Genomic DNA, 115,343 nt, shown 5'->3' with positions numbered 1-115,343 from the left:
CGACCAACCCGACTGGAGTTTCGAAAACTCCGACGGCGAGGGATTGGCGTCCTGGCAGGCGACTCTCAGCCATGGGCGTCGGGTTGCGCAACTTGGCGGCGGGCCGGTCTATGCGGGCCTGTCGGTGTCGTATGTGCGCGGCCTCTACCTTGCGCGCGCCGATGAAGTGCGCGCCGAACTGGCGACGGAAACGACCGGACTGACCGGACAGGCCACCGCCGAGTGGGTCACCGCTTCCGGCGGCGACGGATTCGGCGTCGACATCGGCACCGCCTGGCAGGCGCGGCCCAATCTCCTCGTCAGCGTCGCCTGCGAGCATCTCTATCACGCCATTCGATGGACCCGCCAGGTGGAGCGCACGCGCTATGAGACGGTATTCGATGATTTGACCATCGACAACTTCGAAGACTCGCTCTGGGATTCCCACGAACTCACCGAACCAAGTGATCCGTTTTCGGTCGGGCTGCCTCCGCATGTGCGTGTCGGTGCCGCCCTGCAGGCGGGCAAGACCGGTCTGGCCCTGGAGGGATCGGTGTGGACGGCGCAGCGATTTGCGGCCAGCACGACGCCCCAGGTGGCCGCCGCGGTGGAGCATCCGGTAACACGGTTCCTGCCGGTTCGACTCGGTGTCGCCGTGGGCGGCGCCAGCGGGCTTGCGGTCGGCTGGGGCGCGGGGTTGCGATGGGGGTCTTTCACCTGGGATGTGGGATTCCGGATTGATCGGGGAATATGGATCGGCAATGGCCGCGGACTGGCGGCCTCGACGGCGATTGATTTGTCCATTTGAAAGGACGGTTCACATGTCGCGCCATTCACTGGATCGTGTCGTTCTCGGCGTTCTGCTCGGACTGCTGGCGCTGGGCGCGTCGGGACCGCTGTTTGAGGCGGGGGCGATGCCACCCTACCTCGACGAGAGCGGCAGGCCGCATTCCCCGTCGATGGCGGCGGCGATCGACCGGTACAACGAATTGCGCGCCTCGTTCGCCGAGCGCGGCATCGATACGCCGGGCGGCGGACTGGCCGCGGGCGCCCAGGTGGTCGGCAACTTCAACATTCTGGCCATCTGCGCCGACCATCCCGACAAGGTCGCCACGGTCAGCCCGCTGGAATTCGACACGCTGATCTTCTACAACGGGCCGGGGTCGGTGCGCGATCTGTATGATGAGATGTCGTACAGCCAGCTGACGATCACCACGGTCAACCTGCCCTCGTCGCTGGGCTGGAAGCGGCTGTCGACCAATTACTCGTACTACGTCAACAACAACTACGGCCTCGGCGGCTACCCGCAGAACACGCAGAAACTCTGCGAGGATCTGGTCGATCTGGTCGATCCGCTCGTCAACTTCGCACAGTATGACAATGACGGCAACGGCTGGGTCGACGGGATCGTCATCATTCACCCCGGACGCGGCGCCGAGTTCTCCGGCTCGACCAGCGACATCTGGTCGCACAAGTGGGGCATTTCTCCGCGCACCAAAGACGGCGTGCGCGTCAGCGCCTACTCGATTCAGCCGGAGTACTGGACCAATCCCGGTGACATCACCATCGGTGTCTACGCCCATGAAATCGGCCATCTGTTTGGGCTGCCCGACCTGTATGACACCGACGGCAGCTCGCGCGGGGTGGGGCGCTGGTCGTTGATGTCCAGCGGGTCCTGGAACGGATCGCTGGGCAATTCGCCGGCCCATATGGATGCCTGGTGCAAGATCCGACTGGGCTGGGTCACCCCGACAAACGTCGCCGCCAACATGACCGGCGCGGTCATTCCCCGCGTCATGGACAACCCGACCGTCTTCCGGCTCTGGGAAGAGGGCACGGTCGGATCGCAGTACTTCCTGATCGAGAACCGGCAAAAGGTCGGCTACGACGCCTATCTGCCCGGTGCAGGGCTTCTGATATGGCACATCGATGACAGCAAGACCAACAATAACAACGAGTGGTATCCGGGGCACACCGCCAGCGGCAACTTCTGGGTGGCGCTGGAACAAGCCGACGGCGGCTGGGACATGGAACAAAACCTCGACCAAGGCGACACCGGCGACCCCTTCCCGGGCAGCACGAACAAGACCACGTTTTCCTCGGCCACCACGCCGAGTTCCGATGACTATGCCGGCGGCCAGACTTACGTGACGATCACCAACATCTCGCCCTCCGGCAACACAATGACCTGCGATTTCCAGGTCTCCCTTGTCTCGGATGTCTTCGACGGGGGCAACGATGTGCCGGATGAGTATCGTCTGACGGTCTCCAACAGTCCGAATCCGTTCAACGCCGCGACGACGGTCGAATTCACGACCACCGGCGCCGACCGGGCGACGCTTCAGGTGTACGATGTTCTGGGACGTCGGGTGATCACGCTGCTGGACGGCGCGGTGGCGCCGGGGACGCAGCGGCTGACCTGGAACGGCGAGAACGAACACGGCCAGCCCGTGGCATCGGGCGTTTACTTTGCCCGCTTCGAAAGCAAGGGCAATCAGGCGACGCGCAAGATGGTCCTTTTGCGTTGAGCCCGGCGGCGAAACACGCACACGAAGGGGGCGGAAGGTCGGGGGAACGTTTTGCCCCCCCCAAGACCAGTACTCCGGCTGACCACCCCCACCGTGAAACGGGGTGTCCCACGCGGACACCCCGTTTGTTTTGACAATCCCGCCCCTGACAATTCAGCGACGCCGGCGCAGTTTGCATTTGATCGTACTGCACGGGGTGGTTAACCTCTCCCCGGAGTCATCTATGAATCTGCGCGAACGTTTCGTCGAGATTTTGCCGCAGCAGGCCCTGCGTATTTTCGCCCGTCCGTATGTGGCCGGCGTCTCCATGGAGGAGGCCCTGGCCAAGGCGCGCGATCTGGCGCACGTGGGCGTGGCGTCCACCATCGACATCCTAGGCGAGGATGTCGCCAATCCCGGCGACATCGAAGTGTACTCGGGAATGTACATCCGGCTCGTCGAGGCGATCACCGCCGACGCGCAGCTCTACGGCCTTCCCGACGCAATGCGGCCATCGATCAGTCTGAAGCCGTCGATGTTCGTGATGGCGCCTAAGGACGAAAACGGGATGATTCGTGACCCGGGCGCGGTGCGCTGGGATGAATGCGAAGCGGCGATCAACCGGGTCCTCGAAGTTTCGGCGGCCGCGAACGTGCGCGCCACAATCGACATGGAGAACCACCAGTGGACCGACGCCACGCTGGCGATCTACAAGCGGGCGTTTGCCCGTTACGGCATGCTGGTCGGCACGGTCCTGCAGTCGCGGCTGCACCGCACCGCCCAGGACATCGAGGAACTGCCCGATGGGTGCCGGATCCGTCTGTGCATCGGAATCTACAATGAGCCGGCGGAGTTCGCCTTGCGCGACGCGCATGAGATGAAGGCGAAGATGATCCCGATGGCCAAACGGCTGCTGGAGAAGAACGTCTTTCTCGAATTTGCCACCCACGATCAGCCGCTGATCGCGCGCTTTGTGCGCGAGGTGATCGTGCCGATGGGCATCGGCCCCGACCGGTTCGAAACCCAGACATTGCTGGGCGTGCCGCGCGATCGCCTGATCGGCCAATTGACATCGGGCAACTACTTCGTCGCCCTCAATGGATCCTCCGCCTCGCTGCGTCGGGGGATCGTGCACCGGATGTATGTCCCCTTTGCCGACCGGTGGGACCAGGCCCTGGCCTACTCGCGCCGCCGTCTGAGGCATTCGCCGAGCCTGTTCTGGACCGGACTGGTCAACGCGCCGCGCGTGATGTACTACTGGCTATTCCGGAAGTAAGCGAGAATTCGCACTGAACGCCGCAGGGCGCGCCATGGCGCGCCCTGTTTATTGCGGATTCTATTCCGTCGGAATCCGGGGCGTGACGGGATGGAGGAAGGAGATGACGATCGACCCGCCGAGCAGCGCGGCGACCACGCCCAGCGAGAGCGCGATCGGAATGTGCACCCAGCCGGAGATCAGCATCTTGACGCCGATGAACAGAAGCACCGCGCCAAGGCCATACTTGAGGTAGAAGAACTTGTCCATGATCCCGGCCAACAGCATGTACAGCGAGCGCAGGCCCAGGATGGCGAAGATGTTTGACGTGTAGATGATGAACGGATCCTTGGTAATCCCGAAGATCGCCGGAATCGAGTCGAGCGCGAAGACCACATCGGTGCTCTCGATCAGCACCAGCACCGCCAGAAGCGGCGTGGCCATCAGCCCGGCGGTGTGCCGGATGAAGAACTTCTGCCCGTGGTAATCGCGGCTGATCGGAATCGCCTTGCGCAGCCACTTGAGGACCGGGTTGTGCTCCGGGTGCACACCCTCGTCTTTTTGCAGGAGCAGCTTGATCGCGGTGATCACCAGGAAGGCGCCGAAGACATACAGTAGCCAGTGGAAGCGATTCAACAGCGCCGCGCCCACGAGAATGAAGACGCCGCGCAGGATGATGGCGCCGAGGATGCCATAAAAGAGCACCCGGTGCTGGTACTGGGTCGGCACCTTGAAGTAGCGAAAGATGACGATAAAGACAAACACGTTGTCGAGACTCAGCGCCAGTTCGACCAGGTAGCCGGTGCTGAACTCCAGCGCCTTGGTGGTCCCCAGATCAAGGTAGACAAAGCCGTTGAAGGCAACCGCCAGCGCCACCCAGAAGCAGACCCAGCCCAGCGCCTCCTTCGGACCGATCGTGTGCGGCTTGCGGTGAAACCACAACAGGTCAAACAACAGAAGCGCCAGAATCAGGCTGAGGAATCCGATCCAGAACGTGGGTCCTTCGGTGCCCAGCATGGGTGATCCTTCTCCGGGAACGGTCGGGGGTCAGCGGCTCAGCGCCGGGCCAGCAGCGGCGCGAGGCGCGCGGCGATCTGCTCAAGCAGGCGCTGATCCTCAGGGCCGAAGGCGGCGGGTTGGTCGGAATCAATATCGATCTCGCCCAGGCAGCGATCGCCCCGCATGATCGGCACGACAATCTCCGAACGGGTCTCCAGCGAGCAGGCGAGGTAGCGCGGGTCGGCGCTCACGTCATCGACGATCACGGTCGCCTTCTGCGAGGCGGCCGCGCCGCAGATGCCCTGGTCCAGCGGTATGCGCGTATGCGGCGAGGGTTTGCCGCGAAACGGCCCCAGCGCCAGTTCGCGGTCGCCGTCCATGAGATAGAAACCAACCCACGTGTAATGCGGGATGCGGTGATGGAGCAGTTCGACGACCGCATCCATCGCCTTGTCGGCCGAGGGCGCCGTGTCGACGATGCGTCCGACGATGCTCAGAATATCATTGGGTTGCGGGCTTTTCGGCACGGTCTCGGCTCACGCTCTGTCCACGGCGGCGCGTACGGCGGCCACGTTGTCCGACGGTGTGGTCACCGGAATGGCGCATCCGGGCCCCACAGCATACGGAATCTCACGGTTCTCATCAAGGAGTCGTCGCACCGCCTGCCGCAATTCCGCGGGCGTGGCCCGTACCAGGTCGGTTTCATGATGGATGCCGCCCAGCACCGGACGGCCGATAAGGGCGTGCCCCTCCGCCAAGGATGGGTTGCCGGGCAGGGCGACATCCCAATTGACCAACGCGGCGTCGAACTCGCGGTATTCGGCGAGATGAATCTGGCGGTCGCAGACGTGCAGGATGTTGAACGCGTCGCCGCCGGATGCCTGCCAGACTTCGCGGTCGTAGGGCAGCGCCCAGCGCCGCAGCTCCTCGACGGACAGCCGTGACGCCGACGCCCACTGCGTGGTGGCGAAGAAGATTCCATCGGCGCCGGCGTTGCGGAACTCCGGCACGAGGCGGACGAAGGTGTCGGTCACCGCGCGCAGGGCCGCGGCGACCAGGTCGGGCGCCTCTCGCAGCGAGCGAACCAGCAGTTCCTCGCTCGGCACCATGTCGCCCAGGATGGAAATCGGGTTGAAGACGGTCATCACCAATGGAAACGGACGCGGGATGGCACGGCGGATGCGGGTGATGGCGCGCAATTGGAAATCAAAACAGGGATGGGTAATGGGGCGCGGCGTGATCTTCAGCCAATCCAGCGGTTGAACGACCGGCCAGCCGATGCGCTCCGGCTTCGTCGCGCGATCGGGGCTGGGACGCATGATCACACCCCAGGGCTCGTATTGATACGAAGCCCGGGGGTTGATTTTCATGAAATCCCAGCCGTAGGTCCGCTGCCAGCCGATCATGGCCTCGACATAGGCATCGAGGTCATCCTCGTCGCGGTAGAAGTGCCGCCAGAGGGAGACCGGCGGACGGTCGGGGGACTCCCCGGCGGCGAGGGCGTCGAGACGGTCCCGCGGATGCCAGCGCGTTGTCATCAGGCGCAATGATGCTACCAACCGCGGGCCGAACGCAAGCCGGTGATCTGGCCACAGTGCTTCTCGCCGTGGCGGCCATAGATGCCGACCAAATCATCCAGCGTGATCGTGCCATGCTCGGGATGATGCGCGGTGCGCCGGAAGGCGGACTCGGGCGCCTGCCGCAGCATGTGCACCATGCGTTCATGCACCCCGCGGATGATGGACAGCGACGGCGCGACCGGCAGTTTCGCGGCATCCTCGAAGCGCGCCCAATCATCCTGATTGTAGGGCTTCAGCGTCGGGTTGTCCTCGGCCAGCACCAGCTTCATGCGGATAATGGCGTTCATGTGCGAATCGGCCAAATGGTGCGCCACCTGGCGCACCGTCCACTTCCCTGGGCCATAAGGGGTGTCCAGTTGCGCATCGTTCAGCCCGCGCACGGCCGCTTCGATCTGGTCGGGCAGTTGACGCATCTTCTCGATGAGTTCCTGGCGTTCGGCGGCAGAAAGCATGCGGTCACCTCGGATCGCACGCGGAGACCCATTTCCCCGCGTGAAAGCATCAAATACGCAGGGAGTTGCCGTTTGGTTGAGGGAATCGGGACGACCGGCGCGATTGTTTCACGCGTTCACAACGGGGACTTCGCCATGAAGTAGTAAGTCTGCCCCGGCGGGTAATCCCGGACTTCGCCAACGACTTTGTATCCGAAGCGCTCGTAGAAGGGCCGCGCCTGAAAACTGAATGTCTCGAGATAGGCGCCGCGGCAGCCGAAGGCGCGCGCCTCCGCATGAGCCATCTCGAGCATCCGCGCCCCGTATCCGTGCCCTCTTCCCTGCTCGGCGATCCAGAGAAAGTCGATATGCGCCCACTGCCCCCAGCAGTTGGCCAGTAGTCCGCCATAGATGACATTGTCCTGGTCGCGCAGGAACAGATTGATCGGCTGCGGCTTGTGGTCGTTCATGCGCAGCATGTTGAATTCGTAGAGGGCGCTTTTCACCAGCGCGATATCGTCGGCGGTGGCATGCGGCTCGTTGACGATGCGGAGTGTGTCGGATGTCATGGTCGTGGCTCGCGGCGAATGTTTAAACGGCGGGGGTCCGCGCGACGAATTGGCCAGCCGAGCGGTGGCACGGGTCTTCAGACCCGTGCGCCCGCGGCCGGTCAGGACTTGTCCCAGAAGTCTTCCAGCTTCCGGTATGACTCAGGAAACTCACCGGTGAAGCGCAGATAGGTCGGGATCGGATAGCGCACGCCGCCCTTTTGGGTGCCTTCGAGCCCCTCGACCAGTTGCATCATCTTCGCCTTCGGCAGCGAGAAGGCCATCTCTTCATCGGTGGTGCCGCCGAAGATGCGGTCGCCATAGCAGGGCAGCACATACTGACACTGGCCGGACTTCATCGCGCCGATGATCAGGTCGGCGCAATCGACCCGTCCGGCGGTCTGCGATGGCATCACCCCGCCGCCCTGGTAGAGCGCACCGGTCACCAGTCGCATTACCTGCGCCGAGTTGCCGTAGATGACCACGACATCCCAGTCGAACTGCGCCTTCGCCAGCGGCGCGCAGACCAGACGATCGTATTCGCCATGCGGAAAGTGCGGGATCGCCGCTTCGGTGCGCGCGCCGGCCTCGGCGCTGGCGGTGTACATGCCGGCGCAGGCGTGGCCTTCGGTCAGATATGGCACCCGCTCCTCGAAGCCAAAGAAGGCCTTGGTGATCGGGCAGGAGATATCATCACGCGCGACCGCCAACGCCCAGCCATATCGTCGCGCCAGCCCGATCACCTGGCAGATGGCGGCCTCGAAGCCCAGATCGGCCTTCGGACGTTTCACCTTCGGCGGCAACGGCTCCCCCGGCTTGAGCATCTTGATCGCCACCGGGAAGGTCGCCGGGCGAATATACTTCTCGATTTCAGCGGCAAAGTCGGCGTTGGTCATGGGTAACCCTTTGGAGAGTTTGAGTGCGATGATTCCTTATGCAAACGAGCATGAACGAGTGAAGTCAGTTCACCTCTCCCGTTGGGGGAGGTCGCGGCGTCCGCAGCGGCGGACGCCGCGGGTGAGGGCACAACACGTGTTCAGTCCGGCACGCCGTGTCCCCTCACCCGATCCGCCTTCGGCGGATCGACCTCTCCCTAGGGGAGAGGTGAACGGTTTGCCTGGCTCCTGCACCACTCAGTGATCTCTAAAACACGCTGAACTTGAAGTACTTTTTCGGGTTGGCCATCATGTCGTCGAGCAGACGCCGGGTGTCGGCGACCACGTCACGCACCTGGACATACAGCATCGAATCTGACGACAGCCGTCCCATGGTCCCCGGCCCGGATTCCCATCGGGCCAGCAGCGAATCGCTGCGAGCGGAGACATCGCGGAGATTAACGTAAAGCGAAGAATCATAGACCAGCCGCGCCAATGTGCCATCGCCGTGCAGGACATCATGCGCCAAGGTGTCGATCGAGCCGGCCGCCCCTTCCATCGCGGCCACCAGCCGGCGCTGGGTGGTGACCAGCTCGCGCATCGCCAGCCGCGAGGCATGCAGAAGCGAGTCGATCTCATCGGATGTCGCGCTGTTAGTGGTGAGCCGCCCGAGCAGCCCTTCGCCGTTTTCGACGCGCGCCAGGGTCGTGTTCAGATGACCGAGGGTGATCTTGACGCTGTCCATCAGCGCCGGAACGCCGGAAAAGACCGAGGTCATGTCGGTGGAGACCGCGGTGGGCAGCGTCGCGCCGGGCTCGACCGGTTTTTCGCCCGGTTTGCCCATGCTCACCGCGATGAACTTATCGCCCATCAACCCCATGGTGCCCACCGAGACCTGCGAGCGCTCAGACAGGCGCGACCAGGCCGCTTCCTTGACATGGAACGCGACATGGATCATGCCAACCCCGTCGCGCTCGACAAATTCAATCTTGGTGACGTTGCCGACTTCGATGCCTCCGAGCCAGACCGGCGAGCCGAAGACCAGGCCGCTGACATCGTTGAAGTAGGCATGCAGTTCGTCGGTCTTTTCAAAGACGGTCATCCCGCTGCCGTTGAACGCGGCCCAGAGCAGCACGGCGAAGGCGAAGAGAATCACCATGCCGACCCGAACCTCGACCCACGGCACCCGTCCGCTGCGTTTCATCACCCCACCGCCTTGCGTCCGCACGACCCCGGCTCACAACCGTGCGTGCAGTTGTTGCCGCGGACATCCCAGACTTCGCCCTTCGCCTCCAGCCACGCCAGCGATTCGGCGTGCAGATCGGAGAGCGCCGGCAGTTCGAGGATCATCTTGTGCATGTCGATTTCCAGCTGGGTGTCATCGGGCATGGGGACCATGTCCATGACCTTCTCCCAGCGGCGATAGAACGACTTGACCTTCTCCAGGTCGCGGGTGCGCAGGACGACGGCGATTTCGCGCACATACTGGATGGCCAAAGCGTCGATGGCGGAACAACAGGAACCCATAGCACTCGCTTTCGTTTCCCCGCCCAATGAAACAACAATTGCAGTCCCGGCGCAACCGCCGGGCGCTCCTCAGAGCGACTCGACCAGCGCGCGCACCCGGGCGCCGATCTCATCGCGCACGCGGCGAAAGACCGCCCGGACCTCCTCCGGCGTTCCCGTGGCCTTCGCCGGATCATCAAACGACCAGTGCAATTGGCGGACGCGTGTTGGGACCACCGGGCAGTGTTCACGGGCGTAATCGCAGACCGTGACGATCAGGTCGGCGGAATCAATCATGGCCGCATCGATGACTTTCGATCGCTGGGCGCTGATGTCGATGCCGATTTCGGCCATCGCCGCGACCGCCTGCGGGTTGAGGCCGTGCGCTTCCAGTCCGGCGGAGTCGACCGCAAAGCGCCCGCCGCCAAAATGGCGGGCAAACCCCTCCGCCATCTGCGAGCGGCAGGAGTTGCCCGTGCAGAGAAAGAGGATGGTCACGCTCCCGCCCTCCCGTCCGACGGCATCGCCTGAACCGAATCGAGGAAGGGCGTGAGGAATTCCCTCACGTGCGGCTGCGACGAACGAACCAGCGCCGCGCCGTCTCCGTCGAAGACCATCACGCCGTTGTGCAGGACGATGAAGTGATTGGTCACCTCGAAGGCGTCGGCAATCTGGTGCGTGACGACAATTGAGGAGACACGCTTGACCCGCTGCAGCTTCAGGATCAATTCGGTGATCGCCTTGGTCGAGATCGGGTCCAATCCAGTGGTGGGCTCATCGTAGAGCATGATGAGCGGATCGACGGCCGCCACCGCGCGCCCGATCGCCACCCGCCTCTGCATCCCGCCGGAGAGGGCATCGGGCAGTTCGTCGATGATCTCCTCCGACAGATTGAGGAAGCGCAGCGTTTCGCGCGCCACCTGCTCGATCTCGGCGATGGATTTGTCGGTGTGCTCCAGCAGGGCGTAGCCGATGTTCTCGCCCACCGTCATCGAATCGAAGAGCGCGCCGCCCTGAAAGACATAGCCGATCTTGGTGCGCAGGGCGCTCCATTCGCCCTCGCCGGCATGGGTCATGTCGCGGCCGTTGATCCAGATCCGTCCGGTCTGCGGATGCACCAGCCCCGCGACCAACTTGAGGATGGTGCTTTTGCCCGAGCCGGAGACACCGAGCATGACGACCGTCTCGCCCGGGGCAACGGTGAAACTCACGTCGCGCAGCACCGGGACGGCGCCATAGGCAAACGACACGTTCTCGAACCGGATCATGCTCTACATCAACCCCTGCAGGCGCGGCACGACCAGGCGGGTGAACAGGAAATTGATCATCAGGATGGTGATTGAGCAGGCGACCACCGAGTCGGTGGTCGAACGGCCTACGCCCTTGGTGCCGCCGGCGGTCGAGAAACCCATGTAGGTCGAAATCGACGCGATGATCATGGCGAACAGGAAGGGTTTGACCAGCCCGATGATGAAATTGCCCAGTGTCAGTTTGTAGATCACGTTCGTCCAATAGGCGGTGCCCGAACTGTGGGCGATGTAGACGGCGATGATGTAGCCGCCGGCGATGGCGACGAAGTCGCAGATGATCGTGAGAATCGGCATCATGATGAACAGCGCCCAGAAGCGCGGCACCGCCAGTTTCTTGATCGGATCGACGCCGAAGGCGACCAGGGCGTCAATCTGCTCGGAGGACTTCATCGATCCCAGTTCGGCGGTGATCCCGGCGGCGACGCGCGCGGCCACCATCAGTCCCGCCAGCACCGGACCAAGTTCGCGGATGATGGCGATCGCCATCACCCGGCCCAAGTAGTTCTTCGAGCCGAAATCCGCCAACTCGATGGAAAACTGCAACGCCATCCCCTGCCCGGCGAAAACGCCGGTCAGTACCACCAGAAACAGCGACCCGACACCCAACAGGTACATCTGCTCAAGCATGTCGGCAAAGTAGAACGGGCGCGAGAACAGCCGGACGAACAGCCGCCCGGAATAGAACGTCAGCCCCTGGACGTCGCCGGCAAAGTGTTTCAGTGGGCCGAGTATGGGCATCAACCGAGTCCTGTGGACCCGGAATATACGCGCTCGCCGGGTCCGCATGGACAGTTTTGGCAAGGATTTGACCCGCTTGCAAACGCCGGGGAAACTGCGTATAGTCGGGTGACCTGAGTTCGTGGGGATGGTCCCCGCTTTCGGGGCCTGAGATCATACCCCTCGAACCTGATCCGGGTAATGCCGGCGTAGGGAAACGGACCAGGTGGATGTCGGGAGAGGACAACCCGGCATCGGATTGATACCGTTTCCGCAAGACCGGAAACGGTTTTGTGCTTTAAGGCCCCGGGAAAGGACTGTGGCCATGGCATGCCGCCTTGGTGCATCTGCCCGGAACATGTTGTTCCTCGTCTGTCTGCTTCTCCCCCTCATGGCCGGTTCCGCCTGGGGCATGTTCGGGCGGATTGTCGATGCGGAAACCGGTCGTCCGGTGGCGGCGGCCACGGTGCGTGTGCCCGGGACCGGCTACACGACCATCACCGACGATGACGGCCACTTTGTGCTGGCCGCTCTGCCACCGGGATCGTTCGAACTGACCGTGACGCACGTCGCCTACCACCCCTTCCGCAAGACGGTCGACGGCATCGACGATCTGGGCGTGATCCGGTTGACGCCGCTGGTCATCGAGGGCCAGGAGATCGTGGTGACCGGCACACGCGCCCGGCGGGGGGAATCGCCGGCGGCCTTCGACAACCTCTCGCGCGAGGAAATCCGCCGCAGCCATTACGCACAGGATGTCCCGATGCTGCTCACTGAATCACCAGGGGTTTACGCCTATTCTGACAACGGCAACGGCATCGGGTACTCGTACCTTTCGATCCGCGGATTCCCTCAGCGGCGCATTTCGGTGCTGGTCAACGGGGTGCCGCTCAACGATCCGGAGTCGCACGAGGTCTACTGGATCGACCTGCCCGACCTGCCGGAAAACACGCAAGACATTCAGGTGCAGCGCGGGGTGGGCACCACCCTCTACGGGGCCAACTCGATCGGCGGCACGGTCAACGTCCTCACCCACTACCTGTCGCCATCGCGCGAGTTGACGGTCCATTCGGGGTTTGGATCATATGACACACGCAAGTTCACCGTCGGGTTCAGTTCGGGGCTCATCGAGGACAAGCATGCGGTCTATGGCCGCTTCTCGCGGATTGTCTCCGACGGCTACCGTGACAACGCCTGGACCGACCTGTGGTCGTATTTCCTGTCGGCGGCGCGCTACGATGAGAAGTGGACCAACCGTCTGAACCTCTTCGGCGGTCCGGAACAAACGCATCTGGCCTATAAGGGCCTGCCGCGCTGGTACCTCAACGGCGACACGTCTTACTACGACAGCCACCCCGAGGTGCAGGACGACTTCCCGCGTCCGACCGGAGATCCGACTGTAGACCGCCGCTTCAATCCATTCACCTGGGACGGCGAGACCGACAACTTCAACCAGCCGCACTACCAGTGGATCAGCGAGTACCGCCCCGATTCGCTCTGGCGGCTGGAGAACACGCTCTACTACATCAAGGGCGAGGGATACTACGATCAACTGCGCGCCGGGGCGGATTTCGGGCAGTACCAGCTCCATCCCTTCCCGCAGCCGGCGCCGGATGGCGACACGACGATGGTCGACGAAGCCGATCAAATCTGGCGGCGGCGCTGGGTGGACAACGACTTCTGGGGATTCATCCCGCGCGTGACCCGCAGTCACGCGCGCGGCGAGCTGACCGCCGGGGTCGAGTTCAGTCGCCTGACCGCCGACCATTGGGCCGAAGTGCAGTCGGTGCGTCCCGCGCCGCCCGATTTCATCCCGGGTCAGCGATACTACGACTACGATGGCCGCAAGACCGTCCTGACGCCGTTTGTGCAGGAGGTGTTCACGCCCGATCCGCGCCTGACCATCACCGGCGCGCTGTCGTATTCGTTCAAACGCTACGAACTGACCGCCAACCGCTTTCCGAATGCCTACGGCCAGCGGGTCGAGCACAGCACCGACTACCATTTTGTCTCGCCGCGGCTCGGATTGACGGTACGTCCCGCCGATGGCTGGACCGCGTTTGCCAGTGTCAGTTACAACGAGCAGGAGCCGACCAACGACGAGGTTTTCGACGCGACGGATTACTACGCCGACGCCCACTCCTTCTTCCGCGACGTGAAAAGCGGCGGCGACGGAGTCCTCACCGGCTCAGACCCGATCATCGATCCGGAGCGGCTGATCAACTACGAGGTCGGGCTGTCGTGGCAGAAACCGCGCTGGCGCGTCGAGGCCAATCTGTACCAGATGCGGTTCCATGACGAGATCGTTTACAACGGCCAGATCAACGATGATGGAGTGCCGATCCGCGCCAATGCCCCCACTTCGATCCATCAGGGGATCGAACTGGCCTGGGCGGTGACGCCGGCGCGGGGGCTCACGCTGGAGGGAAACACGTCGCTGTCGGACAATTACTTCGATCAATTCATTGAGTATGTCCCCGACTGGGCCAATTGGGGCGAGGTCCTGCCGATCGACACGGTTGATCGCGGCGGCAACACGATCGCCGGCTTTCCGAACCGGCTGGCCAACCTGCGGCTCACCTACGAGCATCGCTACGCGAGCATCTCCGGTCATCTGTTCCATGCCGGGGAGCTCTACATCGACAACTCAAACGAGCGGGAAAAACGCATCGCCCCCTACACCGTGTTCAACCTGCGCGGCGTGGTGAAACTGGAGGAGGCAATCGGCTGGGCGGGCGTCGACCTGTTTGCGCAGATCAACAATCTGTTCGACGAGGAGTACGAGACCGGCGGTTATGTGGATGAGGAGGGGCCGTTGTTCATTCCAGCCGCCAAGCGCAATGTGTATGTTGGACTGCGGGCACGCCTGTGAGCGACCGGCCCGCCATGCCGCAGACCGCGTCCATCGGGAACTGACTGGCTCATGCTGCGACTTCATCCGCTCGACGGCGCGCTGATCATTGCGTTTTTCATCCTGCAGGCGTACCTGGGATTCGGGCGCGCGCACAGGACGCGCCGCGGGGACGCCACCGACTATCTGATCGGCGGACGGACATTGACGCTGCCGGCGTTTGTGGCCTCGCTGGTGTCGACCTGGTACGGCGGCATTCTCGGCGTCGGCGAGTATTCCTACCTGTACGGTGTCTCCAACTGGCTCGTATTCGGCCTTCCCTACTATCTCTGGGCGCTGGTGTTCGCGCTGTTTCTGGCGCGCAAGGCGCGGCGCACGCACTTCATCTCGCTGCCCGACCATCTCGGGCAGGCGTATGGACGCGGCCCCGGACTCTTGGGGGCCGCAGTCGTCTTCATCATGACCGTGCCGGCGGCCTATGTCCTGATGCTGGGCGATTTCGGACGGTTGCTGCTGGGCTGGCCGTTGTGGGCGGGCGCGGCCGTCGGGGCCGGGCTGTCAATTATGTACCTCTTCATCGGCGGGTTCCGTTCGGCAATCCGTGCCGACCTCCTGCAGTTTGTCTGCATGTTCGGGGGGTTTGCGCTCATCCTGCCGTTTGCGATCGGCGAATATGGCGGCTGGAGTTTCCTCAAGGCCAATCTGCCGGCGGCGCACCTGACCGCCAGCGGCGGCAATTCCTGGTGGTACATCATCTCCTGGTACTTCATCGCCACCGCGACACTGGTCGAACCGGCGTTCTACCAGCGCTGCTACGCCGCCCGCAATGAGACAACCGCAACCCGCGGCATTTATTGGTCGATCGGTTTCTGGATTCTTTTTGACTTCATGACCACGACCACCGGCCTGTATGTGCGGGCGGCGTTGCCGATGCTGGAAAATCCCACGATGTCCTATCCGGCGCTGGCGGCGCAGGTGCTGCCACCCGGCGTGCTGGGACTCTTTTTCGTTGGGCTGATCGCGACTGTGATATCGACAGTTGATTCCTATATGTTTCTCGCGGCGGTGGCGCTGGGGCGCGATGTGATGTCGCGGTTGCGGGCCATGACCGATCAGGCGGTGCAGACCTCGACGCGCTGGGCGCTTCTGGTGTCGGCCCTGCTCGCGGTGGCATTGGCGCTGGGAACCCAATCAGTGATTGGCATCTGGAAGAATCTCGGCTCGATTGGTGTGCCGATGCTGCTTTTGCCGGTGCTCTCCACGTTTCGCGAGCAGCGCTTCCATTTTTCGCAAAGTTTCGTTGTGGTCTGGATGGCCATCCCCGGCGCAGCATCCCTCGCCTGGGTAACGATCCACTGGCTGACCGGCGCCTACCCGCTCGGTCTCGAGCCCATCTTCCCGGGCCTGTTCGCCTCCATCATCATAGCCCTCGTTGGCATCAAACGCATGTAGTGGCGTATTGCACACGCCTCTCCGCATGCCCAGCAGTATCTCACCCCGTCATCCCAAGGCCATCATCCCGCGGCAACGCCGCGCGATGATGGCCTTGGAATCTTTGTTTGTCCGGCCTCGCGCCAACCACGCAGCAAGTCCACGTTGCCGCGATGGCACAGGCGCTGTGATGATGACAGAAGGCGACGCCGTCAACGCCGCGGCACAAACTCAATCACGCCGCCGCCGAGCAGGCGCTCGTTGGCGGGATCGTAGATGACCGCCGACTGGCCGGGCGTCATGGCTCGTTGTGGGTCACGAAAGGTGATCGTCAGCGACCGCCCCTGCGGGGCCACCTGCGCCGCCGCGGCTTCATGGCGGTAGCGAATCTGCACCATCGCCTCGAACGGTTCGGTCGGCGCCGGACCGAGCCAGTTGACCGCCGACACTTCGCAGGTGCGCCGCCACAAATCGGCATCATCGCCGAGCACCACCGACGCCGACGCGGGATCGATATCGGTCACATACTGGCGCTTGCCCAGCGCGACACCCAGCCCGCGCCGCTGGCCGATGGTCAGCGATTCAAACCCCGGATGCTGCCCGACCACATTGCCGTGCTTGTCGACAAACGGGCCCGGGGTGTTGCCCACGCCGTCGCGCTGGGCGCGCTCGGCGAGAAACCGCGGCAAGTCATCGTCGGCGACAAAACAGATGTCGCGGCTCTCCGGCTTTTCGGCGTTGCCGAGGCCATGCGCCGCCGCCAATCCGCGCACCTGCGGCTTGACCAACGGGCCCAGCGGGAAAATGGTGCGGGCGAAATAGGACCGCGGCACACCCCAGAGGAAGTAAGTCTGGTCGCGCGACGCGTCCAGGCCGCGCCGCAGGATCACCGCATCGCCCTCCTGCGCCAGACGCGCATAATGCCCGGTGGCGATCGCCTCGCAGCCGATGGCCTGCGCCTTCTTCCATAGGGCCGCCCACTTGATTTCGATATTGCAGACCACACACGGGTTCGGCGTGCGCGCCCGTCGATACTCGTCGACGAAGTACCGTATCACCGTGTCTTCAAACGCGTCGGTCAGGTTGAGCGTGTAGTGCGGCACACCCAGCCGCGCGCAGACGGCGCGGGCATCCATGAACGCCTCGAGCGTGCAGCAGGCGCCGTCCTTGCGCGTGTCGCCCCCGACCGCGTCGTAGTCCCAGAGTTTCATTGTGATGCCGACCACGTCGCAGCCGGCCTCTTTCAGGAGCACTGCGGCCACCGAGGAATCCACACCGCCCGACATCGCCACCGCGACGCGCCGGCCGCGCCAGCGGGAATCGATCAGCGCCTCGTTCATCTCAGGGGCAAGTGTCATGGACACGGTCCGGGGATCGGTCAGGCATGCGCCGGAGACAGCGCGCGCAACCGCGCGACTTCCTCGGCGGCGGCGGCGGCGATCAGCGCGGGGTCGTCGGGCTTACTGTCGCGTCCAAAGGAGAACCGGATGGCGCCGAGGGCATAATGCCGGGGGGCGGCCATGGCCCGGAGCACATGCGACGGCTCATGCGCGCCGGAGTGGCAGGCCGAGCCGGTCGAAACACAGATGCCGCGCAGATCAAGCGCGATCGCCAGCGACTCGCCCTCGACCCCGCCGAAGCCGACCGCGACGGTGTTCGGCAGACGGCGCTCCGGGTCGCCGAAGATCATGATGTCCTCGATCTTCTGGCTGATCAACTTGCGGAACTCATCGGCGAGTTTGCCGACACGGCGGATCTCCTGCGGCTCCTCGGCGGCAATTTGCATGGCCAGCGCGGTGCCGACCGCGCCGGGGACATTCTCGGTGCCGGGACGACGTCCCTGTTCCTGCCCGCCGCCGAAGAGGATCGGCGCCAGACGTGTCCCCTGCCGGACATAGAGGATGCCCACACCTTTCGGGCCATAGAACTTATGCGACGACAGCGAGAGCAAGTCCACACCGAGCTCATTCACATTCACCGGAATCTTGCCATAGGCCTGCACCGCGTCGGTGTGGAAGACAACACCGCGCGCGCGGGCGATTTGTGCCAGATCGGCGATCGGGTGGACGGTGCCGACTTCATTGTTGGCCAGCATCACCGAGGCGATCTGCGTGTCGGGACGCAACGTCCGCGCGAACTCCGCAGGATCGATTCGGCCCAGCGAGTCGACAGGCACGATGGTCGTTTCGAAGCCATGCGCCTGCGCCCAGCCGGCGGTGGCGGTGATCGCCGGATGCTCGGAGGCGACGGTCACAAAGTGCTTGCCGCGGGCCTCGGTTGACAGGAGCGAGCCCAGGATGGCGAGGTTGTCCGCTTCACTGCCGGAGGCGGTGAAGACAATCTCCGAGGGCTTGGCGCCCAGGAGCGCGGCGATCCGCGCGCGCGCCTCATCGAGGCGCACCCGCGCCGCCTGACCCATACGGTGCGACGAAGAGGGATTGGCGAAGTGCTCAACAGCGACTTCCTGCATCGCCGCGGCCACGCGCGGATCGGTCCGGGTGGTGCTATTGTGATCGCAGAAGATGGTTCGCATAGACTACCAAGATACGTTACAATTGCCGCTTCCGATATGCCGCGGCCGCCTCGACAAATGAACGGAAGAGCCGTTGAGTCGTTGCATCCTCCGCGCGCACTTCCGGATGCCATTGCACGCCAACGACAAACCGCTCGCCCGGCTGTTCGACCGCCTCGATGATGCCATCTTCGGGAGAATGCGCCACCGCCACCAGATCGCGTCCGGGCGTCTTGACCGCCTGATGGTGACTGGTCGCGCCCTGGAGGCGGCGCGCGCCAAGAAGTTGTTCCAGACGGCAGCCGGGCGTCACTTCGACCTCGTGCGTTTGCACAAACATCCCGGTGCCGCCGCGGGAATGATCGCGCGGCGCGCCATCGAGTTGCTTGTCCAAATCCTGATACAACGTGCCGCCGCGCGCGACATTCAGCACCTGAACCCCGCGGCAGACGCCCAGGATCGGCAGGCCGAGTTCATCGGCGACGGCCACCGCCGCCAGCTCGACACGGTCGCGCTCGGCGTAGACTTCGACATTGCCGACCTCGTCGCGCTCACCGTAGTGCACCGGATCGACGTCCTCCCCGCCGGTAAGAAACAGGCCATCGACCCGGCGCAGGACTTCCCGCACCGCATCGGGGTCCATCTCGTTGGACAGAAAAACCGGCACGCCGCCGGCGCGCGTGATCGCGGCCCCATAGGAATTCGGCAGCCATTCATAAGCATAGGGCGTCGGCGAGGTCCGCTTCGCATCGAAGGGGCGTCCCCGCATGGTCAGGCAGATAACAGGCGCTGTGGTCATGAGTGATCCTTCCGCCGGGCGGATACGGAGACAGTACGCTGGCGGCATGGCGGTTGTTGTCGCCGCGGCAAAAATAGTTTCACGCGTCAGAACGCGAACAGAATCGACAGGTGGACGCGGTCGGACGGAGCGTATTTTGGATGCACCGCGCGGCGGGCATAGTCCAGCCGCAAGGGGCCCACCGGCGCGATGTACTGGATCCCGACTCCCAGCGAGACCAGCATGTCGCCGACGCTGGCATCACGGAAGCGCGCAAAGTTGTTTCCCGCGTCCAGGAAGATCGAGAACCAAAACTTCGAACTCATCGGCGTGCGCATCTCCAGGTTGGCCAGCATCACCACCTGCCCGCCGATCGGAACGCCGGTCGAGTCCTTGGGGCCGACGGTGTTTTCGGCGTAGCCGCGAATCGAGCTGGCGCCGCCCAGATAGAAGCGGTCGCTGGTGGGCACAAAGTCCCCCTCCGAGTGCGGCTTGATCCAGGCCAGACGCACACGGCTGGCAAAGACGGTGGGGGCGCTGATGGTCTGATAGCGCGACCAGGAAGCGTCAATCTTGTAGAAATCCTCGGCGCCGCCGAGGATGCCGCCGACGTATTCGGCATCCAGACGGGTGCGGGCGCCGCTGGTCGGCACAAAGAGGTTGGGCCGGCTGTCGCGTTCGATCGCCGCGCGCCAGCGCCGGCGCACGCTGATGCCCTGCTCCTCGAGATAATCTTCGATGCGGTCCGCGGGGATGTCGTAGATTTTGACCCGCTCATAGACCAGAGAGGACCACCAGCGCATCTTGCGCCCGATGCGGCGGGTCACGTTCAGTTCGCCCTCCATGCGCTCAATCCGGTACTCCTGCACCGAAGAGTGCACACCGGGCTCGTAGGCCAGCGTCAGCGTGGTCGGCAAACGCACCCCAAAGGGCCAGGGCTCGGTGTACTTGGCGGCGAAGCGGTGGTGCAGCACTTCCCAGTCGGTGACCACAACGAAACCGGAGCGCGCGGTCAACGACCACTGGCGCCCGGTCCCCCGCCAATTGCGCGAGCCCCATTCAAAGGCATAGTCCCAAGTCAGATCGCGGTTGGGATCCTGCCCCGCGCCGGTGCGGAAGCCGATGAACGATGGCTTGCGTTCGACCACGCGCATCTGAAAATCGGTGAACTGCGAGTCGGGAGATCGCAGCGAGTCGGTCGCCACCGGATCGAGATGGACAAAGGTGAAAAGCCCCGTGGCGTAGACATCCTGCTGACGCCAGGCGAGCCGCCGTTGCGAGTACATCTCGCCGGGTTGCCAGTAGGCCTCCCGACGGATGTATGCATCCCGGGTGATTTTGGCGCCGGAAATCGTCAATTCGCCGAGATAGACGGCGGGACCGCTTTTCAGGTCGATGACGACATCCAACGTGTCATCGCCGCGTCGGGCGACATCGAGAGCCACCGCGGCTTTGGGGTGGCCGTGGTCGGCGCAAAGCGCGCGCACGCGCGCGGCGGTGTATTCCAGAAACAGCGAGTCGGCCGGGGCGCCGCGGGGCAGGTCGCGCAGGTACGCCCGCGCACGCGCCGCCAGCGTCGTGTCATCGCCGCGCAGCGACACATGGCCCCAGTGATAGCGGCGGTTTTCGGTGATGAAGACCGTGACCACGGCGCGCTGGTCATCGGGATCGGGCGCGGCACTGATGGCGGCCGTCGCGTCCCAGTACCCCGCCTGCCGGTAAGCGCGGCGGATCGCCGCTTCGTCGCGTTCCTCCGCGCCGGTCAGAAGCAGCGGACGGTTGCGCAGCCCCAGCTTATGCAGGAATCCGGGCGTGCGGATCTGCATGAACGACCGGATGTCCTTGTCGGAGTAAGCCGTGTTGCCGTCAATATCGATGCGGGCCACCGGCGGACGCCGCCGGCGCCACTGGCGCAGATCATCCTGGATGTCATCGGCGCGCGCGTTCGCCGCCGGCCAAACGCCCAGCAGCGCCAACGCCGCCACGGCCATCGCCCCTGCGCGTCGCATTCGGTTCAATATTCCCAGTTGAAGTGCAGGTTCAGACGGTACAGGTTGTTCTTGTCACGGTTGCCTTCGAAAAACATGTGCCGATTCAGACGGTACTCAAAACCGACTTCCTGCCCGGCTCCGGCGTCGATCGGGCTGGTGCCGTAGAGATAAAGCTGCGGCGTGAAGTACCGCCCGACGGTGATGGACGCATCGAAGGGATTGTCGCCCGAGTTGATTTCCAGCGTCTCCAGCCCCAGTTTGCGCGCCGCCACGCGCTGCACTTCGGAGAACACCAGCCCGGTCGCCGCGAACTTGAGACGGTCGGCCAGCGGGTCGGAAACCGCCAGGGAATCACCGCCGCCGACCGCGGTGGTGTTGGCCGCCAGCAGGAGCAGGACATCCTGCTCGGAATAAGGCGCCTCAGGCTGGATGAGCGGCTCGGAGGCGCGTCCGGAAACATGCAGATTCAGATCGACCACCGGACTGGACGACGTCTCGGTGCGAGCCGCCACCCGCGGCTGCTGGATGCGGAAACCGACGTCGATGTCCAGTTGCGGATCGGCCTTCAGCGGGTCATCGAAAGTCAGCGTGCCGCGCTTGATCCGTCCGGTCTTGTCGAACAGGTAAATCTTGCCGCGGACGAATTCGGCGGTGCCGATGTAACTGGGGACCCCGCGGTCGCGCATCAGGCGCAGGTTGGCCGACAATTCCGCCTCGACCTGATCGTTGCGCAGGACATACCCGCCCTGCGGAAGCTCGATTGCGATGTCCCAGTCCCAGAGTGTGGTGTCGAAGACCGGACGCGCCTCGGTCTCCGTGAAGGGCTCGCGATCCTCGATGCGTCTGGGGCGGGCGGTCCCGGTCACTTTGGGCGGGGTCGCGCCGCGCACGGCGAGGTCAAAGTCGCTGAGCACGAAGAAGTCCTTGAACTCCATCCGCGCCGGGACCCCGCGTCCGGTCACAGCCAGATCGTAGTCGAACGACTTGACCGACTCGATGCGCACGGTGCCCTTGACGTCGACAGTCCCCGACAACTCGCGGTCGCGCATGACCGCGGTCACCTTGCGCACCACGACCGTGTCCTGCCGCAGGGCGACATCGATGAAGACATCCTCGAGCGGATTGAGGATTTCGATGGCCTTGATGGTGCCGCGCGCCAGCGTGGCCTCGCCCGAGAAGCGCGGCGCGAGCGGTGTGCCGGTCACGGCGGCGCGGATGGCGAAGTCGCCCCGCACCGACTCGATGGTCTGCGGCAGAAAGCGATTGATGGGGTCAAGATTGTCGCCGGCCACATGGAGCCGTCCCGCGAACGGCGCCGTATTGAGCACCCGTTGTTCGACCTTCTCGAACCGCAGGTCCAGCGGGAAGGTGCCCGCGGCCTCGGCCTGGAAGTAGCGGTTCTCCAACTGGGCCGACTCCACGGTCAACACCCGGTCGCGGTAGGAGACATTCCCCTCCAGTGCGCCGAGCTCCTCCCCCTCGAAGGTCAACTCGCTGACGTCGCCGGCCATCTCGATCTGCGGTGACTTAAAGGTGCCGTTGAGCTGGCCGCGCGCGGCGATGATGCCATCCAGTTGCCAGTTCGGAAAGAACCGGTTCCAGACCCGCTCGATGCGAAAGCGATCCAGCTCGAAATCCAGCGCCATCGAGTTGTCGAAGTTCATTCGCCCGGAGGCGCTGAAGATCCCCAGCGGCCCCTCGAACTGAAACTGGTTGAAGCGGAAGCCGGCCGAATCGATCACCATGCGGACATCGTTCGAGGCCGAATAGGTCTGGTTCTCCCAGCGCAGGGTCAGCGGGTAAAGGTCCAGCGGGATGGTATCCGCCGACCAATCCAGCGTGCCGGAGCCCTCGATATCAACCAGCGGCGAATACCAGCGCGCCCACTCGATATCGATGCGCCGTCCGGCCAGCGTGGCATGCAAGTCGATGGAGTCGGTCTCGATGCCCCAGGTCGAAGCCCGACCCCAGCGGGCATCCACCTGCCCGCCCGGATTGGAGAGGAAATGCGGGACAAAGAAACGCGCCTCGAACTGATCGGTGCGCAGATCGAACAGGCGCAGCGAATCCGAGTTGATGAAGGCAGCCAGGTCGGGGTCGCTGGTCAGACCGGAGAGATAGGCGTATCCGTCGGCGCGCCCGGCCAGCGAGTCGACAAACACCATGCGATCAAAGGGCCTCAAATCATCGACGTTGATGGCGGCAAACAAATCGACCGAGTCGGCGAAAGCCATCGTGCCGCCGCCAACCAGCGAGGCGCCGTTGATCATGACGGCGAAGTCCTCGCCAACCAGGAGCGAATCAACCGTCGCGCCCAACGATCCATCCGCCGATTGGAAGTAGATGGAATCGATATGCCCCGGACCCAGTCGAACGTCGGCGCGAATGCGCAAATCCGCGTCGGTGGTGCCGACCGCGTTGATGTCGACCTGACCGGACAGCAGGGTGGGCAGCGTGCCCCTGGCAAAGCGATTCAGGTCGAATCGCTCCACACGACCGCGGAACTCCCAGCGCTCCGGCTTGACCGACCAGACAAACCGCGCCCGGCCATCGAAACGCGCCCCGCAGACCACGCCGTGCACCGAGTCGCCGGTCACGCCGCTGGAATCGGCCACGAAGCGCAGGCGCAGGCCATCAAGCTCGTACCCTTCGAATGTGCCGGTCAGCTCCAGCGCGCCGGACACGCTCTTGCGTTTGGTGTCCGCGCTCACGTTGCCGGCGACGGCCAGCACGCCTTCGAGGCCGAGGTTTGTCGACTGCGTCAACTCCTCGAGATCCAGGCGCGCCGAGCGAATCTGCAGATTGTTCAGGGTGCCCACGAGGACGAACGAGGATTTGCCGGTGGCCACCGACAACGAATCAAACCGCCAGGCGCCTTCGCCGGAGGAGATCAGTCCTTCGAAGGTCACCGGACCGACCCAGGTGGTCCATGCCGACGACGGCGCAATCGCGACTGTCCACCGGCCGCCGGCGGCGTGGAAGGAAGCATCGACCCGCACCGAATCGGCCAGCGGCTCGGGTTCGCCGATGCGGTAGATGATGCCGTCGCGCAGACTCAGCGACTCGACCGACAGCTCCAGCGCGCCCTCCAGCCGGGCGCGTTCGGCGACCTCGGTTTTCGCCTTGCGGAAAATCGACTCAATCGAGTCGCGCGGCACCTGGAGACGCAGTCGCTCAATCGCCACCGAACGGATGCGGCGCTGATCGGGCAACAGGTCGCGCAGGTCATAATCGACGGTGATCCGTCCCACCTGTGCCAACGTGTCGACAACCTCGGCCCGACGGGTTGTCAGCATCAGATCGGTGAAGACGACGCCGGAGTAGAGATCACCGGACATGTCGCCGACCGATAGCGTCAGTTGCGTCGAGGCGCCCAGCGCCTGATTGATCTGCGTTTCCAGCTGATGCTTAAGCCAGGATGACTGGGTCAGCCAGACATAGACTCCGACCGCCAGCGCCAACACAAACGCCACAAACCACAGCGGTATGGTGATAAGCTTGCGCATGACAGCCGCATCACCTGTCACGCCTGGGGGGACGGAGTGACGGCCTCACAATATCGTCAATTACCGCCGACGGCAACAGAGACCGATATGGGGGGACAACCGGTTGTCCGGGCTACGGTTGACGGCGCAGCGCGTCGATTTCACGCAGCAGCGAGTCCACGACGCTTTCCAGCAAGCGCACCCGCGCTTCCAGATCGTCGGTGGCCGGCCGCGGCGGCACTGCCGAGGTCGGCACGGCGCCGAGACTGGCGGTCATCGCGCCAGGATCGGGCACTGGTTCTTCCGTAATGAGAGGAATCGGCCGCGGCGCGGTCACCGGCGTCACATCAATAGGCGAGGTCAAATCGGGCAATTCGGCGCGCGCCGCTTCGAGTGTGACTTTAAGCGGACGCCCGTCACGCAAAAGCCCAAACGTCAGCCGCTCGCCCGGTTGCGATTGCACAATGACCTGACGGAAGCGACGGACCGACTCCACCGTCTCGGAGCCGACCGTGCGAATGATGTCGCCGGTCGCAATCCCATAGCGCTCGGCCGGCGAGCCGCCCACAACGCCAATGACCAATACACCCTGCTTGGTCTTGTAGTGCTCCGCCTGCCAGCCGGTCAGGTCCTCGACATAGACGCCCACATACGCCGGCGCACCGCCGGTTTCGGTCACGTTGCGGGCCAGCCGCAACACGGTGCCAATCGGCAACGCCAGCGACACCGCCGAGGTCGGCAATTCGAGCCGACGGGGCGAGTAAGAGGTTTTGCCCGTGCCCCCGGGCACATCGAGGTAGTATGATTCGGAAATCTTCGCTTTGATCAACCCGACGACCCGTCCGCGCGTGTCGACGATAGCGCCGCCGGAACTGCCGGGCGAGACGCCCACCGACAGCTGAATGGTGCCGTCGGGACGGAACCCATTCACTTCTCCCCAGGCCAGCCCGCCGGAGAATCCATAGGAGTTGCCGATCGCCGCTACAAATGAGCCCACATCAAGATCGGCGGCATCGCCAAAGGACGCCGGCTGGAGGCCGGCGGCGTCAATCTGCAACACGGCGATGTCGCCGCTGATGCCCAAAAGCGAGGCCGGGAAGATGCGTTCATCGAACGTTTCGACCCAGTGCTCGTCGGCGTTCTCCACCACCCGCGCACTGGTAAGAATGCGTCCAAGCGTGTCCATGATCACGCCGGAGCCGATCGACAACGCGCTCGGTCCGGGGTGCGACGGCGTTCCGGAGTTCTTGCAGGCCGAGCGGATGGTCACCACCGACGGCGCCGCCGCATCGACCAGGCCGCGCACCTCCGCCTCGAGCGCGACAAGCAGGCTGCCCGGACGCGGACTGGTCTGCGCGCCGACCGATGGGGCGACCGCCCAACCCGCGCAGAATACCGCCACGGCGAGCGCACACGCCTTATGGATCATCTGGGGCTTCGTCATCGACTTAATCTCACGCAAGGATCGATGGGCAGACCTCCGTCAACCGTTCGCACGGCCGCAGTCCCGTCTGTGGCCTCTGTCACTTGTACCCCTGAGCCGGTCCGGGGACGACCCCAATCCCGACAAAAAAACGGCCGTCCGGGGACGGCCGTCGAGAGAAAAAACCATTCAGCAAGGGGTCAATACATCTCCTTTTTCGTGACTTGATCGGTCGAGATGATCGGCAACACGTACCGGGTGGCCGAATCCGTCGAGCCGGCGGCATCGAGACGGTCGTATTCCATGATGTAATCGCGCGGCCACTCGCCGACCTGGCGGTAGCGGTCCTCCAGCACACGCGCTTCGGTCAGATCGACCGGGATCAGGCGGCCGGAGTCTTGAGGAGTTTCCCACGGGCGGTTTGCCAGACCATGGTCGCGGCTGACGGGATCGCCCACGCCGGAGGATTTGGCCATCGGAACCGAATGACCGGCCAGCAGATTCCAGGAAACCAATCCGCCAATGCCCAGCACCATCACCGTCGCGGCCGCCAGGGCGGGACGCATCAGGAACGACTCGGCGCGCACCCACCAGGGGGTGGGATGGGCCTGCTGCTCTTCGGCGCGACGGATCGCCGCTTTCAGACGCAGGTCGAAATCGGGACGCACGCTCCGCGCCTCGACCTTGGTGGTCAGCGCGCCGATCTCGCCGAAGTAAAACGCCTCGCGGCGGCACTCATCGCAGGACGCCAAGTGCGCCTCCAACCGGAGACGCTGGCGTTCCGAGAGGGTCCCGTCACAACGCGCGGACAGGTACCAACGAGCCTTGCGACAACGCACGGGATTGCTCCAGTTTGGGTTTGAGTTCATCCTTCAGGACCGCACGGGCGCGATTGACGCGCGACTTGACGGTTCCCAACGGCACGCCCAGAATCTGCGCGACTTCCTCATAGGGCAGTTGTTCGACATCGCGCAGCAGAAACGCTTCTTTGTACTTCGACGGCAGCTTGCCGATCGCGCCCTCGAGCATGTGCCCCAATGCCGAGGGGCCCATCTTCGGATCGGGCAACTCCAGCCCCTTCTCGGTCATATCCAGCAGGCTGAAAAATTTGAACTTGCGCCGCTTGCGCAGCTCGTTCTTGGCCAGGTTCAGCGCGATCGTGTAGATCCAGGTCGACAGACAGTACGAGAAATCGTAGTCCTGACGGTGGGTCCAGACGCGCAGGAACGTCTCCTGCACCAGATCTTCGGCCTCGTTCTGGTCGTTCAGCATCCGGTAGATGAGACTGACCAGACGCGTTTTGTACCGATCCACCAATTCCTCGAACGCCTCGTACTCGTCCTTCTGGACGCGTCGCATGAGCGCGTGGTCAATGGCTTTGGCGGTATCCAAGGTCTACCTCACTTGTTGAAGGACCATCGGCACTTCCTGTCGAAATAATACCAAGCAATGGCCGTTCCGTTCCCATCGATTATACGACGAAAATCGAGTAATCGCCCCCGGAAACCGCGGCCGCCAATACGTAAGCGATTGCTTTAAAACGAGTTGCATCGTGAACTTGGAGGACAACCGTACGGAACCCCCGCCAAATACGGCAAGTCCGGACGGCCCACCGGCGAAAGGTGCCGCACCGATTTCGGGCCCGCGGCACAAGAACGGGGCGCGGGGGGCTTGTGAGCCCGCCGGCTTCGCTGTATGCTCTGCCGCCGAATCATGACTGCCGCCACAGACATTCTCCGCCCCCGGAACGAACCGCTCAGCGCGCGTCTGGAGAACAACTGGCCGCGTTCCGGCATGCGGCACGACGGATCGTTGGGTGGTCGGTGTGTCGGGCACTTTGTCGCCCAGCAGGGACGTTGGAGTTTTCGCAATCCCGCCACCGACCGGATGGAATGCGGCACAGGCGATCCGCTGGCGGTCCTGCACGGGCGCTTTGCCGAACTATCCCGCAGAGGCGCGGCCGGGGTCATGTATGGGTACATCGCTTACGAGGCCGGCTATGAGTGGTTAAGTCTGCCGCGCCCGCAGCCGGCCATCGGCGACTGGCTTCAGGTGCCCGACATTCAGTTTCTGATCTTCAGTGGCAGCGAGCCACTGCCCGCGGGAAGACCCGGTCGGACCAGCATGATTCACCCCGCCGCGCAGCGACTGGTCAACCCGTTGACGGACCGGGCCACATATTGCCGTCATGTCGCAGAGATCCTCGAGCTGATCGCCGCTGGCGACATCTACCAGGCCAATTACACGCAGGGATTCGATCTGCATACCGGAAGCACGCCCCCGGAGAATTTCGCATCCATTCGCCGTCATGCGCCGGCGCCCTTCAACGCCCTGCTGGAGTTCCCCGGCCTGGCAATCATCGCTGCGTCCCCCGAGAGATTCTGGAAGAAGACCGGATGTCTGATCGAGACACGTCCGATCAAAGGGACCACGGCGCGTCGGTTCGACGCCCGCCTTGATCGTCAGGCGCGGCGGGCGCTGCTGTCCAGCGCCAAGGATCGGGCCGAACTTTTGATGATCACCGATCTGGAGCGCAACGACCTCGGACGGATCGCCGCGATCGGCAGTGTGCGCACCGAGATGCTGGCCCGGGTGCGCGGGACTCCCTCGGTGTGGCATCTGGAGTCGACCGTCACCGCCCAGTTGCCGCCGGAGACGACCTGGGTGGATGTCATGAAGGCGACCTTTCCCGGCGGCTCGATCACCGGCGCGCCGAAGCGCCGCGCGGTCGAGATACTCGGCGAGCGCGAATTGATCGCGCGCGGCGTCTACTGCGGCGCCTACGGCTGGGTGGACGCGCGCGGGGACGCGGATTTCGCCCTCGCGATCCGCACGGCGGTGCAGGTCGGCGACCGGATCCGTCTCTACGGCGGCGGAGGGATTGTCGCCGACTCCGACATCGACGCGGAGCACCAGGAATCGCTCATCAAGATCGCCCCGCTGGTGGCGGCGCTGGCGCCGCGTCGGATCACGCAGTCATCAGATATCGAGGTGGCCGGTCATGGCGGAACTCGCGCTCGTTAACGACCGAATGGTGCCCGCCGATCGGGCGATGATTTCCATCGATGACTGGGCCTTCCGCTATGGCTGGGGGCTTTTCGAGACGATCCGTGTCCATCAGGGTTGTCCGCTCTTTCTTGATCGGCATCTGGAACGCCTGTGTCGGACCGCGCCGCTACTGGATCTGGACGATGATCCGGCGACAGAGCAGGAGCGCTGGCGCCGTTCGGTGACCCGGGCGTTGAAACACGCGGCGGAGCGCGAGGCGGTGATCAACTGCTATTGGACGCGCGGCTCCGCGATGTCGTCGGTCGCCCCATCGCGCATTGTGCGCCTGCGCGCGCATCCCCACTATCCGCGCCGCGGGTTGCGGCTTTGGGTCGCTCCCTGGCGGCTGGAGCCGACCTTCCCCGGCGCCGGCGTCAAGACGCTGGCCTATTTTCCCTACATCTTCGCCGGAGCCACGGCGCGCCGCCACAACTTCGATGAAGCATTGGTCCTCAACACCGCCGGACGAATCGCCGATGGCGCGGCGTCATCGATCTTCCTCATCAGTGGCGGAGAAATCCTCACGCCGCGGCTCGATCAGGGGACGTTGGCCGGAATCACACGCGGATTGGTCATCGAGATCGCCCACACATTGGGAATTCGCTGCCGAGAGCGGGTCATCTCCTGGAAGTTGCTGTTGGACGCCGACGCTGTCTTTGTCGCATCGGCATTGCGCGGGGTTGTGGCTGTGCAGCGCATCGAGACACACTGGCGACAGCAGGGCACCCAGCCCAGTGTTTTCCGTCGGATCATCGCCGCCTACAGACGGCGCGTGTCCGACGAGATAACCGCTTGGCATCAAGGGCATTAGCGCGCTCGCTCCGGATTGTTGTTGACACCCTTTCCGGTGGGGGGAATCTTTTACTCGGCAGGGAGTTGTTATCCGAGGGGGGAGCAATATGCCAAAATATCGTTGGCCCCTTGTGGGGCTGGTGTGCGCGGTCGTGGTGTGTCTGGCCGCGCAGGACCTGTACGCGCAGAGTTCGCGGCGGACGCGACGTGATGCAGTGGAATCGTCTTGGACCGACGGCTTTCAGGCGCCGCGCCGTCTGATCGACTGCCCCACTGCGGGCACGTTGCGGCGCGGCTCGTTCGACACCGAATTGCGCGCCTTCCCCGAGGGGGGAATGCTGGGCATTCTGCAGATCGGTTTGACCAATGCCTGGACGGTGGGCATCGGATACGGGGGCACCGACATCATCGCGGCCAATTCGCCGCGGTGGAACCCGCATCTGCAGTTTACCACCAAGTTTCAGATTCTCGCCGAGACGATGAGCCTGCCGGGCATCGCGGTCGGGTACGAGGACATCGGATTCGGGCGCTGGATCGACACGCTGGATCGCTTTGAGACCAAGTCGCGCGGATTTTACGCCGTCGGCTCCAAGGGTTTTCAGGGAGCAGGGTTCACCTCGAGTCTGCACGCCGGGCTGAACTACTCGCGCGAGACCGACGACAACGACGAGGATCTCAATTTCTTCTTCGGGACCGACATCCGGTTTGAGAACAACCTCGGGCTGGTCGCCGAATACGACATGGCGCTCAACGACGACAAGAAACCGTTGGCGCAGGGCGACGGGTACGGATACCTGAACGCCGGAGTGCGCTGGGTAGTGCTCGACCGCATCCTGATGGAATTCAATTTGAAGGATCTGACCAGCAACCGCCGCCACACATCGACCATTGGCCGCGAATTGCGGCTGATCTACGTGGAATCGTTTTAGCCGTTTCTGACCTCGGGTTCTTCCCTAACGACCGGGCCATGTGCCCGGTCGTGCTTTTTGTGCCCCGACCCGCATCGTGATTGCGGACAATAGGATGGCAGGAATCGCGTCGGGAGCGTCTTATTGACGCTGTCGCGGGGAGATTCCCGCGTTATCATGTGTAGGAATGAGTGGAACTTCGGACCGGCAGAGCGGTTTGTCAGAGAGCAGGCGTAGAACATGAGCAACCAGATGACCACATACTCGCGTTGGCGCGTCCGCTGGGCGCCGCTGGCCGCGGTGGCCGCGGCCTTCCTGATCGTCGGCTGTTACACCATTCTGAAACATCCCGTGACATCGGAAGAGGGTCCGCAGGGCCAGCTTGACAGCGTGCACCCCCAGGAGTACTACCGGCAGAATTGCATCGAGTGCCACTCCGACTACGCCGAGTTCCCCTACGGCTACTTCTATGGGGATTACCCCGACTACTACTTCGAGTACCCGCGCTGGGGGTACTACTACGCGTATCCCTGGTGGTGGGACCGTCATTGGTATGACGCCGGCGACGGCGAGGGCGAGATTGTCACCGAAGGCGAAAAGGCCCAGCGCCGCGGCAGCCTCATTCCCCCGTATGTGACCGGCGCGCCGGCGATCAACACCGGCGGCATGGGCGGCGGCGGCGGCTACTCGGTGCCGGGCGGCGCGGGCGGAGGCAAGGGACATAATGGTGGGTCAACGGGGGCGGGCGGCACGCAGACCGAGAAGACTCGCGTGAGGATGTCCGGATCTACCGATTCCACAGCCACTTCAACCGAGAGCAAAGATACTGTAAAAGCCGGGAAGGCAAAGCGTGGGGGCAGCAAGAAGCCCTAACGAGGTCATCCAGAGAAATAGGACGGTAAACGGTATGAGAACGGTGTTACTGACTGTCGGCGTAATGATAATGTTGGGCACTGCAATGCCCTCCACCTCCATCGGGCAAGTCATTAGCGACCAGCCCCTCCAACAGGAGATTATGTGGTCTGACTTCTTTGGGTCAGATGCCCGGTCCATGGGAATGGGAAACACAGGACTTGCGTTGGGGCACGATGGCTCTGCGCTCATCTACAATCCAGCAAACCTCGCAAGCATAAAGCGAGTTGAATTGAGAGCCGGTCTTTCGCACCTGAGGCTTGGGAATGAGACTTGGCTATCGGCTGTGAACGGCGAGGAGTACACCGAAGATCGAGATATTTCCAAGACGAGATTGAATGCTTTGTCTGTTGCAGTACCTGTGCCGACGTACAGGGGGTCTTTGGTTTTTGCATTCGGACTTCACCGGGTCAACTCCTTCGATCGTACGTTCGGAGTTCAAGTCGACACCATTGGAGGAGAGGATACCGCGTTCCGCGGCAGAGAAATCGAAACTGGCGGAATGTGGAAGTGGTCGGCGGGAGGTGCAGTCGACATATCTCCGAGAGTTTCACTTGGCGCTTCGCTACACCTTCTGACTGGTAAGGACGAGTACAACTGGGAGAGTAGAGACGCGAACGATCCGGTCGTCATAGTAAGTGAAAACCAGAGCATTGACATCGAGTACATAGGAATTAGCGCGACAGGGGGCATTTCGTTTAATCTCTCTCCCGCGATTTCAGCTGGCCTTACTGTCGAGACACCAACTCTGCTTGACGCCGAGGAGAATAGTCTAGATGAGATCGAGCTCGATACTCTTAGTTCCAATTTCATCTGGTACGATGTCACGAGGTACTATCAAGCGTACACGTTCACAAAGCCGTTCGTATTTGGATTCGGTTTTGCGGGTTCATTTGGGAGCGCAAACCTCGCAGCAGACATGCGGTACACAGACTGGACTCAAACAGATGTCAGCTTTGATAATCCGACAGGCGATCCCGAAGTGGACGCAGACGAAAACGCGGCATTGAGTTTCATACAGGATGAACTCACCGACGTGCTGAGCATCCAACTCGGCGCCGAGTACCTCTTCCCTGAAAACGGCCTGACGCTGCGCGCCGGCTACTTCCGCGATCCGCTGCCGGTGGACGAAAAGTACATCGAAAAACAGCGGCAGTATTTCACCGCCGGTGTCGGATTCCTCATCGACCGGGTGATGACGCTCGATCTTGCCTATGTCCACGGCGGCTACGAACTGCGCAACGACGATCCCGGCACCTACAACACCGAATACAAGACGCGCCGGGTGTTCGCGACGTTCGGCTACCGTATCTGAGGTGGATTGTCAGACGCAGTTGAGGGCGGGTCGGTGACTCGCCCTCTTTCATTTCGGGGGAGCAAGGGGCTGAGAGCCCCTTGTTACGCCCGCGGAGGGAGACTACAGTCCCAGCACATCCCACTTGGCCAGGACCATCTGGCAATAGTCGCGGACCTTCTTGATGGCGCCTTCGCGGTAGCGGCGCGCCTTTTCCATGTCGAAGACCGGCGCGCCCTGGCCCTTCTTGTAGGTGATGACCGGGCCGGGGATGGGGTAGGCGGTCACGCCGTTTTCAAACGTGAAGGTCATCTCATCCTTGTACCAGTCGGCGTGGATGGTGTCGGGACGGATCGCCATGGTGTAGGCGTTTTCGTCGGTCCCCGCGTGTCCGCCGGTCTGCCCGAAGACCTCCTCGCACACGGAGTAGGCCAAAAACCACCAGTCGACCACGAGGATCTTGACGCCGGTGGCCGCGTGCGCCTCCCACGCGGCGTTCTTCAGCGTGTTCGTGTTGCCGCCATGGCCATTGATCACCACGATGGTGTCCATCCCCCAGGAGGCGATCGCGCGGAAGACTTGGGCGCAATAGTCGCTGAGGGTGCGTTCCTCCACGGCGATGGCGCCGGGATAGCCGGCCAGTCCGCGCACCTGGCCGTAGTGGATGGGCGGACAGACCAGCGCCTTGAGATCATCGGCGATCTGGGCGACCAGATCGATGGGGATCATGTTGTCGGTGCCCAGCGGGCCAACGCCGTGCGCTTCGACCGTGCCGATCGGAATGATCGCGGTACGAAACTCGGCGGGGACGCGTTCGCGGAACTCGGCCCAGTTGAGGTCTTCCCAGTAGGTCGGCATGATGGCGCAGGGGCGTTGCCCCTTCCTCCCGTGTCAGCGGCCGGATTTCTTGCGGTGGTTGGCGGCGGCCTTGCGCTCCGGTTCGTTCATGAACTCGGAGATGACCGCTTCGGTGCACAGGCCGATTTCCTCGTCGCCGGTGAATCGCGCATGGTTGATCTCGCGCACGATGAACTCGAGGTCTTCCTGATGGCTGATGTCGTAGCAGAGATCGATCTCCTGCCACGCGAGCCCGGCGGCGGCCAGCGCTTCGGTCGAATCCTTGTATGACGTGTCGCTGCCGACCGAGACCAGCGGCGCCGCCTCGGGGCAATCAGAACGCAGACCCACAAGGTAACAGCCGCCCTCGATGGTCGGTCCGAGGATGATCGGATGCTCGGCGAGGTATTTGAGCGCGTCGGCGATCTGCTCGGTGCGGATGGTCGGCAGGTAGCCGCTCATCAGCAGGATGTGTTTGTAACCGGCCTTGATCGCGGCGCGCAGATTGTCGGCCGTGCGCGCGGCGATCGGCGCAACCCCCTGCCCGATCATCTCGCAGCGCTCCGCGAGCGTCTGGAAGGCGCGCCGCTCGCCGTAGCGCCGCGCGAGACTGGCGACCGCCTCCTTTCCCCAGACGCTGCGCGCGGGCGGAGCCACTGCCACCTTGATGTCGGCGTTCTCCACCTGCGCCGCCTGATGCAACGTGTCTTCGAAGAGGGCTCGCTTGAGCCGCAGCATGTGGATGTCATCATAGACACGCAACACCGGCAGCGGCTCGGACTTGCCGACGGGATTGCGGAGCTGGAGGATGATGACGTTGCGCGATGGCATCGGGCGCCTCGTGCCGAGTATATACCGGCGCGGAAGCGCAAATCAAGCGGCTTGCCGGGAATCGCTCAGGCGCGATACAGCCGGTGCTCGGCGATGTAACGCGCCACCGCCGCCGGCACCAGATCGTCGATCGCCTCGCCGCGACGGACACGCTGTCTGATGTCGGTCGAGGAAACATTCATCGGCGCCATCGTCAGTTGCCGCGCGGCCACGCGAGGCGCCACCGCCGGCCGTCCGGGACGCTCGATGACCGCCAGTTCGGCCATGGTGAGAATCTCTTCGTAGTCTTTCCAACGATGAAAGTCGGCGAGGGCATCGGCGCCGACCACGAGGTGAAATGCCGCGTCGGGGAATTCAGCGCGCAGCGCGCGCAGGGTGTCGATGGTGTACGACACGCCGCCGCGCCGTCCTTCGAGATCCGACACGCGCCAGCCGGGTTGTCCGGCAATGGCGGCCTGGATCATCGCGACGCGGTCGGCGAAGGAGGCCTGCGGCCCGCGCGGCTTGAACGGCGACTGCGCCGTGGGCACAAACAGCACGACGTCGGCCGCCAACTGCGCCTGCGCGGTCTCGGCCATGTGCCAATGCCCGTTGTGGAAGGGATCGAAACTGCCGCCCAGAATGACGAAGGTCTGCGTCATCGCGACCGAATCGCGCCGGCGGTCATTCCGGCACGCGCGCGGTGTCGCGCGATTGCGCCAGATCCGCGATGCGCTTCTTCGCCTTCGCGGCGTTTTCCGCATCGGGATACAGGTAGAGCAACTTCTCGTAATACTCCAGCGCCCGGTCGGTCGAGTCCTGCTTGCGGTAGCCCTCGGCCATCTGGAAGAGACAGTCGGGCACATAGGGCGAATCGGTGTAGTTGTCGATCACCTGCTGACAATAGATCCGCGCCGCCTGGTAACGGCCGAGACGGTGGTAGAGCGTCGCGGTGCGGAAGTCGCGCTTGGAGAGCCGTCCGGAGGCCTCGCGCAGCAGTGAATCGGCGGTGGCGATATGGGGCGAGAGCGGATGACGGTCCTTGTACAGACGGATCTCGGTGATCGCCTCCAGCGTCTTCTCCTGATCCAGCCCGGCGTTTTTGGGGGCGATATTCAGCAGCGCGCGGCAACGCAACAGGTCGCCGTCGTCGACCAGCGGGCTGTTGGGATAACGCGCGCGCAGCCGGCGGAACTCATCGGCGGCAATGATGTAGTCCTTGGTGTTGTAACTGCACATGGCCAGCAGGAACTGCGCCGAATCGACAATCGCCGCGCCCGGGTAACTGTAGATCAGTGACTCGAAGGCGACTTTTGCCTTCATCCAGTCGCCTTTCTCGTAGTGCGCCTTGGCGCGGGAGAACATGTCGGCGGCCGATTCGGTGCTCACCGACGGCGGCGCGCTGCCCCCGCAGGAGCCGATCACCAACGCGGCCAGGCACACGCCCAGCGTTAACAACCAGGGCGAACACGGATTGATCGGTCGGCGGTCAGGCATAGTCCCTCGTGGGCGCGGGCATTAACGCACATGCGACGGAGCGAGTCAATCGCGATCCCTCAGCGCAGCGCCAGCACAAGCACCCCGATCACCGCGGCCGCGCCGCCGGCCACCAATGGCCACTGGGCCTTCTCCCAGCCCGTCGAGGGCGCGCGCGGCGCATACTCGGCATCGGCCAGACGTTTCAAGTCGCGCTTGGCCACCCAGTCGGTGTAGCTTGTGTCGACACGCCCCGACCAGACCTCGGTCGAATCCGACAGATCGTGCACCCGCAGTTCGGCGCCGGCCTGGAGCGTGCGCTTGACCCAGATCCGTCCAAGGAAACTGCGGCGGTGCGGTTCGGTGAGCGAGAGCTGCCGCGGAGCCACGGTGTAGTGCAAAAGCCAGAGATCGGCGCTGTCAACGGCGGCGCCGTTGTCGCGAATGAGCAGTCCGCGCCGGGACAGGGTCGCGGCCAGCGCCTGCCCAAAAACGCCGGCGCTGTCGCCCGCGGTGTCGGGCACAATCGTCAGCGGGCGCGAGCGGTACGGGGTGAATTCGGCCACCGCCCGACGCGCCAAGTCGCGCAGACTGCTGTCGACAAACGCGCGGTGGGTCGGCGGCAACGTGTCGGCCACCGACAGCGTGTCGGCCGACACGGTCACGGCGCCGGCCGCAAGCCAGCACATGAATACGAGACTGCGAATGGCGATTGGTGGAGGCGGGCTAATCCGGTTTCGAGGACCCATAGCGGCGCTGCAGCCGGTCATAGGTGGACAACACGCGCTGGGCGAAGCCGCGCGGCAGGGGCTGTCCGGTCTCCATCATTTCGAGCACCGCCCCCTCTCCCCAATTGTATGCAATCAGTGCCTGTTCGACACTGCCAAACTTGGAAATCAGCTCGGAGAGGTAGGTGGTGGCCAGCCGCAGATTGTAGACCGGATCAAACAGACGTTTCTCGCCGGGCCAGCCCCAGCCGCGCGAGTCGGCAATGAAGCGCGCCGTCGACGGCATCACCTGCATCAGGCCCAATGCCCCCACCGGTGAGACCGCCGCGGGCGAAAAACCAGACTCGACGCGGATGAGCGCCAACACCAGGAGCGGATCGAGGCCATGGCGCTCGCTGTAATGGTAGACGTTGTGCGCCAGGTGCACTTCCTCGTCGGGGCTGAGATTGCTCTGCATATCCTCGACCGCTTCAAGAATCCGCAGCCGCTGCTGCAACGAGACGATCTGCTCGCGCTGCTGCATCATCTCATCCTGCTGGGTCTTCACCAGGTGCGCCAACTGTTGATTCTGGCGCAACAGGTGGATGAATCCCACCAGCGACAAAAGCCAGGCAAACAGCATGGTCATCGCCAGGGGACGTCCCACCAGAATGCCGCGCTTGCTGGTAATCGGGCTGTGTGTCTTCATGGCGTTTTCTCCAGAACCAGGGGCGCCGGTTTCTCCGCGCTGACCGCGTGCAGATCGACGCCGTCGGCCCGGCGGATCAACACCGGGTGGAATCCGGGGGTGATCCGGTCGGTGGCCGGCAGGATCACGCGGCCGTCGATGTCGGGCGCATCGAATGGGCCGCGCCCCTCCCAGGAACCATCGTCGAGCCGCCGTTCGATCAGACAGCGAATACGGCTGCCGATGCGGTCGACCGATTGCGCGGATGACCAGCGATCATAGGCGTCATTTAGTCGTTCCAGACGTTCGCGCGCGACGGCGGCGCGGACCCGACCGCGGAATCGCGCCGCGGGCGTGCCCTCTTCCGCCGAGTAAGTGAAGCCGCCCATGCGCTCGAAGGCGTTGTCGGCCGCAAAAGCCAGCAGTTCTTCGAAATCGGAGGTCGTCTCGCCGGGATGCCCGATGATGAAGGTGGTGCGCAGGGTGATGCCCGGCCGGACGCGACGCAGCGCATCGATCTTCGCCTGGGTCTCTTGTCGCGTCGTGTGACGGTTCATGATGCGCAGCATCCGGTCGGAGATGTGCTGCAGCGGCATGTCCAGATACGGCACAACCTTCTCGCAGGCGCCGATCGCGGCGATGTGCTCCTCGCGCAGGAAGGCGGGGTGCGCGTACATCACCCGGATCCAGAAATCCCCGGGGATGTCGTTGAGACGCTCCAAGAGCGTGTCCAGTCCCGGATGATCGGGAAGATCCAACCCCCACGACGTCGTGTCCTGCGAGACCAGGATGATCTCACGGCTGCCATGTTCGACCAGCGCGCTGACCTCGGCGACAATGGCCTCCGGTGAGCGCGACCGGAGCCGTCCGCGGATGAGCGGAATGGCACAGAAGCGGCAGGCGTTGTCGCAGCCGTCGCCGACCTTCACGTAGGCCGACAGCGGCGCGGGGTGACGGGCATCAAAGGTCCAGTGAGTGGTGTGCTCGCGGTAGACCGCATCGGGCTTTTCCACCCAGCAGGCGGGGGCGCCGTTGGCGCGCGGGGCGCGCAACGCCTGTTCAACCAGCTCCGGCCGGTTGAAGCCGACGATCGCATCGAGACCTTCGATCTGCCCGGCCAATTGCTGCGGATAACGCTGGGCCAGGCAGCCGGTGACGATCAGTCGGCGCGGGCCGCCGTTTTTGCGCTCGACCGCCTCGAAGATCGCGTCAAGCGACTCGACTTTGGTCTGCTCGATAAAGCCGCAGGTATTGACGATCTCGGCATCGGCATGCGCCGGGTCGTCGACCACTTCCCAACCGGCCGCTTCAAGATGACGGACCAGCGCCGAGCCATCGGCTTCATTCTTCGGGCAACCGAGCGTGCGCAAATAGACCTTCCCCCGCGGGCCGGATGGCGTCGCGGTGGACGTGATGTCATGGCGCGGTAGCGGCTTCAGGTCAGTTAGCCTCATCATGGGCCTGGCCGCTTTTGACTGCGGGCAGGACGATGCGTTCGACATTCCTGGGATAGACGAAGACAAAGCGATCGGCTCCGCCGGTCTTCTCGGACTCGAACTTGGAGAAAGTCAGGCGAGAGCTCTCCTCATTGTAGTCGACGTACTCGGCGATCTGGACCCGGTGTGTGGCCGGGTCGATCCAAAGCGCCAGACGCTGGATCGGGGCGGTCTCGGTCTTGGCGGTCAGACGCACCCGCAGCCAGGGGTTGCCGTCGACGGTGTCCACGGCACAGTCGGTCGGCAGGAAGTCATGACGCAGCGACCCAAAGAAACCGGCCGGGCCGAACTCGAGCGAATCCAGTCCACCCACCCGCAACGTGACTTGGCCGCTTTCAGGGGTGTAGGTCCAAAGCGTGTCATCCCCGCGCACGATCACCTGCTTGCCGGCCTCGATCCGATATCGTTTCGGCGGACCCAGCCACAGGGTACCTTCCTCGGCGGGACGCTCCCCGAAGACCAGCGACCGGGATTCCTTGCGGTACTTCACCTTGGTGACCTGGTCCTGCGGCAGACTGGACTCGAACAGGTTCAGGACCGAATCGGCTGGACAGGAAATGGCCGAATCCGGCGACCCGGACAGGACCAGACAGGCCGCCACCCCGGCCAGAATCGGGCGGACATAGATTAACATATGGTTCAGACGTAGCTTCATCATGACATTGGATACCCGCAAAGGTAGGTTGCTCGGATTGGACGAATATAATACACCTAAGCCCAATTTGGGTCCCGGAAAAGCGCCCCGGAACCCACCTTGACGACTAACTCGTTGAATTACAATGGATTAATTTTGAGATTTGGCGAAGCGGTCCTCATAATCCTGCATCGACCAGAGGACCTCGCGGGCCTTGCTGCCGTCATAGGCCCCGACAATGCCCGATTCCTCGAGTTTGTCGATCAGCCGGGCGGCCCGTTGGTAGCCAATTCCCAGCCGACGCTGGAGCAGAGAAACAGAACCTTGCTTGTGGCGGATAACGACCTCGGCGGCCTCCTGGAACAGCTTGTCGCTGGAGCCATCCGGATCGCTCTCGTCCCCTTCCGAATCGCCGCCGGCGTCGACTTCGACCGTGCCGGAGAAAGTCGGAAGGGCTTCGGGAGACACATTCTGGGCGCGGAGGAACTCAACGATGGCCGAAGTCTCGGAGTTGGAGATGTAGGCGCCATGGACACGGACCGGCTCGGCCACTCCCGGCGAGAGGTAGAGCATGTCGCCCCGTCCCAGCAGTTTGTCGGCGCCGTTGACGTCGAGGATGGTGCGCGAGTCGATCTTGCTCGCAACCTGGAAGGCGATCCGGCATGAGAAGTTGGCCTTAATCAGGCCGGTGATAACGTCGACCGAAGGACGCTGAGTCGCCAGGATCAGGTGGATGCCGACCGCGCGCGCCATCTGCGCCAGGCGCGTGATCAGCAGTTCGATCCGTGCGGCCGACTGACTCATCATCAGGTCGGCCAGTTCATCGACGACGATGACGATGTACGGCAGCTTCTGGCCGGCGGGCGCCTTCTTATTGTAATCGTTGATGTTCCGTACTCCCATACCCGCCAACGTCTTATAGCGCTCATCCATCTCGCGGGCCGCATCGGCCAAGAGCCGCTCCGCTCCGCGCGGGTGGGTCACCACCGGACGTTCCATGTGCGGGATGCCGGCATAGACCGACAGCTCCAGCCGTTTGGGATCGACAAACAGCAGCCGAACATCGTTGGGGTGATGGCGGAAAAGCAGCGAGGTGATGATGACATTGATGCAAACGCTCTTCCCGGATCCGGTGGCGCCGGCAATCAGCAGGTGAGGCATCGCCGCCAAATCGGCAACAAACGGCTGTCCATCAATGGTCTGCCCCAATGCCAGCGGCAGGAGGGCATCGGAGTTGGCGAAATCTTCGCTGCCCAGAATCTCGGACAACGGCACCACTTCCGGGTCGCGATTCGGCACCTCGACACCGACGGCCGCTTTGCCGGGGACCGGTGCGACGATGCGTACGCGAGACGCCGACAGGGCCAGCGCCAAGTCATCGGCCAATCCCACAACCTGATTGACCTTTACGCCGGGCGCCGGTCGGAACTCATACCGCGTGATGACCGGACCGGGATAGGTTTCGATCGGGCCGTCAATCCCGACATCAAAGGTCGCCAGCGCCTTGGCGAGCAACTCGGCGCCGTTGGATTGGCCATCATGGCGGCGACGTCTGGCCGGCGGTTCCTCGAGCAAGTCCAGAGTCGGAAACTGGTAGTCGGTCCCCTCCGCCTGACGGACCATCTTCATCACCCGCCGGGGACGGGGAGTGGCGGTCTCATCGACATGGGCGGTACGGTCGGCAACGATCGCTTCGGCCTGCTCCACTGGCGATGGCGCGCCGGCCGGTTTGTCCGGCTCATAGGCCGCCCAATCGGGCAGCGCGATATCGGAGGCGGCTTCGGCAGGCGTGGATTTGCCACGCTTTACGGAAGTGCGCTGCTCAACCAGTTCGGCTTCGGCCTGCTTGCGCTCCGAGCGTGCTTGACGCCACCCGCGGTACTTGCCGGCAATGGCGGTGGCCAGCGCGGTGAACCGGCGCGACAGGATCGACGGCTGCTTCTCCTTTCCGGAAGTGGCGGGTTCGGCTTTGCGCGCGGTCCGTGCCGTCTTCTTAGCCGGACGGGCCACTTTGATCTTGTCCCAGGGCAGAATGAGCAGGATCGAACCCAGAAGCGCCGAGCCGAGGATCAACCCGCCGCCGACCACACCCAGCAAATTGGCGGTGCCGCCGGCGCAGATTCGTCCCAGCCAGCCGGAGAGGGTACGTCCGCCTTCGACCCAGGCATCCTGACGTCCCGCCGCCGGAAGGTCGACGATGACCCCCAGCACAAAGACCCAAGCCAGCACCCCGGCCGAATAGAGCACCGGGGCCATCGGCCGCGCCGAGAGAAAACGCTGCAGCCCGACAGCGCCAACCAGCAGGATGAGCAGGTAAGCGGAAAAGCCGAACCACTCGTAGAGGCCATAGGCGATCAACGCGCCGACGGTCCCGGCGAGGTTGTACGGATGGTAGCCATCCACCCACTCCTCATCGGAGCCGGCGCGTATCCAAGTGTCGTCCTCCGGCTGATGCGTAAACAGCGACAGCCAGACAAACAGGCACAATACGATCAGCAGAAATCCAAGGATTTCATTCCTGCGCTGATAATTCAGCGCGGCGAACAGCCGCATGGCGGGCGTCCCTTTCCCCAAGACCGACAGGTTTGACTGCCGGTCCTCCCCTGAAACCAGCGATTAAGCAACCCCTGTCGGGGGAATCTGTCAATGGGAAAAGCGGCTCAGAAGCGGCGGCCGAAAGCGCCGAGCACGCCGCTCTCCGAGCGCTCCAGTTGGATGTCGGGCAGCGACTTGACGTTGATGCGGAAGTAGTAGCCGGCGCCGGAGCCGCTCGGCACCCACAGAAATCGCATCTCCCAGCAGTGCAGATCGCGCGTCAGTTCGAACCGCTGATCGGTGACCGCGTGACGCGCCCAGTTGTAGGTCTGCTGGTAATTCACCGTCCAGTTCCTGGTCGGCTGGATATCGACCCGCCACCCGGTCCAGTGGTCCTTGAACACCGAATTGAGACTGCGCGACTCGGAGTAGCGGTAGGACAACGAGACATTGAACGGGATCTTCTCGACCGCGGCGGTCGTGTCCTGGCGGTCAAACTGTTCGCCGATGGCGGTCACGCTGGTAAACGGCGAGACCCCGCCGCGCAGACTGGTGCCCGCCGAGACGCCGAAACTGGTGAGCGTGGGATTGGTCCACTGCAGATCGAGAGTCTGCTGGTTGTACAGGTCCCAGACCGCGTCGACCGCCAGGTCCAGTTTGTTGATGTTGGTGCGGGCGTTGCCGGAGAAACTGCTCCATTTGCGCGCGTCGGCCTCGATATTGTAGCTGGCGCCGAGGCCGAAGTTGAGCAGGGTAATCTTCTTTTCGGCCTCTCCCTCATGCAGTTTCGCGTCCAGCGTGTTGGACACCGACAGACTGACCAACTGCGCGCGCCGGCTGGAGCCGCCGCCGTTGCCGGTGAAGGCGCGATACTCATCGCTGCGCGTGATGGCGGGCGTGAAGGAGTAACTGACCCGCGGGCTCATGGTGTGGCGGATGGCGTTAAGTCCCCACAGCCGCGGGTTGAGAAACCCATAGAGATTGGTGCCGGCCGAGATCCCGGCCGAGCCGGACAGTCGCCGCGCGCCGGTTTCGGTCGCTACGCCGGACTCATGCGCCAGCGGCGTGTCGAAGATGTAGTACCAGGTCTCCTGCAACGACGCGTTGGGGGAGACGCTGATGTAGCGCAGCAGCTTCTGCGGGAAGCTGAATGACGCGGAATGATCGGCCACCGCGTAGCGCTTCTCGTTGGTGGCTCCGGTGGTGTCGCCCGATTTGAGCGTGCGCGTGGTGTAGTGCGACAGGCGCGAGGAGTAGCTGACATACCCGTTGTGGTACCAGCGCGCATCCTGGCCCGAATCGGGAGCCAACAGCCGCCGCTGAAACATCTGGAAGTCCAGTTGCGGCAGACGGCGGGTCAGCGACTCGGTGTCGAGGTTTTCGGTGTTCTCGATGTAGGCGGTCAGCGACGCGCCTTTCCAGCGCTTGTTGAAGTTCAACTGCGATCGCAGGGTGCGCTGACGGCGGTCGGTCGGATCGAAACTGTAGTTCTGGTAGAACGACGCATCGGAGACAAAGTCCATGCTGCCGGACAGCGACGCCGACGGCGACAACGTCTGCTGATGCGAGCCGCGCAGACTCCAGCGGGTGGACTTGCTGGTGCCGACGGTCGTCGCCTGCGATTGCCGCGTGTAGGAACCCGACACGGTGCCGCTGAAGCGGTACCGCCAGGCATAGTTGAGCGTGCCGCGCAAAAGCACGCCCGAATCCTCGTTGTAGTCGAGCGCCCCCTCCACGTCCCAATAGTCCGACGCGGCCCAGTAGTAGCCGGCGTTGCCGATGAATCGTTCCCCCTGCTGGAAATTGCCAAATCGCAGCGGGAGGAAGCCGGAATGGCGGCCGCGACGGATCGGGAAGATGTAGTAGGGCAGCATCGCCACTGGCAGCTCGCCGATCTTTAGTTTCACCGGACGGGCGATCACCTTGTCGTTGCGGATGATCTCCATGTCGCGGCTTTCGAAGCGGAAGTGCGGCCGCTCCAGTTCGCAGGTGGTATAGATGCCATCGGTGACGAAATAGATGCTGTCGGTGTACTTGCGAAAATCGCCGCCCCGGTAGTAGGCGCCTTCGAACTCGGTCTTGGACTGGCGGATGCGGCCGCGCCGCGAGTCGATATTGTAAGTCAGCACGTCGCCGTTGATCGTCTGCTGCCCGTCGGTCAGCACCGGACGCTGCCGCCAGGCGGCCGTGTCGGACTCGCGGATGCCCCGCGCCAGCAGGTTGCGCCGGTTGGTCCAATAGGAGATGCGCCCGGCGTCCAGCACGATCGAACCGTACTTCAACTGCCCGTCGGCTTCCAGGTCGACACGGCTGGAATCGGGGACGAAGACAATCGTGGCGGCCTTGTAGTTGACGGTGTCGGAAGCGCCTTCGGCCTTCGGCGCCAGGTACTGTCCCTGCGCTCCGCCGGAGATGACGACGGTGGCGATCTGCCCCTGTTCGAAGTACAGCCAGAGCGAGTCGCCGGAGGCATGGTTGCTGCCCTCGGTGCTGTCCGCGGGCTGGTAATCGGTGTAGGCCTGCCCGACCACCCGGATGGCGCGCAGGGTGTCGTCTTCGACGAAGAAGTCGGCGGCACGGCCGCGGATGAGATTGGTGCCGCCGCCGCCCAGTGAGGTGTCGCGGTAGGTGCCCGACGCGTTGCCGATGGCGCGCACCTGACGCACCCCGCGTCCGGAAAACTCCATCACCAGCGTGTCGCCCTTGATCGTGCCGCCGATGCCGCGGGCCGAGGGCGCGCCCGACATCACGGCGCGATTGGAATCGGGATAGATGGTGCCGGCTTGGCCGGTGGCGATCCAGTCGCCCTTGACCACCCGCACATGACCGAGGCCATCGCCGCGTCCGGCGGGACGATTGTAGATGATCGTGTCGGCGGTGACCCGGGTCTGCGCAAGCGAGTCGAGGAGAAAATCCCAGATGACCACCGGCAACGAATCGGCCACCGCCAGATCGCCGGCCCGGTCGTAGCGGGCCCGTTGCGACCAGAGCAGGAAACTCTGCGTGGTATCCTCCAGATGAACGTCGCCCAGCGCCAGCACTGTGCGGCCGGCGCGTTCATAGGTCATGCTCTGCGCTTCCACCCAGCGTTGCGGTTGCTGCACCAGCACGCGGCCATCCAGCTGGATGATGCCCGCCTCCTGCTTCCAGATGGCGCGGTCACCGCGCAGGCGGGTCTCCCCTTGCGAGAAGCGCACATCGCCGAACAACCGGTACTCGGTCTGGTCGCCGGCGCGATAGACTTCGGTCGAGTCGGCGTGCTCGAGGATGAGCGGTTCGCGCCCCTCCTGCGCCGCCGCCGGCAAGAACCGGAGCGCGACCAGAGCCGCGAGAATCAGGCCGCGATGTCGCGAGGATGTCTGGATCGTGGCCATTGTGCCCCCCGGCTTCCCATTCAGATGGCCGCCAAGGCCTGCGACAAATCGGCTTTGAGATCAAAAGCGGCTTCGAGCCCGACCGACAGACGCACGGTTCCGTCCGTCACACCGACGCGCGCGCGTTCGGCCAGGGTGGCATGGACATGCGAGGTCAGAATCGGCATCGAGACCAGTGACTCCGGCCCGCCGAGCGAAGCGGCATGCACGATCAGCCGCAGATGGTCAAGAAATCGCGCCGCCGCCGCATAGCCGCCCTCAATATCCAGCGCGATCACCGCCCCGTAGGCGCGCATCTGACGCGTCGCCGCCGCATGGCCGGGGTGCTCCGGCAGACCGGGATAATGCACCCGCGCGATGCGTTTCTGTCCAACGGCCCAGCGGGCCAATTCCGATGCGGTGGCCGACTGTCTCTCAACCCGCAACGCCAGCGTCATCAAACCACGATTGACCAGAAAGGCGGCATGCGGATCCATCACCCCGCCAAGCGACTTGCGCGCCTCATAGACACGCGCGGCATCGGCCGATGGACCGGCCACCAGCGCGCCGCCGATCAAGTCGGTGTGCCCGCCCAGGTACTTGGTGGCCGAATGCATCACCCAATCGATGCCCCAGGTGAGCGGCTTTTGCAGGATCGGCGTGGCAAACGTGTTGTCGATGGCCGAGAGGACAGCGTGCTTCTGGCACAGCCGCGCGATGGCCGGTCCATCGAGCACGCGCACGGTGGGATTATTGGGTGTCTCAAACCAGCAGGCACGCGCGCCGGCCAGCGTCCGGTCGAGCGCGTCGAGATCATGGAAGTCGACCTTCTCGACCCGCACTCCCTGCGCCGCCAGATAGGAGTCGAAAAAGTGCGCGGTGCCGCCATAGAGTTCGGTGGAGGCGACCAGGCGGTCGCCGGGGCGAAGAAACGCGTAGCACCAGGTCGCGGTTGCGGCGGTGCCGGAGGCAAAGAGGAAGGCGCGGGCGCCGCGCTCGAGGGCGGCCAGCTTGTCCTCCACCTCGTCGATGGTCGGGTTTTCGTAGCGGGTGTAGATATAGCGCTTCACTTCCCCGCGCGCCAGCGCCGCCGCCTCGGCGGTGTTGGCGAAACGGTACGTGGAGGACAGATGGATGGGCAGCGCCAGCGCGCCATGGTCATGGGCGCGGGCCCCGTGCGCGCAGATGGTGGCATCCGACAATTCGCGTGATGGTTCCTGGCTCACCGGTCGTTCCTCCCCGCTTCGAGCAGCGCCGCGACATGCGCCGACACCGCGTCGGCCAACGCCCGCAGATTGTACCCGCCCTCGAGCACCGAGACGATCCGTCCGCCGCAATGTGTCTGCGCAAACGCGCACACCCGCCGTGTCGCCTCGGTGAATCCGTCGGTTGTGACCCTCAGGTTGGCCAGCGGATCGTCGGCATGGGCGTCGAAGCCGGCGGAAATCAGGATCAGGTCGGGATGGATCAGTCGCCCGGCTTCATCAAGAATCTCCCGCACCGCGTCCAGGAAGGCGTCATCGCCCGATCCGATCCCGAGCGGCTTGTTGATCGTGTATCCCTTGCCCGGGCCGCGCCCGATCTCGTGCGCCGCGCCGGTGCCGGGGTAGAACGGATACTGATGGATCGAGGCATAGACGACATCGGGGCGTTCATAGAAGATCGACTGGGTGCCGTTGCCGTGGTGCACATCCCAGTCCAGAATGAGCACACGCGCCTCCGGGTCGGCGGCGACCACATCGGCGGCGGCGATCGCCACATTGTTCAGAAAACAGAATCCCATGGCCCGGTCGGCGGGGGCGTGGTGGCCCGGCGGGCGCACCGCGCAGAAGGCGTTGGCCAATTCACCGCGCCTGACGGCGCGGGTGGCGGCGAGTGCGCCGCCGGCCGCCAGACGCGCGATCGCCGGCGTGTCCTTGCCGCAAAATGTGTCCGGGTCGAGTTGCCTGCCTTCGGATTTGTCGAGATCGGCCAGATAGCGCCGGGTGTGCACCCGCAGGATTTCGGCATTGTCCGCCGGGCCGAATTCAAGCGGGCACAGTTGCTCCAAAAGTCCCGTCTCGCCGAGCCGCTCGTTAATGGCGGTTAGCCGCTCCGGGCATTCCGGGTGCGCCTGATCGGCGTTGTGCGCCAGAAAGCGCGGCGAAAACACCCATCCTGTCCGTCCCGGCGCCGACATGGCATGAAGATAGCGGATGCCCGCGGACGACACCATGCCGCTTAGTGAACGGTCTTGTGTTTCCAAGTGCCGCGGGCAAACCAAATGTAGAGGACGACCGCCTTGCCGACGGTGGTGATCGAGATGGTCCACCAGATGCCGTCGGGGCCCATCTGCCAGTGCTGCGCCAAAAGCCAGGCGAGCGGCACACGCGCCACCGCGCCGGGGATGGCGACGATCATCGGCGGCAGGGTGTGTCCGGCTCCCGAAAACGCGCCCTCGAGCACAATTTCCCAGCCCATGAAAATCTGCGAGAGCGCCAGGATGCGGACGTAGTTCCGTCCCGCGTGGATCACCGCCGGATCGTCGGTGAACACCCGCACGATGACTTCGGGGAAGATCAGAAAGAGAATCGACGTGAGTCCGATGAAGGCGGAGACCAGTTGGATGGTCTTGTGGGTCATCGCGGCGGCGCGCTCGGGATTGCGGGCCCCGAGGTTCTGTCCGACGAGCGTCGCGGTCGCCAGCGCAAAGCCGGAGGCGACCAGGTAGTTGATCGACTCGATCCGGTTGCCGATGCCGAGCGTGGCGACAATTTCGGTGCCGAACGAGGCGGTGATCCGGTTGATGAAAAGGTAGACAATGGAAAAGACAATGCCTGAGATCGAGATCGGCAGGCCAATCATCACCAGACGGCCGATGCGCGCCCAGTCCATCCGTCCAAGGAGACCGAAATCGACCGGGAATGGCAAACGGCGTCCGCGCGCCAGCCAGAGTATGAGCGAAGTCGAGATGCCATAGGAGATCGCCGTCGCCACCGCCGCCCCCGCGGTTTCCATCCGCGGGAAGGGCCCGATGCCGAAGATGAACAACGGATCGAGCACCATGTTGAAACCGAGCCCGACGGCGAAGACCACCAGCGGGGTCCGTGTGTTGCCCGAGGCGCGGAACAGCGCCGCCGCCCACTCGGACAGCACGATGAAAAAGGCGGTCAGAAAGTAGATGCCCAGATAGGTGGAGGCAGTCTCGGCGACCAGCGGCTCCAGATGCATGACATCGATGATCGGACGGCGGAAGAAGAACCCCGGCAGGGCGATGAACGCGGCGAACATCAGCCCGAACCGCCAGGTCTCGCCGGCGACATCGCGGGCGCGGTCATAGTCCCCCGCCCCGAGAAACCGCGAGACCATCGCCACCACGCCGGTGGAGAGCACGCTCACCAGCGAGTACATGATCCAGAGCACGAAGGTGGCGGAGATCACCGCGGCAATCGGCGCGGCGCCGAGACGACCCACCCAGATCAGGTCGACCACCGCAAACAACGTATGCAGGATCATCGACACGGTGGCCGGCCACGCCAGGCGCAGGATCGCCTGGTACGGGTGGCCGCGCAGCACCGATTCGATGTCGCGTGAGATGGGAGTCGAAGGGGTTTCCATGGGCCGCCGGGGTTGGCGCCCAAGGTACTGCGAAGCGGCGGACAACGCCAAATACTACACTAACGGTCGAGGATCAGGCGCGCCATGCAGTCGACCGCCAGCAGGTAACCGTAAGTGCCCAACCCGACGATGACCCCGCGGCAGGCGCCCGACAGCAACGAGGTGTGGCGGAAGGGCTCGCGGGCGTGAATGTTGGAGATGTGGACTTCGATGACCGGGATCGAGAGCGACGCCACGGCGTCGCGCAACGAGACGGAGGTGTGCGCCAGTCCGCCGGGATTGAGGACGATCCCCTCAACGGGGCCATGGGCGTGGAGACGGTCGATCAATGCCCCCTCGTGGTTGGACTGGAAAAACTCGGCCTGCAGGCCCAGATCCTGGGCGCGCGCGCGGATCCGGGCGTTGAGTTCATCCAGTGTCTCGGAGCCATAGATGTGCGGCTCGCGCATTCCCAGACGGTTGAGATTGGGGCCGTTGATTACCAGAATCGTATGCGCCACGCGGTCCTCACTTGGTCGAGTCCAACCAGCGCCGCACGTACCGCAGCGCCTCCACTATTTCATTGTCGGCCACATCGCGCACGCTCGCCACTGCCCCGATGCGCCGCGGCAACAGCCAGGTGTTGCGTCCACCCTGGCGTTTCTTGTCCAGCGCCAGATGCGCGATGACCGCTTCGGGCACAAAACGCGGGGACCAGATCGAAGGCGCCAGCGGCCTGCAGAGCGACTCCAGCCGCGCGAGATCCGACGACGGGAAGACTCCCCGTGCCGCCGCGATGGAAGCGACCCCCACCATTCCCAACGTGACCGCCTCCCCATGGCGGAAGATACGGTACTTGCCCCATGCCTCGAGCGCGTGGCCGAGCGTATGGCCGAAATTGAGCCGGTGCCGCAATCCGCGGTCGTGTTCATCGGCCTCGACGATCCGCAGTTTGATGGCGGCGCAGGCGGCGATTACCGCGGCATCGATGGGACGGTCCCCGCGCACCCAGGACGGGAGACGTCGCTCGCATGTCTCAAACAACGCCGGATCATCGATGACGCCGTATTTCACCACCTCCGCCAGCCCGGCGCGCAGTTCGCGCGATGGCAAGGTCGCAAGCAGAGTCGGATCGATGACCACCCCGGTGGGCTGATAGAAACAGCCGATCAGGTTTTTCCCCAGTCGGTGGTTGATGCCGACTTTGCCGCCGAGAGCGGAATCGACTTGTCCGACGATGGTGGTCGGCGCCTGCCACAGCGGCAGGCCGCGCATGAAGGTGGCGGCGGCAAAGCCGGCGGCGTCGCCGACTGTCCCGCCTCCGAAGGCGATGACCGGAGTGGAGCGATCGTAGCCCTGACGAAACCAGCGCTCATGGAGGGAATCGACCACGGCGCGGGTCTTGATGCGCTCACCCGGCGGCAGAACGTAGCGGTCGACCCGCCATCCCGCGGCGGTCAGGGCACGGTTCAGCGGTCCCAGGTGGAGACGCGCCACGGTCATATCGGTCACCACCACCAGCGCCGTGGTCGACGCCGGAACTTTGCCGAGCAATCGCGGCAGCAGCGTGGCAATGTCCGGACGGAGATAGACCGGCACACGCGCGCCGGGCGTCTGTCCGATGAGGGTGGGACGAAGCGGACGTGTGGCGCTCATGGATGATCCTGACGCTGGGTGGCGGCGTGAAAGTCGGATTCGATGCGGGAGACCACTTCATCCACCGACAGACGCGTTGTGTCGATGGTGAAGTCGGCGATGCGCTCGTAGGCGGCGCGTCGTTCGGCCAGGAGCGGCGCAATAACTTCCTCGAAACGCCTCCGACGCGCGGCATCATCGCCGGAGAGTGTCGTCACGTCGGCCAACAACGGCCGCTCGGCCAAGGTGTGCCGGACACGGTCCCAGATGGCGCCCGGCTCGGCGGTCAAAAGCCAGCAGCGGCCGGTGGCACGCACGACGTTGACGTTCGCTGGCCGCAACGGTGTCCCACCCCCCAGCGCGATCACCGTGTGGGGTGAAACAGCCGCCAGACGCAGCGCGCGCGACTCGAGATGCCGGAAGCCCGACTCCCCTTCACTACGGAAGATCTCCGGGATGCCGCGATGGCGCAGGGCGACGATCATCGCATCCAAGTCGATGAAATGCCAGCCCAGTCGGGCGGCGAGACGCTCGCCGACGGCGGTCTTGCCGGTGCCCATGAATCCGGCGAGGTAGATGTGACGGCGCGTGGTCTCAAACATGCTCAGTTGCAACCTCCTCCGGCTCCGGCCGGATCGGCCAGGCCAGCCGGGAGAAAATGTAGACAATCAGCATCGCCGCCACAAACCGGGTGATCACCAGGACCCAGGGATTGGCGCCGACCACGACGAACAGCAACGTGTCCTCGACAATCGCATGGCAAAGGCAGAGAAACAGCGCGATCAGAAAAACCTGACGGCGCGAGATGTGCCCCGATTGCGACTGCGGAATCAGCACCCCGGCGCCATACGAAATGCCGAAAAGGATGCCGGTCATCAGCGGAAAGAGCGCCGGAGGACGGAAACCCACCGGGGCGAAGAGATGATTGCTGGATTGAATGAAACGGTCAAACCAGCGCCGGGTACGCGCCCACTCCAGGAACATCAGCAGCGGCATGACGATCAGAAAGATCTTGAGCGCCAGACTGCCCAATCCACGCGCGATTTCGAAGGCGGCGTCCATTGGCTCCTCTCCTCTAATGCGACATCAGGGCGGCCACGATCCAACCCAGTCCCCAACCGGCGGTGACGCGAATCGCCGCCAGCACGCCGAACGGCACGCGCATCAGGCGGAAGATGGCGCTTTCCATGATGTGCGAATGCGAAACGCCGAGGATGATGGCCGCGACGGTGACCGCGGTCGGATCCCAGTGGCCGGCGGCAATCACCGCGAGGGCGGCATAGAGATTGACAAAGTGCCCGAGCACCATCGCCAACGCGGCATCGCCGGGCAGATGCCAGATGCCCATGGCCGGTTGAAAGAACGCGGCGATCGCTGGCAGCACGGGAGTCCGCGACAACAGCGCAATCCCGACGTAGACCGGGATCATGACACGCATCAAAATCCAGAAGGTGCGCAACCCCTGCCCGGCGCCGCGCTTGAGGATGACGACAGTCGACTCGGTCGTGGCAGTGTTCACGGCAGATGCGGCAGACGCAACAGTGTCGTTCGTGTCCGGACAGGGAAGGCGCGGCCGGTCCAGCGCCGGAAGGCGGCCTCGGCCTGGGCAATCAGCATCGGCCAGCCGTCGATGATCCGGCGGCATCCGGCGGCCCGGGCCTCGCGGGCAAAGAGCGTGGGACGCGGGCGATAGACCAGATCGAAGGCGATGGTGGCGGACCGTAGCCGCGTCCCACGCGGCAACAGGCGCGTTGCCGGCGTTCCCGCTGTGCCGACCGGCGTGGCATTGACCACCAGCGCCGCGGCCAAAAGCGCCTCCTGGAGATCGCGCGCCGGCGCGAACGCCGCGGTGGTCAGATGCGCCGGCGACATCCGGTCCTGCAGGTCATGGATCAAACGGCGCGCCGCGGCGGGATGACGCGCGGCGATGGTCACACGGGCCATCCGGAATTCCTCGATCAACGCCGCGGCGGTCGCGCGCGCGCCGCCCCCGGCGCCGAAGATGACCGCTTCGCCGCCGCGCAGACGCGCGCGATGGGGTCCCAGCGCCGCCACCACGCCGGCGATGTCGGTGTTGACGCCGACCAGACGCCCGCGTTCGAGGGCAATGGTGTTTACCGCACCCACCTGACGGGCCGATGGATCGCAGACATCCAGCAAGGGCATGACCGTTTGCTTGTACGGCACGGTGACATTCAGTCCGCGAATGGGCGCGCGGCGCATCGCGGCCAGAAGCGAGGGCAACTCGCGCGCGGCGATGTCGAAGATGCCATAGTCGGCGGACCAGCCCAATTCACGGAACACCGCGCGGAAGATGAATGGCGACTGTGTGTACGAGATGTTGCGCCCCACGATGCCGTAGAGTCCGGTGCGGTAACGATCGGCGGCGCGGGTGGGCATGGGTTATTGGGTCAGCGCGATCAGCGACGACGCAAAATCGGGATCGGAGATTGCCATCACGCCGGCGTCCTGGATCGTCGAAGGCGCATCGGCCCAGAGCGCGGCGACGGCAAAGGCCATGGCAATGCGGTGGTCGCCGCGCGGATCGATGACGGCGCCATGCCACTCGGTCGGGCCCTCGATGGCCCAGCCGTCTTCCAGTTCGGCGACCTTGGCGCCCATGGCGCGCAAGTTGGCGGCGACCGCGGCGATTCGGTCGGACTCCTTGTGGCGCAATTCAGCGGCGCCGCGGATGACCGTCACGCCTTCGGCGCGCGCTGCCAGCACCGCCAGCATCGGCAATTCATCGATCAGCGATGGAACCTCGTGTTCATGCACACGCACCGCCTTGAGCGATTCGCAGGCCTCGACGCGCAACTGCCCGACCGGCTCGCCGCCGGACTCGTCGATTTTGCGCACGTCCACCTCGGCGCCCATGCGCTTTAACACCTTCAGGAATCCGGTACGGGTAGGATTGATGCCGACTTGGTCGATGATCACTTCCGCCTTGCGCGCGCCGAGGGCGGCCGCGAGGATGAACGCCGCCGCCGAGAAATCGCCGGGGACGTTCCATTCCTGCGGCTGAACGATCCGCCGCGCGCCCAGCGTGATGGTGCGACGCTGCGGCTGGGCTTCGACGGCCGCGCCGGACAGCAACAGTTCGCGCCTGTCGCCGGCGGGACGCTGCGGATGCTCGATCCGGCAATCCACGCCGGCCGCCACCAGCATCCGTTCGGTGTGATCGCGGCTGACGGTGCCTTCGATCACGATGGTCTCGCCCACCGCCGCCAACCCGGCCAACAACACCGCCGACTTCACCTGCGCCGACGGCACCGGCAGCTCGTAGCGGATGCCGGTGAGCGATCCGCCGCGCAACTCGATCGGCGCGGTGTTCCGCGGCGTGAGCGTGATCGTCGCCCCCATGCGGCGCAGCGGTTCGGCCACACGCAGCATCGGCCGTCGCGACAGCGATTCATCGCCGATCAAAGTCACCGGGAAACCGCAGGCGGACAGGGCGCCGGCCAACAGGCGCATGGTCGTGCCGGAATTGCCGCAGTCCAGGGCGCGTTCGGGCGCCATCCAACCGGCAATGCCCGGACTCTCCATCACCCAGGTGTCTTCATGGGACTCGATCGCCACGCCAAGCTGCCTGAGGCAGGCGGCGGTTGAGTGGACATCGAGCGCGCGTGGCGCCGGACGCACCAACGAACGACCCTTCGCCAACGCGGCGAGAAGGAGCGCGCGATGCGCGATCGATTTGTCGGCCGGCGGACGATAGACGCCGTGCAATCTGCGCACCGGTTCGATGCGGATTTCGCCCGGACGGGGAATGGCGGGGCTGGCGGAGGTCATGGTCTCCCATCCGGGATGGTCAGATGGCGTCCCACCACCGCGGCGATCGCGGACACGCGCCTGACCAGGTCGTCGAACTCCTCGGGATTGACCGATTGCGGACCATCGGAAAGCGCGGTGTCGGGATGCGGGTGCACCTCGATCATGAGTCCATCGCAGCCGACCGCCGCCGCGGCGCACGACAGCGGAGTCACCTTGTGCCGCTTGCCGGTGCCATGGCTGGGATCGACGATGATCGGCAGATGGCTCGTGCGGCGCACAAACGGCACCGCCGACAGATCGAGCGTGTTGCGGGTGTGATCGGCGAAGGTGCGCACGCCGCGCTCGCAGAGCACGACGTTGGGGTTGCCCTCGTTGACGATATACTCGGCCGCCATCAGCAGTTCATCGAGTGTCGCGGCCATCCCGCGCTTGAGCAGGACCGGCTTGCCGCACCGCCCGGCCATCTTCAGAAGCGAGAAGTTCTGCATGTTGCGCGCGCCGATCTGCACCATGTCGGCGTACTCGACCACCTGATCGAGCGACTCCTGATCAATCGCCTCGGTGACCACCGGGAGGCCGTGCTTTTCCCGCGCCGCGGCCAGCAGCTTCAGCCCGTGCAATCCGAGCCCCTGGAAACTGTAGGGCGAGGTGCGCGGCTTGTAGGCGCCGCCCCGCAGAATCTGGCCGCCGGCCTTCTTGACCCGCTCGGCGACCTGGTCGAGTTGCTCGGCCGATTCCACCGCGCACGGTCCCGCCATGATGACAAAGCCGTTGCCGCCGATCGGCACGTTGCCCACGCGCACGATCGTGTCGGCCTCATGGAATTCACGGCTGACCAGTTTGTAGGGCGCGGTGACATGGATGACGCGCAAAACGCCCGGCATCGCCTCGAAGCGGGTGGCATCGACGGCGCCTTTGTTGCCCGTGATGCCGATGGCGGTGCGCTGCGCGCCCGGCATCGCATGGGGAGTGAGGCCCAGTGACTTGATTTCATTGCACACCGCCTCGATTTCCTTCGGCCCGGCGTGCATGTCCATGACGATCAGCATCTTCGTCTCCCGTTCCCGGAGATTGAGTGCCTCCGGGGCGCCAACACCTTGGCGTTACATCTGTTCGGGCGCCTGCAGACCCAAAAGCCGCAGTCCCTCGGCCATCACCGCGCGCACGCCGTCACAAAGAACCAGCCGCGCGGGCCGCGCCTCCGGTTCGCCGTCGAGAATGCGAACCTTCTGATAGAATCCATTGAATGACTGCGCCATGTCCAGCAGCGACGCGGCGATGATCTGTGGTTCGTATTGCGCCGCCGCCTGCGCGATACGGCGCGGCCAATCGGCCAGTTGCAGAAGCAGACGGCGCTCGTCCTCGCCGGAGAGCGCGGCGAAGTCGGCGGCAGCCGGCACCGCCGCACCCCATTTGCGCAGAAGCGAGCAGATGCGCGCGTGCGTGTACTGCAAGTACGGTCCGGTGCGGCCATCGAAGGAGAGGACATCCTCCCAATCGAAGTTGACATCCTTCTGCCGCTTGACCGACAGTTGCCAGAACACGATCGCGCCCACCCCAACGGCCTCGGCCACCGCGTCGGCATCGGGCAGCTCGGCGTTTTTCTCCTGAATGATCCGCCGGGTCCGGGTGACCGCCTCTTCAATCACATCATCAAGGAACACGATGTTTCCGCGCCGGGTCGACATCATGCTGTCGGCGAACTTCACCCAGCCGAAGTCGACATGGACCATGCGCTCGGCCCACGGGTACCCGGCCTTCGCCAACGCCGCGAACAACTGACGGAAATGCAGCGCCTGCGCCGAACCAACGATGTACAGGCACCGGTCGAAATGGTAGGTGTTCCAGCGATACTCGGCGGCGGCGAAATCGCGCGTGGCATACAGCGTCGCGCCATCGGATTTGCGCAAGAGCAGCGGCGGCTCGCCGCTGTCGCCCATCGGAATCACCAGCGCGCCATCGTCGCCGGTCACGGCGATCCCGGCGCTCTGCAGCCGCTCGGTCAGCGGCGCCAGCTGGTCGTTGTAGAACGCCTCGCCATGGTAGGAATCGAACTCCACGCCGAGACGGCGGTAGACACGCTGGAATTCCTCCAGCGAGACATCACGGAACCGCTTCCAAAGCGCGAGATTCTCGCGATCGCCGTCCTCGAGCTTCTTGAACTCGGCGCGGGCGCGTTCGGAAAGCTCCGAATTGGTCTCTTCTTCGGCATGGAAACGGACATAGAGATCGTAGAGATGACGGATCGGTTGCGCCTGCAGTTGCGCCTCGTCCCCCCACATCCGGTAGGCGACGATCAACTTGCCGAACTGCGTGCCCCAATCGCCCAGGTGATTGATGCCAACGGTGGCATAGCCCAATTTCTCATAAATGTTTTTGAGCGCATGCCCGATGACCGTCGAACGCAGATGTCCCACCCCGAACGGCTTGGCGATGTTGGGGTGCGAGTAATCCATGCAGATGGTGCGTCCGGCGCCGACGGCGGAGGAACCGTATGAGGATCCCAAGCGGGCGATTTCCGGCAGCACCTCCGACGCGACGCTCTGCGGATTGTACCAGACGTTGAAATAGCCGCCGATGGCTTTGACATCGGTAACCGACGCGGGACGGACAAAGGACGCCGCCAGACGCGCGGCAATCTCGTTGGGGGCGATGCGCAACATGCCGGCCAACGGGAAGCAGGGGAAGGCCGAATCGCCAAAGCCCTTCTTGTTGGGCGCCTCGTAGAGGTCCGCGATCTCGGAGGCGGACAGCGTCGATCCCATGGCCGCCAGCGCGGCGGCGGTCGCGCGACAGACCTCGTCGAAGAAGGCATGCTGTCTTGTCGCTACAGTCGTCGTCATGATGTCATTCCGCGGCCCGGACCAGTCCCCTGATCAACCGTCCGGCTTTCACCAAGCCGGAGTTTCGCTCCTCCAGAAGCGGCACCAACGCCGAGCCGACCACAAATCCATCGGCCAGGCCGCGCAGGGCGCGGATGTGCTCGGGCCGGGCAATCCCGAAGCCGACCACATACGGCTTTTGCGCCACCCGGCGGACCCGTGCCAGGTAGTCCCGTGTGCTGCGGGTCACCGCACGGCGCGCGCCGGTCACGCCGGCGACAGACACACAATATGAGAAGGAAGTGGATCGCCGATCAATACGTCGTATGCGTTCCTCCGACGAAGTCGGCGCGATCAAAAAGATGTTCTCCAGGTCCTGTCGCCGCGAGCAGCGCACCCAGGCGGCGGCTTCCTCGACCGGACAGTCGGGGATGATCGTCCCGGCGACACCCGCCGCCTTCGCCATTCGTGCAAACCGTTCCATACCCAGCCGCAGAACCGGATTCAGGTATCCCATCAGGAATAGTGGGATCGGCAGACGCGCGCGCACAGTCGCGGCCAGGTCAAAAACCCCTTCCAGGGTCATCCCGGCGGCGAGCGCCCCTTGCGACGAATGCTGGATTGCCGGACCATCGGCGAGGGGATCGGAGAAGGGCATGCCGATTTCCAGCGCCGCCGCCCCTGCCGCGTGCGCGATCTGAGCCGCCTCAAGGAACGTCCGGCGACTGGGGAATCCGGCGGTGAGAAAGGGGATCACCACCGGGCGGCCACTGCCGAAGAGGGCTTGGGCGCTGCTACTACGCATGATTCTGCTCCATCACCGTCGCCAGATCCTTGTCGCCGCGCCCGGAGAGGCAGACAACGATCAATCGACGGCCGCTCTTGTTCCCGGGCAGGTGCGACAATGCGGCGATCGCATGCGCCGACTCCAACGCCGGCAGAATGCCCTCGGTGCGCGCCAGCATCTCGAAGGCCGCCAGCGCGTCCTTGTCGGTGACGGACAGGTAACGCACACGCCCGCTGTCGCGCAAAAACGAATGCTCCGGACCGACGCCGGGATAATCCAGGCCTGCCGAGATCGAGTGCGGCACCGTCACCTGCCCGTATTGGTCCTGCAAGAGGTAGGACATGGAGCCATGCAGGACGCCGACGGTTCCGGCGGTCAGACTGGCGGCATGTTGACCGGACCTCCGTCCGCAGCCGCCGGCTTCGACGCCGATCATCTCCACTTTCGTGTCGGGCAGAAAATCAGTGAACAGCCCGATCGCGTTCGATCCGCCGCCGACGCAGGCCACCAGCGTGTCGGGAAGATGCCCGCATTGACGCAGTGCCTGCGCCCGTGCCTCGCGCCCAATGACGCGCTGGAATTCGCGCACCATGTACGGGTACGGATGCGGCCCGACCACCGAGCCAATGACATAGTAGGTGGTCTCGACATTGGCCACCCAATCGCGGATCGCTTCGCTGGTCGCATCCTTCAACGTCTGCGCGCCGGTGGTGACGGGAATGACCCGCGCGCCCAGCAAACGCATCCGCTCGACATTGGGCGCCTGGCGCGCCACATCCACCGCGCCCATGTAGACATCACAGATCAGTCCGAACAGAGCGGCCACGGTCGCGGTGGCGACACCATGCTGGCCGGCGCCGGTCTCGGCGATGATGCGCCGCTTCCCCTGCCGCACCGCAAGCAGGATCTGACCGATCGTGTTGTTGAGTTTGTGCGAGCCGGTGTGGTTGAGATCCTCGCGCTTCAGGTAGATCTGCCCGCGCCCCAGACGTCGCGACAGGTTGGCGGCATGGTACAGCGGCGTGGGACGTCCGGCAAACTCGGCCAGCCAGCGCGCGTACTCGGCGCGGAACGATTTGTCTTTCCAGGCGCGCTCGAAGTCTGCCGCCAGTTGGTCAAGCGCGGGAATGAGCGTCTCCGGCACATACCGTCCGCCATACGCGCCGAACCGTCCCCGTCGATCGGGACGGCGCAGGTAGAGCGGCCGTCGATGGGATGCTTTAGCGGGCATCGGTCGAATCCATGGTTGAGGACGGGTCGAGGCGGCGCACCGCCATGACGAAAGCCGCGATCAGATCGGGTGACTTGATGCCGGGCGCGCTTTCCACGCCCGTCGACACATCGACGGCGTAGGGATGCGCCGCGTGGATGGCGTCGGCGACATTGTCGGGCGTCAGTCCGCCGGCCAGCCAGACACGCCCCCAGGATTTCAACGGTTCGGCCAACGTCCAATTGTAGGCCAGGCCGGCGCCTCCGTGCGCGCCGGTCGAGCCGTTGTCGACGAGGTAATCGGCGACGAACGCCTGGCGCAGCGAGGCGTCGATGGGACGTGCCGCGCTCACTCCCACGGCGCGTATCAGTGTCAGACCCGCCGCCAGCTCGGCCCAGCCATCGCCGACGAGCCGTCCGCAGAGTTGCGCGCCATCCAGACCGACCGCGGCGGCAGCGCGGCGAATGCTTCCCGCGTCTCCGTCGACGAACACGCCAATCGCGCGCACTCCGGCAGGCAGCGACTTGCGGATCTCTGCCGCCCGCGCCAGGTCGACATAGCGACGGCTCCCCGGCCAGAGGACCAGCCCGATCGCATCGGCGCCGGCGGCGGCGGCCGCATGGGCATCCTCCGGGCGGGTCAGCCCGCAGATTTTCACCAGCGTGCGATTCATGCGCTCGCTCCATCGCGCAGCAGGCGCAGAAGCGCCGCCGGATCCGCGGCGCGCACCAGCGTCTCGCCGATGAGAAATCCGGCGTACCCGAGACGCCGCGCGGCGGCGATATCCGCGTGCGTGCTCAGTCCGCTTTCAGCAATCGCGATCGCGTCCGCGGACAGCTTTGCGCGCAGACGCGCGAACTGGTCGGTGTCGACGACAAAGGTGTCGAGATTGCGCGCGTTGATGCCGATCAATGCCGGCGCGCACGCGTCGATCTTTTCCAGGTCGGCTTCGTCGTGGGCTTCGAAAAGGATCTCCAACCGCAGCTGCCCGGCCGCCGCCTGAAGTTCCCGCATCTGTTCAGCCGACAGCAGCCGCGCGATGAGCAGGATGGCGTCGGCGCCGAGCGCCGCCGATTCCGCGACCTGCAAGGGATCGAGGATGAAATCCTTGCGGAGGATCGGCAGCGCGGTCCGCACGCGGATCTGCGTCAACCATTGATCGCTGCCTTGAAAGTACTCGGGCTCGGTGACCACCGACAACGCCGCCGCTCCGCCCTCATGGTACGATGCGGCCAGGGCCAGTGGATCGAAGTCCGAACGGAAGAGTCCGCGCGAAGGCGACGCCTTCTTCACTTCCGCGATGATCGCCGGTGAAGATGCCTTTAGCGCAGCAGCCAGCGAACTCGGGCTGTGAGCCCGCGCCCGCGACTCCAACGCGGCCAACGACGTTTCCACGCGCAGACGCGCGATACGCGCACGCGTTGCCGCGACGATCTTGTCGAGGAACAAACGCCCGATTCCGGGTTCTGGCGGTCTGGTGTTCATCGTGTGCGGATCACTCCGGATCGACCAGTCCGGGCGACATGCGTCCGGCGTGAATGTCCTCATTGCGGAAAAAGAGGTAATACGAAAGCGACGAGACGACATAGAAGCCGCAACCGGCCAAGAGCGGGGGCGCATACCCCCACTTCTCAATCATCCAGCCGCCGGTGGCGGCGGTGATCGCCCAGGAGGAAGTCCAGGACAGAAGCGACAGACTGTTGGCGGTGGCGCGGTCTTCCGGTCCGACCCGCTCCATAAGGTAGTTGTTGGAGATCGGCACGCCCAGGTTCATGAGCGCGCCGCGGGCCAGAAACGCCACCGTGGCAGCGGTCAGATTCTGTGTGAACGCCAGCACCGCCATGAACGGCAGCGAGGCGATCTCGCTCCACACAATCGTCCGCACCATTCCATACCGCCGCGCCAGTTCCGGTCCCAGCAGGACGCCGACGATCATCGAGGCCTGCACCATGGCGTAGTAGACACCGATGGTCTGGGTCGGCAATCCGAAACGGTCGCGGAAATAGATGTTCAGAAACGGAATAATCAATCCCGCGCCCAATCCAACCAGAAACGACGGAAAGACCAAACGGAAGAACAGGCCTCCCTTGGCCCTCATCGCGCGGCGCCACTCCTCGCGGGGACGGCGATGCGCGAGGATCCCCGACGGCAGTCGGGTGAATGCCAGCGCCCCGAGCAGACCGCAACCCGCGCCGCACCAGAGCACCCAGCGGTAGGCCTCCACCGATGAGCCGGACAGATCAGTGAACAGCTTATGGAGCGATCCCGCGCCGAGATGGGCAATCAGTCCCGAGCCCAGCGACGCGGCAAAACTGAGCGAGAAGACAATCGCGCGCTCCGCGGATGTGGTGTACTTCATCAGGAACGGGGAACTGTAGACGCGCGAGAAGGCGAGCATCATCCCGGCCATGAACGCCGCGGCGATAATCAGGCCCTTGGCGTCAACCAGCGTCACCCAGGTGAAGCCGATCGCCACGCCGACCGAGGACCAGGCGAGCGCGGCGCGCGCCGACAGACGCGAGATCAGATAGGCCGCCGGAATCGCCATTGCCATGGTGCCAAAGGACTGCGCCGAGAGCACCTGCCCCATGACGCCTTCGGGGTAGCCGCGTTCCTTCATGTAGAGATTAAACAGCAGCATGAACGTCAGCCACGAGAGCGATACCAGCATCGTGCCCAACAGAAACCACCAGGATTCCGGCGAGATGCGGCGCAGGTTGTCGATATACTCATCAAACCAGCGCGACGTGCGCGGCAACGGCATGCGCTCCCGATTGTCCTGTTCCAGATCAGGTGTGGGCGGGGCATTGTGACGCGTGGCGGCCATCGGGTTTATCCAATCCTGCGACTGGCGTCGGCGGCTCTGCGAATCAGATCGGCGACACGGCCATCGTGAATCGCCGCACGTGCCAGTTCGACGCCGTCCACCAGGGTGGCGGCTTCCCCGGCGACGTAGAGCGCGGCGGCGGCGTTGACCAGGGCGGCATCGGCGCGCGCGCCATCCTTGCCCCCGGCGATGGCGCGGATGATCGCGGCGTTTTCCTCGGCGCTACCGCCATGCAGCGCGGCGAGGTCGCAGGGCTCGACGCCGAGGTCTTCCGGACGCAGATGATGTTCGCCCAGCGCGCGTCCATCCCACTCAACCACCAGGTTTTCGCCGGTGGGCAGAATCTCATCGGCGCCATCGGGGCCGGAGATCACGAGGGCGCGCTCGGCGCCCAAGCTCGCCAGCGCCGCGGCGATCTCGCGCGCGCGGGAGCGGTCGAACACGCCGACGATCTGGCGTTTGACCCGCGCCGGGTTGCAGAGCGGACCAAGCATGTTGAAGACGGTGCGCACGCCGATCTCGCGCCGCGGCGCGGCGGCATGCCGCATCGCCGGGTGAAAGCGCGGCGCGAACATGAAGGCAAAGCCGGTGCGCGCCAGCGCCTGCGCGACCACCTCCTGCCCGGGATCGATCTCAAACCCCAGCGCGGCGAGCACATCGGCCGAGCCGGATTGCGACGAAACGGCGCGGTTGCCGTGCTTGGCCACCGGCACGCCGCAGGCGGCGGCAATCAGCGCCGCGGCGGTCGAGATGTTGAATGTGCCGAGGCCGTCGCCGCCAGTCCCGCAGGTGTCGATGGCGTCAGCGGAGACCGCCGCCAGCGGCGTCATCGCCTCGCGCATGGCGGTGGCAAACCCGACGATTTCCTCAATGGTCTCGCGCTTCTGACGCAGGGCGACCAGCCATGCCGCGATCTGCGCCGGAGTCGCCTCGCCGCGCATGACATGCCACATCGCCTCGCGCGCCTGCGCGCTGTCCAGATGTTCCGCCGCCACCGCGGCTTGGATGAAGCGCTTGAGCGGCATCAGCGTCGCCCTTCCAGAAAGTTCCGCAACAGGTCCTTGCCCGCGCGGGTGAGGATCGATTCCGGGTGAAACTGCACACCCACGGTCGGATGCGTGCAATGGCGCAATCCCATGATCACGCCATCGTCGCTTTCGGCGGTGATCTCCAGCGTCTCCGGGCAACTGTCGCGTTCGACGACCAGCGAATGGTAGCGCGTCGCCTCAAAGGGATTGGGCAACCCGGCAAACAGTCCCGCGCCGTTGTGACGGACCATGGAAGTTTTCCCGTGCATTAATCGTCCCGCCCGCACGATCCGCCCACCGAAGACCTCGCCGATCGCCTGATGCCCGAGACAGACGCCGAGAATCGGCAGCCGCCCGGACAACTCGCGCACAATCGCCGGCGTGACGCCCGCCTCGGTGGGACGCCCCGGCCCGGGCGATAACACCACGGCCTCATACCGGCCCGGGATGTCGGTGACGGTGACCGCGTCGTTGCGGCGCACATCGACTTTCGCGCCCAGTTCCGCCAGGTACTGGTAGAGGTTGTAAGTGAAGGAATCGTAGTTGTCGACCAGCAGGATCACGGCTCAGTGTCTCCCGATCACACCACCCAGCGCGGCCAGCGGCGCGGCGGCTTTGTTGCAGGTTTCCTGGTACTCGCGGTCGGGATCGCTGTCGGCGACGATGCCGGCGCCCGCCTGCACATGGCCGCCATTGCGGTCGATGACCGCGGTACGGATGGCGATCGCCATGTCGAGATTGTCGTGCCAGTCGATGTAGCCGACGCAACCGGCGTAGACACCGCGCTGTTCCGGTTCGATGGCGTCGATCAATTCCATGGCGCGGATCTTCGGCGCCCCGGTCACCGTGCCGGCGGGAAAGGCGGCGGCGAGGACATCGAGCGCATCGACGCGCGGCCGGGCCTTACCGGATACGGTCGAGACCATGTGCATGACATGCGAGTATCGATCGATGGCGCGCAACTGGGTGGTGGCGACGCTGCCCGGCCGGCACACCCGCCCGAGATCGTTGCGCCCCAGATCGACCAGCATGATGTGCTCGGCGTTTTCCTTGACCGAGGCGAGCAGTTGTCGTTCGAGTTTGCCGTCGGCGTCCGGATCGGCGCCACGGGGACGTGTCCCGGCGATGGGTCGCGTGGTCACCATCGCGCCCTGTTTCTGCACCAGTGTCTCCGGCGAAGAGCCGGCGATGGCAATCTCGCCGAAACGCAGGTAATACATGTATGGCGAGGGATTGCTGCGGCGCAGCCGGCGATAGACGGCAAACGCATCGATCGCCCCGGGCACATGGAATCGCTGCGACAGAACACCCTGAAAGATATCCCCGCGGCCAATGTGTTTCTTGAGCCGCCGGACTCCGTCGCGGAAGGCCGCAGGTGTGGTGTTCGACTGGGCGCGCACAGTGCGCGGTTGACCGAGTTCGGCAATCGCCAATGGCCGCTTGAGCCGACGGATCGTCAGCGCGGCCGCGCGTCGCGCATGGTTGAAGGCGGCGCGGACCGTCGCATCAGGCCACAGCGCCTGACCTGTGGTCACCCACAGACGCGCGGTCTGACGAGCATGATCGAAGACCACCACCTGGCGATAGAGTCCAAGCATCGCCCAGGGATGTCCCAGACGGTCGGGGGCATGCGCGGGGAGGCGTTCGAACAGATGCGCGCAGGGATAACCCAGATAACCGATCCAGCCGCCGGTGAGTCCGGCATCGCCGGGGAGTCCCTGTCGGCCGTCGCCGCCCGGCAGCCGGGAGCGCAGCAGACGCCCAAACTCACCAATCGGAGCGCGCCACACTCGCTGGCCGGCACGATGAACGCATCCCGTCGAAGCCAGCGTCAAGGTTTCCGCCGGATCGACACCGATGATCGAGTAGCGGCCGACATTCTCCCCACCCTCGACGCTCTCAAACAGAAACGCGGCGCGTGCCCGATCGCCGCGCAGGCGCAGAAAGACCGACGCCGCCGTGAGCAGATCGACGGGGATTTCCTCGGCGATCTGCACAATCGGCGATTGGCGCCAGGCGCGTTGGAAGGCGGCGAATTCCACTAACGGGCGCTCCTGCGGGTGGGGAGACCATCGGACCAGACCCCGGCCATGACGATCCGTGCCGGGGCAGCAAGCGTGACACTCTGCCCCGAGGCGCTGATGCGCGCTTTCTGTGTACCGCCGGGCGAGATGACATCAACGGCGCGGTTGATCTGTTCCATCGACCAGACGGCGGCCACCGCCGCCAGCGCGCCTGACCCGGAGGAGGGTGTCGGCCCGACGCCGCGTTCGAAGATGCGCAGTTCGACCCGCCGGGGACCGTGCACGCGCGCAAACTCGACATTGATGCCGCCGGTTGAGCGATTGAGCGGCTGGCATTCGGCGCCGATCGCCGACCAGTCATAGTCGAAGGAACTGACCAGAAAGACCCAGTGTGGATTTCCGGCATCGACCGCCACCGGACCGGCAACGAGGTGGCGTCCGGCCATCCCCGCCACCGGACGCGCCAGACGCGATGGCACCGGCGACACCGAGGGCATTGGCCGCGTGAAGTCGGCGATCACCCCGCCGCCGGAGCGGCGTTTGGCCCCGACACGCACACAGCCGACGAGGGTTTCGAGGTGAAACTCATGCCGCCGCGGGTTGTTGGCCGCAAGGAAGGCGCCCACCCCGCGAACGCCATTGCCCGACCACTCGGCCGGCGAGCCGTCGGCGTTGAAGAGTCGGAAGCGAACGCCCCCACGACCCTCAGGCCCCAATAGAATGAGACCATCGGCGCCGACGCCCTGCCGGCGGTCGCAGATGGCCGCCGCCCGCGCGGCGTTCCAGCGGGCACGGGCGCCCGTCTGCTCGATCAGCACGAAATCGTTGCCCAGCGACTCCACCTTGATGAACGGTATCTTGGCCATGATGTCGGTCTCCGTGGTCGGGGTACGGTATGCTGGCAACGCGCGCTCCACAACGGCGAACTGCCGCCGGATAAAAGAAGAAGCCCGCCGGGGTCGACGGGCTTCTCGAACTTGCGCAAATGGATGTCAATCGGCCCACCGACCCTATACGGATGCCTCCCAACGCCAGTACCAAGTGGTGAGCCAGTTCGTCATCAGATTCCTCATCGGCCGGGAAACCGGCCTTTCTCAAATTACGTGCCCGGTCGGGCCGTGTTTGCGCCCAATTTCGGCTACAGGACCGACGCGAACAGCCGTCCCAGCCGCTTGACGCCTTCGTGAATGTCGGCCACGCTCGAATTCGAGAAGTTCAGCCGCAACGTATTCCTGCCCGAGCCATCCGGATGGAAGGGCTGGCCGGGGACAAACGCCACCTTCTCCTCGATCGCCTGCGGCAGGATCTTGACCGCGTCGACATGCTCGGGCATGACCACCCAGAGGAACAGTCCGCCCTCGGGACGGGTCCACTTGACCGTGTCCGGGAAGAACTCGCTCATCGCCCGCAGCATCGCCTCGAGACGCTCCTTGTAGGAGCGGCGCAGAATCTCGATGTGGCGGTCGAGACGTCCTTCTTGGACGAACTCATGGATCACATATTGCGAGAATTCGTTGGTATGCAGGTCGGTTGCCTGTTTGACCCGCGCGAAGACGCTCATGGTCTGGCGCGAGGCGGCGATCCAGCCCAGACGGAACCCCGGGCTGACGGTCTTTGAGAAGGTGCCCAGCTGAATGACCGCCTGCCCGCCGAGGTTCTTAATCGACGGCACCGGCTCGCCGGAGTAGCGCAGCTCACCGTAGGGATTGTCGTCGATGATCGGCAGACTGTACTTCTGCGCCTTGGCGACCAGGAGCTTGCGGCGCTCGTAGCTCATGGAAATACCGGTCGGGTTCTGGAAAGTCGGCACGGTGTAGACGAAGCGCGGCCGGTACTTTTCGATGATCGGGTCGAGGGTCTCGACCATCATCCCGTGCTCGTCCATTTCGACCAAGGCATACTTCACGCCATAGAAATTAAACGCCTGCAGAGCGCCGAGGTAGGTCGGTCGACAGCAGAGGACATAGTCGCCCTTGCTGAGAAAGGCGCGGCCGATAATGTCGAGCGCCTGCTGGGAACCGGCGGTGATCAGGATGTTCTCGGCGGTCAGATGGACTCCGCCCTGCCTGGTCAGACGCTGGGCAATCCACTCACGCAGCGGGCCATATCCAGCCGACAGACCATATTGCAGTGGCTGGCTGCCATAGCGGGTGAGCACCCGGTCGACCGCATCACGGATCGCCTCCACCGGAAAGAGCTCCGGCGCGGGCAGTCCGCCGGCAAACGAGATCACACCCGGCTGGCTTGAATGCTTGAGGATGTCGCGAATGACGGATGATTCGAGATTGTAGGCGGCCGGCGAGAAGTGATGCGGCTCGAACTTAAAAGGAGCCGGCGTGGCAAGGGTCGGCATCGTGTCGGTCATCATGGCCCAATCTACCTGTTTAAGGTGCTTTCAGTCAACGTATTAGCCGGTACGGTCTGATAAACGTCGCCCGTGAATCCAAGGCACACCTCTCCACCGAAGTATACGTCCTGCCGGGAAAAAGGAAGCCGTGATTCGGTCCGAATCTGACAGCCCGACGACAAAATCGGACAGGTTACCCGTCGATGCCCAGATAGGAAAATGCCCCCTGAATCGAATCTTCACCGAAACGGTCGCGAATCTGATCGACAATAGCATCCAGACGCCGTCGCGTCCCTTCGCGCGAGCACTCCGCATCGGCAAACAGATCGGTTTGCCCCGACAAATCATCGACATGCTCCAGTTGTGAAACCGAAATGCCCAACAGACGGATCGGGGTGCGTTCATCCCAGTGCGCTTGGAAAATCGCGGCGGCGCGTTTGTAGATCACCGCGAGGTTGTCGGTGGCGGTCTCCAGCGTGTTGCGGCGGGTCAACGTGGTGAAATCGGCATGGCGAATGCGCACGGTGATGGTGCGTCCACGGAACCCCAGCCGCCGCATGCGTCGCGAGACCAGATCGGCCAGATAATGCAGGGTGGCCTGCAGGAAATCAGGATCGGCCGAGTCGCGCGGAAAGGTGCGTTCATGCCCGATCGATTTTTCCTCGGGCTGCTGCTCGGGGTTGAGCACCGGGGTCTGTTCGTTGCCACGCGCCAACTGTCCCATCAGCGTGCCGGTCTGTCCCAGCAGGCGGCGGAGGTGTTTGAGATCGGCGCGGGCGAGATCGCCGACGGTGCGGATGCCTGCGCGGACGAGGATCCCGGTCGCGACCGGCCCGATCCCCCAGAGTTTGTCCACCGGCAACGGATAGAGCACGGTGGCGATATCGGGCGGATGAATGATGGTCAGGCCGTCGGGCTTGAAGACCGATGAGGCCAGTTTGGCCAGCACCCGTGTCGGGGCAATGCCGATCGAACACGACAGCGACAACGTCGCGCGGATGCGTTCCTTCAACTTCTGCGCCAGCGCCTCTTCCCCGCCGAAAAGCGCACCGCAGCCGGTGACATCGAGAAAGGCCTCGTCGACCGAGACCGCCTCGACTTTCGGCGCGAACTCGTTGAAGATGCGGATCAGTTCGGCGGAGACGGTGACGTAATGATCGGGATCGACCCCGATGAAGATGCCGTCGGGGCAGAGACGGTGCGCCTCGGCGGAGGACATGCCCGAGCGGATGCCGTAGGCGCGCGACTCATACGAGGCGGTCGAGACCACGCCGCGGCTGGGGCTGGTCGAGCCGACGATCACCGGACGTCCGCGCAACTTCGGATTGGCGCGTTGCTCCAGCGCCGCGAAGTAGGCGTCCATGTCGATGTGCATGATCCGCCGCGCGGCCTCCGCCGTCCCGCCGACATGGCGCGCCTGATGCACAGGAAACGCGGTCAATCGTTCGGACATTCGTCATTCACCTGCAAGAATCAAGTATCCAATGCATCATCCCGCGGCGGCTCGCCGGGAGGCTCGCCCTCCCATCCCGGCCTGGCATTTTTCTTCTTGGGAGGGCGAGGCTCCTGCCGAGCCTGCTCTTCTTCGCCCACCCAACAAGCCCGCTTTCCCGCCCATTCCTGCATTCTCACAATACTCCGTCATCCCAGGCCCCCGCGATGCACATCGTGCATCGCGGGGGCATGGGATCTTTGTCATTCCACCCACACCTTGCAAATCGACCAATCGGTCCGGCGTTCGTCGTAGACCAACTGGAAGACATTGTCCTGCGTGTCGACCACCGAGAAGTGGCGCACCCAAGCCTCGCCCTTCGGGGCTTTCCAGCGCCCGGTGACGCGCGCGACTTTGTAGGTTTGCCCCTTCCAGCGAAACCGGATCGGCCGGAGCTGGCCCTTCTCAAAGATCGCGATCACATCGACCGGCTCATCGAGGTCGTGGTACAACCAACCTCACCTCTTCTCCCCGCTGTCGTGGCTATTGATGTCTAATCGGTCAGGCGCGACAGTGTCCATCCCGCATGAAGGACTTCATTCCGGTAGACAGATTGCAATCATTTGGTGCCCTGACTCGCTCTTTGTGCGGCGGACTGAACGGGCTACCGCAAGCCCTGATGCAATGAACGCATCAGGGCTGCCTGCCCACATTCTGAGAACAGGCCTAATACTCGACAAACAAAATCAGTCCGAAGTACCAAATCCTTTCCGCCCTCGTGCGATCAATCCAATTGAAATGCATTCCGGTTACCAATGCCGATCGCTCGATGAGCGGTCGGTTGATCCCCTCCTCTGGAGGCAGCGCAGCGAGTACTTCGATCTTTAGACGGCGATCAATGCTTGGGAGCTCGGCGTAGGTGAACAGGGTGCGCACCAGCACCCGCTCCGTCAAGTCCACATTCATGCATGAACCGAGAACTAGCCCCTTTCCGTGCTGCTTTTCCACATATAGGTCATCGTCGGATGACTCGTCAAATGCCCGTGCTTTGTCATTGCGTATTCCGTAGCCGACCAAAGGCTCAAAACCGAGTCGATCATGAATGATGTCGAAATAGTGCCCAGCGAGAAGTTGGTATGAGAATGACTCGGCGGCATAGTACAGACCAAGGCTATCAGGAGCGCCCGAACTGCCCTTTGAAATCAGATCCATTAGATACCAGACTCTGACTTGCTTCAGGAGTAGTCGTCCGCGCACCGCGAACTTGTTTGCGCCCCGTCCAAGATGGATTCGATCCGATATACTCTGGTTGGTCTCAGATAGATCGTCTGCAATACCCCAACCGACATAGAACTCCGGCACAACCGCGAAACGCCAGATCTTCTGGCTGGCGCCTGCCTCACTTGCCTTTGCTTGAGACAAGCACGCTGACGGCGCAATCAAGACTACGATTGCTGCAGTCAACAACCGCGCTACGCCGAGTACCGTATTCTTCATCCGGCGCTCACCAGAACCCCCTCATCCGCAGGGTGCGTACAAAGAGCGCACGCACCCTTCAGATCAACCGCGAAGAATGAGAGTTTCGAGATGTTGCAATTCAACGGCCGTTATGCAATCCGCCGCAACAGCCCCACCACCACGCCGGCGATGAAGAAGCCGGGGGCGTTTTTATCGACGACGATTGTCTGAAAGGCGTCGTTGGCCGGCTCGAGACGGACACGATGGCGATCGGGATAGAACTTCTTGACCGTCGCCTCTTCGCCGATCACCGCCACGACGATATCGCCGCGGTTGGCGACATCCTGCCGCTTGACCAAAACGAGATCACCATCGCGGATGCCTTCATCCTTCATGCTTTCGCCGGTCACGCGCAACGAGAAGACTTCGCCGCGCGGCAGAAACGAGCGGTCGATCGCCACATGGCCGTCGACATTTTCCACCGCCAGAAGCGGCAGACCGGCGGCGACCCGTCCGACAATCGGAATCGACTCGATGTTGGCCGCCACCGGCGTTTCGGTCAACTCGATGGCGCGCGACAGGTTCTTTTCGCGGCGGATGTACCCCTTGCGCTCCAGAATCAGAAGCGCGTCACGCACCCCGTTGGTCGAACTGATCCCCAGCGCCTCACCGATCTCGCGCACCGTCGGCGGACGTCCCTCCGACTGGATGTGATCGCGGATGAATTGGTAGACGCGCAGCTGGCTTTCCGTCAGGGGCTCTTTGAGCCGATTCATGGCGACCTCCATAAGACCTTTTCGGGTCTGCCATGTGATACTGAACATTTGTTTATTCGCCAACCACAAATTCGCCAGTCATTATCATTTTCTTGGCGCGACTTCGTCTGCCTTGGTGCGTATAATACCAGCGGTTTGTCGGCGTGTGCGAAGACAACCATTTGCAACAAAACAGCTTATGACGTCGAAGCGGACTTGGACCACCCATACTGCCCTGTCTTTCGGCCTCGCGGCCCTGTTGGCGGCACCGGCCTGCTCCCAGACACCCAGTTCCAGCGGCCCACGGCTGAAGGCCGATGCCGAGGTCTTCGATTTCGGCTATGTCCCGCAAAACGCGATTGTGGCTCACACCTACTGGCTGCGCAACACCGGAACGGATCGGGTGGAGATCACCAAGCTGCAGCCCAATTGCGGCTGCACCACCGCCCCGCTGACCGATTCGCTGGTCGAGGTGGGCGACTCGGTGCCGGTCGAGATCCTATTCGGATCGCGCAACATGACTGGCAAAGTCGAGAAGTTCACCCGGATTATCTCGAATGCCACCGGTCGGGTCCCGGCGCTGACCTTCAGGTCACATGTGCTCAAGCCCGACGAGCCCACACCGGTCTTTTCGGTGAGCCCGGCGATTGTCGATCTGGCCGGTAAAACCGAGGCCCGTATTGCCGCAAAGAATGTCTCAAACGAGCCGGTGTCGTTGCGGGTGATCAATGCGCCCGGACCGCATATCCGCTTGGACGTCAAAGAGATATCCTTGCAACCCGAGGAGAGCAAGGAAATCGGCCTCACTTTGAGCGCTTCCGCCCCGGATTCGTTTTCGCAATCGATTACGCTGGAAGCCAGCGATCCCGCCAAGACCCGTGTCACCGTCCCGATCACCCGCATCAAGCGGGAATGAAATCGGTCGTTAACACCTGACAACAAGGGGCCGTCTTAGCAGCGTTCCGGTTTGCGATAGCCGGACCCGATGTGTATAATATCCCGACTTTGGCCGCAGGCCAGTGAGGACAACCGATGATGAGAAAACGAATTACCGGAGTAGCGGCGATCGTGTTGCTGGCGACCCTGGCGGCACGTGCCCAGCAGCCGGCGCCCGCCACCCCGGCCCAACCGAATCAGCCGCGCCTGGAAGTGCCCGAGGTTGCCTTTAACTTTGGGTATGTCCCGCAGGGGGCGAGCATCTCGCACGTCTTCTGGCTGAAAAGCGTCGGAGCCGATACGTTGCGTATCACCGACGTTCGCCCTGGGTGAGGATGCACAAAGGCGCCTTTGAAAAAGAAGGTGCTTGCTGTCGGTGACAGCACAGACGTCGAGATCATCTTCAACACCGGGCACTACAGTTCGCGCACCAGCAAAAGCGCGAGCATCATCTGCAACGCGCCGGGCATGGCGCCGGCCCTGTCGATCACGGCCCACCCGGTGAAGTTCACGGATTCGCTGACGGTTTTCTACGTCAACCCGCCGCAGATCAAGCTCGATTCCCTGCGGCCGGAGGAGCAGGAGAACCCGTGGGAGTATAAACTGGCCGTCAAGAACGCCTCCAGCGAGGAACTGCAACTGTCGCTGGTGTCCTTGCCGAGCGAGTATGTGCATGTCGATCTGCCGGGCGGCTTCATCAGCCCCGGCGACGAAAAGACCATCAAGGTCAAGGTGGACCGGGACATTGCCGACGAACTCTTCAACAAGTCGTTCACTCTGGAAGCGTCCGACTCGGCCCGCACCCGTGTCACCGTGCCGATCTCCAAAGCCATGCGCTGGGGGCCGGCTCCCACATCGCCCTAACACGATCTGCCCGATTGGAACGATCCGCCCCGGTGCCGACCCACTCGGCATCGGGGCTTTTGTTGACCGCCCGAGAGCCCGACTGCGCTCTCGTGGAGAAAGGATTTCATAATGCGCCGTTCGCTCACCGTACTGGCGGCCTCGCTTGTGGCGGCGGGGACCGTCACGGCCCAGGAGGCCAAGACGCCGCCGCATGCCACCGACTCGCTCCCGTCCATCGTGAGACGCAGGGAAGGCGCGCCGCCGCCGGCCGAGCGCAAGACCAGCAACGCGCGACTGGAGCTCTCCGACAGCGAGTTTAATTTCGGCTACACCCCCCAGAAGACGAAAATCAGCCATGTCTACTGGATCCGCAACGCCGGGCCCGACACCGCGCACATCAGCGATGTCCGTCCGGGTTGCGGCTGCACGAAGGCGCCGCTGAAAAAGAAGGTGCTGGCGCCGGGGGATTCGACCGACGTGGAAGTGATCTTCTCCACCGGCATGTACAGCAGCCAGACCCGCAAGAGCGCGACCATCGTCTCCGATGTGGCGGGGAATGTGCCCTCGATCTCGTTCAACGCCTACCCGACGCCACGGATCGATTCGCTGGCGCCGGTCACCTTCATTCCGTCGCTGGTTGATCTCGATTCGGTCACACAGACCGGCGGCGGCGGGATCGAGGTCAAGGTGCGCAACACTTCCGCCGAGCCGGTTTCGCTGGCGCTGGTGTCGGCGCCGCATGAATGGTTCACCATCCAACTGCCCGGCGGACCGATCGCCCCCGGCGGTGAGGAGACGATCCGGGTGGAGTACGCCGGAGCGATTGCCGGCGAGATAGTGAGCAAATCGTTCACCGTGCAGGTCTCCGACACGGCATCAACGCGGTTCACGATCCCCATCCAGAAGCAGAAACGCTGGGGTCCCACGCCGACCTCATCGGCGAATTAGCCCACGGCCGGCCAGACGTCACAGCCCCGCGCATCCGGCGCGGGGCTTCCTGTTTCCGGACGGGCTTCAGGTGCGGAACAGGATCGACTCGCGCTCAAACAGCCGCGTGGTGACAAACAGCGCGAAGAAGGCATACAGGACAGTGGAGAGAAACACCAATCCCAGCAGGAGCGGATTCTGGGTGCCGAGGATGACATCGCGCAGCGCCAGCGAGATGTTCACCACCGGCACCAGCGCCAACCCGATGTTCAATTCGATTCCGGGCACCAGACTGATCATCGCCGGGAAGATCGCGCCCAATAGCAGCGGCGTGGTGTAACTCTGCCCCTCCTTGAAACTGCGCGCGGCGATCGACACGGCGATCAGAAGCGAGGAAAACAGCACGGCGGTGGGAATCATCAGCAGGATGATATACGCCAGCGACTCGCCCGACAGCGAAAACGCCTTGGCCATCTCGAGGTCGGGCTCCGAGGCACCGAACCCCACCGCCCCGAACTTGAAGGTCACCAGCATCGAGGCGGTCGACAGCAACATGGTGATGATGCCGGCGGTGAACACGGTCAGGAATTTCCCCGCCGCCAGATCCCAGCGTGAGACCGGCGCGACAAGAAGTGTCTCGAGCGTGTTGCGTTCCTTTTCGCCGGCGGTGATGTCGAGCGCCGGGTACATCCCGCCGGTCAGCATCAGCACGACGAGCATGTAGGGCAAAAGCGCGGCGAAGAAGACGCCCGACTGTTTGGCCAGGGGCGCGACGTCGATGGCGGCGGGGACGATCGGGCGCAGGGCGCTCTGGTCCATCCCCACTCCGGCCAGACGCGCGGCGACCAGCGAGTCGCGCACGCGCAAGAGCCAATCCTCGATATGTTCGCCGGCGGCATCGGAACGGATGTCGGCCTGATCGGAGAAGATGCGGACCACGGCCGAATCGCCGGCCGTCAGGCGCGTGTTTATGTCCGACGGCAGTTCGATAACCGCCCGCACGACTTTGGCGTCGATGGCGCGGTAGTAGAGTCTCGCCCGAATCGAGTCGGGAACGACGGTTGGATCATCGGACAGAAGTTGCTCGACCGTCGCACGGTCCTCCGGAGCGTCGGCCAGCAGAAAGGCGCGCACGGTGTCGGGCGCAATCCACTTCACTTGTGGCAGCCCGGCAAAGAGCTCGTGCGATGCCGCCCCGGCCGACGGCGGGAGGGCCAGGATCAGATGATCGGCCGCCTTGGTCTTCTCAATCTGCGACGAGATGACCGAACCCAATCCCATCCCCATCAGCGGATAGATGAGAATCGGCACCAGCACCATCGAGATGATGGTGCGGCGGTCGCGCAGGATATCGACCAGCTCCTTGGCAAAGACAATCCGGGCGCCACGCAGGCGGTTCATGCGGAGCCCCCGTCGATGAAGCTCACAAAGATGTCATCCAGATCATTGCGTCCGGTGCGCCGGCGGAACTCCTCGAGCGTCCCTTCGACGCGCATCCGTCCGGCATGAATGATGCCGATGCGGTCGCACAGACGCGCCGCCTCGTGCATGACATGCGTCGAGAGCAGGACCGACTTGCCGCGGGTCTTGGCGTCGCCAATGAATTCGACAATCGCGCGCGAGGTGACGACGTCGAGCCCGACGGTCGGCTCGTCGAGAATGAGCACGGGCGGGTCATGGATGAGCGTGCGCGCGATCGAGGCGCGCTGCTTCTGCCCGGCGGAGAGTTTGTCGACACGCCGGTCGACGAACTCGTGGAGGCCGAGCCGCTCGATCAGCGCGGCGCTGCGCTCGCGAATGAGGGAGTCGTCCATGCCGGAGAGCCGTCCGAAGTAGGCCATGATCTCGCGGGGCGTGAGGCGCCAATACAGCCCGGTCGATCCGGTGAGGAATCCGATCTGCGCGCGCACCGCCGCCGGCGCCGCCACCGCGTCATGGCCGTTGATCGTGATGGTCCCGGCGTCCGGTCGGAGCATGGTGGCCAGCATGCGCAGGGTGGTGGTCTTGCCGGCGCCGTTGAGTCCGAGGAGACCGTAGATCTCCCCCTGGCGGACCTGAAAGGAGACGTCATCCACGGCGCGGACGGGTCCGCGCTTCTTGTCGTGGAAGGACTTGCTGAGGCGCTCAACGATGATCATGCGCGGTGCGGGTCGCGGCCTTTCCTGCCGGGGTCAACGGCCCCGCTCGAATTCGCCCGATTGGACGCGCCGCTCCCAGACCGGATCGCGCTTCTCGCCGCGGGCCGACGAGGTCACCAGTTGATAGTCGCCATATCCATTCTCGTCGACAAACAGAAAGTATGCCGAGCCCTGCCCCGGCAGGCTCTCGTAATTCCACTTCTCGGCGGCCTCGCGCCCGGAGGCGAAGGGGAAGCGGTCGATCTGGTCGGGCGGGCCATAGACGATGTAGACCCGTCCCTGATCGCTGCGCCAACCGTCGGTGCGGTTGCGGAAGCCGACCGAGAACCGCTCGTTGGCGAAGTTGAGACGCCGGAGGTGCTCGTCGCGGAATTCGTTGATCGGCGTGTCGGGCGTTGGGTCGCGGTCCTTCCAGAATTGCACCATGAAGTTCCGTTTGCCCAGTGGACTGAGCGACTCGAAGGTCTCCATCTCGCCCGCGCGGGCGATGTAGGCCATGATCGTGCGCAACTGCTCGATCTCCTCGTCGGTGAGCGTATCGCCGACCGCCGCCACCACCTGGAAGGGCTTCTCGACGGTGGCGGTGCGCGCGGTCGCGGGGTCGGTCACGCTGGCGCGGAAACGATACACCCCCGCCGCCAGGTCGCGCACGCTGATCGAACTGGCCAGCACCGCCGAGGAACCGGGCTTGGTCAGGGTCTGCGGCGGCAGCGACCGCGCCGGCGACCCGTCGGTGGGAACGATGGCGAATTCCACGGCATAGTTCGGACTGGCCTGGCTGTCGACCGCGAGATTGTAGGCCTCCAGATAGAAGTTCAGCCGCGGGCGCGACGGTCCCACCAGCCCGCGGCAGTCGGGATAGACTTTGTACTGGTTTTTGACCAGCACATCCAGCGGCCGTTCGACGGTGTCGGGCGGCATCCGCACGATGTCGTAGCCGAACTCCACATCCGAGAGCATGAGCGCGCCGCCAGAGTGATCGTCGACACGGAAGGGATACGCCGCTTCCGCCGACGACTTGTCGGTCAGGTCGATGGCGACCACGCGGGCGGTGTAGAGCCCCGGCGGAATTTCCAGCCAGCAGGCAAAGAAGTGGGTGAAGTTGGAGTCGCTCAATTCGCTGGAGTCGGACACGACCGAAACAAAACCGCTGCCGACCGAGTCGACGGGTTGTCCGGTGGAGTCGGAGACATGCACCCAGGTGAAGACATCGGCACGGATCGCATCATCCAGCCGGCGGAACGCGAGGTCGGCGCGGCGCAGTTCAAAGTAGAACTCGACATAGCCATTGGGCAGGCCCGGGTTCATCCGGAAAACCGCGCAATCGGACCACATGCGCAGATCGCCGGTGGCGTCATGCGCAACGGCCGCGGGGACGGCGGCCAGGAGGATTCCCCAGACCATCAGGCATCCAAACAGGATCGGCTTGCGCATCGGCACTCCCACGAACGTTTAACGAATGATGCCATCGTACGGATACTGCAGCTGGTATTCGCCGTTGCCGTTGACGTCGACAAACAGGAACCGCCGCCGCTGTGCATAGTACGACCAGATCTGATAGGGTTTGCTGCCGCGCTCAAACGGATGGCGCTCGATCTCATCGGGTTCGCCGTACTTGACGTACACGGTGCCGTAGTCGGTGCGCCAGCCGCGCATGAACGCGGTGGTGAAATGCAAATCGGCGTGGCGGATGCGCCGGTAGTACTCATCCTGCCACTCGTTGTCGTCGGTCTCGGGGCTGGGATCCTTCGAGCGCCAGAAGGCGGTGAACGCCTCGACGCGCTTCTCCGGCGGCGTGTTGCGCAGGGATTTCAGCTCGTCATGCGTGGCGATGTGGACCAGCATGTTGACCGCCTCCTCCCAGTTCTCCTCGACCATGCCGGCCATCGACCAATCGACCCAGAACGGGATCTCCAGGGGCGTGCCGAGGACCTCGCCCGCCGCGTTCATCAGGCGCACGCGCAGCGTGGCTTCGCCGGTCTTGAAGTCGGTCAGCGGGCTCCGGTAGACAATCGGAACACGCTCCGCGGTATCGATCACCGGGATGGTGTCGGTCTGCGTCTTACGGCCGTAGCGCTGGTCGGCTTCGATCTGCAGAAAGGCCGCGTCGGGGGCGACATCGCGATAGATTTCCAAATACATCGCAATCCGGTCCTTCGATGAGGCAAAGGCGCGGGTGACGCTGGGCACCAGCCCCAAGTCTCCGTGCTTGAAGCGCGGCAGATCGGGGGCCTCGGCGGTCGGATCAAAGAACATCGGCCCGCCCACCGGCCAGCGGTCGCCGCGGGCGTCGTTCAACGGCAGATTCTCCTTGCGCGTGTAGGAGCCGCCGGAGACACGGTCGGTCAGGGTCACGCTGAGTTCGTAGTCATCGGGCGCCACGGTCATGCTGAGGATGTTGACCAGATACCCCGACGGGTTGCGTGTCTCCTCGAAATCCGGGAGCGCGTAGTTCTCGCGTTCGCTGACCGAGGCGGCCTGGCGGTCGCTGTGGGAGGCGAGAATGGCGCTGATCTCATAGGCGGCGACATAGAACTCGGCCGTTGCGGCGGTGTCCCCGGTGGGCGCCGTGGTTCCCAGCCCGGCTTCGGTGGTCTTCATCGTGCGGCGGACATACGAGAGCCGTGGGTTGACGATCTTGTAGTAGCATTCGATACGGAGACTGTCCTTGCCGGCACGGAAGGCGGCCCAATCCAGGTCAAAGACCGGCACGCCCGGAGGCGGGAGATTGGAGAACTCGACCTGCGCCGGGACAGGCGCCGCGGTCAGAACCAGCATGGCCGCCAGCGCGGCCGCCGCCCGTCGAGCCGTTTTCGTCGCAGACTCCCCCATAGACCATTCCCCTCAATATTACAGCCCAAAGGCCAATATATTTCAGCGCCCATTCGGACACCATCCAAAACGGGAAACGCCGGACGTCCCCGGCGCAATCCCTATTCGTAGCGGAGACTGACGATCGGGTCGACGCGGGCGGCCCGGTAGGCGGGGTAGATGCCGAAGACCAGCCCCACCATCACGGCCACGGTGAAGGCGATGATGATCCACAAGGGTGAAACCGCCGCCGGCAGCGGCGAAAGGGCATTGACCAGGAAAGCGATCAATATGCCGAACAGGATGCCGATCACCCCGCCCACGCCGGAGAGCGTCATCGCCTCGATCAAAAACTGCCAGACGATGTTGGCGCGTCGCGCCCCCATCGCCTTGCGGATGCCGATCTCCCGCGTGCGCTCCGTCACCGAGACCAGCATGATGTTCATCACCCCGACGCCGCCCACCATCAGGCCGATCGAAGAGATCACCGTCATCGCGATGTAGATGGCCCCGGTGATGCTGCGGTACTGCTCCATGAGCGAGTCCTGCGTGAAGACGGCGAAGTCCTCCGGCTTATCGTAGGGCACCCCGCGGCGCCGGCGCATCAGTTCGGTGATCTGATCGATCGCGGCCGCCATCTGCGTCGGGTCCTTGGCGCGGCAGGCCAGCCAGAGCTCCTTCTCCCAGGGATAGAGCTTGGCGAAGGTCGCGTAGGGAATACGAATGTAGTTGTTGGAGTCTTCACCGAGAAACGATTCGCGCTTGGCCGCCACGCCGATCACGAGATAGCGGTGGTTGTTGAGGAGGATCTCCTTGCCGACCGGGTCCAATCCCGGGAAGAGCGCCTCGGCCACCGAGGAACCAAGCACACAGACCATGCGCCGGAAGTGATTGTCGATGTCGGTGAAGAATCGTCCTTCGGCCATTTCGATATTGTTGACCACGATGTACGAAGGCAGGACGCCGGCCAGATCGGGCCGCAGCGCCTCGTTTTGGCCATAGCGCGCCTTGTTGCCGCCCGGCGCCCAGTAATGATTCTCGGGCGAAACCGCGTCGACGGCCGGGCAATGCTCGAGGATGGCGATGGCGTCCTCGTAGACAATCCCCTTGCGGTTGCGCTCCTCGGAGGAGCGCGGCCCGAATCGGATTCCGGGTTTGAACTTCGAGACGAAGATCACGTTGGAGCCCAGCGACTCAATCTGCCGCGCCATTGAGTTGTTGAGCCCGGTGATGAGCGACACCATGCCGATGACGGAACTGACGCCGATCAGGACGCCGAGGACCGTCAGAAACGCGCGCAATTTGTTGGCCTGAATGGCGGCCAGCGCCATCGCCATCGCCTCGCGCATTTCGAACATGGTGATCTTCATGGCTTATTCGTAGCGCAACGCCTCGATGGGATCGAGCCGCGCCGCCTTCATCGCCGGGTAGACGCCGAAGATCGTGCCGATGCCGCCGGAGACCAGCACGCCGGCGATCACCGACCAGATTTCGATGCCCATCGGCATGCCCGAGAGCCCGGAGAGGACCCAGCCGGCCAGGGCGCCCAGCCCGATGCCGAGCGTGCCGCCGACCACCGACAGCGTCAGCGATTCGGAGAGAAACTGCCACATGATGTTCACCCGCCGCGCGCCGATCGCCTTGCGGATGCCAATCTCGCGCGTGCGCTCGGTCACCGAAACCAGCATGATGTTCATGATCACGATCCCGCCGACCACCAGCGCGATCGAGGAGATGCCGATCATCACCACAAATGCGCCGCGCGAGAAGTTTTCCCACATCGTCATGATGTCGCCGGCGGTGTAGATCTCGAAGTCGTCGTCCTCGCCGTAGTTCAACTTGTGGCGGGCGCGCATAATCATGCGCACTTCGTTTTGCGCGTCGTCCATCGACTCGAAGGAATCGGCCTTGACGAAGACGTCCAGCGAGCGACGTTCACCGAAATGCTTCTGGAAGGTGGACAGCGGGATGATGACGTAGTTGTCCCGGCTCTGGCCGAGAGTCGAGCCGCGGCGCTTGCCGTTGCCGATCACCGTATAGTCGCGGCCGCCCAGGCGGATCGTCTGGCCGATGTGGTTGACGCCGGGAAACAGGTTGTCGATCAGGTCGTAGCCGATGAAGGCGACAGGACGGCGGTGTTCGTTGTCGGATTCGGTCGGGTAGTAGCCGTTTTCGATGTCGAAATCGACGATGTTGGGAAAGTTGGCGGTCGAGCCCATGATCCAGACATCATCGATGTGCCGGTTGCCCGCCTTGGCGGTGCGCGAGGTGATGCTGCGCGCCCCGACCTCGGCGCAATGCGCGCATCCCTGCGCGATGGCCGCCACATCCTGCAACTGGATCCTGCGGCGCCGCGAGCGCTCCCACCACTGGTCCTCGCTGGTGATGATCCCCTCGCGGTCCATCATGAACGTCGTCGCGCCGAGGGTGGAAATCTCGGCGGCGACATACTGGTTCATCCCGGTGATCAGGGAGACGATGGCAATGATGGTGGCGACGCCGATGATGATGCCGATCAGCGTGAGGATGGAGCGCAGCTTGTTGCCCCAGATGGCGGCCAGCGCCAAGCGCGCGCTTTCGAAAAACTGCAACATGGCTCAGCCCGGCGTCAGGCGGCCCGGCGACCCCGTTCCTCTTTCTCCACCTTGCCGTCGCGGATATGGATGATCCGGTTGGCGTAGGCGGCGACATCGTGCTCGTGCGTGACGAGGATGATGGTGTTGCCGGCCCGGTGCAGCCGGTCGAAGAGGCTCATGATCTCCAACCCGGTCTTGGTGTCCAGGTTGCCGGTGGGCTCGTCGGCCAGAATCAGCGACGGGTTGTTGACCAGGGCGCGCGCGATGGCGACACGTTGCCGCTGCCCGCCCGACAACTGATTTGGGCGGTGGGTCATGCGGTCGGCAAGGTCGACCATCTCCAGCGCCCGTTTGGCCATGTCGATGCGCTGCTCGGCGGGTGTGCCGTTGTAGATGAGCGGCAGTTCCACGTTGTGCAGCGCGGTGGCGCGCGGCAGGAGATTGAAGGTCTGGAAGACGAATCCAATCTCCTTGTTGCGGACGTAGGCCAGTTCGTCGTCATTCATCGTCGCGACCTGGCGGCCGTTGAGCTCATACGTGCCACGCGTCGGCGTGTCGAGACAGCCGATTAGGTTCATCAGCGTCGATTTGCCGGAGCCGGAGGGGCCCATGATGGCGAGATACTCGCCGCGGGCCACGTTGACCGACACGCCGCGAAGGGCATGAACCTCTTCCTCGCCGACCACGTAGGTCTTCCATAAATCCTGGGTCACAATCAGATCGCCATGATCCGCCATTGAAGTCTCCGCTGGGATTAAGTCTCGCTGGGACCGCCGCTTTTGCCCTCGGGCTCGATTTCGACCTTGTTGCCGTCTTCCAATTCGCGCAGCGTCCGGAACGGCCCGACAATCACGACGTCTCCCGGCTGCAGTCCGGACACAATCTCGATATTCTGCTGATCGGCGATGCCGGTGGTGACCCGGACAAAGCGGGCGCGGCCGTCGCGCACAACGAAGACACCCTCCAGCGGCTTTTTCTTCTCGTCTGAATCGGCGCCAACGGTGTCGGTCGCGGCGCTGTCGGTGACGGCGGCGGCCAGAGGTGTCGGGCCCGCCGACCCCGTGTCGCCGGCGCCGGCCTTCTGGCCCTTCTTCAGCAGCTCTTCATCGCGCAGGACCACCGCGCCGATTGGGACTTTGATCACGTCCCTCCGCTCGTCGGTGGTGATGTCGCAGGTGGCGGTCATGCCCGGCTTGATGTTGGGCACCGTGTCGGTCACCAGGATCTTGACGAGAAAATTGGTCACCTGGTCCTGGGTTCCCAGGCCGGTGACCTGGGCGGTGTTGCCGATCTGGCTGACCCGCCCGGCGAAGACCGTGTCGGGGAAGGCATCGAGTTCGATTTTGACCGGCTGGTTGAGTTCAACGTTGGCGATGTCGGTCTCGTCGACTTCCACTTCGATTTCGATCACCGACAGGTCGGAAATCACCATGATGACCGATGCCTGGTAGTTGAGCGAGCCCATGACGATTTCACCGACCTCGGTGGGAAGATTGGTGATGTAGCCGTCAATGGGTGATGTGATCTTGGTGTAACTGAGGCTCTCGCGCGCCTGGTCGACGGCGGCGCGGGCCTGTTCGAGCCGCGCCTTGGCCGATTCCAGCGACGCCTGGGCGGTCTGGTGGCGGGTCTCGGCGGCGTCGTATTCCTGCTGTGAGGTCAAGCCTTTTTCGAAGAGCGCCTTGACGCGGTTGTAGGTCAATGCGGCCTCGCGCGCCGCGGCTTCATCGTAGGCGAGATTCGCCTTGGCCGCCTCGTAGCCCGCCGCCGCGGACCGCAGTTGCGCCTCATACGTGCGCGCATCGATCTGCGCCAACAAGTCGCCCTTGGCAACCCGCTGACCTTCCACCACCGGCATGTGCACGATCTCGCCGGAAACGTTGGCGGAGATTTTCACTTCGGTGCGCGGCCGGACTTTGCCGGTCGCGTTGACCAGCGAAACGATCCGGCCCCGCTGTGCTTTGGCCGTCTTGACCTTGAAACTCTTCTCGGAGGAGCGCGTGAAGTTGGCCACAATCAGCAGGATGACCAACAGGGCAATCCCGCCGATGATGAAGAATTTCCTGCGCCCTTTCTTGATCGCCACGATTCACCTGCCGACCGCGGTCCTGCGACTGCGTCCCATTGCCGTTTAGCGACGGCCGATGGCGTTTTCCAGCCGCGCCACGGCCAGATATTGATCATACAACGCATTGACCCGCGCGGTTTGCGCCTCGGTCAACGACGCCTGCGCGTCGAGCAGATCGAGGATGGTCGCCGCGCCGAGATTGTACTTTTCCTGGGCGAGGTTGAAATCCTCCTGCGCCGAGGCCTCGGTCTGCTCGGCCAGTCGGCGGCTCTCGTTGGCCAGCTCCACACCGAGATACGCCTGCTTGACCGCCAGATCGACCGCCGAGGCGGTCTGCTGCTCGCTTTCGCGGGCATACTTGAGTCCGACCTTGGCGTTGGAGATGGCGGTCTTCCAGTGGAACGCGTCAAAAAGCGTAAACCCCAGCGAGGCGTTGACCGACCATGTGCCATAATCGCCGTCGAACTTCAGCAGATCGTCGCGGTTTTGCGGCGTGAAGTTGCGCGAGGCGCTCCATGAGAAGGTCGGAAACAACGTCGACCGGGCGATGCCCATCTCGTTTTTGGCGACGCGGACATTGGCTTTGGCGGCCAGCATGTCCGGCGACTCCTTGCGCGCCATCGCCAGCGCTTCGGCGTAGGTCGGATGCGCCGGGTCTTCCAGAGGCACGTCGGCAATCTCCAGCGCCTCGTCCACCGGCCGATTGAGGATCGAATTCAGGTTGGCCATGTTGGTCTGGACGTCGTTTTTGCGCTGCAGCAGGAGCAACTGGGCGTTGCCGACTTCCACCTTGGCCTTGAGCACTTCCGAGAGCGAAGCCGACCCCAACTCATACTTGCTTTCGATCGTCTTATGAAATTGCTCGGCGCGGCGCACGGCGGCTTCCTGCACGCCGACCAGTTTTTGCGCCTTCAGCAGGTCGAAGTAGGCCTGCTTGACGCCCAACACGAGCGCGTTTTCGGCGCCGCGCAGGTTCTCGGAGGAGACGGCGCGGCTGTGATAGGCCTGCGCCACCCGGTAGACATTGGCGCCGCCGTCAAAGAGCGTCTGCCGCAGATTGAAGTTGGTCGACCACGAGGTCGAGGAACCGCCGGGCGATTCCACAAACTGCCCGGTCGTTGGGTCGAAGATCACCGTCGAGGGGAACTTGTAGTAGCTGTAGTTGTATCCGTGCGACAGCGACGGCAACAGATTGCCCCAGGCGCTCCAGATGCCCTGGCCGGTGCGGTGATACCCTTCGCGGGCCGACGGCAGGCCGTAGGCGGCCGAGCCGTTGGTCGCCAGCGCCCGGTCGATGCACTGCTGGAGCGTCAGCGTTTCCGCCCGCACCGTGGTTGCCGACGCCGTCAGACACACCAGCGCCGCGATGATTGCCTTCCCGAAGTTGCGTCCCATGCACCTCTCCTTCATCGATCACCCTCCGCCCCTGCGGGCGCTTTTCACGTGCCCAGATTGATGCCCAGAGTGGCCAGGCCGCCCTGGATCAGAACCCACACAAACCAGACCGAAAAGACCGCGGTCACCGACTTGGACATCGGCGCCGGACCGAGAATCGAGACGGCCAGCGACGACAGCCAGACTTGCCAGAGACCGAACAACTCAAATGACGACAGCACCTTCTTGATAAACGGGTTGGTGTCCGGCGATGTCAGCACCCCCAGACCCAGCGACACATCCATCGAGCCCTTTGCCGCCACCAACGGCACGACAACCAACGTCCCCAGAATCGTTAGCATCCCGGTCCAGGCGTAGGCGTTGAGCATTGGGAGGAACCGGGCGTTGCCGCCCAGCAGAATGTTGGCGATAAACAGCAGCACCGCCGCGACAAAGAGCAGCGCGATCAACTGAAAGACCGGCGCCAACAGCATGAACAGCGGGTTGTCAAAATTCTCGGCCATCCCATCGATAATTTCCTGCCGCTGTTCGGCGGAGATGCCAGGATTGTTGGCCAACTGCTTTTCCACCTGCTCCATCTGCGTCGCCCTGATGATCGGACGGATGGGATAGTAACCGGCGATCGAGACGGCGCCGATGATGAGCCAGAGGATCACCCACTCATGACCGCCGCCAATCGCGGCAAAAAGCCGGCGCGGATTGACGTAGAGATTCCACAGTTTGGCGAAGAAACTGAGCCGTTCGCGCGATGGCGCCGTCGCAGCGTCCGTGTTGTCGACCGGCAGGTCCTCTGTCATCACCACATCCACCTCCCCGTTACGGAACGAGAGTCGCCCGTCCCGCCTGCGACGTGACATGCGAACAACAGACGTTGAGCGCTTGTGAAAGTTTCATCTTTCCCCGGCCTGGTTCCGCCGTCCCGACCGGCCGCAGCGGCCGCGCGAGCACCCGTCGGAATTCAGAGAGGGCGGAATATACCGCATCCGACGGTTGTTCAGCAAGCCACCCCGGTGGCGGCGTCAGAGCGGGATTCCTAGTAGTCGGCGCCGAGCGAGAAATAGAAGGCGGGCCGGTCGGCCACCGAATCGAGGTCGGTGCGCCAGGCCTGATCGAAGCGCAGAACGACAAATCCCAGGTTGGCCCGCAGGCCATAACCGAAGGACATCTTGATGTCCTTCAGGCGAAAACCGTCCTGCGATGTCGCGCCCTGAAAGCGGTCGCTGTCGGTCCAGGCGGCGCCGATGTCGGTAAACAACGCGCCCCCGACGCGCGAGAGCACTATGGGCAACGGGAAGCGCATCGCCAGATAGTCGACGAACGGGAAACGGAACTCGACATTGGCCATCGCGAACTTGTTGCCGGAAATCGCATAGTAGTCGTAGCCGCGAAACGGCGTGATCACCTGCGAAAAGTAGAGTCCATCGACGTCGTAGACATCCGACCGCGCGATGTCGGAGCCGATCCAGTTGCTGACGCCGCCGAGGTAGAAGCGCTTGGGGTTGTCGCCGCCCGACACGCCCCCGGCAGCGCGCAACCCGAGACTGTAACGGCCGCTGATACGGAGGTACTGCCGCATATCGGCGGTGAACGCCTGGTAGGCCACACCCTCCGAGAGACCCGCCGGGGCCGCCTCGAGCGTCAGTCGGTAACGCCGGCCGCTCATCGGGCCGGTCAGTCCCCAGTTGGCGTTGTCGTGCACCAACGACAGCGCGCCCAGCCCGACGCGATCGGAACGGTCATCGTAGTCGCCGGTCTGCGGGTTGGGATCGAAGTAGCGGCGGTCGATGAAGATCATCATCGCGTCGAACTCCAGGCGGGTAAAGCGCGAGAACGGTCGCGAGGCGATTCCCTGAAAACCATAGGTGCGGTCGGAGAACAACCGGTCGTCGAAATCGAGGTAGTAGTACTTGGAATGGAAGATGCCAAACCCCCAGTCGATGCGCTTGGGGCGGTAGGCGTAGAAGATCTGGATGTTGGACTGATCAATCGTGTTGATCAGGTCGGAGGCGATGAAGATCTGGTGGTCGCCGAGATAGTCGGAGATCACGAAGTAGGACTGCCCGCGCAATCCGAAGAAGGTGTCATAGCCCAGCCCGCCGGTCACCAGATCGGGTGAGAACTTGAGTTTGTATTTGTGCACCTCAAAGCCGGTGTCGGGCACAGCCGCCGCGTCCGACGCGGCGGTGTCGGAGGATGAAAGCACGGGCGCCGGCGCGACAGCGGCCGCGGTGTCCGGCGTTACCGCTTGCGCGCCGGAGTCCGAAGCGGCATTGGAATCGGCCGCCGCGACGGTGTCGACCGGCGGCAGTGGCTGCTTGCGAAACGGGCTTTCGGCGCGCTTGACATAGGAGGTGAACTCCAAGTCCTCCTCGAGGGCCTTGGGCGCGCGCTCCTCCAGTTCGATATCACGCCGTTGCACAAACTGCCCGGAATCGGCGCCGGCCAGCCGCCGCACAAACGCGGTCGGCGCCAGGTGGCCGAGCGAATCGCCGCGCGGACGAATCTCCTTGATCAGAAAGACATCGAAGCCGCCCTTGAAAAACGCGGAGAAGGCGATGTTCTGGCCATCGGGCGACCAACTCGGCGAAAAGCAGCCGGAGAGCGCATCGGTGATCGGATACTGACGCGCGGCGCCCGAATCGACCACATAGAGGTTGTAGATGCCATTGAGATTGGAGACATAGCAGATACGCTCGCCGTCCGGCGCGTACACCGGCATCTTCGACTCGGCGTCATCGTTGGTGATCGGACGCGCCACCCCGGCGTCGAGGTCGGCTTCGAAGATGTTGTAGCGGCCATAGCGGAATGTCCGCGGCTCCTGGGTCTTGCCCAGCAGCAACGGGCGTGTCGAGTCCGACGGACGGTCGCTGGCAAAAACCAGACGATTGCCGTTGGGGGCAAACTCGGGATCCTGCTCATCGAAACGGTCATCGGTCAATTGCGTCACCTGCGCGGTGGCCAAATCGACACGGTACAGATCGTTGGCGTCATGGCGGCAGGCGACCAGCACGACCGATTGGCCGTCGGGCGCATAGGTCGGCGAGCGCAGCGACGTGAAACCCTTCAGACGGATCGTGCGGTCATCCCCCTTGCCATCAACATTGGCCAGGTAGAGCACATCGGCGCCGCCGGACTTGGCGATCAGGGCGAGGGTGGAGCCATTCGGCGAAAAACTCATTCCGGAGAGATAGGAGTGGAGCGACTCGAAGCGATCGGAGGAGCCGCCCTTCAGCACCCGCTGCAACTTCTTGCCGTCGACGACCGAGACGATCTTGACTTCGGTGTAATCGTCGCGCTCGGAAATGAGCGCCAGACGGTCGCCGCGCGGCGAGAAGACCGGCTTGTCGTTGTAGTAGGAGCCGTCCTTCTCGTGGTCGGTCAACTGCGTGGCGAAATCCTTGGGCTCCTCGCGCTGGGAGATTTCCGGCCAGTATTCCTTGCGAAGCCGTTTTTGCCATTCGTCGTTGAATTCACGCTCCCCCATGCCGATGGATTTGCGCAGGACATTGTCCATCGTCATCTCGAAGCGCCCCTTGCTCAGCAACTCGGCGATCTTCGCTTCGCCGTAGCGCTCCGCCAGGTAGAGCACCGCCGACTGTCCCTGCTTGTAAGCCAGATACCCGCCCACGTATTGCAGCGGCATCAGGTAACCGTGCACCGTGGCATCACGGATCACCATGTCCGCGAAGGTGTCCCAGCCATGGCGCGAGGAGTACTCGGCGAACCCTTCGGCAAACCACAGCGGCAGATCGAAGAAGGAGCGGCGGGAGATGATCGAGCCGACCCCTTCGCCGTACATCTTGTCGAAAGTGACCGCATGAGTCAGTTCGTGATGCAGGACGTGCCGGAAATCCTCATACGAGCCGGTGAAGGGCATGACCATGCGGTTCTTAAACGACTCGGTGAATCCGCCCACCCCTTCCGGCAGCAGACTCTCGGTGACATTGGTTTGCTGGAACTCGTTGTGGGACTGGTAGATAATCGTCGGGACACGACGGCGCAACTGGTGGTCCAGCTGCGCGGAAACATCGACGTAGGCCGACTCGAGCACCGCGACGGCAAAGACCGCCAAGTCGTAACCGCCCTCGTAGAAGTAGACATCGAAGTGCTCGGAGGTGATGTAGTTCCAGTGGAAGTTACCGTACTGGACCTTGTTCTGCCCGAACCATTGCGCCTGCGCGTTGGAAGCGGGCCCAAGCAGACAGAGCGCGAGCAACAGGCACCAGACTCTTGTCATCCTGATCTCCGGCATTGTGTCCAGACAGCGGGACCGCGCGACTTGTTAACCCCGGCGGCGCGGCGGAAGCGCTCTGCCCCCTGCTTAGAAACTATATGGGCGGGCGGGAGTTCCAGTGAAAACCACGGGCTATTCGTCTTTGGCGCGTTGGATGTCGGCCCCCAGCCCGGCGAGTTTGACCTCGAGGTGATCGTACCCTCTGTCGATGTGATACACCCGACGGACCTCGGATATTCCCTCGGCGCCGAGGGCGGCCAGGACCACGCCCGCCCCGGCACGGATGTCGGCGGCCATCACCGCCGCGCCATGCAGACGCGGTACGCCCGAAATACGGGCCTCGTCGCCGGAAATCTGAATATCGGCCCCCATCCGGGTCATCTCCATGGCATGGGAAAACCGATTGGGAAAGACTGTATCGGAGACCAGCGAGGCGCCATCGGCCACGGCCAACAATGCCAGGATTGCCGGCTGCAGGTCGGTGGGAAAGCCGGGATAGGGAAAGGCAATGACCCGTGTTGGCCAGAGCTTGGCCGGCCCGGTCACGGTCATGGTCTGCCTGCCGCATGAGATCGTGCAACCCATCTCGCGCAACTTGGCGGTGACCGCCTCCAGGTGCGACGGGGTCACGTCGGTGAGTTCGACTGTGCCGTTGGTGATGCCGGCGGCCATCATGAAGGTGCCGGCTTCGAGGCGGTCGGGAATCGGGCGATGCTCGCAGCCACGCAGCGATTTGACCCCCTCGATCCGGATCGTGGTGGTGCCGGCGCCGGTGATCCGGGCGCCCATCTTGTTGAGGAAATCGGCGACATCTTCGATTTCCGGATCGCAGGCGGCGTTGACCAGCACCGTCTCCCCCGGCAGCATTGCCGCGCCGATCATCAGGTTCTCGGTGCCGGTGTGGGTGGGACGGTCGAAGACAAACGTGGCCGCCTTCATGTTCGCCCCGTCACCATGGACGTAACCGTGGTCTTCGACAAACTTCACACCCAGCGCTTCGAAGCCTTTGATGTGAAGGTCCACCGGACGCGGCCCGAAAGCACAGCCGCCGGGTAGCGACACTTTGGCCTCGCGGAGACGGCCCAGTAGCGCCCCCAGGTAGAGGAACGAGGCGCGCATGCGGCGCATGAGATCGTAGGGGACCTCGTGCCCCGTCACACCGGAGGCGTCGATCGTCAGCGTCTGGGCCTGGGCGTCGTAGACACAGCGCGCGCCGACATGCTCGCAGACGGCAATCGCGGTGCGGATGTCGACCAGATCGGGAATGTGGGTTAAGACCGTCTTGCCGGATTCGGCCAGCAGGGCCGCGCAGATGATCGGCAGAGTGGAGTTCTTCGAGCTGTCAATCCGGACCGTGCCGGAGAGTTTCCGTCCACCCTTGATGACGAATTTGTCCAATATCCCCTCGCTGCGCGGCGGAACCATCCGCCGGCGCCGTCAAGTATCACCCGCCGTCAACCCCTGTCAAGCCATACTCCGCCGCGGCGTGGATCCGTCCTTGGGTCATTGGCGGCCGGGATGTATCATGTCCCCGCAATGTCCGATGACCGCCCCGTGCTCTTCTTCTCCGACGCCCACTTCGGGGCCCACGCCCCGACGCAGGAACAGGAGAAGATTCGTCGCTTCACCGGCTTTCTACACCATGCGCGCGCAATCGGCGCGGAGGTTTTCTTCCTCGGTGATCTTTTTGATTTCTGGTTTGAATACAAGCACTGGATTCCGCACCACCCGGTCGAGGTGACCGCCGCCATCCGCGAACTGACCGCCGCCGGATGCCCTTTTCACCTGGTCATCGGCAATCATGACTGCTGGGCGCGGGATTTCTTCCCCCGCCAACTGGGGACGGAACTGCACCGCGGCGACCTGACCATCAACCGGCAGGGACTGCGGCTGTACATCTCCCACGGCGACGGCAAGGCGCCGTCCGACCGTGGGTATCGGGCGCTGAAAAAGGTCCTGCGGTCGCCGGTGTCGATCTGGCTTTACCGCCACATCCCCGCCGACTGGGCCTTCCGGCTGGCCAATTACTCCTCGGGACGCTCCCGCGACCTGACCGGCAAGCGGCCGCCGAAGTTCCTGGAGGAGTATGACCGCGTCGCCGCCGACTTGCTCAAGGCCGGCTTCGACGCCGTCATCATGGGGCATGTCCATCAGGGATGGGTGCGCCGGATCGGCAACGGCTGGTGGGTCAATACCGGCGAGTGGTACGAAAACTTCGATTACGTCATCCTCGAAAACGGCGTCTTCCGCGCCGAACGCTGGACATGACGAAGGGCGGCCCGCCGGGCCGCGCTCGTGTCCAGAATCCGTCAGCGACTAATCCAGCGCTTCGACTTCGACCGTCCTGGACGTGCGCGGCACAACATTGATCGTGCCGGTCATCCCCATGGCGAAGTGCAATTGGCAGAAGTAAGGGATGGTCCCCAAGTCATTGAAGGTGGCAGTGATCACGCTGCCGGTGTTGACGGTCTCATCGAAACGGTCGCCGGCGTTGGGATCGGTGGGGCCTGCGCCGGAGGTGATCGTGTGCGAGCCATTGACCGTCCAACGCACCTGATCGCCCGGGTTGATGGTCACCACCGCGGGATTGAATGTCACACCCGAAACAAAAACATCGACAATCCTCGGTTCGGCCGCTTCGACGGTCACCGTGCCGACCATTCCGTTGGCCTCATGCGGAATGCAGTAGTAGTCAAATGTCCCCGTGGCGTTGAAGACATGCCGGAACTCATCCCCTTCCGGCAAGCTGGCGTTGAACAACTGGCCGGAGTTGGGGTCCTGGGCGCCGGTGCCGGAGGTCACGGTGTGATCGCCGCTGGTGGCGACCCAGCGGATCGTGTCCCCGACCACGATGGTGATTTCGGCCGGATCGAACCGCGGCCCGGAGGCGCCGCCGTTGCCGGACTTGTCATCGCCGCAGCCAAAAGCCACGATCAGCGCGGCGAACAGCGGGACCGCAAGAGACGATACCGACGGGCGAACCGTAATACGGGACAATACGGACATAAAACCTCCTCTTCCATCACAATACCGGCGGCGGTAGAAGGAGGTTCCGACCGATTTGAACCCTGGGCTAAAGAAAACGGCGGGGCGGATCAGGCAAGATGGCGCTCGACGTCGACCGTGGTGTCGTCGTCGGCATAGGTGACGGCGAAGCCGCGCTTCTCGAAGACCGCGATCATCGGGCGGTTGTCGGTGGTGGTCTGCGCCACCACTCGTTTCATCTTCCAGCGTTGGGCAATCTCCAGGCAGTGGTCGGTGAGAATGCTGCCCAGCTCTTTCTTCTGCCAGGCATCGGTGATGAGGACAGCGTACTCGACCGTCTCACGGTCGGGATCGGCGATCAACCGCCCGATACCGAGCAACTGTCGCTTGCCGCCGGCGTTGTGCTCGGCGACAATGGCGATTTCGCGGTCGTAGTCGATATAGCAGTAGCGCACCGCCACCGCGTGCGAGGCCCAGTGGAAGAAGTAGCGGAAGCGCGAGTAGATCGTCTCCTTCGAGCAGGACTCCAGCATCGCCATCCAGAGCGGCTCGTCCTCGGGCTTGATCGGCCGCAGGAGCACCTCGGTGCCGTCCTTGAGCGTCACCCGCTTGACATACATCTCCGGATAGGGCCGCAACGCCAGGTGCGCATACGGCTCCGCGTCCCGTCCGACCGCCTCGCGATCGAGGATGATACGGGCATCGAGCGCGACCACCCCCTGCGGGCCGGCCAGAAGCGGGTTGATGTCCAGCTCGGCGATTTCGGGATAGTCCGCCGCCAGATAGGACAGCCGGATCAGCGACTCGATCAGCTTGCCGACATCGACCGGGGGACGTCCGCGGTAGCCCTTGAGCAACGGCCAGATTTTGAGCGATTCGAGCATCCAGCGCGCCAGCCGTTCGTTGAGCGGCGGGAAGCCGATGGCGCGGTCGCCGAACAGTTCGGCGGTGACCCCGCCCATGCCGACCAGGATGACGGTGCCGAAGGCCGGGTCCTTGCGGATGCCGGCAATCAGTTCGACCGTGTCGCGGACAGTTGCCATCGGCTGGACGGTCACCCCGTCAATGCGCGCCTGCGGCATGGTCGCCGCCGCCCCTGCCGTGATCGCGGCGAAGGCGGCGCGCACCGCGGCGGCATCGGGCAAATTGAGGGCCACCCCGCCGACATCCGATTTGTGCGTGATCTCAGGCGAGAGGATTTTCAGCACGACGGGGTAGCCCAATTGGTCAGCGGCGGCGCAGGCCGCCTCGGCATCCGCGGCGACCAGCGTGCGGGTGGTCGGGATGCCGTAGGCCGCAACCAGCGACTTGGCAATGTGCTCGGGCAGGATCACGCTCTCGCCGATCTGCGCCATGAAATCGGCGCGGATCTGCCGACGGTCCCAGGCGAAATCGACCGGCATGTCCTTCGGGGTCTCGTATAGCGTTTCGAGGTTGCGCGCGTAGGCGACCAGCGTCATGAAGGCGCGGATCGCCTGCTCCGGGGTGCGATAGGCGGAAACACCGGCGTCGATCAACAGTTGCCGTCCCTCGCGCATCGACTGCCCCCCCAGCCAAGCGGCGAGGATCGGCTTGCTGGTCGATGCGGCCAGCGTGCCTACGGCCCTGGCCATGCCGGTGGGATTGGTCATCGCCTGCGGCGTGACGATCACCAGCAGCGCATCGACCTGCGGATCATCCAGGACAATCTGCATCGCCTTTTCGATGCGCTTGGGGGTGGCATCGCCGAGGACATCGACGGGATTGGCATGCGACCAGGACGGCGGCAGGACTTGATTGAGGCCGGCGATGGTGGAGGCCGACAGCCGGGCCAGCGATCCACCGGCGGCAATGAGGGCATCAGTCGCCATGACGCCCGGCCCACCGGCGTTGGTGACAATCGCCAACCGCGAGCCGGTCGGGATCTTGTTGCGGCCGATCAGCTCGGCGCAGTCGAAGATGTCGCCAATGTCGAAGACCCGCGCCATCCCCACCCGGCGGAAGGCGGCCTCATAGACCGCATCGGAGGAGGCCATCGCCCCGGTGTGTGAACTAGCCACCGCCGCCGACTCGGCGAAACGGCCCGCCTTGTAGACAATGATCGGCTTGGTGCGCGCGAAAGCCCGCGCCGCAGTCATGAAGGCGCGAGGGTTGTTGACTGATTCGATGTACGTGATGATCGATTTGGTGTTGTCGTCCTCGCCGAAGTAGTCGATGAGATCGCCGAAGCCGACATCGAGCCCGTTGCCGACCGAGACGAAATACGAAAACCCGACCTTCGCCATGATCGCCCAGTCGAGAATCGCGGTGCACAGCGCCCCTGACTGCGACAGAAAGGCAACATGCCCCGGCTTGGGCATGCCGAGGGCGAAACTGACATTGAGATTCAGCCCCGGCACGATGATCCCGAGGCAGTTGGGACCGAGGATGCGCAGGCCATCGAAACGCGCCTGCACCTGGCGGATGTCGTCCTCCAGACGGCGCCCCGCCTCGCCGATTTCACGGAACCCGGCGGTCATGATGATGATCGCCTTGACCCCGGCTTCGCCGCATTCGCGCACGGCATCGGGGACCTTCACCGCGGCGGCGCAGATCACCGCCAAATCGGGGGTCTTGGGGAGGGCGGCGAGGTTGGGATAGCAGGGGATCCCCATCACCGCCTCGCTCTCGGCATTGATCGGATAAACCACCCCGCCGAACCCGCCGGTGACCAGGTTGGCCAACACCCGCCCGCCCACCGAGTTGGGATTGATCGTCACGCCGATCAGCGCGATGCGCCGCGGGCGAAAGAGATAGTCAAGATTCCGGACCGACATGAGGCCCTTCCCCGCCGCAACCGACCTCTCGGCCCGGCTTACCTGTTACGCGCTCCCCGGCGCGAGGAGTGTCAGAATGATGGCCGCTGCGGGATTGTGACAGACGGGAGGCGGGAGAATTTTAGACAGGGTGGGTATGCCACCGGACCACGGGTAGATTCAGAAGGCACGACGAATAACGCTCTTGGGGGGGCGATCCGCCACGGCGGAGGGCCTGCTCTTGCGTTGTGCGCGCGAATCGGATTTTGCGGCATCCTGATGCCGTGTTGAAGAACCGGCCGGCGGCGACCGCCATCCTTCGCAAATCTGTGGAGTCGTTGCTCACTTAATAAGAAGCCGAGAAAGCATGTGTCGGAGCCGTGAGGCTGGAATCACTACTCCCAATCCAGAATTTTCCGTCTTAACAAACTCTGTCTTTCCGGTCTTAGGGTTCACAAGGGGTGTCATCAGTGGCCAGTACCCAGATACAACGCCGACAAGAAAACGACCCTCCTTGAGGGGCAAACGGCATGATGGATCAGAATTTTCAAAGTAGACTGGACTGCCGCTTGAGCCGTCGAACATTTGTCCGTCTACGAGAATAGTGTCCGTTGCAGGATTGAATCCCGCGATTGTTCCTTTTCGGAAGAGGGGTAATCCTCGCTGTCCGGACTTGCCGAGAGGATATCCGAGAAAGCACACTGTCTGACCGGGGAGCATATCTTCCCAATGGGCGGTCTGTTCAGGCGCGAGAAATCTGACGGCTCCTCGAGACGCGTGTATCTCATCACTCAATGAGTCACCATCCACCAGGACTACGGCTAAGTCCAGACCATCAAGAACTGCCGTACTTCCTGTGAGACCTGGCACGGTGCTATCAATCGGGTAATGGCGTATGACTGTCGAAATAGCAGCGAATGTATCTACTCCGACTTCCTGGCCTAATGGAATACGGAGAAGAGCACGCGTGCCTTCAGCCACCAAGTGCCGATTTGTCACGATGAAGATGAACTCGCTCGTGTCAGTAAGGGCAGCTACAAATGCCGTGCCTTCGTGTCCTTCGCAGAGGATTCGTGCAACAAAGGATTGATAAATGCGGGTGTAGTAATCTCTGCTCTTGAATTCGAGGGTATCCAGATGTGATTGGGCCACTGATCTCGCGGAGAATGGCCCCCAAAGTAGTAGTTGCAGCAGGACAACCAGCCTAGCTAATCTAGGCGTGATCATGGCTCATGGCCTCCCAATGGTGTGAACGGCACCCATCAGCGCAGACACCGGCATCGGTTTCTGCAAGTTTGTCACCCGTCCAATGGTAGACAGAAACCGAGAACTGAAGCCCAACACCCTCCGCCCCAGCGCCACATCCGCCACTGAACCGCCCGCGTTGACGATTGTCTGGGCCCAGCCCTTGCGGAAGGCAGTGTGGTAGACTTGAAGGGTGGCAGGGCAAACGATGACCGGGGGATCGTTGGGGCCGACGTGGCGTCCGGCCAGTTGCTGGGCGCAGAGTTCGATTTCATAGGGGAGCGCATCGGGGCCCACGATGATGCCGCCCGGCGCGGGGGCCTGCGCCGCCGGCCGGATGGTCCATTCGCCATTCTCGCAGATTCCCACCTTCGGCTCGATGCCGCGTCCTTCGAGGAAATGTTCCTCGTCGTAGACCGCGGTGCGGTCGGGATGAGTCTGCGGGAAGCGTCCCTGCAGGATGCGGCCATAGTGGCGGCGGATCGCATCATCGAAGGTGACGATCGCCGCGGCGGCGCCGAGGGCCACCAGCGCGGCGCAGAGCTTGACCTTGCGGTCGACGGAGAGCCGTTCGATCGGCGGCCCGACCAGTTCGAGGATGCGTCCGGCCAGACTCTTGTGCCATCCCGCCTCAATCATCGCGAGAATAATGTCCTCGACATCTGACTCGGCGGGGATGCGTCGGGTGACTTCGATGCGCACCACCGGGAGCGCGGGCATGGCCGATGTGCCGGCGGGTGAATCGCTGCCGGCATGACCGACCGCCTCCGGCGTGAGGACCAGGACCCCGACCCCGCCCAATCCGCCCAGCACGCCGCGCGGCGCGGTGACAAACTGCCCGGGCAGGACCGCGCGCGCCTCGACCAGTTGCCAGGCCATGTCCCCCCGCCAGGGCGAAAGCCAGAAGGGCACACGGGCATCGGCGGCAGGGATTTCGGCATACAGATCGAGCGTCGGCTCCTCGAGCTTCGGCCCGGGCGCGAAGATGTAGGGGGCAAACTCCCCCTCGCCCTCACGCCGGCAGATCCAGTCGGCGGGGAGTTTCGCCTCGGGCCAGGACTCGGCGGCGCGCGCGAGGATCTTGGCGGTCGAGGTGTGCGGCTTGTCGGGCTTCTCGACTTTGCGCGGCTCCTCCTCGAGCAGATCGCCGGGCAGACGCAGCTCGAGTTGTTCGAGCTTCAGTTCGGCCGGCTTTTCGAGGATGCCATACTTGCGCCGCCAGCTGTAGAAGGCGGCCTTGGAGAGATTCAGTTCGCGGCCGCAACGGAAGTCATCGCCAAAGCGTTCCCAGAGATCGCGTATCTGCTGCTCGGAGAACTTCGCCTCGGTCCACGGCGGCACGCCTTTTTTGCGCCGCCAGTAAGCGACGAGATACTCGGGGATTCCGCCCAACGCCTCGGCGATCTTGTCGTCGGTCTTGTAAATCTGCTGCAGACTGATCAGGTCGGCTTTGCGCGGAATCTTCATGGCGGGCGACAGTTAGGCGGCCGGGACGGTCCCATCACCCGGCGGCTGTTAGGCGATTGCCTGTTGCGGCAATGATAAGGCGCGGGATTTAGCGAAGTCAAACGGGGGGCAAGCGATGAACGGGAAGATCACAAGATGTTGTGGATGAAGGGGTAACAGAGACGATTGCTGGACTGCCTTTATCCCGAATTGTCATTCTGAGCGAGTCCCCCGGCCGCAGGCCGGGGGACGAAGCGAAGAATCTGCTTTTTCACCGGTGGCAGCGGCATAAAGAAGATCCCTCTCCGCCTGCGGCGGATCGGGATGACAAGCGGTGCGCGATTGCTGGCAGTAGCGCCCGCAATCGGAGCGGAGCGGCCCGGCTACTTCCTCTTCGTGTGCCTGGCGAAGGCGGCTTTGAGTTTGCGATGCATGGCGCGCAGGTCGACGGAGATCACGCGTGTGTCGAAGAGCACGGGCAGGAAGTTGTTGTCGCCGACCCAGCGCGGCACCAGATGCACATGCAGGTGGCCGTCGATCCCCGCCCCGGCGGCGCGTCCGAGGTTCATCCCGACATTGATCCCCGCGGGATTCTGCAATTCGACAAGAATCTCGCTGGCGAGGGCGACCAGATCCATGATCTCGCGACGCTCGGCGCTCTTGAGCGCCGGCAGTAGCGCGACATGCCGATACGGCACCACCATCAGATGGCCGGCGTTGTAGGGATAGCGATTGAGCACGACAAACGCGGTCTGTCCGCGGTGCAGGATCAGTTCGCGCACATGCTTGCGGGTCTCCGGCTTGCAGAAGATACACCCCTCATCCTTTGCCTGCCGTTTGGCATCGAGGATGAATTCCTGCCGCCAGGGGGCATACAGGTGATCTGTCATGGGGGCAAGATGGAACGCAGGCGGGCGTGAAGCAATCCGAATGTCCGTCCCGCTCAAGGGACGCGTTCCAGCAACGCCACCGCCTCGACATGGGGAGTGTGCGGGAACATGTCGACCGCGGCGACGCGGACGAGTCGAAAGGCGTCCCGCCACAGTTGCAGGTCGCGGGCCAGCGCCGCCGGGTTACAGGAGACATAGACGATCCGTGCCGGACGGCTCTCCGCCAGAATCCGGACTACCCTGGGATGCAACCCGGCGCGGGGCGGATCGACCACCACCAGCGAGCCGGCGATCTCATCGGCCGGGGCGGCGCGCAGATAGTCGAGCGTGTCGGCGCAGACAAAGCGGCAGTTGCCGACCCGGTTGCGCGCGGCGTTGCGTTCGGCCGCCGCCACCGAATCGGCATGCGACTCAACCCCGATCACTTCCGAGGCGGCCCGGGAGAGAAAAAGCGAGATCGCCCCGGCGCCGGAGTAGAGGTCGAGAATGCGTGCCCCCTGCCCTTCGATCCACTCGATCACCTTGCCGAAGAGTTGCTCGGCGCCGCGTGTGTTGGTCTGGAAAAAGCCGGTCGGCGCGATTTCGAAAGTGAACGGGCCCAGTTGTTCGTGCAACACACCCGGCCCGAAGAAGGCCCGCCGCACATCGCCGGTGGCGACATTGGCGCGCGATGAGGTCACGGTCCACAGCGCGGTGGTGATATACGGGCAGACCGCGCGCAGGTGCGCGCCATACTGCTCGGCGTCGGGCCAGGGGTGGTCGGCGGTGACGAGATTGACCAAGACCTCGCCGGTGTGCGCGCCGAAACGCACCACGAGAAACCGCAAAAAACCGGTGTGCGCGACCGGATCATAGGACGGCAAATTTCGCTCCGCGAGAAACTCGCGGGTGTGCGCGACGATCTCCGACGCGCGCGGGTCGGTGATCCAGCATTCGCGCAAATCGAAGGAGTCGCTGTAGGTGTTTTGCGAATGCAGTCCCAGACGCAGGCATCCATCGCGGTGCCCGCCGAAGGAGAACTCCATCTTGTTGCGGTACTGCCAGGGCGGGTCGGCGCCGATCACTTCGAGTTCCGGCACCGGATCGATGCCGCCGATGCGCTGCAACTGGTCGCGCACATGCGACGCCTTGTCGGCCACCTGGCGATCATAGGCCAGATCCTGCAGACGGCACCCGCCGCATTCGCCGAAGTGGACACAGCGCGCCGGGATGCGATGCGGCGAGGGTGTGACGATTGTCTGGAGTGTCGCTTCGAGGTGATGGGTGCGGCGTTTGACGATCCGCGCGGTGATCCGGTCGCCGGGGAGCCCGCGGTCGGTGAGTACGACCATGCGTCCATGGCGGGCGATGCCACATCCACGGTCCCCCCACGCCACAATGTCCAACTCCACGATCTCCCCTTTGCGGGGAATGGCGGGCGCGGGGGTTTGTGGCTCCATCTCAGGCGGAAGATACGGGACGGAACGCGCGCAGTCGAAGCGAGTTTGTCAGCACAAAGACCGACGAGAACGCCATCGCCGCGGCCGCAATCGCCGGCGAGAGCAGCATACCGGTGAACGGATAGAGCAACCCGGCGGCGATGGGAATCGCCGCGACATTGTAGAAGAACGCCCAGAACAGATTGCCACGGATGGTGGACAGGGTGCGTTTGCCCAGCTCGACGCCATCGGCGATCGCGCCGGCGTGATGACCCAGCACGGTGATGTCGGCGGCTTCCTTGGCGACATCGGTGCCGGTGCCAATCGCGATGCCCAGATCGGCCGCGGCCAGCGCCGGCGCATCATTGATGCCATCGCCGACCATCGCAACACGGTGCCCCGCCGATTGCAGCTTCCTGATCACTTCATGCTTGTCCTGCGGGAGGACCTCGGCAATCACATCATCGACACCGATCTGCGCGCCGACATGCTCCGCCGCGGTGCGTCGGTCGCCCGACAGCAGGATGACCCGCCAGCCATGCGACTTGAGCCGACGGATGGTGGCGGCGGCATCGGGCTTGATCCGGTCGCCGATGGCGAAGGCGCCGACCACCGCATCATCGCGCGAAACCAGCGCCAGCGAATGCCCTTCCCTTTCCCAGGCCGCCAGATCACGGGCCAGCGGTGAGTCGGCTTTTAGCGCGGCCCGCCGGTCATCGAGACGGCCGATGCGCCAGCGCGACGATCCCGCACGCGCCGAAATGCCCTGCCCGGATTCAGCGGCGAAATCAGCGATGGCGACTGTGTCAGCCTCCTCGGTGCCGGCGCGGCGCGAAATCGCCTGTGCCAGCGGATGCTCGGAGCGCTCCTCCATCGCCGCAATCACACCCCAGAACTCGCGCGGGTCGATCTCGGGGGAAACCCATTCCCCGACCACCGCCGGTTCGCCCACGGTCACAGTGCCGGTCTTGTCGAGCACGACCGTGTCAATCTGCGCCAAGGATTCCAGCGCGGCGGCGTTCCTGAACAGCAAACCCAGCTGCGCGCCGCGCCCGGTGCCGACCATGATCGCCGCCGGTGTGGCCAGCCCCAGTGCGCAGGGGCAGGCGATGATCAGGACCGCGACTGCGGCCTTCATTGCCAGCAGGAAACGCGGCTCCGGCCCGATGAAAGCCCAGACCAGGAAGGTGAGCGCGGCGATCGCAAACACCGCCGGGACAAAGACCGCGGCAATGCGATCAACCAGCTTCTGGATCGGCGGCTTGCTGCCCTGCGCCTGCTCGACCAGACGCGCAATCTGCGACAGGGTCGTATTGGCGCCGCTGCGTGTCACCCGGTAGGTGATCGAGCCGGTGGTGTTGAGCGTGCCGCCGGTCACGGTGTCGCCGATTCCTTTGGCGACCGGCAATGGTTCCCCGGTGAGCATCGACTCATCGATCGACGAGCCGCCAAGGATCACCACGCCGTCGGCGGCGACCCGTTCGCCGGGACGCAGCAGCACTTCATCACCGCGGACCAATGTGGCGGCATCGACATCGACAAACTCGCCGTTGCGCTTGGCACGTGCGGTGGCGGGACGCAGGTTCAGCAACTCCTGAATCGCCGCCCGCGCCTTGCCTTTGGCGCGCGCCTCCATCCAGCGTCCGGCAAGGATCAACGTCACGATCATCGCGGCGGTCTCAAAGTAGACCGCCGGATGCGCGCCATCGGCGGAGAAGACCGACGGCCAGAGGGTGACAACCAGACTGTAGGTGTAAGCGATCAGCGTGCCCACGCTGATCAAGGTGTTCATGTCGGTGCGGAAGTGGCGCGCCGCCGCCCAGGTCGCGCGATGAAACGGCAGCGCCGCCCACCAGACTACCGGTGTGGCCAGCAGCAATTCCAGACGCGGATCGCCATGCCACGGCACCCGCATCAGGCCGCCGAGCATGTGCCCCAGCCCGACGATCATGATGCCCAGGGTCAAAGCAGCCGAAATGATCGTGCGCCGGCGGTAGTCGGCCAGTTCTTCGGCCTGCGCCCCCTCGAACAGGTGCGCCGAGTGATCGGTCATGCCGGCATGGTCGCCGTGCGAATCCGTGCGGGGTTTGTCCTCGGGCACAAGCAACGTGTATCCGGCATCCTTGACCGCCGTCGCGAGATCCTGTGGGTGCACCTTATGCGGATCGAAGGTCACGGTCGCCTTGCTGGTGGCCAGGTTGACCGAAACTGACTCAACGCCCGGAACCGCGGCAATCGCCTCTTCGACGGTCTTAACGCAACTGGCGCAGTGCATCCCCATCACCGGATAGGACTGCGACGGCGTGGCGGACGGGGCCGGAGGCGGGCCCGTATCGTGATGATGGTCATGGGCTTGCGGCATGGCGTTCATGACGGCCTCCCGATGTGATTGGCGGTCGGTTAACCACGGAGGCCGCCTCTGGGTTCCCGCGGCATGTCAGGCCAGGTTCGCGGCAACACCGGAAATCAGTTTCTCCGCCTCGTCGGCGGTGGCCACCAGATCATCCCGTCCGGTCACCGACAACATCGCGCGCGGGGACAGAAACGAGACGGTGGCCGTGTGATCGTCGTTTTCATAGACGATCACATTGCAGGGCATGAGCAGACCGACTTCGATCTCCTCGGCCAGCATGCGCGAGGCGAGCACGGGATTGCAGGCGCCGAGGATCACGTAGCGGCGGAAGTCGAGATCGAGCTTCTTCTTTAACGTTCCCTTTACATCGATCTCGGTCAGGACACCGAAGCCGGCCTTTTTCAATTCCTCGGTCACCTTGGCGACCGCGTCATCATAGGCCAACCGGGTCTTCACCGAGTAGCCGTACTTGATCTTGGTCATCTCGTGGCCCTCCTCCCATGAGAATTCCCGCGCCGCGGCGGGGCGGCGCGGGAATCAATAATCGCGAATTGCTCAATACGATGCCAGCGCGGCGTCGAGATCGGACACCAGGTCTTCGATGTGCTCGATGCCGACCGACAGCCGAATCAGACTGTCGCCCAGGCCACGCGCCTCGCGGATGTCCTTCGGGATCGAGGCGTGGGTCATCAGGCCGGGATGCTCGATCAACGACTCGACACCCCCCAACGACTCGGCCAGCGAGAAGACCTTGGTGGACTTGCAAACCTGCCGCGCCTCCTTCTCGCCGCCGTCGAGATAAAACGAGATCAGCGACCCGAATCCCGACATCTGGCTTTTGGCGAGCGTGTGGTATGGGTCGGACGGCAGCCCGGGATAGAGAACTTTAGTCACGCGCTTGTGCGCGCTGAGGTGCCGGGCGATGGTAATGGCGTTGGCCTCGTGGGCCTTCATGCGGATCGCCAGGGTCTTGAGGCCGCGCAGGGTGATCCAGGAATCGAACGGCCCCGGCACCGCGCCGATGGCATTCTGCGAAAACGAGAGCCGCTCGAAGATCCTGTCGTCGGAGAGCACAATCGCGCCGCCGACGGTGTCCGAGTGTCCGCCGAGGAATTTGGTGGTCGAATGTACGACCATGTCGATGCCCAATTCGAGCGGCCGCTGGAAATAGGGCGAGGCGAAGGTGTTGTCGACCGCCGAGATCAGGTTGTGCTTTTTCGCCAACGCCGCCACACCGCGCAGGTCGCTCACTTTCAACAGCGGATTGGAGGGCGTCTCCAGCCAGATCATGCGCGTCGTGGGCTTGATCGCCTTCTCGATCTGCGCCAGATCGGTGGTGTCGACAAAACTGAAATCGAGGCCCCAGGGACGGAAGACCTTCTCGAAGACACGGTAGGTGCCGCCATAGACATCATCGCCGCAGATCACATGATCGCCCTTGTTGAACAGCGCCATGGTGGTCGAGGTGGCGGCCATGCCCGAGGCGAAGGCGAGCCCATACCTGCCATGCTCCAGCGCCGCCAGGCATTCTTCCAGCGCCTTGCGGGTCGGATTGTGCGTGCGCGAGTACTCGTATCCCTTATGCTGGCCGATCGCCGGCTGCGCATAGGTGGCGGTCTGGTAAATCGGCACCACAATAGCCCCGGTCTGCGGCTCCGGCGCCTGGCCGGCATGAATCGCCAATGTCTCGAATCTCACAATTGATCCCTTTCCCTCATCGCGAGACAAGGGTGTTCAGCCCCTTGCACCCGGCGTCATTTCAGAGTCTTCGCCAAGTGATCCAGCAGATCGATCTTGGTGACCACACCCTTGATCGTCTCCCCGTCGACCACCACCGCCAGTTCATGCCCGCCGGTGGAGAACGCCGCCGCGACTTCACCCAGCGGCGTGTCCAGCGCCACCGTGCGCGCCGGATGACGGTTCACCTGCCCGACCGGCTCCACGATCCGATGCGTGCCGGACATCATGTGGCGCAACAGATCGGCCTCACTGATCACGCCGACCAGCCGTCCATCCTCCATCACCGGCATCTGCGAGATGTCGTTGGCCTTCATCAGCTCGACCACCTTGAAGACCGGCTGATCGGTGGTCACGGTCACCACCGGCTTCGGACGGCCGGCGATGACATCCTTGACCGTGCCGAGACGCACCGGCTCTTCGAGGAAGCCGTTGTCGCGCATCCATTCGTCGTTGTAGATCTTCGACAGGTAGCGGGTGCCCGAATCCGGCAGGATCGTGACCGGGCATTTGTACTCCGGATGGGCGGTCAGGTACTTGATCGCGCCCGCCACCGCCGAGCCCGAGGAACCGCCAGCGAAGAGCCCTTCCTCGGTCGTCAAACGGCGCGCGTAGAGGAAGCTCTCCTTGTCATTGATTCGGACCATGTCATTGACCACCGAGAAGTCCATCGCGCCGGTGATCATGTCCTCGCCGATGCCCTCAACTTTGTAGACTTTCGGCTCGGCCATCGTCTTCGACTTGAACCAATCGTAGAAGATCGACCCCTCCGGATCGACCGCCACAATCTGAATTTTCGGATTCTTCTCTTTCAGGAACCGCGCCGAACCGGAGAGCGTGCCGCCGGTGCCGATACCGGCGATCAGGCAGTCGATCTTGCCTTCGGTCTGCTCCCAGATCTCCGGGCCGGTGGAGCGGTAGTGGGCGTCGATGTTGTCCTCGTTGTGGTACTGGTTGAGCATGAAGGCGCCGGGCGTCTCGCGGGCGATGCGCTTGGCGGTCTCGTAGTACGAATCGGGCGAGTCGGCCGGGACATTGGTCGGGGTCACCACCACCCTGGCGCCATAGGCCTTCAACAGGTTGACCTTTTCGGTCGACATTTTGTCGGGCATGGTGAAGATGGCCTTGTAGCCGCGCACCGCCGCGACCATCGCCACGCCCACGCCGGTGTTGCCCGAGGTGTTCTCCACGATCACCCCGCCCGGCTTCAGTTTGCCGTCTTTTTCGGCCTTGTTCAGGATGTGGAGGGCCATCCGGTCCTTGACCGAACCGCCGGGGTTGAGAAACTCGACTTTGGCCAGAAGCGGCATGGCCAGACCGGAGGCCACGCGGTGTAGCGGGATCATCGGGGTCCAGCCGATGGCCTCAAGCACACTGTTCAATCGTTTGGTCGGCATGATACTCTCTTTGTCGGATTCCAAGACAGACTGATAAGGAACCCGACAGTTTTGCTCAAGTCAACCCCGCACCTGCAGGCATGCGCCCGCGCGGATACGAAGCATGTGTTGTAATCGGCACGGCGGATCGCCTGTGAGAGCTCTCCCTCCCAAACGTTACGGGAGGCCGGACGTTCTCGCTTCCGTCATTGGCACGGAGATTCTCCCGCCTTTCGCGACGGGCCTCCGCCGGTTCAGGCCTGGATGTCACTCTGCCTGAGCGGCAGACGGCAGAGTCGTCGGTATGCCTCATCAGTCGCCAGTATGTACAGAAGCGCTGAGGAGCGGGTCGCCGCGACATAGAGGAGATCGTCGACTTTTTGCGCGCTGTCAAGCTCGCAGACAATCACCGCCCGGCGTTCAAGCCCTTTGAAACGCTGGACGGTCATCGCCAGGAGGTCGCGCGAATCACGTCGCTCCGATACAAGCGTGAACGGCCCGATCTTCGATCCGTACTTCAGCGCCGTCCTCGCCTGGCCCCTCGTGCCCAGAACGACAACATCCGATATCGATACAGACTCCCTGACCAGCTCGCTCAGCACGGCTTCGATCATCGTCAACATGTGACCATTGTCGGAGTATCTCACCAACCGGGGCACGGGTCCTTCCACGCCGCTGGACAGCATGTCCACCCCGGGAGGACACAGCGGCTTTACGATCGCAAACACCGGATCAGTGTTGCGAACATTGCGATCAAGAATGACCGGGGCCGGCATCATCGGATACTTGTCCCAGCCGGAGTAGATGTTCTGGCCCTGGTCGGCAAACACGATCAGCGCGCCGCCGTCCGGGTCACTGAGCAGCAGCTCGATTAACGTCCAGTGCGCTTCCCTGAAGTCCTGCCCCTCATCCACCACAATGGCATCGAATCTGAAGGGAATCTGATTTAGCCGGTCGGCCACCAGCGACGGCAGGGTGCTTGACCACCATTCGTCGTCGTGCGCATGCGCCTCCACCTCGCCGCCCTCCCGCAACCAATTGACACATAACTCCAGGAAGGGGCCGGCGATAATGCCCTCGTGGTCCGAGGTCATCCGGCGCAGATGGTGACCGAGCGGGATGTTGAAGCAGGTCAGCAGCACGCGCTTTCCCTCTTCGGCCAGACAACGCGCCTTGTGGACCGCCAGGATCGTTTTGCCGGAGCCCGCACACCCCCTGATGAGGAGCCGTCGCTGCAGCCGCAGGGCATCGAGAATCCTCTTCTGCTGCTCGGTCAGACGCACCAATCGCTCCTCGGCCGCGCGAATCCGGGATGCGAGGGGGGCATGCCCTTCGATATCCCTGGTTCCAAACAAAGCCTTCACGCCCTCGACAAGTCGGAGTCCGTGATCGCGCCGCATGACGTTTCGGGAGAACGCGCCGTCAAGAACACGGTCAATCGCTGTCCCCAGATCGAAGAGGTCGTCCTGATTCAGAATCTGCCATTTCTGTATGTCGGCGCGCAATGCGCGGTCCCGGGGCAGCACACAGTCCGGAAATGCGACCGCGCTCGCCACCGGTATGAATTGGCCTTTGAGGGCCGGTTGTCGCTGGAGGAGTTTGACCAGCACGCGCGCGGCAACACGCGCCTGATCGAATGGATCGGCGATCTCGACGGTCCGATCATCACGGTCCATGGTCTCCCAGGTGCGCGTGTCAGCGTGATAGCGGCATCGCCCTCCTTTCACTTCCAGACAAATGATGCCTCGCAGGGGATGAACAACGACAAAATCGATCTGCCCGGCCGTCTTGCTCTCCTGAAGGGATGGATCGTCCCAAGCCAGGTCGTGGAATACATGGAGGTCGCCATCCAATTCGCGTTGGCACTTCTCAAACACCATTCTCTCCGCCGCGGACCGGCTGGCCGAGAAACGCTCACTCAACCGCGATGGAAAAAGATGCGCCATTGATCCAGGATCCCGGGGCGTGCTGATGCTCGTATGCCGGTTGCGTAAGCAATGCCGTTCCGGGCAATATACTATGGGCAGCTTAACACGGTCGATCCGGAAAAGCACATGTCTTTGCCGGAACCGCTCCAGCGCGGGCAATCCCTTCGGCCGGTCTCATCGATGCGATGGGATCGGCCTGCCTCGCCAGCTTTGCCGGACAGGGTGACCAAGGCAAGTGCACACTCATGTCGGCGCTTGACCCGTGGCCTTGCGCATTGAGTTAATCACCACGGCCCGCACAACAACGATGGGCGGCGCGGCCATGCCGGTCGGGTCAATCCAAAGTGCAACCCGACGGTCACGCTCAAGTCAATCACGTGGCCTGAACACAAAGAACCCCCGTGAGGCGGGGGTTTGTTGGTTGACCGTTCATTCAATGCAGTTTGAAATCAATCCGCTGCGAGACCCAGACGTTCACCGGCCGGCCGTTTTGGATCGCCGGGCGGAAGCGATACTGGGAGACCGCCGCCACCGCGGCTTCGTCAAAGCCGACGCTGGTACCGGATGACTTCGCGATCCGCACCCGGCGCACCGTGCCGTCGATGCCCACCAGTGCCAGGACCGTGACCGACCCCTCGCGCCCGGTCAGACGCGCCATCTCGGGATAGATCGCCGGCTCGACATGGACAAGCCGCGGAAGCTCCTCGACGGCGACAAACTCGCCCGGCTCCGGGATGTAGTCTCCCAGGTTCACCGCGACGGAGTCGAGCACAATCGCTCCATCGTTCATCCCGGCCGGCAGATTGCCCATCGACAGTTCGGTCAGTTCGGCTTGGGTCGGGAAACGCACCGCCTCGGTCACCTGTTCGTCGGGCGCCGGGACCGGGATGCCGATGGTGGGCAGGGCGGCCTGGGGCGCTGATGCCAACACGGGCGACCGATGCACCATCGTCGGAGTCGGAAACATGTCGACAGTGATCGTCCCCGTGTCCGGAGGGATGGTCGCCGCCTTCTCGCCAATCGCCAGATAGCGATAAAGCAACATCCCCGCGAACGCGCCGGCATACACGGTCACCGCCAGCACTGTCGCCAGGAGCATGTGACGCTGATTGACGCGCTTCAGTTCCCAGGCGCCATAGTCGGGCCTGGTGCCAATCAATGTGTTGGCCATAACGCACCCCCAATCCGGGTCCGCGCGGCGCGGACCGCTGTCGATTTAGATCGCAATCCGGAGGTGAGGAATCCGGCGTAAACGTCCGGAGGGCAGGCAAAAGCGCCCGCGCCCGCAGGGCACGAGCGCTTCATGTTCGGAGCCAGTTACTTCAGTTTGAATTCCACCGGGTACGTGACCCAGATGGCAACCGGGCGGCCGTTCTGGATGGCCGGCTTATAGATGTTCTTGTAGGCCGCCTCCAGCGCCGCCTCATCGAAACCGACGTTCATCCCCGACGACTTGGCGATCCGGGCCTCGCGGACTTTGCCTTCCTTGTCGACCAGGGCCTTGACCCAGACGGTGGCCTCGCGGTTGGTCAACAGCGCCACTTCCGGGTACACCGGCTTTTCTTCCTTGATCAGCGTGGGCATTTCCTGCACCGCGACGAACTCATCGGGAGCCGGGAAGTAATCCTCCAGCGGGATATCGACGACGACATCCGAACCGCCGCTGCCGTCATCGGCGCTGACGATCGGGGCGGACAGTTGCGCCAGCTCCTCGCGGGTGGCAAACCGCACTTCCTCCACCACTTCCTCGTCGGGCACCGGGGTCGGAATACCGATCGACGGCGGGGCGATATTGGGCTCGGCCACGCTCAGCTGCGGCTTGGCGGCGGTCAGCGAAGGCGGCGGCGCAATTTCGGACAGCGAACGAATCACCACGCTCTGCGCGACGATATCGTCGTTGGCGCGCGCCTTCATCCACTGGTAGAAGAGGAAGAGCCCCATGAGCGCCAGGCAGAACAGCGACGCCCACATCACGCCCAGCCCGAGATGGCGCTGGTAAAGGCGCTTCAGCTCAAACGCGCCATACCAGGTGTGCGTGATCGTTCCGGTTGACGGATTGTTCACTTAGGATCCCTCCTCCGGGGCGGTCTGGCCCGTCACTTCGGCGATCATCTTGGTGTCCAGACGGGTCCAAGGCGCCATCGAAAACTTGTAGGAGAACTCCTTCTCGTCCGGGGGGAGCTGGCCGCGCTCCTTGGCGAGTTTTTGCGCCTCGCGGAAGCGGTACTCCACCAGTTCGATGCGGTCCAGCACGCCGACCATGCTGTTGTATTTCGCGTCCTTGTGGATCTTTACCACCGTGATCAGGCCCGGGATCTCGCGCACCTTTGACTGCAGCAACTGCGGCAGCCCGGCCAGCGAGACGGTGTCGGGTTTCTCGGTGCCCATCGACCAGAAGATGCGATCTTCGTCGCCGATACGGGAGACGCGCAGCGTCAGCAGTTCGGACTGCTTGGTCTTGATCTCCGTCTCTTCGGCTTCCTTGGGCGGCAGGTTGATTTCCATCGCCTGCGGCTCGGCAAAGATCGTGGAGACCATGTAGAAGATGAGCAACAGAAACGCGATGTCGACCATCGGCGTCATATCGATGCGAATGCCGATACGGCGCTTGGGACGTCGCAATCCCTTCTTTTGTTTGCCGCCACTTGGCGCGGCGACATCAACGGCACCCATTGTCGGGCCTCACTGGGGGACCGTCCACGGTCCCAATGGTTTATACACGCAAGCCGGGCCGATCATCCCGGCTGCATGGACTAAGAGCCGGTGTTTACGGCGCGACGATTGACCGACGGATCCAGGTCGGTGACAACCTGGAAACTGGTCAAGTTCTCCGCCTGCATCGACTTCATGACCTTGTCAATCGTGCCGAAGGAGCAATCCTTGTCCGCCTTGAGCACGAGGAACGGATTGCCGATCCGGCGCTTGAGCGCTTCGGCGCGCATCCGCTGAATCTCGGTCGCGACGCCTTCGGGCGTGGCCACCGAGTACTCGCGCGACGGCACTTCGATCGAGTCGCCCACCTGCGGGTCGAACTTCTTGGTCATCATGATCAAGTCGACATAGACCGAGTCGTCCTTGGTCACGGTGATGGTGATGAAGTTCTTCTTCGGCAGGTCGCGCTGCGATGACGACATCGGCAGCACCACCGACTTCTGCTCCGGCGGCTTGAACTGCGTGGTCGTCATGTAGAAGATCAACAGCAGGAAGGCGATATCGACCATCGGCGTCATGTCGATGACGACGCCCACCCGCCGTTTGCTCTTTTTCAGCATGACTTAGTTACCCGCCCCACGCGCCTCGCGCGCCTTGAGAAGCTGGACGACCTCATAGGACGCTTCGTCGATCGTGTAATTGAAGCTATCCACCTTGTTGACGAAGAAGTTGTACGCCACGATGCCGATGATCGCGTTGAACAGGCCGCCGGCTGTGTTGACCAGCGCCTCGGAGATACCGGTCGCCAGCGAGGTGGCGTCGATGACGCCGCCCGCGGCGTGGCCGGTGGCGTTGAACGCGCGGATCATGCCGATCGTCGTGCCCAACAGACCCACCATGGTGGCGATCGAGGCGATGGTCGACAGCGCGATCAGGTTGCGCTCCAGAAGCGGCACCTCGAGGGCGTTGGCCTCCTCGATGGCGCGCTGGGTCTCTTCGATGCGCTTGTCGGTGTTCAGTGTCCGGTCATCCTTGACCTGGGTGTAGCGCTCCACACCGGCGCGGAGCACGTTGGCGCACGAGCCGCGCTGCTTGTCGCAAGCGGCCATGGCGGCCTTGAAGTCGCCGGCCGACAACGATTCGACCACTTTCTTGAAGAACGCCTGGATCGACATCTGCCCGCGCGCCTTGCGCAGGGTGAACAGACGCTCGAGAATGAACGCCACCAGCATGACCGCCAACGCGATGAGAATCGCCACCAGCGGGCCGCCTTCCTTCAGATAGGCCGGCAGCTGGCTCCAGATGATGAAACCGGTGGCCAGGGCAACGACCAGGACCACGGTCACAAACAACCCCTGCTTCACACTCTCCTCCTTACGGATGAACCATCCGGCGCCATGTGAGTCGAAGGCCGATCACCGACGCCTTGTCTGAATATTCCCCGTCTCTCCGGACGAACCCTGCTGTCCGGATGGTTTTAGAGATCTCCCGATTTGACGGCGCAGATCAGCGCGCCGGCCACGGCCAGATAGCCCCCCAGCGAAAGGACCATGAAGAGCGCCGCGGTGTTGTATTTCTCCGGCCCCTCGATCAATCCCCAGGACTCAAACCCCGGGATGTGCCCGCCGATCAGCGAAAGCAGAAAGATCAATACGCCGGCAAAGAAGACATAGTACGACAGCTTCAACGGCGTGCGCAGCCCGATCAAGTATTGCTCAGGCGTCCGGGCCTTGCGCCAGACCATGACCACCGTCCAGGCGCCGAGCACCGGGGCGCCGAGCATGACCACCAGCGCCAGCAACGCCGACAGACCGACCGCCAGCCCGGCGGAAAACGCGGTGCCGAGCCCGCCCAACAGCGCCCCAAGCGCGTCCGGCCAGTACATCGAAAAATCCGTCCCCGCGCTGGTCCGGTACCCCACCCAAGGCAATGCCACGGTCAGAACCATGAGGGCCCCGGCAGCCGACAACACCCAGCGGTCGATCTTGCCCATTGCTTCCTGCTCCAGAAGCGACGACTCCCGGTAGAGCACCGACTCGCCCAGCCCGGTCTTGACCTTAGCGACATACTGCTGCGCTTCGGCCTCCGATTTCCAGAAGGGCTCAATTTTCTTCGGAAAGACCTGGAAACCGATATAACGGTAGCGGTCTTCCATTTTAATGCCGCCGTCGCTGCGCGGCGTCTCCGTGGGTTGGGCCATGTCCTCTATCCGTGGTGAAGGCGGGTCCGGGAGGGGAATTCCTCCGACCCGGGACTACTCGACCGTCTCCTCGTCGATCCGGTTCATCAGGCTCTTGGCGTCCGCATGCTGGGGCGAGCACTTGACGACCAATTCGAGGAGTTTATAGGCTTCTTCTTTCTGACCGTTCTCATTGAGCGCGTAGCTGTACCACCACCGCACCTCATTGAGCTGCTTGTCGCACTCCGGCTTGCTCTTGAGGCACTCGTAGGCGCGCTTCAGGTGCGGCAACGCGGCGATGTAATCCCGGGTGGAGAACAGGCTGAAGCCATACCACTGGCGATGGTCGCAGACATCGGGCTCGCGCTCGACCAGCCAGCGATAGCACTTCTGCGCCTCGGCCGGCCGGCTCAGCCGGATCAGGATCGGCCCGGCAATTTTGTAGGCGCGGGCGCGGTAGGAGGCCTCCGCGGAGGTGTCGACCTCGGCGGCCTTCAGCAAAAGCTCCACCGCGCGGCCACTGTTCTCCATCTTCAGGTAGGGCAATGACGCGTTAAACAGGACGCGCGGATCGTTCGGCGAAGATTGAACCAGTTTCTCAAACTCGACCGCGGCTTCCGGATAGCGACCGGCGTTGTAGAGAGCCATCGCCTGCCCGCCGACAGAACGAGTGTCTTCCGGGTCCAGCTCGGCGGCCCGTCGGTAGTTCTCGGCGATTTGCAGCGCGAGACTGGTGTCCTTCAGCGCCTCCATGCAGACGGCGGTGCGCCAGAACAACTCGGCGTCGGACTTGGTCCACTGGTAGGGCGGATCCTCGGCCTCGCGCAGCTCGCGATACTTCACGAAGGCATCGATGGCGGCCTGGTAGTTGTTGAGCAGCATGTTCGACCGGCCGAGGTAGAAATACAGTTCGGGGTCCTTCGCGCCGGTGTTGATGGCGTTCTGCAACTCCACAATGGCTGAATCGTGGGCGTTGAGCAGGTAGTAGACGGTGGCAATGTTCTTGGCGACCAGAACCGGATTCACCTCGGGATCGACCTCGCGCACCTTTCGATACAACGAAAGCGCCGCCTTGTATTGCGAAACGGGGTCGCCACCCGATTTGCTCTGCGCCGCGATCATGTAGATGTTGGCCAGAAGGAAGTAGGCCTCCTCGAAGGTCGAGTCGCGCTTGAGGACTTCAATGAGCAGCGGCCGCGCCTCGCTCAGCTGCTTCTGTTGGTAGGCGGTCTGCGCAATCCGAAACATCAAATCGACGCGGGTCGAGTCGGCAGCCAGCACCGCTTCGTACTCGCTTTTGGCCAAGGGGTAGATCTGGCCCTTCTGGTAGGCGTCGCCCAGCGCTTCGCGGTAGACGAGGTTCTCCTCATCGTCGACACGCGCGCCCAGAAGCCATTCCTGCGCTTTGGAGTAGTTGCCGTTGGCCATCTCGGCCAGCCCAAGGACATACTTGAGGGCGGCGGCCTTCTTGGGGTCCTTGGTCTTGGCGACCGGTTTTTCAAGCAGCGGGGCGACTTCGGTGGGCTTGCCGGCCTTGATGAGGGCCTTGCCGTAGGCCACCAGCGCCTCGTGATCATCGTAGCGCTTCTTGGTGACCGCCTCGGCCAACGCCTTCTCGGCCTCGGCCCACTGCCCCTTGCCATAGTGGATGACGCCCAGGAGATAGTAGGCCTCGCCCGACTGCTCTCCGGAATTCATGAGCGGCTGGAGCAGCTCCATGGCCTTGTCGTAGTCGCCGGCCTCAACCGCGGCCCGGACAGGCACCAGATCGGACTTGACCGCCCACGCCGTCAGAGCCGTCGCGAACACGAGGATGGCAAGGCACAGACTCCGGGCCATGTGCTTCAACGCCTTCACGCTATGACCCCTTGGACCCCCGGCGTACATAAGACCTGTATTTTTCCCGATTTTGCACCTCGAGTCAAGCGGATTCTCCGCCATGGCTCTCACCGCCTTTGTCAAATTCGCGACTTCCCGCGATCAGACAGCCAGCCGAGCGCCAGCCGAACCAGCGCATACCCCATGATGACCCAACCCAGCGTCCGTCCCGAGGCGCCGCCGATCGTCGGTGCCGTGGCGACCAGCCAGAGCCCGACACCAATCAGCACGGCGGAAAACCCCCAGCGCCACACGCGCATCGGGTTGATGCGCGCCGGAACGTCGGGCTCGGTCGGGTTCACCAGGCGCACCAGTTACCACTCCCCGAATCTCTTACAGTTGAGCGGGCCATTTATTTCACACCGTGTCTGCCGTTTCGGGCGCGACATGGGCCTCGATTCCCTGTCAAAGTCTGACCTCTTTTGACAGGTTGTACACGCGGAACGGCGGAATGGCTGATTCTGGCACACCGACGCCGTCGGGCGCGGCGGGCGAGAGTCCCCCAACGCGGTTCCGGGGCGAGCCAAAATCACACGCTCAGGTGCGTTTGGCCAGTTTATCCTGGATTCGGAACCACTCCTCTTCCATCTGCGGGATTGTGCCGCCGTAGATCTTCTCGATCGAGGGACGCAGCTCCAGCGCGCTGCGCCAGAGCATCTTGAACTGGTCGGTGCCGTAGCGCTGGATCAGAAATGCCACAAACGAGGCGCTGGCGTACTTGTACACCTCCGGGTCGCTGGCCGACTGGCGGTAAAGGAGGTCCTCCAGCGTCGGCCAATCGCGGCTCTGTCGCAACCCGAGGGCTTCGTAGTGGATGTTGCGATCGCGCTCGTCGAACAGGTTGCGGATGCCATCGCGAATCAGCGGGAACGACGCCGCCTCGCGGTCGATGGTGTTGCACATGGCCTCGGCAACCAGCCCGCCGATCGGCGCACCGAGCCGGGTGTAGATGTTCAGCCCGTCGACGAAACTGGCGGGACGTCCGGTGGCCGCCTCGCAGTCTTCGGTGGTGGTGAACAAATAGATGCCGATGTCATCGTCGATCTTCAGTTTCAGCTGCTTGGCGATGTAATCGTAGGTGTCATCGCAGGCCTTGCCGAAGGCCTCGATCCCGCGGCGGGGACGGGGCGAATTGGCCGGCGTGTAGACGGTGAAATTGACCGCCTCATACTTTCGCCAGTTATTTGCAAATGTCTGCGGATCGGGCC

102 protein-coding genes and 1 riboswitch (1 of these 103 running past the window's edge) are annotated in these 115,343 nt (G+C 63.7%); of the genes, 15 read left to right on the top strand and 87 right to left on the bottom strand.

The annotated features are described in order from the left end of the window. The 3 genes from VNN55_12085 to VNN55_12075 form a co-directional block, all read left to right on the top strand. Nucleotides 1–787, top strand: the 3' portion of a protein-coding gene (locus tag VNN55_12085) for a DUF5723 family protein (GenBank protein HWO58295.1). It extends 443 nt beyond the left edge of the window; 787 of the gene's 1,230 nt are visible here — the last part of the coding sequence; its start codon lies beyond the left edge, outside the window; it ends in the stop codon at nt 785–787. Between the two features lie 13 nt (nt 788–800). Further along, nucleotides 801–2,507 (top strand): M6 family metalloprotease domain-containing protein, encoded by a 1,707-nt coding sequence (locus VNN55_12080; protein HWO58294.1) that lies wholly within the window; start codon nt 801–803, stop codon nt 2,505–2,507. 223 nt (nt 2,508–2,730) lie between these two features. Next, nucleotides 2,731–3,762, top strand: a complete 1,032-nt coding sequence (locus VNN55_12075; protein HWO58293.1) for a proline dehydrogenase family protein — start codon at nt 2,731–2,733, stop codon at nt 3,760–3,762. 60 nt (nt 3,763–3,822) lie between these two features. On the opposite strand, the gene VNN55_12070 is transcribed toward VNN55_12075, so the two are convergent. From VNN55_12070 to VNN55_12020, 11 genes are all read right to left on the bottom strand, one after another. Beyond that, complete coding sequence (locus tag VNN55_12070; GenBank protein ID HWO58292.1) at nt 3,823–4,758, bottom strand: TerC family protein; 936 nt, start codon at nt 4,756–4,758, stop codon at nt 3,823–3,825. A gap of 38 nt (nt 4,759–4,796) precedes the next feature. Next, on the bottom strand, nt 4,797–5,267 hold the full coding sequence (locus tag VNN55_12065; protein HWO58291.1) for a GAF domain-containing protein: 471 nt from the start codon (nt 5,265–5,267) through the stop codon (nt 4,797–4,799). Nucleotides 5,268–5,276: 9 nt separating this feature from the next. After that, the gene (locus VNN55_12060) at nt 5,277–6,278 is read right to left on the bottom strand and encodes a uroporphyrinogen decarboxylase family protein (GenBank protein HWO58290.1); all 1,002 of its coding nucleotides are present in this window, start codon (nt 6,276–6,278) and stop codon (nt 5,277–5,279) included. A gap of 14 nt (nt 6,279–6,292) precedes the next feature. Further along, entirely contained in the window at nt 6,293–6,772 is a 480-nt protein-coding gene (locus VNN55_12055) for a putative metal-dependent hydrolase (GenBank protein HWO58289.1), read from the bottom strand. A 116-nt stretch (nt 6,773–6,888) separates the two neighbouring features. After that, entirely contained in the window at nt 6,889–7,320 is a 432-nt protein-coding gene (locus VNN55_12050; GenBank protein ID HWO58288.1) for a GNAT family N-acetyltransferase, read from the bottom strand. A 101-nt stretch (nt 7,321–7,421) separates the two neighbouring features. Beyond that, a complete protein-coding gene (locus tag VNN55_12045) occupies nt 7,422–8,195 on the bottom strand; it encodes a DUF169 domain-containing protein (GenBank protein ID HWO58287.1) in 774 nt (257 codons plus the stop codon). A 247-nt stretch (nt 8,196–8,442) separates the two neighbouring features. Then, nucleotides 8,443–9,378, bottom strand: a complete 936-nt coding sequence (locus VNN55_12040) for an MlaD family protein (GenBank protein ID HWO58286.1) — start codon at nt 9,376–9,378, stop codon at nt 8,443–8,445. Beyond that, the gene (locus tag VNN55_12035; GenBank protein HWO58285.1) at nt 9,378–9,701 is read right to left on the bottom strand and encodes a hypothetical protein; all 324 of its coding nucleotides are present in this window, start codon (nt 9,699–9,701) and stop codon (nt 9,378–9,380) included. The genes VNN55_12040 and VNN55_12035 overlap by 1 nt, the downstream gene beginning before the upstream one ends. Before the next feature lie 69 nt (nt 9,702–9,770). After that, nucleotides 9,771–10,178 (bottom strand): arsenate reductase (thioredoxin), encoded by a 408-nt coding sequence (arsC, locus tag VNN55_12030; GenBank protein ID HWO58284.1) that lies wholly within the window; start codon nt 10,176–10,178, stop codon nt 9,771–9,773. Further along, nucleotides 10,175–10,948: an ATP-binding cassette domain-containing protein gene (locus tag VNN55_12025; GenBank protein HWO58283.1), complete on the bottom strand. Its 774-nt coding sequence runs from the start codon at nt 10,946–10,948 to the stop codon at nt 10,175–10,177. Before VNN55_12025 ends, arsC begins: the two co-directional genes overlap by 4 nt. Nucleotides 10,949–10,951: 3 nt before the next feature. After that, the gene (locus VNN55_12020; protein HWO58282.1) at nt 10,952–11,728 is read right to left on the bottom strand and encodes an ABC transporter permease; all 777 of its coding nucleotides are present in this window, start codon (nt 11,726–11,728) and stop codon (nt 10,952–10,954) included. Between the two features lie 113 nt (nt 11,729–11,841). Further along, nucleotides 11,842–11,941: riboswitch (TPP riboswitch) on the top strand. Nucleotides 11,942–12,065: 124 nt separating this feature from the next. Between VNN55_12020 and VNN55_12015 the strand changes: the two genes are divergently transcribed. Then, entirely contained in the window at nt 12,066–14,579 is a 2,514-nt protein-coding gene (locus VNN55_12015; GenBank protein HWO58281.1) for a TonB-dependent receptor, read from the top strand. Nucleotides 14,580–14,630: 51 nt separating this feature from the next. After that, entirely contained in the window at nt 14,631–16,010 is a 1,380-nt protein-coding gene (locus VNN55_12010) for a sodium:solute symporter family protein (GenBank protein HWO58280.1), read from the top strand. A gap of 191 nt (nt 16,011–16,201) precedes the next feature. On the opposite strand, the gene mnmA is transcribed toward VNN55_12010, so the two are convergent. The 8 genes from mnmA to VNN55_11970 all read right to left on the bottom strand — a co-directional run bounded on the left by mnmA (nt 16,202) and on the right by VNN55_11970 (nt 27,570). Then, nucleotides 16,202–17,347 carry a tRNA 2-thiouridine(34) synthase MnmA gene (mnmA, locus tag VNN55_12005; protein ID HWO58279.1) on the bottom strand — a complete coding sequence of 382 codons (1,146 nt, stop codon included), beginning with the start codon at nt 17,345–17,347 and terminating at the stop codon, nt 16,202–16,204. A 20-nt stretch (nt 17,348–17,367) separates the two neighbouring features. Then, nucleotides 17,368–18,522: a cysteine desulfurase family protein gene (locus VNN55_12000; protein ID HWO58278.1), complete on the bottom strand. Its 1,155-nt coding sequence runs from the start codon at nt 18,520–18,522 to the stop codon at nt 17,368–17,370. Nucleotides 18,523–18,538: 16 nt separating this feature from the next. Beyond that, the gene (locus VNN55_11995; GenBank protein ID HWO58277.1) at nt 18,539–19,300 is read right to left on the bottom strand and encodes a gamma-glutamyl-gamma-aminobutyrate hydrolase family protein; all 762 of its coding nucleotides are present in this window, start codon (nt 19,298–19,300) and stop codon (nt 18,539–18,541) included. 86 nt (nt 19,301–19,386) lie between these two features. Continuing rightward, entirely contained in the window at nt 19,387–21,288 is a 1,902-nt protein-coding gene (locus VNN55_11990) for a BamA/TamA family outer membrane protein (GenBank protein HWO58276.1), read from the bottom strand. A gap of 5 nt (nt 21,289–21,293) precedes the next feature. Then, nucleotides 21,294–24,776 (bottom strand): translocation/assembly module TamB domain-containing protein, encoded by a 3,483-nt coding sequence (locus tag VNN55_11985; protein HWO58275.1) that lies wholly within the window; start codon nt 24,774–24,776, stop codon nt 21,294–21,296. Between the two features lie 112 nt (nt 24,777–24,888). Beyond that, nucleotides 24,889–26,199, bottom strand: a complete 1,311-nt coding sequence (locus VNN55_11980) for a S1C family serine protease (GenBank protein ID HWO58274.1) — start codon at nt 26,197–26,199, stop codon at nt 24,889–24,891. Between the two features lie 179 nt (nt 26,200–26,378). Beyond that, on the bottom strand, nt 26,379–27,017 hold the full coding sequence (locus VNN55_11975) for a zf-HC2 domain-containing protein (GenBank protein ID HWO58273.1): 639 nt from the start codon (nt 27,015–27,017) through the stop codon (nt 26,379–26,381). Then, entirely contained in the window at nt 26,974–27,570 is a 597-nt protein-coding gene (locus tag VNN55_11970) for a sigma-70 family RNA polymerase sigma factor (GenBank protein ID HWO58272.1), read from the bottom strand. The genes VNN55_11975 and VNN55_11970 overlap by 44 nt, the downstream gene beginning before the upstream one ends. Nucleotides 27,571–27,891: 321 nt before the next feature. Here VNN55_11970 and VNN55_11965 point away from each other — a divergent pair, with 321 nt between their 5' ends. The 5 genes from VNN55_11965 to VNN55_11945 all read left to right on the top strand — a co-directional run bounded on the left by VNN55_11965 (nt 27,892) and on the right by VNN55_11945 (nt 33,153). Next, entirely contained in the window at nt 27,892–29,202 is a 1,311-nt protein-coding gene (locus VNN55_11965; GenBank protein HWO58271.1) for an anthranilate synthase component I family protein, read from the top strand. After that, nucleotides 29,180–30,037, top strand: a complete 858-nt coding sequence (locus tag VNN55_11960; protein ID HWO58270.1) for an aminotransferase class IV — start codon at nt 29,180–29,182, stop codon at nt 30,035–30,037. The genes VNN55_11965 and VNN55_11960 overlap by 23 nt, the downstream gene beginning before the upstream one ends. 196 nt (nt 30,038–30,233) lie before the next feature. Next, the gene (locus VNN55_11955) at nt 30,234–30,947 is read left to right on the top strand and encodes a hypothetical protein (protein ID HWO58269.1); all 714 of its coding nucleotides are present in this window, start codon (nt 30,234–30,236) and stop codon (nt 30,945–30,947) included. Nucleotides 30,948–31,166: 219 nt separating this feature from the next. Further along, the gene (locus VNN55_11950; protein HWO58268.1) at nt 31,167–31,799 is read left to right on the top strand and encodes a hypothetical protein; all 633 of its coding nucleotides are present in this window, start codon (nt 31,167–31,169) and stop codon (nt 31,797–31,799) included. Nucleotides 31,800–31,833: 34 nt separating this feature from the next. Further along, nucleotides 31,834–33,153 (top strand): hypothetical protein, encoded by a 1,320-nt coding sequence (locus VNN55_11945; GenBank protein ID HWO58267.1) that lies wholly within the window; start codon nt 31,834–31,836, stop codon nt 33,151–33,153. A gap of 102 nt (nt 33,154–33,255) precedes the next feature. On the opposite strand, the gene VNN55_11940 is transcribed toward VNN55_11945, so the two are convergent. The 36 genes from VNN55_11940 to lexA all read right to left on the bottom strand — a co-directional run bounded on the left by VNN55_11940 (nt 33,256) and on the right by lexA (nt 71,364). After that, a complete protein-coding gene (locus tag VNN55_11940) occupies nt 33,256–33,990 on the bottom strand; it encodes a creatininase family protein (protein ID HWO58266.1) in 735 nt (244 codons plus the stop codon). Between the two features lie 33 nt (nt 33,991–34,023). Continuing rightward, a complete protein-coding gene (locus VNN55_11935) occupies nt 34,024–34,800 on the bottom strand; it encodes a DUF2064 domain-containing protein (protein ID HWO58265.1) in 777 nt (258 codons plus the stop codon). A gap of 65 nt (nt 34,801–34,865) precedes the next feature. Continuing rightward, a complete protein-coding gene (gene nadD / locus VNN55_11930; GenBank protein HWO58264.1) occupies nt 34,866–35,441 on the bottom strand; it encodes a nicotinate (nicotinamide) nucleotide adenylyltransferase in 576 nt (191 codons plus the stop codon). A gap of 22 nt (nt 35,442–35,463) precedes the next feature. Continuing rightward, nucleotides 35,464–36,276 (bottom strand): outer membrane protein assembly factor BamD, encoded by an 813-nt coding sequence (gene bamD / locus VNN55_11925; protein ID HWO58263.1) that lies wholly within the window; start codon nt 36,274–36,276, stop codon nt 35,464–35,466. 59 nt (nt 36,277–36,335) lie between these two features. Further along, nucleotides 36,336–36,944: a hypothetical protein gene (locus tag VNN55_11920; GenBank protein ID HWO58262.1), complete on the bottom strand. Its 609-nt coding sequence runs from the start codon at nt 36,942–36,944 to the stop codon at nt 36,336–36,338. A gap of 37 nt (nt 36,945–36,981) precedes the next feature. Continuing rightward, nucleotides 36,982–37,671: a lytic transglycosylase domain-containing protein gene (locus VNN55_11915; protein ID HWO58261.1), complete on the bottom strand. Its 690-nt coding sequence runs from the start codon at nt 37,669–37,671 to the stop codon at nt 36,982–36,984. Beyond that, a complete protein-coding gene (rimO, locus tag VNN55_11910; GenBank protein HWO58260.1) occupies nt 37,668–39,107 on the bottom strand; it encodes a 30S ribosomal protein S12 methylthiotransferase RimO in 1,440 nt (479 codons plus the stop codon). Before rimO ends, VNN55_11915 begins: the two co-directional genes overlap by 4 nt. After that, complete coding sequence (locus VNN55_11905) at nt 39,091–39,804, bottom strand: outer membrane lipoprotein carrier protein LolA (protein ID HWO58259.1); 714 nt, start codon at nt 39,802–39,804, stop codon at nt 39,091–39,093. Before VNN55_11905 ends, rimO begins: the two co-directional genes overlap by 17 nt. Before the next feature lie 126 nt (nt 39,805–39,930). Next, nucleotides 39,931–42,333: a DNA translocase FtsK gene (locus tag VNN55_11900; protein HWO58258.1), complete on the bottom strand. Its 2,403-nt coding sequence runs from the start codon at nt 42,331–42,333 to the stop codon at nt 39,931–39,933. Nucleotides 42,334–42,440: 107 nt separating this feature from the next. Next, on the bottom strand, nt 42,441–45,689 hold the full coding sequence (gene lptD, locus VNN55_11895; GenBank protein HWO58257.1) for an LPS assembly protein LptD: 3,249 nt from the start codon (nt 45,687–45,689) through the stop codon (nt 42,441–42,443). A 20-nt stretch (nt 45,690–45,709) separates the two neighbouring features. Further along, complete coding sequence (locus VNN55_11890; protein HWO58256.1) at nt 45,710–46,894, bottom strand: aminotransferase class I/II-fold pyridoxal phosphate-dependent enzyme; 1,185 nt, start codon at nt 46,892–46,894, stop codon at nt 45,710–45,712. Then, entirely contained in the window at nt 46,891–47,883 is a 993-nt protein-coding gene (locus tag VNN55_11885; GenBank protein ID HWO58255.1) for a histone deacetylase, read from the bottom strand. Before VNN55_11885 ends, VNN55_11890 begins: the two co-directional genes overlap by 4 nt. Nucleotides 47,884–47,888: 5 nt before the next feature. Beyond that, nucleotides 47,889–49,265 carry an MATE family efflux transporter gene (locus VNN55_11880; GenBank protein ID HWO58254.1) on the bottom strand — a complete coding sequence of 459 codons (1,377 nt, stop codon included), beginning with the start codon at nt 49,263–49,265 and terminating at the stop codon, nt 47,889–47,891. 59 nt (nt 49,266–49,324) lie between these two features. Continuing rightward, on the bottom strand, nt 49,325–49,765 hold the full coding sequence (gene aroQ, locus VNN55_11875; protein HWO58253.1) for a type II 3-dehydroquinate dehydratase: 441 nt from the start codon (nt 49,763–49,765) through the stop codon (nt 49,325–49,327). A gap of 7 nt (nt 49,766–49,772) precedes the next feature. After that, nucleotides 49,773–50,900, bottom strand: a complete 1,128-nt coding sequence (gene aroB / locus VNN55_11870; GenBank protein ID HWO58252.1) for a 3-dehydroquinate synthase — start codon at nt 50,898–50,900, stop codon at nt 49,773–49,775. Beyond that, nucleotides 50,897–51,481, bottom strand: a complete 585-nt coding sequence (locus VNN55_11865; GenBank protein HWO58251.1) for a shikimate kinase — start codon at nt 51,479–51,481, stop codon at nt 50,897–50,899. The genes aroB and VNN55_11865 overlap by 4 nt, the downstream gene beginning before the upstream one ends. Next, entirely contained in the window at nt 51,474–51,941 is a 468-nt protein-coding gene (locus VNN55_11860) for a nucleoside recognition protein (protein ID HWO58250.1), read from the bottom strand. Before VNN55_11860 ends, VNN55_11865 begins: the two co-directional genes overlap by 8 nt. 13 nt (nt 51,942–51,954) lie before the next feature. Further along, on the bottom strand, nt 51,955–52,398 hold the full coding sequence (locus tag VNN55_11855) for a nucleoside recognition domain-containing protein (protein HWO58249.1): 444 nt from the start codon (nt 52,396–52,398) through the stop codon (nt 51,955–51,957). Further along, nucleotides 52,395–53,279, bottom strand: coding sequence for a shikimate dehydrogenase (gene aroE / locus VNN55_11850; GenBank protein HWO58248.1), 885 nt, complete (start codon nt 53,277–53,279; stop codon nt 52,395–52,397). The genes VNN55_11855 and aroE overlap by 4 nt, the downstream gene beginning before the upstream one ends. Nucleotides 53,280–53,282: 3 nt before the next feature. Next, nucleotides 53,283–54,671, bottom strand: a complete 1,389-nt coding sequence (locus tag VNN55_11845) for a 3-phosphoshikimate 1-carboxyvinyltransferase (protein ID HWO58247.1) — start codon at nt 54,669–54,671, stop codon at nt 53,283–53,285. Then, the gene (gene aroF / locus VNN55_11840) at nt 54,668–55,702 is read right to left on the bottom strand and encodes a 3-deoxy-7-phosphoheptulonate synthase (GenBank protein HWO58246.1); all 1,035 of its coding nucleotides are present in this window, start codon (nt 55,700–55,702) and stop codon (nt 54,668–54,670) included. Before aroF ends, VNN55_11845 begins: the two co-directional genes overlap by 4 nt. A 54-nt stretch (nt 55,703–55,756) precedes the next feature. Next, nucleotides 55,757–57,496, bottom strand: a complete 1,740-nt coding sequence (gene argS, locus VNN55_11835; protein HWO58245.1) for an arginine--tRNA ligase — start codon at nt 57,494–57,496, stop codon at nt 55,757–55,759. A 4-nt stretch (nt 57,497–57,500) separates the two neighbouring features. Beyond that, nucleotides 57,501–58,280, bottom strand: coding sequence for a tryptophan synthase subunit alpha (trpA, locus tag VNN55_11830; protein ID HWO58244.1), 780 nt, complete (start codon nt 58,278–58,280; stop codon nt 57,501–57,503). Next, entirely contained in the window at nt 58,273–59,493 is a 1,221-nt protein-coding gene (gene trpB / locus VNN55_11825; GenBank protein ID HWO58243.1) for a tryptophan synthase subunit beta, read from the bottom strand. Before trpB ends, trpA begins: the two co-directional genes overlap by 8 nt. After that, the gene (locus tag VNN55_11820; protein HWO58242.1) at nt 59,483–60,145 is read right to left on the bottom strand and encodes a phosphoribosylanthranilate isomerase; all 663 of its coding nucleotides are present in this window, start codon (nt 60,143–60,145) and stop codon (nt 59,483–59,485) included. The genes trpB and VNN55_11820 overlap by 11 nt, the downstream gene beginning before the upstream one ends. Further along, entirely contained in the window at nt 60,142–60,921 is a 780-nt protein-coding gene (gene trpC, locus VNN55_11815) for an indole-3-glycerol phosphate synthase TrpC (GenBank protein HWO58241.1), read from the bottom strand. The genes VNN55_11820 and trpC overlap by 4 nt, the downstream gene beginning before the upstream one ends. A gap of 46 nt (nt 60,922–60,967) precedes the next feature. Further along, on the bottom strand, nt 60,968–62,299 hold the full coding sequence (locus tag VNN55_11810) for an MFS transporter (protein ID HWO58240.1): 1,332 nt from the start codon (nt 62,297–62,299) through the stop codon (nt 60,968–60,970). Nucleotides 62,300–62,304: 5 nt separating this feature from the next. Beyond that, a complete protein-coding gene (gene trpD / locus VNN55_11805) occupies nt 62,305–63,324 on the bottom strand; it encodes an anthranilate phosphoribosyltransferase (protein HWO58239.1) in 1,020 nt (339 codons plus the stop codon). Continuing rightward, entirely contained in the window at nt 63,324–63,890 is a 567-nt protein-coding gene (locus VNN55_11800) for an aminodeoxychorismate/anthranilate synthase component II (GenBank protein HWO58238.1), read from the bottom strand. The genes trpD and VNN55_11800 overlap by 1 nt, the downstream gene beginning before the upstream one ends. Before the next feature lie 3 nt (nt 63,891–63,893). Next, nucleotides 63,894–65,369: an anthranilate synthase component I family protein gene (locus VNN55_11795; GenBank protein ID HWO58237.1), complete on the bottom strand. Its 1,476-nt coding sequence runs from the start codon at nt 65,367–65,369 to the stop codon at nt 63,894–63,896. Then, complete coding sequence (gene dapF / locus VNN55_11790) at nt 65,369–66,217, bottom strand: diaminopimelate epimerase (GenBank protein ID HWO58236.1); 849 nt, start codon at nt 66,215–66,217, stop codon at nt 65,369–65,371. Before dapF ends, VNN55_11795 begins: the two co-directional genes overlap by 1 nt. Nucleotides 66,218–66,489: 272 nt before the next feature. Next, on the bottom strand, nt 66,490–67,719 hold the full coding sequence (locus tag VNN55_11785; protein ID HWO58235.1) for a PLP-dependent aminotransferase family protein: 1,230 nt from the start codon (nt 67,717–67,719) through the stop codon (nt 66,490–66,492). A 172-nt stretch (nt 67,720–67,891) separates the two neighbouring features. Beyond that, a complete protein-coding gene (gene dinB, locus VNN55_11780) occupies nt 67,892–69,151 on the bottom strand; it encodes a DNA polymerase IV (GenBank protein ID HWO58234.1) in 1,260 nt (419 codons plus the stop codon). Between the two features lie 242 nt (nt 69,152–69,393). Then, a complete protein-coding gene (locus VNN55_11775; protein HWO58233.1) occupies nt 69,394–69,642 on the bottom strand; it encodes a DUF6504 family protein in 249 nt (82 codons plus the stop codon). Between the two features lie 214 nt (nt 69,643–69,856). Then, nucleotides 69,857–70,627, bottom strand: a complete 771-nt coding sequence (locus VNN55_11770) for a hypothetical protein (GenBank protein HWO58232.1) — start codon at nt 70,625–70,627, stop codon at nt 69,857–69,859. Nucleotides 70,628–70,737: 110 nt separating this feature from the next. Next, nucleotides 70,738–71,364, bottom strand: coding sequence for a transcriptional repressor LexA (gene lexA, locus VNN55_11765; protein ID HWO58231.1), 627 nt, complete (start codon nt 71,362–71,364; stop codon nt 70,738–70,740). Nucleotides 71,365–71,602: 238 nt separating this feature from the next. Between lexA and VNN55_11760 the strand changes: the two genes are divergently transcribed. The 4 genes from VNN55_11760 to VNN55_11745 all read left to right on the top strand — a co-directional run bounded on the left by VNN55_11760 (nt 71,603) and on the right by VNN55_11745 (nt 74,073). Further along, on the top strand, nt 71,603–72,259 hold the full coding sequence (locus VNN55_11760; GenBank protein HWO58230.1) for a DUF1573 domain-containing protein: 657 nt from the start codon (nt 71,603–71,605) through the stop codon (nt 72,257–72,259). 116 nt (nt 72,260–72,375) lie between these two features. Next, nucleotides 72,376–72,612, top strand: a complete 237-nt coding sequence (locus VNN55_11755) for a hypothetical protein (GenBank protein HWO58229.1) — start codon at nt 72,376–72,378, stop codon at nt 72,610–72,612. An 18-nt stretch (nt 72,613–72,630) separates the two neighbouring features. Continuing rightward, nucleotides 72,631–73,143 (top strand): hypothetical protein, encoded by a 513-nt coding sequence (locus tag VNN55_11750; protein ID HWO58228.1) that lies wholly within the window; start codon nt 72,631–72,633, stop codon nt 73,141–73,143. 111 nt (nt 73,144–73,254) lie between these two features. Further along, a complete protein-coding gene (locus VNN55_11745) occupies nt 73,255–74,073 on the top strand; it encodes a DUF1573 domain-containing protein (GenBank protein HWO58227.1) in 819 nt (272 codons plus the stop codon). Nucleotides 74,074–74,139: 66 nt separating this feature from the next. On the opposite strand, the gene VNN55_11740 is transcribed toward VNN55_11745, so the two are convergent. The 12 genes from VNN55_11740 to murA form a co-directional block, all read right to left on the bottom strand. After that, nucleotides 74,140–75,453, bottom strand: coding sequence for an ABC transporter permease subunit (locus tag VNN55_11740; protein HWO58226.1), 1,314 nt, complete (start codon nt 75,451–75,453; stop codon nt 74,140–74,142). Then, nucleotides 75,450–76,190: an ATP-binding cassette domain-containing protein gene (locus tag VNN55_11735; protein ID HWO58225.1), complete on the bottom strand. Its 741-nt coding sequence runs from the start codon at nt 76,188–76,190 to the stop codon at nt 75,450–75,452. Before VNN55_11735 ends, VNN55_11740 begins: the two co-directional genes overlap by 4 nt. A 33-nt stretch (nt 76,191–76,223) precedes the next feature. Continuing rightward, nucleotides 76,224–77,624 (bottom strand): GWxTD domain-containing protein, encoded by a 1,401-nt coding sequence (locus VNN55_11730; GenBank protein HWO58224.1) that lies wholly within the window; start codon nt 77,622–77,624, stop codon nt 76,224–76,226. Between the two features lie 18 nt (nt 77,625–77,642). Beyond that, entirely contained in the window at nt 77,643–79,022 is a 1,380-nt protein-coding gene (locus VNN55_11725) for a GWxTD domain-containing protein (GenBank protein HWO58223.1), read from the bottom strand. A 101-nt stretch (nt 79,023–79,123) separates the two neighbouring features. Next, on the bottom strand, nt 79,124–80,371 hold the full coding sequence (locus VNN55_11720) for an ABC transporter permease (protein ID HWO58222.1): 1,248 nt from the start codon (nt 80,369–80,371) through the stop codon (nt 79,124–79,126). A gap of 3 nt (nt 80,372–80,374) precedes the next feature. Next, nucleotides 80,375–81,595 carry an ABC transporter permease gene (locus VNN55_11715; GenBank protein HWO58221.1) on the bottom strand — a complete coding sequence of 407 codons (1,221 nt, stop codon included), beginning with the start codon at nt 81,593–81,595 and terminating at the stop codon, nt 80,375–80,377. A gap of 14 nt (nt 81,596–81,609) precedes the next feature. Further along, complete coding sequence (locus tag VNN55_11710; GenBank protein ID HWO58220.1) at nt 81,610–82,314, bottom strand: ABC transporter ATP-binding protein; 705 nt, start codon at nt 82,312–82,314, stop codon at nt 81,610–81,612. A gap of 17 nt (nt 82,315–82,331) precedes the next feature. Continuing rightward, entirely contained in the window at nt 82,332–83,663 is a 1,332-nt protein-coding gene (locus tag VNN55_11705; GenBank protein ID HWO58219.1) for an efflux RND transporter periplasmic adaptor subunit, read from the bottom strand. Between the two features lie 45 nt (nt 83,664–83,708). Beyond that, nucleotides 83,709–85,040: a TolC family protein gene (locus VNN55_11700; protein HWO58218.1), complete on the bottom strand. Its 1,332-nt coding sequence runs from the start codon at nt 85,038–85,040 to the stop codon at nt 83,709–83,711. A 44-nt stretch (nt 85,041–85,084) separates the two neighbouring features. After that, nucleotides 85,085–85,837 carry a YIP1 family protein gene (locus VNN55_11695; GenBank protein HWO58217.1) on the bottom strand — a complete coding sequence of 251 codons (753 nt, stop codon included), beginning with the start codon at nt 85,835–85,837 and terminating at the stop codon, nt 85,085–85,087. Between the two features lie 236 nt (nt 85,838–86,073). Beyond that, the gene (locus VNN55_11690) at nt 86,074–89,277 is read right to left on the bottom strand and encodes a BamA/TamA family outer membrane protein (GenBank protein HWO58216.1); all 3,204 of its coding nucleotides are present in this window, start codon (nt 89,275–89,277) and stop codon (nt 86,074–86,076) included. Nucleotides 89,278–89,406: 129 nt separating this feature from the next. Continuing rightward, nucleotides 89,407–90,672 (bottom strand): UDP-N-acetylglucosamine 1-carboxyvinyltransferase, encoded by a 1,266-nt coding sequence (gene murA / locus VNN55_11685; GenBank protein ID HWO58215.1) that lies wholly within the window; start codon nt 90,670–90,672, stop codon nt 89,407–89,409. A 120-nt stretch (nt 90,673–90,792) separates the two neighbouring features. On the opposite strand from murA, the gene VNN55_11680 reads away from it, so the two are divergent. Then, nucleotides 90,793–91,542, top strand: coding sequence for a UDP-2,3-diacylglucosamine diphosphatase (locus VNN55_11680; GenBank protein HWO58214.1), 750 nt, complete (start codon nt 90,793–90,795; stop codon nt 91,540–91,542). A 48-nt stretch (nt 91,543–91,590) separates the two neighbouring features. On the opposite strand, the gene VNN55_11675 is transcribed toward VNN55_11680, so the two are convergent. The 20 genes from VNN55_11675 to VNN55_11580 form a co-directional block, all read right to left on the bottom strand. After that, a complete protein-coding gene (locus VNN55_11675) occupies nt 91,591–92,280 on the bottom strand; it encodes a plastocyanin/azurin family copper-binding protein (GenBank protein ID HWO58213.1) in 690 nt (229 codons plus the stop codon). A gap of 89 nt (nt 92,281–92,369) precedes the next feature. Next, complete coding sequence (locus tag VNN55_11670; protein ID HWO58212.1) at nt 92,370–95,054, bottom strand: GNAT family N-acetyltransferase; 2,685 nt, start codon at nt 95,052–95,054, stop codon at nt 92,370–92,372. A gap of 321 nt (nt 95,055–95,375) precedes the next feature. Then, complete coding sequence (locus VNN55_11665) at nt 95,376–96,260, bottom strand: trypsin-like peptidase domain-containing protein (protein ID HWO58211.1); 885 nt, start codon at nt 96,258–96,260, stop codon at nt 95,376–95,378. 3 nt (nt 96,261–96,263) lie between these two features. Then, nucleotides 96,264–97,745: an aconitase family protein gene (locus VNN55_11660; GenBank protein ID HWO58210.1), complete on the bottom strand. Its 1,482-nt coding sequence runs from the start codon at nt 97,743–97,745 to the stop codon at nt 96,264–96,266. A 362-nt stretch (nt 97,746–98,107) separates the two neighbouring features. After that, nucleotides 98,108–98,614, bottom strand: coding sequence for an HIT domain-containing protein (locus VNN55_11655; GenBank protein HWO58209.1), 507 nt, complete (start codon nt 98,612–98,614; stop codon nt 98,108–98,110). A 53-nt stretch (nt 98,615–98,667) separates the two neighbouring features. Then, on the bottom strand, nt 98,668–100,053 hold the full coding sequence (gene rlmD / locus VNN55_11650) for a 23S rRNA (uracil(1939)-C(5))-methyltransferase RlmD (protein HWO58208.1): 1,386 nt from the start codon (nt 100,051–100,053) through the stop codon (nt 98,668–98,670). A gap of 1 nt (nt 100,054) precedes the next feature. Then, nucleotides 100,055–102,403 carry a heavy metal translocating P-type ATPase gene (locus tag VNN55_11645; GenBank protein HWO58207.1) on the bottom strand — a complete coding sequence of 783 codons (2,349 nt, stop codon included), beginning with the start codon at nt 102,401–102,403 and terminating at the stop codon, nt 100,055–100,057. A gap of 66 nt (nt 102,404–102,469) precedes the next feature. Beyond that, on the bottom strand, nt 102,470–102,868 hold the full coding sequence (locus VNN55_11640) for a DUF302 domain-containing protein (protein HWO58206.1): 399 nt from the start codon (nt 102,866–102,868) through the stop codon (nt 102,470–102,472). A gap of 72 nt (nt 102,869–102,940) precedes the next feature. Continuing rightward, the gene (locus VNN55_11635; GenBank protein HWO58205.1) at nt 102,941–104,083 is read right to left on the bottom strand and encodes a cystathionine gamma-synthase; all 1,143 of its coding nucleotides are present in this window, start codon (nt 104,081–104,083) and stop codon (nt 102,941–102,943) included. A gap of 56 nt (nt 104,084–104,139) precedes the next feature. Beyond that, nucleotides 104,140–105,519, bottom strand: coding sequence for a pyridoxal-phosphate dependent enzyme (locus VNN55_11630; GenBank protein HWO58204.1), 1,380 nt, complete (start codon nt 105,517–105,519; stop codon nt 104,140–104,142). Between the two features lie 233 nt (nt 105,520–105,752). Continuing rightward, entirely contained in the window at nt 105,753–107,444 is a 1,692-nt protein-coding gene (locus VNN55_11625; protein ID HWO58203.1) for an NERD domain-containing protein, read from the bottom strand. A gap of 415 nt (nt 107,445–107,859) precedes the next feature. Beyond that, nucleotides 107,860–108,597: a TonB family protein gene (locus VNN55_11620; protein ID HWO58202.1), complete on the bottom strand. Its 738-nt coding sequence runs from the start codon at nt 108,595–108,597 to the stop codon at nt 107,860–107,862. Nucleotides 108,598–108,743: 146 nt separating this feature from the next. After that, nucleotides 108,744–109,490, bottom strand: coding sequence for an energy transducer TonB (locus VNN55_11615; protein ID HWO58201.1), 747 nt, complete (start codon nt 109,488–109,490; stop codon nt 108,744–108,746). Next, on the bottom strand, nt 109,491–110,099 hold the full coding sequence (locus VNN55_11610; protein HWO58200.1) for a biopolymer transporter ExbD: 609 nt from the start codon (nt 110,097–110,099) through the stop codon (nt 109,491–109,493). 80 nt (nt 110,100–110,179) lie between these two features. Continuing rightward, nucleotides 110,180–110,698, bottom strand: coding sequence for a biopolymer transporter ExbD (locus VNN55_11605; protein ID HWO58199.1), 519 nt, complete (start codon nt 110,696–110,698; stop codon nt 110,180–110,182). Nucleotides 110,699–110,701: 3 nt separating this feature from the next. Continuing rightward, nucleotides 110,702–111,442, bottom strand: coding sequence for a MotA/TolQ/ExbB proton channel family protein (locus tag VNN55_11600; GenBank protein HWO58198.1), 741 nt, complete (start codon nt 111,440–111,442; stop codon nt 110,702–110,704). Between the two features lie 113 nt (nt 111,443–111,555). Then, nucleotides 111,556–112,278, bottom strand: a complete 723-nt coding sequence (locus VNN55_11595) for a hypothetical protein (GenBank protein HWO58197.1) — start codon at nt 112,276–112,278, stop codon at nt 111,556–111,558. 54 nt (nt 112,279–112,332) lie between these two features. Next, the gene (locus VNN55_11590; GenBank protein ID HWO58196.1) at nt 112,333–114,096 is read right to left on the bottom strand and encodes a tetratricopeptide repeat protein; all 1,764 of its coding nucleotides are present in this window, start codon (nt 114,094–114,096) and stop codon (nt 112,333–112,335) included. 119 nt (nt 114,097–114,215) lie between these two features. After that, complete coding sequence (locus VNN55_11585; GenBank protein HWO58195.1) at nt 114,216–114,446, bottom strand: hypothetical protein; 231 nt, start codon at nt 114,444–114,446, stop codon at nt 114,216–114,218. A gap of 226 nt (nt 114,447–114,672) precedes the next feature. Beyond that, nucleotides 114,673–115,343 (bottom strand): hypothetical protein (locus tag VNN55_11580; protein HWO58194.1); only part of this gene is annotated, 671 nt, incomplete at its 5' end.

The sequence above is a fragment of the bacterium genome (genome assembly GCA_035559435.1).
GTDB lineage: Bacteria > Zixibacteria > MSB-5A5 > WJJR01 > WJJR01 > JACQFV01.
The sequence above is the reverse complement of the archived record's forward strand: the minus strand, read 5'-3'. Positions and strand labels throughout refer to the sequence as shown.

Excerpts from the sequence above, each read along its gene's own strand:
- VNN55_12080 (HWO58294.1), top strand. The coding sequence starts at position 801 with ATGTCGCGCCATTCACTGGATCGTGTCGTTCTCGGCGTTCTGCTCGGA.
- VNN55_12075 (HWO58293.1), top strand. The coding sequence starts at position 2,731 with ATGAATCTGCGCGAACGTTTCGTCGAGATTTTGCCGCAGCAGGCCCTG.
- VNN55_12070 (HWO58292.1), bottom strand. The coding sequence starts at position 4,758 with ATGCTGGGCACCGAAGGACCCACGTTCTGGATCGGATTCCTCAGCCTG.
- VNN55_12060 (HWO58290.1), bottom strand. The coding sequence starts at position 6,278 with ATGACAACGCGCTGGCATCCGCGGGACCGTCTCGACGCCCTCGCCGCC.
- VNN55_12055 (HWO58289.1), bottom strand. The coding sequence starts at position 6,772 with ATGCTTTCTGCCGCCGAACGCCAGGAACTCATCGAGAAGATGCGTCAA.
- VNN55_12050 (HWO58288.1), bottom strand. The coding sequence starts at position 7,320 with ATGACATCCGACACACTCCGCATCGTCAACGAGCCGCATGCCACCGCC.
- VNN55_12045 (HWO58287.1), bottom strand. The coding sequence starts at position 8,195 with ATGACCAACGCCGACTTTGCCGCTGAAATCGAGAAGTATATTCGCCCG.
- VNN55_12040 (HWO58286.1), bottom strand. The coding sequence starts at position 9,378 with ATGAAACGCAGCGGACGGGTGCCGTGGGTCGAGGTTCGGGTCGGCATG.
- VNN55_12035 (HWO58285.1), bottom strand. The coding sequence starts at position 9,701 with ATGGGTTCCTGTTGTTCCGCCATCGACGCTTTGGCCATCCAGTATGTG.
- VNN55_12025 (HWO58283.1), bottom strand. The coding sequence starts at position 10,948 with ATGATCCGGTTCGAGAACGTGTCGTTTGCCTATGGCGCCGTCCCGGTG.
- VNN55_12020 (HWO58282.1), bottom strand. The coding sequence starts at position 11,728 with ATGCCCATACTCGGCCCACTGAAACACTTTGCCGGCGACGTCCAGGGG.
- VNN55_12015 (HWO58281.1), top strand. The coding sequence starts at position 12,066 with ATGTTGTTCCTCGTCTGTCTGCTTCTCCCCCTCATGGCCGGTTCCGCC.
- VNN55_12010 (HWO58280.1), top strand. The coding sequence starts at position 14,631 with ATGCTGCGACTTCATCCGCTCGACGGCGCGCTGATCATTGCGTTTTTC.
- mnmA (HWO58279.1), bottom strand. The coding sequence starts at position 17,347 with ATGACACTTGCCCCTGAGATGAACGAGGCGCTGATCGATTCCCGCTGG.
- VNN55_12000 (HWO58278.1), bottom strand. The coding sequence starts at position 18,522 with ATGCGAACCATCTTCTGCGATCACAATAGCACCACCCGGACCGATCCG.
- VNN55_11995 (HWO58277.1), bottom strand. The coding sequence starts at position 19,300 with ATGACCACAGCGCCTGTTATCTGCCTGACCATGCGGGGACGCCCCTTC.
- VNN55_11990 (HWO58276.1), bottom strand. The coding sequence starts at position 21,288 with ATGCGACGCGCAGGGGCGATGGCCGTGGCGGCGTTGGCGCTGCTGGGC.
- VNN55_11985 (HWO58275.1), bottom strand. The coding sequence starts at position 24,776 with ATGCGCAAGCTTATCACCATACCGCTGTGGTTTGTGGCGTTTGTGTTG.
- VNN55_11980 (HWO58274.1), bottom strand. The coding sequence starts at position 26,199 with ATGACGAAGCCCCAGATGATCCATAAGGCGTGTGCGCTCGCCGTGGCG.
- VNN55_11965 (HWO58271.1), top strand. The coding sequence starts at position 27,892 with ATGACTGCCGCCACAGACATTCTCCGCCCCCGGAACGAACCGCTCAGC.
- VNN55_11960 (HWO58270.1), top strand. The coding sequence starts at position 29,180 with ATGGCGGAACTCGCGCTCGTTAACGACCGAATGGTGCCCGCCGATCGG.
- VNN55_11950 (HWO58268.1), top strand. The coding sequence starts at position 31,167 with ATGAGCAACCAGATGACCACATACTCGCGTTGGCGCGTCCGCTGGGCG.
- VNN55_11945 (HWO58267.1), top strand. The coding sequence starts at position 31,834 with ATGAGAACGGTGTTACTGACTGTCGGCGTAATGATAATGTTGGGCACT.
- VNN55_11940 (HWO58266.1), bottom strand. The coding sequence starts at position 33,990 with ATGCCGACCTACTGGGAAGACCTCAACTGGGCCGAGTTCCGCGAACGC.
- VNN55_11935 (HWO58265.1), bottom strand. The coding sequence starts at position 34,800 with ATGCCATCGCGCAACGTCATCATCCTCCAGCTCCGCAATCCCGTCGGC.
- nadD (HWO58264.1), bottom strand. The coding sequence starts at position 35,441 with ATGACGCAGACCTTCGTCATTCTGGGCGGCAGTTTCGATCCCTTCCAC.
- bamD (HWO58263.1), bottom strand. The coding sequence starts at position 36,276 with ATGCCTGACCGCCGACCGATCAATCCGTGTTCGCCCTGGTTGTTAACG.
- VNN55_11920 (HWO58262.1), bottom strand. The coding sequence starts at position 36,944 with ATGTGCTGGCTTGCGGCCGGCGCCGTGACCGTGTCGGCCGACACGCTG.
- VNN55_11915 (HWO58261.1), bottom strand. The coding sequence starts at position 37,671 with ATGAAGACACACAGCCCGATTACCAGCAAGCGCGGCATTCTGGTGGGA.
- rimO (HWO58260.1), bottom strand. The coding sequence starts at position 39,107 with ATGATGAGGCTAACTGACCTGAAGCCGCTACCGCGCCATGACATCACG.
- VNN55_11905 (HWO58259.1), bottom strand. The coding sequence starts at position 39,804 with ATGATGAAGCTACGTCTGAACCATATGTTAATCTATGTCCGCCCGATT.
- VNN55_11900 (HWO58258.1), bottom strand. The coding sequence starts at position 42,333 with ATGCGGCTGTTCGCCGCGCTGAATTATCAGCGCAGGAATGAAATCCTT.
- lptD (HWO58257.1), bottom strand. The coding sequence starts at position 45,689 with ATGGCCACGATCCAGACATCCTCGCGACATCGCGGCCTGATTCTCGCG.
- VNN55_11885 (HWO58255.1), bottom strand. The coding sequence starts at position 47,883 with ATGGTGTCGTCCGCGGGCATCCGCTATCTTCATGCCATGTCGGCGCCG.
- VNN55_11880 (HWO58254.1), bottom strand. The coding sequence starts at position 49,265 with ATGGAAACCCCTTCGACTCCCATCTCACGCGACATCGAATCGGTGCTG.
- aroB (HWO58252.1), bottom strand. The coding sequence starts at position 50,900 with ATGAGCGCCACACGTCCGCTTCGTCCCACCCTCATCGGACAGACGCCC.
- VNN55_11865 (HWO58251.1), bottom strand. The coding sequence starts at position 51,481 with ATGTTTGAGACCACGCGCCGTCACATCTACCTCGCCGGATTCATGGGC.
- VNN55_11860 (HWO58250.1), bottom strand. The coding sequence starts at position 51,941 with ATGGACGCCGCCTTCGAAATCGCGCGTGGATTGGGCAGTCTGGCGCTC.
- aroE (HWO58248.1), bottom strand. The coding sequence starts at position 53,279 with ATGCCCACCCGCGCCGCCGATCGTTACCGCACCGGACTCTACGGCATC.
- VNN55_11845 (HWO58247.1), bottom strand. The coding sequence starts at position 54,671 with ATGACCTCCGCCAGCCCCGCCATTCCCCGTCCGGGCGAAATCCGCATC.
- aroF (HWO58246.1), bottom strand. The coding sequence starts at position 55,702 with ATGCTGATCGTCATGGACATGCACGCCGGGCCGAAGGAAATCGAGGCG.
- argS (HWO58245.1), bottom strand. The coding sequence starts at position 57,496 with ATGACGACGACTGTAGCGACAAGACAGCATGCCTTCTTCGACGAGGTC.
- trpA (HWO58244.1), bottom strand. The coding sequence starts at position 58,280 with ATGCGTAGTAGCAGCGCCCAAGCCCTCTTCGGCAGTGGCCGCCCGGTG.
- trpB (HWO58243.1), bottom strand. The coding sequence starts at position 59,493 with ATGCCCGCTAAAGCATCCCATCGACGGCCGCTCTACCTGCGCCGTCCC.
- VNN55_11820 (HWO58242.1), bottom strand. The coding sequence starts at position 60,145 with ATGAATCGCACGCTGGTGAAAATCTGCGGGCTGACCCGCCCGGAGGAT.
- VNN55_11810 (HWO58240.1), bottom strand. The coding sequence starts at position 62,299 with ATGGCCGCCACGCGTCACAATGCCCCGCCCACACCTGATCTGGAACAG.
- trpD (HWO58239.1), bottom strand. The coding sequence starts at position 63,324 with ATGCCGCTCAAGCGCTTCATCCAAGCCGCGGTGGCGGCGGAACATCTG.
- dapF (HWO58236.1), bottom strand. The coding sequence starts at position 66,217 with ATGGCCAAGATACCGTTCATCAAGGTGGAGTCGCTGGGCAACGATTTC.
- VNN55_11785 (HWO58235.1), bottom strand. The coding sequence starts at position 67,719 with ATGATGACCGACACGATGCCGACCCTTGCCACGCCGGCTCCTTTTAAG.
- dinB (HWO58234.1), bottom strand. The coding sequence starts at position 69,151 with ATGTCCGAACGATTGACCGCGTTTCCTGTGCATCAGGCGCGCCATGTC.
- VNN55_11770 (HWO58232.1), bottom strand. The coding sequence starts at position 70,627 with ATGAAGAATACGGTACTCGGCGTAGCGCGGTTGTTGACTGCAGCAATC.
- lexA (HWO58231.1), bottom strand. The coding sequence starts at position 71,364 with ATGAATCGGCTCAAAGAGCCCCTGACGGAAAGCCAGCTGCGCGTCTAC.
- VNN55_11755 (HWO58229.1), top strand. The coding sequence starts at position 72,376 with ATGATGAGAAAACGAATTACCGGAGTAGCGGCGATCGTGTTGCTGGCG.
- VNN55_11745 (HWO58227.1), top strand. The coding sequence starts at position 73,255 with ATGCGCCGTTCGCTCACCGTACTGGCGGCCTCGCTTGTGGCGGCGGGG.
- VNN55_11740 (HWO58226.1), bottom strand. The coding sequence starts at position 75,453 with ATGAACCGCCTGCGTGGCGCCCGGATTGTCTTTGCCAAGGAGCTGGTC.
- VNN55_11735 (HWO58225.1), bottom strand. The coding sequence starts at position 76,190 with ATGATCATCGTTGAGCGCCTCAGCAAGTCCTTCCACGACAAGAAGCGC.
- VNN55_11730 (HWO58224.1), bottom strand. The coding sequence starts at position 77,624 with ATGCGCAAGCCGATCCTGTTTGGATGCCTGATGGTCTGGGGAATCCTC.
- VNN55_11725 (HWO58223.1), bottom strand. The coding sequence starts at position 79,022 with ATGGGGGAGTCTGCGACGAAAACGGCTCGACGGGCGGCGGCCGCGCTG.
- VNN55_11720 (HWO58222.1), bottom strand. The coding sequence starts at position 80,371 with ATGAAGATCACCATGTTCGAAATGCGCGAGGCGATGGCGATGGCGCTG.
- VNN55_11715 (HWO58221.1), bottom strand. The coding sequence starts at position 81,595 with ATGTTGCAGTTTTTCGAAAGCGCGCGCTTGGCGCTGGCCGCCATCTGG.
- VNN55_11710 (HWO58220.1), bottom strand. The coding sequence starts at position 82,314 with ATGGCGGATCATGGCGATCTGATTGTGACCCAGGATTTATGGAAGACC.
- VNN55_11700 (HWO58218.1), bottom strand. The coding sequence starts at position 85,040 with ATGGGACGCAACTTCGGGAAGGCAATCATCGCGGCGCTGGTGTGTCTG.
- VNN55_11695 (HWO58217.1), bottom strand. The coding sequence starts at position 85,837 with ATGACAGAGGACCTGCCGGTCGACAACACGGACGCTGCGACGGCGCCA.
- VNN55_11690 (HWO58216.1), bottom strand. The coding sequence starts at position 89,277 with ATGACAAGAGTCTGGTGCCTGTTGCTCGCGCTCTGTCTGCTTGGGCCC.
- VNN55_11680 (HWO58214.1), top strand. The coding sequence starts at position 90,793 with ATGTATCATGTCCCCGCAATGTCCGATGACCGCCCCGTGCTCTTCTTC.
- VNN55_11675 (HWO58213.1), bottom strand. The coding sequence starts at position 92,280 with ATGTCCGTATTGTCCCGTATTACGGTTCGCCCGTCGGTATCGTCTCTT.
- VNN55_11670 (HWO58212.1), bottom strand. The coding sequence starts at position 95,054 with ATGTCGGTCCGGAATCTTGACTATCTCTTTCGCCCGCGGCGCATCGCG.
- VNN55_11665 (HWO58211.1), bottom strand. The coding sequence starts at position 96,260 with ATGATCACGCCTAGATTAGCTAGGCTGGTTGTCCTGCTGCAACTACTA.
- VNN55_11660 (HWO58210.1), bottom strand. The coding sequence starts at position 97,745 with ATGAAGATTCCGCGCAAAGCCGACCTGATCAGTCTGCAGCAGATTTAC.
- VNN55_11655 (HWO58209.1), bottom strand. The coding sequence starts at position 98,614 with ATGACAGATCACCTGTATGCCCCCTGGCGGCAGGAATTCATCCTCGAT.
- rlmD (HWO58208.1), bottom strand. The coding sequence starts at position 100,053 with ATGGAGCCACAAACCCCCGCGCCCGCCATTCCCCGCAAAGGGGAGATC.
- VNN55_11645 (HWO58207.1), bottom strand. The coding sequence starts at position 102,403 with ATGAACGCCATGCCGCAAGCCCATGACCATCATCACGATACGGGCCCG.
- VNN55_11640 (HWO58206.1), bottom strand. The coding sequence starts at position 102,868 with ATGACCAAGATCAAGTACGGCTACTCGGTGAAGACCCGGTTGGCCTAT.
- VNN55_11630 (HWO58204.1), bottom strand. The coding sequence starts at position 105,519 with ATGCCGACCAAACGATTGAACAGTGTGCTTGAGGCCATCGGCTGGACC.
- VNN55_11625 (HWO58203.1), bottom strand. The coding sequence starts at position 107,444 with ATGGCGCATCTTTTTCCATCGCGGTTGAGTGAGCGTTTCTCGGCCAGC.
- VNN55_11620 (HWO58202.1), bottom strand. The coding sequence starts at position 108,597 with ATGGCCAACACATTGATTGGCACCAGGCCCGACTATGGCGCCTGGGAA.
- VNN55_11610 (HWO58200.1), bottom strand. The coding sequence starts at position 110,099 with ATGGGTGCCGTTGATGTCGCCGCGCCAAGTGGCGGCAAACAAAAGAAG.
- VNN55_11605 (HWO58199.1), bottom strand. The coding sequence starts at position 110,698 with ATGCTGAAAAAGAGCAAACGGCGGGTGGGCGTCGTCATCGACATGACG.
- VNN55_11595 (HWO58197.1), bottom strand. The coding sequence starts at position 112,278 with ATGGCCCAACCCACGGAGACGCCGCGCAGCGACGGCGGCATTAAAATG.
- VNN55_11590 (HWO58196.1), bottom strand. The coding sequence starts at position 114,096 with ATGGCCCGGAGTCTGTGCCTTGCCATCCTCGTGTTCGCGACGGCTCTG.